We start from the raw sequence: 112,801 nt of genomic DNA on the forward strand, positions 1-112,801 counted from the left end.
GACCGCGAGCTGCACCGTGGCGTCGATGCGCTCGGCCTCACTGGGCGTCACGCCCGTCGTCGGGTCGCGCGTGATGTCGCTGACCGAGAAAATGCCGAATTGCATCGGGATGTCCCCCTCCAGGGTTGACCGGTCACACCGGCCGCTCATAGATGTATGCGTTTGCATGAATGTCGAACGCACCGCTCCCTGCAATCATTCCCGGCTGTGGCAGGAACCGCACCGGATCCGGTGATCACGCTTCAGGGGTTGACCGGCTCTCCGGCACTGTCTCGGCGACCGGGACCGCCTCGGCGACCAGCATCGCCTCGGTGCGCCAGTTGCGGCCCATACGTTCGTACGTCACGATCGCGTGGCAGTTCCGGCACCGTACGTCGCACTTTTCGATCTCGGCCATCACGATGGACTCGCTGAAGCCGAGAACGACAAGCTTCATGACTGCTTCCCGCTTGATCTCGTTCGGACGGTGGTCGAAATCGAGCACTCGCAGATCAGTAGCCCCGCAATCGAGGCACGGATGCGCCCGTAGATATTCGGCGACGAACCGCTGAAGCTGTCTACGACGTTGCCTCTTCCGCTCGCCAATCACCTGAATGTGCTTTTCCCGGTTCGCGGCGTAGTACCGGCGAGCAGACTCTCGATTGCATTCCCGACACACCGATTGCAGACCGTCGGGGCTCCGAGCCCGCCGGTTGAATTCCGTGAGTGCCTTAGACTCGGAACACGTTCCGCACACCTTGCGCGGCTCTGTGCCAGGCCCCCGTAGCTCAGAGGCAGAGCAACCGGCTTTTAACCGGTGGGTCGAGATATCGTAATTCTCCGGGGGCACCATCGCTGGCGCTCCGGACATGTCCGCTGCCATGCCGTTCCTTCGTGTCGTCCCCGATTCCACGAAGGTAGCCCTCGCCTCTGACATCGAGGAGGGCGAATGGAGCAACGAGCTACCCGCCGCAAGTAAAGGCGGGCGCCGCGACACCTGTCTGCAACGCCCGCCTTAGTCGGTGGGGGATTCCTGCCCCGTCAGGCGCGCCTGCTCCCGGTCAGTGCGCGGATGATCCAGGCGATGATGGCCAGGAGCAGCAGAACGATTCCGACCCACAGCAGCCAGTTGACCGCCGAGACGAAACCGCCCGTGAAGAGCAATATCACGGCGACGATGACCACGATGATCAGCAGGATGTTCATGACGCTTCACACTATCGTCGGCCCTCATCCGGGGGTAGACCCTTGACATCCGTGCTCTGCCTGCATCCACGCGGCAGATGCGGAATCCTTGTGGGGTGACCGATTCGAACCGCCCGTACCACAAGCCGACGAAGCTACCCGGCTTCCGGTTCGACGATCTGCACGGGGCAGACGATCCTGCAAAGACGAGCCGCGTGGCGCACGAGACCGCGGCGGCGCTGCTCGAGCGGGTGCGCAGGCATCCGGACCCCGAGATCGTCTCGCGCCTCGTGTCGTACACCGACGACAACGGTATCGACGCGATAGCTGAGCTGTGGTCCCGTGCCGCGGCGCACAGCCTGCCGGGCGCACTGTGGCGCATCTATCTTCTGCGGCTCGCGATCCGCGAGGATCCGCACGCGACGAGCCTGCAGTTCCAGCGTGGAACCGAGGTGCTGCAGTCGATCGATCCCGTCGTGGCAGGGGCCGAGACGCCGACCGGGCCCAGCGAGATCATCGACCTGGCCGATCGCATCCTGCGTGGAGTCTTCGAGGGCGACTTCGCCGTCGCACTCGAACGCGCCGCCGCCTTCTGCCGTGTCAGCGCCGCCGGGTGCACGAGCCTCGCCGACGACGCGGAGCCGACCGAGCCTGAGCGCGCGAGTCTGCTGACCAGACGAGCGCTGCGCTTCTCGGAATTCGCCGCGGAACTCACCGCAGCTGCACGCCTCTGGCGCAGCGACTCACTGGAGTGAACCCGCAAGAGAGAACTGCAATTCGAGCATTCGAATCGCGTCAGAAGCGATCGAGTGCCGCCGCCACGCACTCGGCATAGAGAACACCGCCTTCGGACCCGGGATGGATGCCGTCGGGCGACAGCAAACCCGGGTGAGCTGCGATGGCATCGTGCCAGTCGGCAAGGGCGGTCTGCTGATGCGACGCGACGAACGCGCCGAGATCGCCGTTCACCTCGCCAAGCCACGGGCGATCCGCATAGATGTTCACGAACACGATGCGACGGCCGGGGCCGACGGCCTGCAGATCGCGATCCAGGGTGCCCGTTCCGAGGTATCCATTCGTGCCGAGGCCGACGATGACAGTGTGGCGGAGCGTTCCGTCAGCGGCCTTCTCTTGCAGAAGAGCAGGCGCATCCCTCGGGGAGCGCGAGACCACGGCGTCGATGGCGATACCCGGGAACGCGCGGAGCAGAGCGGGCGCAGAGGCGAGCATGACCGAATCGCCGATCGCTGTGATGTCGCTTCCGTCGCGAGGCGCCGGTGCAGTGACAGGCGACGAATCCGAAGACGCGGCCGGACCCGACGCGCTGGGCGTCGGTGACGGCGTCGAGGTCGGCCCCGACGACGCCGGAGCGCCTGCCGCGTCAGCGGCATGCCCAGCGGGCGACGACGTTGGCGTGTGGTGCTGCGCCTGCTCGATCGCGCGCCGACCGGCCGCGACCTGCTGCTCGGCGGCCGTTCCGCTCATACCCTCGACGGCCGCCGCCGACGTGCCGACCACACCGACCAGCAGTGCAGCACATGCCACGCACGCCGCGCCGAAGAGCGCCGGCCGGGCACGGGATGTTCTCGTGAACGGTCTGACGAGCGTGCGGAAGCCGCTCCGGCGAATGGGTGTCTCGACGAATCGGTATGACAGCGCGGTGGCGGCGGCGCTGATCGCCAGCGCGATAGGCGGCACAGCCCAGGACGCCGAGCCCACGGACGCTGTGGATGCGACGGCACCGACAAGCACGAACACGGGCCAATGCCAGAGGTACAGGCCGTACGAGCGAACGCCGATCGCGCGCAGCGGCCGCACATCCAGTGCCGCACCGAGCGCGGAGGCCGGCCTTGTCGCCGCCCACACCAGGGCGACCGTGAGCACCGACACGAGCGTCAGGCCGCCGTCGTAGTTGAAGGCGTCGCGGTCGTGCACGAACGCCGCGTAGACGATGAGACCGGCGAGGGCGAGCACGCCGACGACCGGTGCAGAGCGTCGGGTGAGGCGTTCGGCGGCGGTCTCCTGCCCGTACAGATCCCAGCGTCGCGCCCGATCGAGCACGAACGCCAGGGTCGCGCCCAGCGCCAGCCCGAAGAAATGAGTGTCGGTGCCGTAATAGACACGGCTGGGATCTGCTCCGGGGCTATACAGAACCGCCATGGTGACGACGGATGCCGCGGCCAGCGCGAAAGGCACGCCAGCGCGACCGTGTCGCGGCATCCACGCCACGAGCGCGAGCACGATCAACGGCCAGACCAGGTAGAACTGCTCCTCGACGGCCAGCGACCACAGGTTACGGAAGAGCTGAGGCGAGCCCTGTGCGAAGTAGCTCTGGTCCAGTGCGACGTACACCCAATTGCTGCTGAACGTGAGCGCTCCGACCAGCTGCGAAGCGATGTGCGCGAGCACATCCCGCCCTATGAACAGCGCGGCGGTGCAGCACGCGAGCACGAGCACGACGAGGGCGGGAAGCAGACGGCGAGCCCGGCGCATCCAGAACGAACGCAGCCGCTCGCGACGCCCGAGGGATCCGATGAGAAGCGAGGTGATGAGAAAGCCGCTGATCACGAAGAACACGTCGACGCCGATGAAGCCGCCGGGAAGCGCCGCCGGCACGTAGTGATAGGCGATGACGGCGATGACGGCCAGCGCACGCAGTCCGTCGAGTCCGGGCAGGCGTGCGGATGCGGTCGCGGCAGGCGGCGCCGGCGACGGGATCGGGAGGCGTGTGTGCGGAGACATCGGGCTGCGAGTGTAACTCCGCCGCAGCGTCACCGACCGCAGACCCTTCGGCCGGGAATACCCGCCGTGCGAGTTCGTTACACTCGTATGGCCGGGCCGCAGTAACCCCGGGCTCCATCATTCGCCGCTTCGAGCGGCCTCGCGCCGAGAGGCGTTCTGCGGCCCGGCATTCTGGTCTTCGTTACCCGAATCGACCGGACACGTAGTCCTCGGTCGCCTGCACCGACGGCTTCGTGAAGATCGTCGCCGTGTCGTCGTACTCGATGAGCTTGCCCGGCTTGCCCGTGCCGGCGATGTTGAAGAAGGCAGTGCGGTCCGACACCCGGGTCGCCTGCTGCATGTTGTGCGTGACGATGACGATGGTGTACTCCTTCTTCAGCTCCTCGATGAGATCCTCGATGGCGAGCGTGGAGATCGGATCGAGGGCCGAGCAGGGCTCGTCCATGAGCAGGATGTCAGGAGAGACGGCGATCGCGCGCGCGATGCAGAGACGCTGCTGCTGGCCTCCGGAGAGACCGGAGCCGGGAAGGTGCAGCCGGTCCTTCACCTCGTTCCACAGGTTCGCTCCGCGGAGGGACTCCTCTACGAGGTCGTCCTGGTCGGTCTTGGACATCCGCCGGTTGTTCAGCTTGACCCCGGCCAGCACGTTGTCGCGGATCGTCATTGTGGGGAACGGGTTGGCCCGCTGGAAAACCATGCCCACCTGCCGGCGCACCAGCACGGGATCGACGCCTGGCGCGTAGAGGTTGTCGCCGTCGATGAGCACCTCGCCCTCGACATGCGCGCCGGGGATCACCTCGTGCATGCGGTTCAGGGTGCGCAGAAACGTGGACTTGCCGCATCCGCTCGGCCCGATGAATGCCGTGACGGTGCGCGGCTCGATGGTCATGCTCACGCCCTCGACGGCGAGGAAGTCGCCGTAGTACACGTTGAGGTCGTTCACGTTGATGCGCTTGGACACGCTTGCTCCTGTTCGGGTTTCTAACGGTCGCTAACGCAGGCCCTTGGGGGCGAACACCTTGGCGACGACGCGGGCGACGAGGTTCAGGATGACCACGAGGATCACCAGCAACAGTGCGGCACCCCACGCGGACTGGTACGACGACGCTATGTCCTGCGACGGGAACTTGTAGTTGGTGTAGACCATCACGGCGAGAGACTGCATCGGCCCGTTGAACGGGTTGGCGTTGAAATTGTCGGTGAAGCTCGCCGCGATGAAGATGGGCGCGGTCTCGCCGATCACTCGCGCGATGGCGAGCATCACGCCCGTGATGATGCCGGCGATGGCGGTCGGCAGCACGATCCGGGTGATGGTCGCGAACTTGGTCACGCCGAGCGCGTAGGACGCTTCGCGGAGCTCGCTGGAGACGAGTTTCAGCATCTCCTCCGTCGACCTGATCACGATCGGGATCATCAGCACCGACAGCGCCACCGACGCCGAGAACCCGCTGAACGCCTTGGGCCCGACGACCAGCGTGAAGAGCGAGAAGGCGAACAGGCCCGCGACGATGGAGGGGATGCCCGTCATCACGTCGACGAGAAACGTGACGGTGCGAGCCATCCACTGCTTCGGCTGCGCATACTCGACCAGGTAGATCGCGGCCATGATTCCGATCGGAATCGAGATCACGGCAGCGATCCCGGTGATGACGAGTGTGCCGACGATGGCCTGAAGGGCACCGGTGACGACCGTGACCTTGAGCGTCTTCGGGTCGAAAACGCTCCCGCCGGTCTTGGTGATGAAGTCCCAGGTGAGCGCGGGTGCGCCGCCCACGATCACGGTGATGAGCGTCGAGACCAGCGGGATGAGCGCCAGCAGGAACGCGATCGTCACCAGTCCCCGGATGACCCGGTCCGTCGCCTTGCGCCGGTTCTCGACGACCGTGGAGAGGATGCCCAAGCCCACCAGATACACCACAGCGCTCAGCACCAGCCAGCCGACGATGCTGAAGCCGATCATGGCGAGCACGGCAGCGCTCACCGCGAGCGCACCGGCCAGCGTGTACAGCTCGGCGAAGCGCGGCAACTGTGCGGAGGTGAGCGCGTTGGGCACCGGGCCGCGTGGGCTGCGGCCGTTCCGCGCAGGGCCCTGTTGGTTGCGGCGGTTCTGCACGACGGTGGCGGTCATGCTTCAGCGGCCTCCTTGCTGGCCTGTGCGGCTGCGCGCTTGATGCGACGCCGGTTGCCTGCGCCGGTGCGTGCCACGATCCAGCGCGCGACGAAGTTCACGCCGAAGGAGATGACGAAGAGTGCGAGGCCGGTGGCGATCAGGGCTTCCCGTTGCAGCGGGTTCGACTCGGGGAAGTTGTTCGCGATATTCGCTGCAATGGTCTGCGAGTTCATGGTGTCGGTGATGATGCGCACCGAGAAGATCAGCGACGGCGAGATGATCATCGCGATCGCCATGGTCTCGCCGAGTGCACGGCCGAGCCCGAGGAGGGTGGCGCTGACGATGCCGCTGAAAGCGTGCGGGAAGACGGCTAGCCGGATCATCTCCCAGCGGGTGGATCCGAGAGCGAGTGCCGCCTCTTCGTGCAACCGGGGCGTCTGCAGGAAGATCTCGCGCGCGATCGACGTGATGATCGGCAGGATCATGACGGCCAGCACGATGCCACCGGCGAGCATGGTCGAGCCGGTATGCGAGACCGGCCCGGAGAACAGCGGGATCCAGCCCAGGTACTGGTTCAGCCAGTCCTGGAACGGAATCAGGAACGGCCTGATGATGAAGATGCCCCAGAGGCCGAACACCACGGAGGGCACGGCGGCGAGCAGGTCGACCAGGTAGCCGAGCACGCTGGCGAGTCTGCGGGGCGCGTAGTGCGAGATGAACAGCGCGATGCCGATCGCCACGGGTGTGCCGAGCACGAGCGCGATCAACGCGGAGAACAGCGTGCCCCAGATCAGCGGGCCGACGTACGCCCAGAACGACGAGTGTCCCTGTGTGGTGCCAGCCGCGAGATCGGGGGAGCTCCAGTTGGCTCCGATCGCCGGGGCGGCCTTGATGATGAGGAACAGGGCGACGCCGGCCAGGATCACCATGATCAGGCCGGCGGAACCGGTGCTCAGAAAGCGGAAGATGCGGTCGGCCGGGCGCGCCTTGACCTTCGTTCCCCGGGAGGTGGTCCGGGGGCCATCCGGGTGCCGGCCGGCATCCGACCGATTCTCGGACACGTTCGCCAGAGGTGATCGCACAGCGGTATTGTCTGTCACTTCACTCTTTCTGACGGTCGGAACGGAATGGTCGGATGCCGGTTGTCGCGATTCGCGAAGGCGGTTACTTCACGGCAGCGAGAGTCTTCGCGGCCTTCGTGAGGAACGAGTCGGGCAGAGGAGCCGAGCCGGCGTTCTTGGCCCCGACCTGCTGACCGGTCTTGCTCACGACGAAGCCGAGGTAGGCGGATGTGAGCTTGCCCTGGTCGGCGTTCTTGAAGCTCTTGCAGACGACGTCGTACGAGAGGAGCGGGATCGGATAGGCGCTCGTGTCGGTGATCTTCGTGGTGTCGATCTTGACGGTCAGGTCACCGTCGCCCTGCGGCGTGATCTGACCCGACTGATCGAGGGCCTTCGTCGCCGCTGCTTCGCTGTACTTCACGAACTTTCCGGTCGAGCCGACCTCGATGGATGCCTGAGTGGCGTTGCCGATCGAGCTCTGGTCTGCGTAGCCGATCGTGCCGTTGCCCGCCTCGACGGTGTTCACGACGCCCGAGCCGCCCTGCTGTCCGCTGCCGACGCTGTTCGGCCAGGCGGTGCCCGCATCCCACGTCCAGACCGACGGTGCCTGCTGGTGCAGATACGTGGTGAAGTTGGCTGTCGTGCCGGAACCATCCGAGCGGTGCACCACGGAGATCGGAGTCGCCGGAAGGGTGACGCCGCTGTTCAGTGCCGTGATCGCCGGGTCGTTCCAGGCGGTGATCTTGCCGGCGAAGATCGACGCGATCGTCTTCGCGTCGAGGCTCAGCTTCGACACCCCGTCGAGCTTGTAGACGATCGAGACGCCGGACAGATACACGGGGATGTTGACCGCGCCGTCCGGACCGCACGTCGTCTTCGCCTGCGCGAACTGCTCCGCGGAAAGGGCCGCGTCTGTTCCCGCGAAGTCGTAGCTGCCGTTCAGCCAGTTGGTCACGCCGCCGCCGGATCCCTGCGACTTGTCGTAGTTCACCTTGACGCCGCCCGCCTGCGCCTGGAATGCGGCCGTCCATGCGGCCTGCACATTGGCCTGAGCGCTCGAGCCGCCGGCCGTGATGGTGCCGGAGAGCGAGCTGTAGTCCGCCGCCGACGCGGAGGATGCCGACGAGCTGGTGCTGCTCGCGTTGCCGCCGCCCGTGGAGCAGGCGGTGAGCGCGAGCGCTGATGCCAGCGCGACCGTGCCGACCGCGGCTGCTTTGTTGAACTTCACTGTGTTCCCTTCGGGATGTGGGGGAGCGCCGGATGGCCGCCCGGGAGCGAAGATATGTGCGGGGCGTGACCAGAATCCCGCCTCGCGGTGAACGACAGGTGAACGGCGGGCGGCTACTGCCGGGGGCTGTGCGTCTCGATCGCGATGATGCCCGAAGCCGGGTTGCTCTTCGACAGGTGCACCACGGAGTACTCGCCCACCTCGAGCGCCGCGGCGTCTCTGATGTAGCTGCCCATGGTGGTGCCCGTGGCGAGTGCGATCTCGCGCAGCACGTCGGGGATCACCGGCCCGTGACTGCACAGCACGGCTGTCTTGCGGGCGCGCACGCGCTTGCCGACCACCTCGCGGATGCCCGCTGTTGCAGTGCCCGATTCCCAGGCATCCTGGGAGAGGGCGGTCGTTCTCTTCACGGTCACGCCGAACGCTGCGGCCAGGGGAGCGACGGTCGCGACGCACCGCACGGCCGACGAGGTGACGATGCGCTTCGGCCGCCACGCCGCGATGGTGGGCACGTTGCTGGCGGCCTGCTGCACCCCGACCTTGGTGAGCGGGCGGAGAGCATCCTTGCCGCTCCAGTGCGACCTCGAGGTGGCCTTCGCGTGCCGCAGCACGACGAGCGCGAACGTCTTCGTGACGCCCTCGTCGTAGAGCGCCGCCCACTGCGCGACGATCTCCGCGTCGCGTTCGTAGCTGAGGTACTTGCGGATGCGCTTAAGCGGCACCCACTCGATGGCGGCGATCTCGTCGTTCGGCACGAACGTGGAGGCGTGCACGGCCTTTTCGCTCACTTCGGCCGCCCAGTAGTGCACGAACTTCTCGCGACCGCTGGAGATGATGTAGTTCGTGATGCCGAGCGGCACGCCGAGCGTCACCTTCAGCCCGGTCTCCTCGAGAACTTCGCGCTGCGCCGCCTGCGGGAGGGACTCGCCCGGGTCGACCTTGCCCTTGGGCAGGGTCACGTCGGCATACTTCGCCCGGTGCACGACCAGGATGTGTGGGGTGCCGTCGATGAGGCGCCAGCAGACCGCGCCGCCGGCATAGATGACCGTTTCGGTCACCGGCGGCTGCCCGTGCGCTGTCGGTGCGAGATCACCTGCATGAGCCTATTCTGCAGATCGTCCAGCGGCTGTCCATTCGCATCCAGGCTGTGGCGCACCCAGGTGCCGTCAGAGGTCAGCCACCACGATGACGTGCGGTCGTCCATCGCGCGGTCGAACAGGTCGTCGAGCTCTGCGATGTGCGCAGCATCCACGAGGCGCACGAGCGTCTCCACCCGGCGGTCCAGGTTGCGGTGCATCATGTCGGCGCTTCCGATGTACACCTGCGGCTCGCCGTCGTTCTGGAACGCGAAGATGCGCGAGTGCTCCAGGTACCTGCCGAGGATCGAGCGCACCCGGATGTTCGCGCTGTAATCCTCTTGCCCGGCCTTCAGCCCGCAGATGCCGCGCACCCAGAGATCAACAGGCACACCCGCCCGGCTCGCCCGGTAGAGCGCGTCGATGATCGCCTCATCGACGATCGAGTTCACCTTGATGCGGATGCCGCTCGGTCGCCCCGCTTCCGCGTTGGCGCGTTCGTTCTCGATCGCCTTGATGAGGCCCTTGCGCAGGTGCAGCGGGGCGACCAGAAGGCGTTTGAACTTCTTCTCGATGGCGTAGCCGGAGAGCTCGTTGAAGAGTCGCGTGAGATCTTTGCCCACCTGGTCGTCGGCGGTGAGCAGGCCGAGATCCTCGTAGATCCGCGACGTCTTCGGGTTGTAGTTCCCGGTGCCGATGTGGCTGTAGTGCCGGAGCACCCCGTTCTCCTCGCGCACGACGAGCGCGAGCTTGCAGTGCGTCTTGAGGCCGACGAGCCCGTAGACGACGTGCACGCCGGCCTTCTCGAGCTTGCGCGCCCACTCGATGTTCGCCTGCTCGTCGAACCGGGCCTTGATCTCCACCAGCGCAAGCACCTGCTTGCCGCGCTCGGCCGCGTCGATGAGCGCCTCGACGATGGGGCTGTCGCCGCTCGTGCGATAGAGGGTCTGCTTGATGGCCAGCACGTGAGGGTCGTTCGCCGCCTGCTCCAGGAACGCCTGAACACTCGTCGCGAACGATTCGTAGGGGTGGTGCAGCAGGATGTTGCCGCGCGCGATCGAGGCGAAGACATCCGGTTTCGCGTTGGGCTCACGCGGCATCAGCTGCGCGGGCGTCGTCGGCACGTGGTTCGGATAGTGCAGCTCCGGGCGCTCGATGCGGCTCAGCTCGAAGAGGCCGCCGAGGTCGAGCGGCGCGGGCAGCCGGTAGACCTCCTGCTCGGTGATGTCGAGCTCACGCACGAGCAGGTCGAGCGTGATCGGATCCATGTCTTTCGAGACCTCGAGCCGGATCGGCGGGCCGAACCGGCGGCGCAGCAGCTCGCGCTCCAGCGCCTGGATGAGGTTCTCGGTCTCGTCCTCGTCGATCTCGACATCCTCGTTCCGCGTCACGCGGAACACGTGGTGCGCCAGAACCTCCATCCCGGGGAACAGGTCGCCCAGATGGTGGGCTATCAGGTCCTCGAGCATGATGAACCGCATCTGCCCGATCGACTCGCGCTGGTCGATGCGCACGAACCGCGGCAGCATCGTCGGCACCTTAAGCCGGGCGAACTGCTCCTTACCGGTCTTCGAGTTGCGCACCCGGATCGCCAGGTTCAGCGAGAGCCCGGAGATGTAGGGGAACGGATGCGCCGGATCAACCGCGAGTGGCATCAGCACTGGGAAGATCTGCCGCGAGAAGATGTCGCGCATCTGCTCGCGGTCGGCAGCGTCGAGGCTGTCCCAGGTCGCGATCGAGATCCCGGCATCGGCGAGCGCGGGCATCACGCCGTCGCGGTATGCCTCGGCATGGCGCACCTGGAGTTCGTGCGCCTTCTCGGAGACGTCGGCGAGCACGTCCACCGGGGCCGTGCCGGTGTTGGTCTGCACCGCGAGTCCGGTGAGGATGCGCCGCTTCAGACCGGCGACGCGCACCATGAAGAACTCGTCGAGATTGGTCGCGAAGATGGCGAGGAAGTTGGTGCGCTCGAGTACGGGCACCAGAGGATCCTCGGCCAGCTCCAGCACCCGCTGGTTGAACGCGAGCCAGCTCACCTCACGGTCGAGGTAGCGGTCGGGCGGCAGGCTCGGATCGAGGTCGGGATTCCACGGCTGCTCGAAGTCGTCGTCGAACTCGGGGCTCAGCCCGGTGCCGATCAGGGTGTCCTCGCCGTCCATCCACTCATCATGGCACCGTGGGAAAACGGGAGGTTAAGCCCCGGGCGGTTACCGTGCGGACACTCGGCGGAACTGCACATCCACCGCATCGTCGACGAAACCGACACTGCGGTACAGCGCCAGGGCAGGCTCGTTGTCGCCCTCCACGTAGAGGGATGCCGAGGCCACGCCCTTGGCGCGCATCCTCTCAAGGCCCTCGGCCAGCAGGAGCCTTCCAAGGCCGCGGCCCGCCGCATCGGGGTCGACGCCGAGCACGTACACCTCGCCCTCGCCCGTGTGCGGCTCGAGCTTCATCCAGTGGAAGCCGAGCATCCGGCCCGACGCGTCCCTGGCAACCAGGAAGTCGGCGGGGTCGAACCATGGCTCCGCCTCGCGCTCGGCGAGGTCGCCGGCGCTCATCCGCCCCTGCTCCGGATGCGACGCGAACGCGCGGGCGTTCAGCGCCAGCCAGTCCGCGGCATCCGTCCGGGGATCGAACTCCTCGACACGGATGCCCGCCTGCGGTTCCGTGCCCGCCACCGGTTCCAGAGACGGCAGCCGCAGCCGCAGCAGCGTGCGCACGAGGTCGAAGCCGTGGCCGGCCGCGAGGGCGCGGGCGGCAGGATGATCGCCGTGCGACCAGGCGGAGACATCCGGTTCCAGTTCGGGAAGCAGCGACTCCAGCAGCGCGGTTCCGACCCCGCGCCCGCGAGCCCTGGGCTCGACGACGAGATCGAGTTCGCCGTTCCCGGTGGCCGCGGCTGCCACCGGGTCGCCGCCGTGCCGGGCGACGTGCACCGCCCGACGTCCGGACGCGAGGTCGAGCCGGGTCTGCTCGTTGAACGGGTCGGTGCCGTCGTGACGCAACGCGGCGTCGGCCACCGCCAGGGCGTCCGCCACGTCGTCCGACCTCGACGACACGCGCTCAGGCGTCCTCGTCGTCGACGACGTTGAACCGGTAGCCCACGTTGCGCACCGTACCGATCAGCGACTCCGAGTCGCCGAGCTTGGCGCGCAGGCGCCGCACGTGCACGTCGACCGTGCGTGTTCCGCCGAAGTAGTCGTACCCCCACACCTCGCTGAGCAGCTGCTCGCGCGTGAACACGCGGGCCGGATGCGTGGCCAGGAAGCGCAGCAGCTCGAACTCCTTGAACGTGAGGTCGAGCGGACGCCCGTGCACCTTCGCGGAGTAGCTCGCCTCGTCGATCGTCACGCCCGATGCCTGGATCTTCGACTGCGCCGGGTCGTTCGAGCGTCGCTCGATGGCCAGACGGATGCGCGCATCGACCTCGGCGGGACCGGCCCCTTCCAGGATCACGTCGTCAGCACCCCAGTCGCCGGTCACCGCCGTGAGTCCGCCCTCGGTCAGCACCAGCACGACGGGCACGGCGTTACCCGTGGAGGCGAGGATCTTGCTCAGGGCCTTCGCACCCACCAGGTCGCGCCGGGCGTCGAGGAAGATCAGGTCGCACGACGATGCGTTCAGCAGCGACGACGTGTCCGCCGCGACCTGCCGTACCCGATGCGAGAGCAATCCGAGTGAGGCGAGCACCTCGTTCGCGGGCGTGGGCGTGAGCACCAACAGTTGAGCCACGCGACCTCCCGCCCGGTTGAGAAGTATCCCGATCCTATCGTCGCGAGGGACAATGGTCGGGTGACCGGCGAAACACTCACCCCGACCATGCGGTGGACCTCGGTCGTGGGCGTCTGGGTCGCCTCCCTCATCGCCGCCGTGCTGATCGGAGCGTTCGCCGGCACGCACGCCTACCTCGGATGGCTCGGCATCGCCATGGCCGGCGCCGTACTCGTCTCCATGTGCATTCAGCTGGCGACGCAGGAGAAGCACGGATTCGTCATCCGCATGGGCACGAGCCTTGCCGGGGCTTTCGTCATCCTGGCGGTCGCAACACTGGTGCTCGCGCTGGTGCATGCGTGAACCGTGCGCGCCGCCGTGGCCGGGTGACCTCGTAGACTGAAACACATGCTTGTCACCCTCGAGCTCGTGTTCGTCGGCCTGCTGTCGCTGGCAGTGCTCGCGATCGCCGGCGTCTCGGTTCTGGTCGTCTACAACCTGTTCCGGGGCCAGCGCTGATCTCCATCCCAGAAGGGCTCCCCGCGGAGCTCGTTCCGCTCTCGTGGCTCCTCGGAGTCTGGGAGGGCACCGGCGTGCTCGACTACGCGATCGGCGACGAGCACGTCGAGCGCGAGTTCGGGCAGCGCATCAGCTTCAGTCACGACGGACTCCCCGCGCTGAACTACAGCTCCTACACGTGGCTGCTCGACGAGCAGCTGACGCCGCTGGCGACCGAGCTCGGCTACTGGCGCCTCAGCCGCACGCTCTTGCCGGAAGACGCCGGCCCCGGGCTCCTCCCGGGCTCCGACACGCGACCCTTCGACACCGCGCAGTCGGTCGAGACGCTCCGCACGTCGGCGGGCGCGTTCGAGATCGAGGCGCAGATCCTCCATCCCGACGGCATCTCCGAGCTCTACGTGGGACAGGTGAAGGGCCCCCGCATCGATCTCGCGACGGATGCCGTGCTGCGCACCTCCGGCGCCAAGGACTATTCGGCTGCCACCCGGCTTTACGGCCTGGTCGAATCGCATCTGCTCTGGGCGTGGGACATCGCCGCACTCGGCCAGGACCTGCGCACCCACGCGTCCGCCCGGCTCGCCCGCACCGATCTCGCAGGCGCCGCCCCGGCGAACTCGGCAGCCGACGAGGCAGCGGCCGGACCCGAAGCCGGTACGAAGTGACTGCCTCCCCATTCCTCGCGCTCCCGGCTGCTGTGGCCGCAGGCGACGAGACATCCGACCCAGGCGTTGCCGCGCACTACGGGAACCCGCTGACCGAACAGCGCGTACTGCAGCGCGGTGATGCGCTCGTCGACCTCTCCACTCGCGGCGTCATCGCGGTCTCCGGCGGCGATCGGCTGAGCTGGCTGGACTCCATGAGCAGCCAGTCGCTGCGCAATCTCGCGCCCGGCGAGTCGGCCGAGGCACTGCTCCTCGACCCGGCCGGCCACATCGAGCACGCGCTGCACGTCGTCGACGATGGCGAGACGACCTGGTTGCTCGTCGAGCACTCCGACACCGATGCCGTGCTCGACTTCCTGCAGAAGATGCGCTTCATGCTGCGCGTCGAGCCGGTGGACCGCACGAACGACTTCGCCACCCTCGGCAGCTTCGAGGGTCCGGATGACGGTGCTTCGGCAACGCAGGCATCCACCGTGCTCGAGACCGCAGCGGCGTCGGCGAACGGCGTGCGTCTGCAGTGGCGTGACCCATGGCCGTCGGTCGTCGCCGGCGGACATCAGTACGCGCATCCCGAGCAAGCCGGCCAGGAGCATCCCGGCGTGGCATACCGCTGGGCGGAGACGCTCGTTCCACGGGATGCCCTCGATGTGCTCGTGCAGCGGGCCGCATCCGGCCAGGTGCAGGCGGCCGGGACGCTGGCGGCCGAGGCGCTGCGCATCGCCGCATGGCGACCCCGCCTGACCGCCGAGGTGGACGAGCGCACCATTCCGCACGAACTGGATTGGCTGCGCACCGCAGTGCACCTGAACAAGGGCTGCTACCGCGGCCAGGAGACCATCGCGAAGGTGCACAACCTGGGACACCCGCCGCGCAGGCTGGTGTTCCTGCACCTGGACGGCTCGGAGGGCATCGCGGTGCCTGCCGGCGCCGAGGTGCTTGCCGGGGACGCCGTCGTCGGGCGCGTGACGTCGTCTGCGGTTCACCACGAGCTCGGGCCGATCGCGCTCGCCGTGGTGAAGCGCTCGACGGACCCGGCGCTCGATCTGACCGTGCGCACGTCAGACGGAGCGGTGGCGGCCGCCCAGGAGACCATCGTGCCGACGGACGCCGGCGCCGAAGCGCACGTGCCGCGCATCCCGCGGCTCGGCGCCGTCACGCGGCCCCGTTAAACTTGGGGCATGCCATCCCCCTACACCCTGATACTGCTGCGCCACGGCGAGAGCGAGTGGAACCAGAAGAACCTCTTCACCGGCTGGGTCGACGTGCGACTGTCCGAGAAGGGACGCACCGAGGCGGCGCACGCGGGGGAGCTGCTCGCCTCCGAGGGGCTGCTGCCCGAGGTGCTGCACACCTCCGTGCTCACCAGAGCGATCCAGACGGCGAACCTCGCACTCGAGACCGCTGACCGCCTCTGGATCCCGGTGCGGCGTTCCTGGCGCCTCAACGAGCGGCACTACGGCGCGCTGCAGGGCCTCGACAAGGCAGAGACGAAGGAGAAGTACGGCGACGAGCAGTTCATGCTCTGGCGCCGATCGTTCGACGTTCCGCCGCCCCCGCTGCCCGACGACGCTGAGTGGTCGCAGGTGGGCGACCCGCGTTACGCCGACCTCACGAACGTTCAGATGCCGCGCACGGAGTGCCTGAAAGACGTCATCGCCCGCATGCTGCCGTACTGGCAGTCGGATATCGTGCCCGACCTTGCGGCCGGCAAGACCGTGCTCGTCACGGCGCACGGCAACTCGCTGCGCGCGCTCGTCAAGCATCTGGACGGCATCGGCGACGACGAGATCGCCGAGCTGAACATTCCCACCGGCATCCCGCTCGTGTACCGGCTCGGCGACGACTTCATGCCGCTCGGTCATGGCGAGTATCTCGACCCGGAGGCCGCCGCGGCCGGTGCTGCAGCGGTAGCAGCTCAGGGCGCGGCGAAGTAGCGCCCTCTCTCAGGACGCTTCAGGCACCCAGTCTCCGGTCACGAGGTACTGCACCTTCTTCGCGATCGACACAGCGTGGTCCGCGAACCTTTCGTGGTATCGCGACGCCAGCGTGGCATCGACGGTGTCGACCGTCGCACCCTTCCACGTCTCCCCGAGAACCTTGTCGAAGACGCTCGCGTGCAGTTCGTCGATCTCGTCGTCCTGGTTGCGCAACTCGTCGGCCACCCGCGGATCCTGGGTGCGGAGCAACTCGACGAGGCGCTCCGCGATGAGCACATCGAGGCGCCCCATCTCCTTGAACGTGCCGCGCAGGCTCTTCGGGACCACCTTGTCGGGAAAGCGGTAGCGTGCGAGCTGGGCGATGTGCTCGGCCATGTCGCCCATCCGCTCCAGCGACGCGCTGATGCGCAGCGCGCTCACCACGATGCGCAGATCCCGGGCGACAGGGTTCTGCCTGGCCAGGATCTGGATCGACAGCTCGTCGAGCACCACCGTCAGCGCATCGATGCGCGCATCGTTCTGGATGACGGTCTCGGCCAGTGCGACGTCTCCGTCGTTGAACGCCTGAGTGGCGTTTCGGATGGAGACGACGACGAGCTCGGCGATCTCGACGAGGCGGTCCTGCACCTCGCGCATCTCGTGCTGGAAAACGTCACGCATGGAATGTCCATCCTCCCCGGCGGCACGCCGAACGACCGGTCGATCCGGTCGTTGCGGCCATGCTCCCGGTGCCAGGTTAACGGTCGGTGTCGGATGCCCGAACATTGCGCGAATCGGGCCCCATCAGGGGGTTCTGCGGCCGGGACCACTCGGCGCGCACCGGTAGCCTTCTGGCATGGACTCCACCTGGTTGGTGCTGCTGTCTCTGGCACTCGGCCTTGTGGTCGGGGCCGGATTCGTGTGGCTGCTGCACTCGGCGGCGTCCCATAGTCACCGCGCCACCGAGATCGTGAGCCCTACCGTTCCCGACGGGGTCGACCAGGTGCTGGAGGCGCTGCCGACCGCCGGCATCGTCGTGGACCCGAGCAACAACGTGGTGCGGGCATCCGCTGGTGCGTACAGTCTCGGGCTGGTCTGGAACGCCGCACTCAGCCAGCCGCGCATGGTGGAACTCGTCGACGAGGTGCGCCGCACGGGAGAACCGGTGGCAGAAGATCTCGATCTCGCTCGCAGCACGCTGGGGGATGCCACCGTGCAGCTCACAGTGCGCGTCGCGCGACTGGGATCCCGCTACATCCTGCTGCTGGCGGATGACCGCACGGAGGCGGTGCGCCTTGAGCAGGTGAGGCGCGACTTCGTCGCCAACATCAGCCACGAGTTGAAGACGCCGATCGGAGCGATCAGCGTGCTGGCAGAGGCGCTGGCGAGCGCGCCGGACGATCAGGAGCAGGTGCGGCACTTCGCGGCCCGCCTCACCTCGGAGGCAGCCCGTCTCGCCCGCCTGACACAGGACATCATCGACCTCTCCCGGTTGCAGGCTGCGGAGATCGTGCCGCACGCCGAGCGCGTGTCGATCGACGAGGTGGTGGCGTCCGCCGTCGATCAGAACCGGGTGCTCGCCGAATCGCGCGGCATCGAACTGGCCACCGGACGGGCGTCGCACGCCGTCGTCTTCGGAGACGAGAGCCTGCTCACCACCGCTGTGCACAATCTCGTCTCGAACGCCGTGCGCTATTCGCCCGACAAGACCCGGGTCGGAATCGGCGCGCGTCTCACCGACGGCGTCGTGGAGGTCGCCGTCACGGACCAGGGGCCGGGCATTCCGCCGGAAGACCTGGGCCGGGTCTTCGAGCGTTTCTACCGTGTGGACCAGGCACGCTCCCGAGCCACCGGTGGCACTGGGCTCGGGCTCTCGATCGTCAAGCACGCGGTGCAGAACCACGGCGGTGAGGTGCGCGTCTGGTCGCAGCCCGGCCGAGGCTCGACCTTCACCATCCGCCTTCCCGAGGCCGAACACGTCCCGCAGGAGCCGAATACGGGCCCGCCCGACGCGGCGGACCTCGCTACCGAAGCCGAAGAAGCCGCACAAGGAGAACGAACGAGATGACACGCATCCTGCTGGTGGAAGACGAGGAGTCGCTGAGCGATCCGCTCGCGTTCCTGCTGCGCCGCGAGGGATACGAGGTCGGCGTCGCCGACAACGGGCCGGATGCCATCGCTCAGTTCGGTCGCGACGGAGCAGACCTCGTGCTCCTCGACCTGATGCTGCCCGGCATGCCGGGCACCGAGGTGTGCAAGCTCCTCCGTGCGCAATCGACCGTTCCGATCATCATGCTCACGGCGAAGGATTCCGAGATCGACATCGTGGTCGGCCTCGAGCTGGGTGCCGACGACTATGTGACCAAGCCGTACTCCACCAGGGAGCTGCTGGCGCGCATCCGTGCCGTGCTGCGCCGCCGAGTCGACGAGGAGTCGTTCGACGACAGTGTTCTGGAGGCCGGGACCGTGCGCATGGATGTCGACCGCCACACGGTGTCGGTGTCTGGCGTGGACACACCTATGCCGCTGAAGGAATTCGAGCTGCTCGAGCTGCTGCTGCGCAACGCGGGCCGAGTGCTCACGCGAGGTCAGCTGATCGACCGGGTGTGGGGGAGCGACTACTTCGGCGACACGAAGACGCTCGACGTGCACATCAAACGCATCCGCTCGCGCATCGAGGCGAACCCGTCAGAGCCGCGGATGCTCGTGACGGTTCGCGGCCTCGGCTACCGCTTCGAAGACAGCTGACGCGTCGTCGCCGCCCGTCGAAACGCGCCGCTGAGTCCTACTTGCCGGGGACGTAGTCCTCGTAGCCCGGGAACGTGGACGACAGCACCGGAACCTGGATCTGCGTGCCCGTCGCGCCCGCGTAGCTGAAGTACACGTCGGTCAGCGAACCGGGCTTGGCGTCGAGCCCGGTGAACTCCACGCGGGTGCTGCCCTTGGCGCCGACCTTCTTCACGCCGTCGGCCGGGATGGCGATCGAGCGAGTCTTCGAGCCGTGCTGGATCGAGAGGTAGTGCGCCTTGTCCTCGTTGTTCACGAACGTGACGACGAGGTTGCCGACCGTGCCGGAACTGTTGGAGACGATGAGCGCATTGCGGATGTCGATCTTGCCGACGGTTCCGTTCACGCCGTGAGCGGACTCCTTGATGTACAGCGTGTCCTGAGGGGTCAGCAGGGTGCAGCCGGACATGCCCGTCACGAGTCCGAGAGCGAGAACGATGGATGCCGCGACACGCGCCTTCATTCAGATCCTCCAAGTCGCACCGGGCCGGCCGGTTCGGCCTTTTACGAACACCGCGGATTGCCTCTCGAGCCTACCGCATCGCAGGCGCTGGCCAGGCGGGGGCAGAGGATAGCACGACACCGCTGTGGTACCCTAGACGTTGCTGAAGGGACTGCTATCTATGCTTTTCGAGGTCGGCGAGACTGTCGTTTACCCCCATCACGGTGCTGCAACAATCACCGAGGTCAAGAAGAGAATCATCAAGGGTGAAGAGAAGGTCTACCTCAAGCTCAACGTCACCCAAGGCGACCTGACCATCGAGGTTCCCGCCGAGAACGTCGATCTTGTGGGCGTTCGCGACGTCATCGGCAAAGAGGGCCTCGATCGGGTGTTCGAAGTGCTGCGTGCACAGTTCACCGAGGAGCCGACGAACTGGTCCCGTCGCTACAAGGCGAACCTCGAGAAGCTCGCCTCCGGCGACGTGATCAAGGTTTCCGAGGTGGTGCGAGACCTGTGGCGCCGCGACCAGGACCGCGGCCTCTCCGCCGGCGAGAAGCGCATGCTTGCGAAGGCCCGTCAGATCCTCATCTCCGAGCTCGCGCTCGCCGAGAAGACCGACGAAGATCAGGCATCCAACGTGCTCGACGAGGTGCTCGCGTCCTGACGGGGGCATCCTCGCCGCGTATCGCGGTCATCGTGGTGGCCGCAGGAGCGGGCACTCGCCTCGGAGCGGGCATGCCGAAGGCGTTCGTCCCTGTCGCCGGCCGTACTCTGCTCGAACACGCGGTGCATGCCGTCCGCGGCATGCGCTCGGATGCCCAGCTGATCACTGTCGTTCCCGAGGGCGCGACGGAGGAGGTTCGTGAGCTCCTGGCGCCCCTCGCGCCCGGTGCGGCCGTCGTGGCGGGCGGAGCGAGCAGGCAGGCATCCGTTGCAGCCGGACTCGCCGTGTTGCACGACACCGTGCAGGTCGTGCTCGTGCACGATGCGGCGCGGGCCTTCACGCCGGTGGCACAGTTCGACGCGGTGGTCGCCGCCGTCGACGCTGCCGGAGAGGGCGTGGTGCCCGGCCTTCCTGTCAGCGACACGATCAAGCGCAGGGATGCCGGAGAGCTCGTCACCGGCACCGTCGACCGCTCCGAGCTCGTCGCCGTGCAGACGCCGCAGGGATTTCCTCGAGACATCCTTCTCGAGGCATATCGCGCCGCGACCGAGGAGGCGACGGACGACGCCGCCCTCGTCGCCGCGATCGGCCACCCGGTGCGGATCGTTGCCGGCGATCCGCTCGCGTTCAAGGTGACGACTCCCGCCGACCTGGCCAGGGCCGAGCAGCTCTTCGCGACGGCGGCATCCCAGGTCGGGATGCCCAGGATCGGGCTGGGTACCGACACGCACGCCTTCGGCAGCGGCGGCGAGCTCTGGCTGGCCGGTCTGCACTGGCCGGGAGAGCCTGCTCTCGCCGGCCACAGCGACGGCGATGCCGTCGCGCACGCGATAGTGGATGCGTTGCTCTCCGCCGGCGCCCTCGGCGACATCGGGTCGGTCTTCGGTACGGACGACCCCCGGTTCGCCGGCGCGCACGGCGAGGTCTTCCTCCGGGCGGCCCGGGAACAGCTCGCGGCGGCCGGGCTGCGCATCGGAAATGTGAGCGTGCAGCTGATCGGCAACCGTCCCCGGTTCGCGCACCGGCGCGACGAGGCGCAAGAGGCGCTTTCGGGCATTCTCGGCGCTCCGGTGTCGATCTCGGCGACGACGACCGACGGGCTGGGATTCACCGGACGCGGCGAGGGCCTGACGGCCATCGCCACAGCGCTCGTTGTGCCCATCGCCCCCTTGCGGTCCGACGCGTCGTAGTAAACCGCGGTGGCGTCGGATACACCCGTAGTCTTGAACCCGTGGGAATCCGACTGTACGACACGCGAGCTGCGCGGCTGCGCGACTTCGTTCCGCTCGAGGCCGGCAAGGTCGGCATCTATGTCTGCGGCCCCACCGTGCAGTCCTCACCGCACATCGGTCACCTGCGGTCCGCGCTGGTGTACGACCAGATGCGCCGCTGGTTCAACTACCGCGGCTACGACGTCACGCTCGTGCGGAACGTGACCGACATCGACGACAAGGTGCTGATCAACGCGGCCGCGGCACAGGCATCCGGAAGCCACGAGCAGTGGTGGGCGCTGGCGTATCGCTACGAGCGCGAGTTCACCGACGCGTATGCCGCGCTGGGCATCCAGCCGCCGACGTACGAGCCCCGGGCGACGGCGAACATCCCGCAGATGCAGGAGCTCATCGAAAGGCTCATCGAACGGGGGCACGCGTATGTCGCCGACGACCGCTCGGGTGACGTGTACTTCGACGTGCGCAGCTGGCCGGACTATGGCGAGCTGACGAAGCAGAGCATCGACGCGATGGAGGCGGCGGCGGATGCCGACCCGCGTGCCAAGCGGGATCCGCGCGACTTCGCGCTCTGGAAGGGTCGCAAGGCCGACGAGCCGGAGTCCGCCTCGTGGGAGAGCCCGTGGGGTGCAGGCCGTCCGGGGTGGCACATCGAGTGCTCCGCCATGTCGGCTCGCTATCTCGGGCCGCGTTTCGACATTCACGGCGGCGGCCTCGACCTGCGCTTTCCGCACCACGAGAACGAGCTCGCCCAGTCGACGGCCGCCGGTGAAGGCTTCGCTGGGTACTGGGTGCACAACGGGCTGGTCAACGTGGCGGGCCAGAAGATGTCGAAATCGCTCGGCAACTCGGTGTACGCGGCCGACCTCATCGGCGCGGCGCGGCCTCTGGTCGTGCGCTACTACCTGGGGGCGGCGCATTACCGGTCGACGATCGACTTCACCGCGAGCTCGCTGGCCGAGGCCGAAGCAGCGCTGGAGCGCATCTCCGGATTCCTGGAGCGTGTCGACCGCAGGCTGGCCGGCACCCGCTTCGCCTCCAGCGGCGCCGAGGTGCTCCCGGCGGAGTTCGCCGAGGCGCTGGACGACGACTTCGGAGTGCCGCAAGCTCTGGCAGTGCTGCACGACACAGTGCGGGCGGGCAATCAGGCGCTCGACGGCGAAGATCTGGGTGCCGCCGCAACGGCAAGGGGACAGGTCGAAGCGATGACAGAGGTGCTGGGCATCAACCCGCTGTCGCCGCAGTGGCAGGCGCGAACGGATGCCCCGGCGCGCGCCGCGCTCGACGCGCTCTTGCGCAGGCTTCTCGCCGACCGGCAGGCCGCCCGCCAGGCGCGGGACTTCGCGCAGGCAGACCGCATCCGCTCGGAACTGGCCGAAGCGGGCATCACGATCGAGGACACCCCGACGGGTGCGCATTGGAGTATCGATGGCGAATAAGCCGCGCGCGGGAGCCGTGCGCAAATCCAAGAAGGGCCCGACGAAGGGCACGGGCGGCCACGGCCGCAAGGCGCTGGAGGGCAAGGGGCCGACGCCGAAGGCGCAGGACCGTCCGTACCACGTCGCCGCCAAACGCAAGGAACTCGCTGAGCGGGCCGCTGCCAAACGTGGCGGCCAGCGCTCCAATACGGGCGGAGGCACGACCGCACGCAGGGCGACGTCCGACGACGCAGAGTTCGTCACCGGCCGCAACTCCGTGCTCGAGGCATTGCGAGCGCGTATTCCGGCCACGACGCTCTACGTCGCCGCGCGCATCGAACTCGACGACCGTGTGAAGGAGATCCTGAGCACCGCGACGAAGCGCGGCATCCCGGTGCTCGAGGTGATGCGTCCGGAGCTCGATCGCCTCTCCGGCAGAGACGCTGTTCATCAGGGTGTCGCGCTGAAGGTTCCGCCGTACGAGTACGCCCACGTCGACGACGTGCTCGACTCCGTGCTGCAGAAGGGCGAGGTTCCGCTGTTCGTCGCGCTCGACGGCGTGACGGATCCGCGCAACCTGGGGGCGATCATCCGCTCGACGGCGGCGTTCGGCGGCCAGACCGTCATCGTTCCGCAGCGTCGTTCGGTCGGCGTCACGGCGTCGGCGTGGAAGACCTCGGCCGGCGCGGCCGCGCGTACCCCCGTCTCGATGGCGGCGAACCTGACGCAGACGCTGAAGGGGCTGAAGAAGCGGGGCCTGTTCGTGCTCGGACTTGCCGGCGAAGGCGACGTGTCGCTGTACGATCTCGAGCTTGCGGACCGCGGCGTCGTCGTCGTGGTCGGCAGCGAGGGGAAGGGCCTCTCGCGACTCGTGAGCGAGACCTGCGACGCGATTGTGTCGATCCCGATCTCCGCATCGACGGAGTCGCTCAACGCGGGCATCGCCGCGAGCGTGGCGCTCTACGAGATCTCGAAGCGGCGCACGGAGGCCTCCGGTCACTGACCTCCTGGTGCTCGGACCGGGGCCCAGATCGTAGCCTGAAGAGGTGGATGACCGAAGGCGGCTGCTCGAGCGCGTCTACTCCCGGGAGGGCGCGGCGGAGGAGCCGCGAGAGTACCGGGACCCGCGGAGCGGTGACACCGTCCGGATGACGCCGAGCCAGTGGGCCCTCGCCGAGTACGACCGGGCGCACCCGCAGCCATCCGCCGACGCTCCCACGGCACCGCACGATCGAGCGTCGCACGAGAAGCCCGGCCAGGGCACTAACCCGGTCCCGGCCGGCCGGGGGACGGGCGCGGGTTCATACGGCGACCAAGACTTCGACGCAGCCGAATTCGACGATGCGGACCCCGACGATGCGGACCTCGACCCGGCCCAGGCACGCACAACCGGCATGGCGTCAAGGATGCGACGGGCGGCACCCGTGCTCGTCGCTGCTGCTGCGTTCGTACTGGGCGTGCTTGTCGCAGTGGGCGTATCGACTGCAGTCGGGCATCCGGCACCGGCGACCCCCGCAGCCGCGAATACCACGACCGCAATCCCCGACGAGGACTGGCATCCGCTTCCCGGCCCGGCGGTTCGAGAGTTCCTGAACTCATCGCCGCGCGCGACAGACCTGCCCGCCGCGGTGACGAACGGATTCGTGCCGAGCTCGTTCCATCTGATCGCGGGATCGGTCTCCCTTCAGGAGAGCGCGTCGATCTACGCGGCGGAGCGCCTCAGCGACCAGTACTGCCTAGTCGCCGTGGCGAACGGCGCCCGGGTGGCCGAGACGTGCGCCACACTCTCCGACATGGCGGCGCACGGGCTCACGCTGACGAAGGACGCGGTGCGCGACGTCGACGGCCTCCCGCTGGCCGTGACGGTGACGTGGTCTACGGATGGCACGATCAGCTGGGCGGCTATGCCGTCCGTCGGCTGACCCGAAGCGCATCCTGTCGGAGATGCTCAGACCTTGGACATCCAGTCGTCGCCTTCGTCGGCCTCGTCGTCGATCACCTGCACCGGCACGGTGAACGCCTCTGTGACGGGCGCGATCACGGTCGCCTCGTCGCGGCGATGGCGCAGCACGTCGTTGATGTACGACGAAAGCGCCTCGGCGAGTGGAACGTCGCGCCCCTCTTCCTGTGACATGAACCAGCGGTGGTCGAGCAGCTGGTGGAACACCTCGGCGGGCTCCAGCTTGCCGCGCAGGTCGGCGGGAATGGCGCGTACCACCGGCTCGAACACGCGCATCAGCCACTCGTGGGCGATCGCCTCCTCGTCAAGACCCGGCTTGGCCACGGTGGCCGCGTAGGAGTCCAGATCGTTGAGCAGGCGACGCGCCTGGTTCTCGCCGGTGTCGAGGCCGGTCAGCCGCAGCAGGCGTCGCTGGTGGTGTCCAGCGTCGACGACCTTCGGCTGGATGCGCACGGTTCCGCTGTCGGTGCCGGTGCTGCGGATCGCCAGCTCCTCGATGTCGAATCCGAGCTCGTTCAGTCGGCGCACCCGCTCCGCGATGCGCCAGCGGTCGGATGCCGAGAACGACTCGCTGCCCGTGAGCTCCTTCCACAGAGACCGGTAGGCGGCCACGATGCCGCCGGACACCTCCACCGGGTCGACCTCTTCGGCCAGCCGGCCGCCCGCCTGGATGTCCATCAGCTCGCCCGCGATGTTCACCCGGGCGATCTCGAGGTCGTTCTCCCGCTGTCCGTTGGAGAGCCCGCCCTCGTAGAGCTGACCGGTCTCGGCGTCCACCAGGTAGGCGGCGAACGCGCCGGCATCGCGACGGAACAGCGTGTTCGACAGTGAGACGTCGCCCCAGAAGAATCCGATCATGTGCAGGCGCACGAGGAGCACGGCGAGTGCGTCGACGAGCCGGGTCGCGGTGTCGGGGCGGAGGGTTTGCGAGTAGAGGGCCCGGTAAGGCAGCGAGAACTTCAGGTGCCTCGTGACAAGCACGGGCTTCAGAGGCTTGCCCGAGTCATCCGTTCGACCTTCGATGACCGCTACCGGTTCCACGCAGGGCACGTCGAGTCGCTGAAGAGTGCGCAGCATGTCGTACTCGCGCCTGGCCATCTCGCCCGTCGTCTCCTTGATGGCGATGACGTAGCCGGAGAGGTTCGCGAAGCGCACCAGGTGGCGGGAGATGCCCTTGGGCAGCAGGGCGATGTGCTCGTTGGACCACTTGTCCAGCGGCAGGTTCCACGGCAGGTCGAGCAGAGCCGGATCGACGGTTGCCGCGGTGATGTTGACGGAGCCAGCCATAACTGAAAAGCCTACGTTCAAAAGGAATCACCCCGGCCCGAGCGAGGCTCGGGGCCGGGGCGATTCGATCGGAATGTGTGGGGCCTAATCGACCACGGCGCCGCCGAGGCGCTCGCCGCTCTCCGCGTCGAAGAGGTGCACGTGGCCCGGCTTCGGCGTGATGTAGACCGTCTCTCCGGCGTTCGGGTGCACGCGGCCGTCGACGCGGCCGACGATGTCGACCCGCTTTTCGTCGATCTCGGTGTGGCCGTACAGGTAGCCGTCGGCGCCGAGCTCCTCGACGAGGTCGACGGCGACCGTGAGGCCGTTGCTCGCGCTGGCGGAGACCACCACGTCTTCGGGACGGACACCGATCGTGATCTGCTTGCCGGCCTTGGCGAGAACCTCGCGGTCCACGGGAACAACGGCGGTGCCGAACTTGATGCCGCCCTCGGTCACTTCGGCGCCGAACAGGTTCATGGCGGGGCTGCCGATGAAGCCCGCGACGAACACGTTGTTGGGCTCTGCATACAGCTCACGCGGCGTTCCGACCTGCTGGAGCACGCCGTCCTTCAGCACGGCGATGCGGTCACCCATGGTGAGGGCCTCGGTCTGGTCGTGCGTGACGTAGACGGTGGTGACGCCGAGACGCCGGGTCAGCGAGGCGATCTGGGTGCGGGTCTGAACGCGCAGCTTGGCGTCGAGGTTCGACAGCGGCTCGTCCATGAGGAACACCTGCGGGCTGCGGACGATGGCGCGGCCCATCGCGACGCGCTGACGCTGACCACCGGAGAGGGCCTTCGGCTTGCGGTTGAGGTAGGGCTCGAGGTCGAGCAGCTTCGCGGCCTCCAGCACGCGCTGTGCACGCTCTTCCTTCTTCACGCCGGCGATCTTGAGCGCGAAGCCCATGTTCTCTGCAACGGTCATGTGCGGGTACAGAGCGTAGTTCTGGAAGACCATGGCGATGTCGCGGTCCTTCGGCGGAACATCCGTGACGTTCCGGTCGCCGATGAAGATGTTGCCCTCGTTGACCTCTTCGAGTCCGGCGAGCATGCGCAGCGACGTGGACTTACCGCAGCCGGAGGGGCCGACGAGCACGAGGAACTCGCCGTCGGCGATGTCGAGGTTCAGCTTGTCGACGGCAGGACGCGTGGAACCCGGATAGGTTCGCGTCGCCTCGTCGAAAGTGACTGTTGCCATGGTTATGTCTCCTTCACCGGCAGGTACGTGCCGGACGATCCGTTGTGATGGATGTTGTATGGCCATCGGTCGTCGATGACCAGAACTGATGTTACGTCACGACTCTGGCGCCCGGCGAATCGAGTGCATCCGCACCCCGCAGCAGTGCAGCGTTCACCCCGCAGCTGCGCGAATTTTCTCCAGCGCCCGTCTGGGCATTTCCCAGAGTGCCGCTCTAGGGTTGGTGCCGTTCGCATGCCGCCTCGATGCATGCCCCTCGTACCCCGCACAGCTGTCAAGCACCCGAAGTGAGATCGAATGTCCAACGGCGATCTTGAACGCCGCCCGTCCAATGGAGAACGCCGCGCGGCGACGCGCGACAAAGCGCGTCAGCTGCGTGAAGCCCACCGCAAGCAAGAGCGCCGCCGCCGGGCCGTCGTCAGGACCAGCATCATCGCCGTGGTCGTCGCTGCAGCGGCGATCGTGGCCGTCGTGATCGTCTCGTCGATCCACGCGCCCGCGCACGGGCCGGCGAACATGGCCAGCGACGGCATCCTCATCGGCAAGGGCCTGAAGGCCGAACGCACACCATCGACGGCGCCCGACGCGAAGCCTGTGGTGAACAAGCAGGACCCCTCAGCGGGCACGGTGAGCATCGTCACCTACATCGACTACCTCTGCCCGTTTTGCGGCGACTTCGAGCGCACCAACATCGACCAGATCGGCAAGCTCGTCGACAGCGGCGCCGCCACCGTCGAGATCCACCCGATACCGCTGCTGGCGAGCCGGTCCGCCGGAACAAAGTACTCCTTGCGTGCTGACAACGCGGCTGCATGCGTCGCCAACTACGACCCGAACTCGTTCTGGGCGTTCAACAAGGAGCTTTTCGAGAACCAGCCGAAAGAGAACACCACGGGGCTCACGGATCAGCAGATCAAGGACCTCGTGAAGCGCGCCGGCGTGAAGACGTACGACTCGGTGTCGAAGTGCATCGACGACGGCAGGTACGACTCGTGGGCGCAGAATGCGCTCGATCGCACGCTCACCGGGCCGATCCCGAACTCATCGGTGAAGCAGCTCAAGGCGACGCCGCTGATCCTCGTCAACGGCAAGCAGTATCAGGGGTCGCTGAAGGACCCCGACGAGTTCCGGGCCTTCATCGTTAAGGCGCAGGCCGACACATACTCCACTCCGTCGCCGACCGCGAGCCCGACTCCGACCGCCACCTCGGCCGGCTGAGCACCGCCACCTGCACGACGACCCATTAGGATGTTGCGGTGCCGTGCTGCAGTGATCGCACTGCGGGCGCGGGCCGACTTAGCTCAGTTGGTAGAGCACTTCTCTTGTAAAGAAGGGGTCGCGAGTTCGAGCCTCGCAGTCGGCTCTCTTCAAGCTCCTGATTCGTTCAGGACGCCGGTCACTCCAGAACGCTGACGAATCCTTCGGGATCGATCAGCTTCGGTGCCCCGTCGCCCTTGCCCTGCTTTCGTTCCGGCTTGCCGCCGACGTACAGCCAGCCGAGCAGGCGTTCGTGCTTGCCGAGGCCGTGCATCCTGCTCACGGCTTTCGACCTCGTGTAGTGACCGGTGCGCCACATCACGCCCCAGCCCGCCTCGTCGAGCAGCAGGCTGAGCATGTGGGCGACACCGGATGCCACGGCATCCTGTTCCCAGCCGGGCACCTTCTCGCTCTCCCGCCGCGACGACACCACGGCGATGAGCAGCGGCGCTCGGAGCGGCTTCGTCGAAGGCTCCTCCTTGTTCTCCGCCTCGGCGATCGCCGCACCGAGCCGCCGACGCGCGTCGCCGCGCAGTTCGATGAGGCGCCACGGCTTCAGCGAGCTGTGGTCGGCGACGCGACCGGCCACGGCGGTCAGCGTGAGGAGCTCGTCGTGCGAGGGGGCGGCATCCGTCACCTTCGACTGCGACCGCCTTGCCGCGATCGCCTCTCGAGCGCTCACCGGCTATGCGTCGGCGTTCTGGTCGCTCTGCTCACCCTGCGGAGCGAAGGCGAGCGAGAGCGAGTTCATGCAGTAGCGGTCGCCCGTAGGAGTGCCGAAGCCGTCGGGGAAGACGTGCCCCAGGTGCGAGCCGCAGTTGGCGCAGCGCACCTCGGTGCGCACCATTCCGAGAGAGGTGTCCTCCAGCAGTTCGACCGCCTCCGGGCGCACCGACTCGTAGAAGCTCGGCCAGCCGCATCCGGAGTCGAACTTCGTTCCGCTCTTGAAGAGCTCGGCGCCGCAGGCCGCACAGGTGTAGATGCCGGCCCGGCTCTCGTCGAGCAACTCGCCGGTCCAAGGCCGTTCGGTGGCCGCCTCGCGCAGCACCGCGTACTGCTCGTCGGAGAGCTCCTTGCGCCACTCGTCGTTCGACTTCGAGACCGTGTAAGTCATTGCTCGTTCCTTTCTCGCGTGCACCGGCGCCGAGGACCCGGGCCGCTTTGCGCACACCAAGGGTAACGAGCGCGCCTGACGGACTGTTCCGGGCACTTTCAGTTCGCTGCGCATGCCTCGCCTCTGCGGCGAAGGGGCGACCATACAATGGCGCTGGCCGGCAGGAGGTGATGGGTGTGGGTGAAGCGGAGCACGCGCCCGATCCTGCGTCCGGCGAAACCGACGACGAGTCCGTGCCACCGGAGGGGTCGTCACTGAGCGAGCGCGATCTCGCGGTGCTCGAGTTCGAACGGCGTTGGTGGAAGCACGCGGGTGCCAAGGAGCAGGCCATCCGCGATCAGTTCGGTCTTTCCGCAGCCCGGTACTATCAAGTGCTCGGCCGGGTGATCGAGTCGCCGGCAGCGCTCGTGCACGATCCGATGCTGGTGCGGCGCCTGCAACGTGTGCGCGATGCGCGCCTTGCAGCACGGGTGAACCGCCTTCGGCCTCGCTGAGCATGCCGTGACGAATCGCACAGTGCGATCCCGTACAGTCCTGAAGAGCTTCACCCGCCCGACCCCGAGGATCCTCACCTAGACCATGGCCGCCAAGTTCCCGACCGATCGCTTCGACCAGGTCCCCGACGACCTAGAACGCATCGGCGCGCACAGGGCTCCCCGGCCACGGGGTTACGGCTGGATCTGGGTCGCATGGTGCGCGGGAGCGGTGATCGTGATCGTGGGCCTCGGCGCGCTAGGCATCTTCGCCATCAACGGAACGCTGAACGTGAAGTTGCCGTTCGCCGCAGGGTCGCCTTCGGCCACGCGGACCGCGACGCCCACTCCGACGCCGACGATCACCCCGGCGGTCAACCCCGCCCTGACCCTCATAGTGCTGAACGGAACGGCGAAGGCCGGACTGGCGGCGGATGCCACGACCACGTTGAAGGCGGCAGGCTGGCAGAACATCACGCCGGCGAACGCGAGCTCGACGGACGTCAAGAAGACCACGGTGTACTACGGCGATCCGAAGAACGTGAGCGCCGCCCTCGCAGTGTCTCAGGAGCTTGCCGGAGCCCCGATCCAGGAGACGCAGGATTTCGCGGCGACCGGAGCCGACATCACTGTGGTGCTCGGCGCGGACTACGCGCCGACGCATCAGTGATCGATCCCGTCCAACGGCCAGGATCCACGTGGCCGGCAGCGGTCGCGTAACCGATTGTCTCAATCTGGACACGCCCCTCGTCCTGGGCTAGGGCTGCCGCTACTATCGGGGTTCAACGCTCGCGACCATGCGGCGTTTGCATGAAGGCAATGGGAGTAACAGATGGCGAACGGAACCGTCAAATGGTTCAACGCTGAGAAGGGCTACGGCTTCATCACCGTCGACGGTGGGGGACAGGACGTTTTCGTTCACTACTCCGCAATCGACATGAACGGCTACAAGGTCCTTGAAGAGGGTCAGCAGGTGACTTTCGAGGTCGGAACCGGATCCAAGGGTCCGCAGGCGGAATCGGTCCGTCCCGCCTGACGATCACCGAAGCGTGAAGGAGGGGTGCCGCGGATGCGGCGCCCCTCCTTCTCTTTTCGGCCGTCGCATTCCCTCGTCTTGCACTCACGAGGGTCGAGTGCCAGAATCCTTTTAGCACTCACTTCTGTTGAGTGCTAACCACTGAATCTTTCGCGTAACGTCCGGGAGGGACGAGAAACAACATGGCAAAGATCATTGCTTTTGACGAGGAGGCTCGTCGCGGCCTCGAGCGTGGCCTCAACACGCTCGCCGACGCGGTCAAGGTGACCCTCGGCCCGCGCGGTCGCAACGTCGTGCTCGAGAAGAAGTGGGGCGCGCCGACCATCACGAACGACGGCGTGTCCATCGCGAAGGAGATCGAGCTCGAGGAGCCGTACGAGAAGATCGGCGCCGAGCTCGTCAAGGAGGTCGCGAAGAAGACCGACGACGTCGCCGGTGACGGCACCACGACGGCGACCGTGCTCGCTCAGGCCCTCGTGCGTGAGGGTCTGCGCAACGTCGCGGCCGGCGCCGACCCGATCAGCCTCAAGCGCGGCATCGAGAAGGCCGTCGCCGCGGTGACCGAGCAGCTGCTCGCCGCCGCGAAGGATGTCGACACCAAGGAGCAGATCGCCGCGACGGCATCCATCTCCGCTGCCGACCCCGAGATCGGGGCGATCATCGCCGAGGCGATCGACAAGGTCGGCAAGGAGGGCGTGGTCACGGTCGAGGAGTCGAACACCTTCGGCACCGAGCTCGAGCTCACCGAGGGCATGCGCTTCGACAAGGGCTTCCTGTCGCAGTACTTCGTGACCGACCCCGACCGCCAGGAGGCGGTGTTCGAGGACCCGTACATCCTCATCGCGAACCAGAAGATCTCGAACATCAAGGACCTTCTGCCGATCGTCGACAAGGTGATCCAGGCCGGCAAGCAGCTCCTGATCATCGCCGAGGATGTCGACGGCGAGGCTCTGGCCACGCTGATCGTCAACAAGATCCGCGGCATCTTCAAGTCCGTCGCCGTCAAGGCCCCGGGCTTCGGCGACCGCCGCAAGGCTCAGCTGCAGGACATCGCGATCCTCACGGGTGGCCAGGTCATCAGCGAGGAGCTCGGTCTCAAGCTCGAGAACGTCACCCTCGACCTGCTCGGCCAGGCCCGCAAGGTGGTCATCACCAAGGACGAGACCACGATCGTCGAGGGTGCAGGCGACCCGGAGCAGATCGCCGGTCGCGTGCAGCAGATCCGCAACGAGATCGAGAACACCGACAGCGACTACGACCGTGAGAAGCTGCAGGAGCGCCTGGCGAAGCTCGCCGGCGGTGTTGCGGTCATCAAGGCCGGTGCCGCGACCGAGGTCGAGCTCAAGGAGCGCAAGCACCGCATCGAGGACGCCGTTCGCAACGCGAAGGCGGCCGTCGAGGAGGGCGTCGTCGCCGGTGGTGGCGTCGCGCTGATTCAGGCGGGCAAGGCTGCGTTCGAGACGCTCGAGCTCGTCGGCGACGAGGCGACCGGTGCGAACATCGTCAAGGTCGCCATCGAGGCGCCGCTCAAGCAGATCGCTCTCAACGCCGGCCTCGAGCCCGGTGTGGTCGCAGCCAAGGTGGCCGAGCTGCCTGCCGGTCACGGCCTCAACGCCGCGACGGGTGAGTACGGCGACCTGCTCGCACAGGGCATCATCGACCCGGCCAAGGTGACGCGCTCGGCTCTGCAGAACGCGGCATCCATCGCCGGTCTGTTCCTCACCACGGAGGCCGTCGTCGCCGACAAGCCGGAGAAGGCCGCTCCGGTCCCCGGTGGCGACGCCGGTGGCATGGACTTCTAAGTCCGCACTCCTACGCGGAAGGGCGCCCCTCGGGGCGCCCTTCTTGCATTCTGGCGTCTTGCGTGCTCGGGTCTTGCCTCTGTGACCTCACACGGCGAAGAGCTTCGTGTTGGTCAGCTCGACCTCGGCGTAGTGCTGCCCGGCTTGGCCGAGCGCCTGGTTGATGGCGGCCAGCGACTCCTCGACCTGCTGCTGCGTCGCCCGCCACTGGTTCACGACCGACTGGAACGACTCGGACGCGTGTCCGCTCCACGTTCCCTGCAGTCCGGTCAGCTGCCCCAGCAGGCCCGCCACCTCGCTCTGGATGCGACTCATCGAGCCGCGCACTGCGGCGGTCGCCGCGATCATCTGATCGCTGTCCACCCGGTATGTCGTCATGGTTCCTCCTGTTCGTGTCGCATGCCGCAGGGTTCGGCTCTCCGTTCGTGCAGAGCTGCGGCATCCACTGCTCCGACGCTACGAAGACGCGCGCGGTCGGTCGGGACGAGAAGGCCGATCCGGGGACGGCGCGGCGGACCGCGTGCTGGGGAGGGGAAGAGGAATCCGGTCTCGACGGTTACGCCAGAAGCAGGGCGACCATAGGGGCAGGCACTGCCCATACGTCACCATCGACGTCGAGCACCGACTTCGTCGCCATGATCCCGCGCCCGTACTTGCCGTCGATGACTCGCGCCTCGGCACGCCATCCGGTGTCCACCCATTTGCCCTCGATCGGCACAGTTGTGGAGTGCGCGCCGTCGACGGGAACCCGCACGGGTGCGAAGTCGATCTCGTTGTTCGACTCGGTTCGTGCGTAGCCGACGGAGTCGTCGGAGAGCCAGCGGCCCTCATCCAGTGCCTCGATCGCGCGCGCCAGCGTCACGCCGAGCGCCGACTCGGTGAGCCGCGTGAAGTCCGGGGCGGGCAGTCCGGGGCTGACGATCGACGGGATCCACGCCAGCAGCGGGTCGGCGAGGTAGAGCTTGTAGTGCGCGCCCACCACCCGATCGCCCTTTTCGCGCACCTGGTTGCAGCGCAGCGCCGCGTGGGTGCTGATCAGCCGGTCGACGCGCGCGGTGAAGGTGGGCCGGCTCGGGTAGCCGAGATCCTGCGCCGTGGTCGTCAGGTTGATCGGGCTGCTCATCCGCTCGCTGATGCCGCGCAGGAGCAGCGTGGTGGTGTTGGTCGGAGCATCAGGATCGACGTCACGCCGCAGCCAGGCGTGCAGGTCGCGGGCGTAACCGTCCGACACGGCCCCGGCTCGGGTGTGCTCGAAGACGGCGCGCGGGAAGCCGCCGCAGGTGAGGTAGTCCTGCCAGGCGAGGTCGAGATCGTCGACCACGAACTGCAGCTCGTCGAGCGCGTTCCGGGCATCCTCTCCCTGCAGGTGCGCCGGGTTGACCGCGGGAACGACGGGGAGTCCGGGGTAGGCGGCGGTGAGGAAGTCGCGGAACGTCATCGGGAGCAGCTGACGGATGCGATGGGACCCGCTCGAACCCGCGCGCCCGGCCAGCAGGTTGCCCTGGATGTCTTCGGACTGCGCCCACCTGCTCCCCGTGACGACCACGGTGTCGTCGCCGAACGGGGTGGTGTCCCGCGCCAGCTTGAGCGCACTGGTCCAGCCCGTCACCATGCTGATCTCATCGAACAGCCACACCCGTGGCCGTGGCTTCGGCTGATCGACGGAGCGGGTCAGCATGCGCGCGAGTGTGAGCGTACGCGTGACGTCTCTGCCGCGCATGGTGTCGCACGGCACGTAGACGACCTGACGCGGATCCATGCCGGGCAGCGTGCAGAGGTTCGCGGCGGCATCCAGTAGCGCCACCGACTTGCCTATGCGCCGCGGGCCGGTGAGCACGACGAGCCGCCCGTCGGGCTCGACGCTCGCGACGTCGTCGAGGATGCCGGCGCGATAACCGAGTTCGTACCGCGTACGTTCGCGGAGCGTGCGGTTGCCCGCCACCCAGGTCGTCGGGTCAGCGCCGCGGGCTGCGGCGGTCCACCACGGGTTGTTCTCGGTGAGGAGTCGTCTCAACTCGTCGTCGCGCACGCGGCCACGGTAACGCGCGGCCCGTCGGATGCGCGGGCGAATCGCCGAAGAAGTCGCTTGCCAGAAGGGGAGAGGTGCGAGGCCTTAGGGTTTGCCATACGCCCGGCAGTTCTCGACTGTCTACCTTGCCAGAAGGGGAGGAGTCAGGCGCGCTCCGCCGGTCGCGGTGCGTTCGGCGAATCGGCCAGCGGGAGCGTCACTCGGAATGTCGCGCCGCCGCCGGGCGTCTCGACGACATCGACCGTCCCGTGGTGTGCACTGACGATCGAGGCCACTATCGCCAGGCCCAGTCCGCTGCCCCCGGTCTCCCGAGTGCGGGACGTGTCGGCTCGCCAGAACCGCTGGAAGATCTTCTCCCTGATCTGCGGAGGGACGCCTTCGCCGTGGTCGATCACCGATAGAACGGCAACTTCGCGTTCCGGAGCGACCGAGACGCCGATCTCCAGAGGGCTGCCGGCGGGGGTGTACCGCACCGCGTTGCCGATCAGGTTGGCGATCACCTGCCGGAGCTTGTTCTCCTCGGCCATGACCAGCGCCCGCACTGTCGGCGGCTCGGGAATGTCGGCGAGTTCCAGCGGCACCGTCTCCAGGCCCGGCTCCGACCTGCGGGGTCTGCGCCGCAGACGTGCGAGCGTTGCGCCGGCGAACCCGATCGGTCCCGTCGAGTTAGGGTTCTTCGGCGTGTTCGCGTTCCGGGGCTGACGTCCGGTCGTCGTGCGGGTGCCCATGGATGCCTGTTCGCCCGCGGCATCCTCCGGCTCGGGCTCCGCGGCCCGCTCCTGAACCGAAGGGCCCGGCGGGGGCGGTGGGAGCGGCGGCAGCGACAGCACGACGGACACCGTGCGGTCCGGGTTGCCGGCGTTGGCATCAAGAGCGGCGTCGTGTGCCAGCGGCACCAGGTTGACCTCGGTGAGGGTCAGCGGCTTCGTCTCGTCGAGGCGGGCGAGCTCGAGCAGGTCCTCCACCAGGAGGCCCATGCGTACCGCTTCCTTCTCGATGCGATCCATCGCCTGTGCGACCTCTTCGGGCGACTGCAGGGCGCCCATACGGTACAGCTCCGCGTAACCACGCACCGAGACGAGTGGCGTTCGCAACTCGTGGCTGGCATCCCCGACGAACCGGCGCATCTGATCGATGGTGCGCGCCCGATCTTTGAACGCCTGGTCGATGCGGTTCAGCATGGTGTTCAGGGAGCGGTTCAGCCTGCCCACCTCGGTGTTGGGCGTTGCGCCGCCGAGGCGCTGGCTGAAGTCGCCGTCGGCGATCTCCGCAGCAGTGCGCTCCACCTCGCGAAGCGGCCGGAACGTCGTCGTGACGAGCGCCCGGGTGAGGAACGCACCGATGATGACGACGATCACGCCGAAGCTGAAGAAGATCGACAGATAGCTGGCCAGCGTGATGTCCAGAGGCGAGGTCGACACGGCGATGATCGCCGTTCCGTACGTCGGTGCCGCGCCTTGCAGTTGTACCACCGTGCACACGCTGCGGAATGAGCTGAGACCGTCGCGGCTCTGCAGCCACCCGGCACCCTGATTGGCGCAGGCTGCGCCCTCGTTCAGGCTCATCCGGCTCGGCACAGCAGGCTTCTTGCCGGCGGGCACGGTCTTCCAGTTCTCGTCGAGCTGTGCGCCATCGGCTCCGTAGAGCACTACGTAGAAGCTGGCCGTGTTGTTCTGGCCGATGACCGGGCCGTTGCTCTTCTTCGCATCGCTCGGCAGGATCGCGTTGATGCTGTCGGGCTGCGATGCGATGGCCTCGAGCTGCTGGTCGAACAGGTTGATCAGCACTGGCTTGAAGAGCAGCATCGTGCCGAGGCCGGCGACGAGCAGTCCGAACGTGAGCACCAGAACGGTGACGCCGGTGATCTTCGTACGCAGCGAGATCGAGTTCCACTTATCGATCATCGTGCTCACATTCTGAGCCTAGGCGCCCGAGGACGAGGAATGCCTGGGCGCGGCCGCGTCTCGAGGACGAGGAATGCCTGGGCGCGGCCGCGTCTCGATGACGTGACACGCTCTCGGTCGCGGCGGCGTGTACGCGGCGACGAACGCGGCCATCTCGAGTAGTCGACCGCGGCGCGCCGGGCGGGGACCGGCGCGCAAAACAAGCTCAGACCTTCGCTGCCTTCAGCATGTAGCCGAAACCGCGCTTGGTCTGGATGAGCGGCTCAGTGGAGTGCGCGTCGACCTTGCGGCGCAGGTAGGAGATGTAGCTCTCCACGATGCCGGCATCCCCGTTGAAGTCGTACTCCCACACGTGATCGAGGATCTGCGCCTTCGACAGCACCCGGTTCGGGTTGAGCATGAGGTAGCGCAGCAGCTTGAACTCGGTGGGGGAGAGCTCGATCGCGGTGTCGCCGACGAACACCTCGTGCGTGTCCTGGTCCATGGTGAGCTCGCCGGCACGGATGATCGCATCGTCGTCGGCCTGCATCGTGCGGCGCAGGATGGCTTTGATGCGCGCCACGATCTCGTCGAGGCTGAACGGCTTCGTGACGTAGTCGTCGCCACCGACGGTGAGGCCGGTGATCTTGTCTTCCGTGTCGTCCTTCGCAGTGAGGAACAGGATGGGTGCGGTGTAGCCGGCTCCGCGGAGCCGCTTGGTGACGCCGAAGCCGTTCATGTCGGGCAGCATGACGTCGAGGATGATGAGGTCGGGCTCCTCCTCCAGTACGGCGCTGATCGCCTGCGCCCCGTTGCCGACGGCGCGCACGGCGAAGCCGGCGAATCGCAGGCTGGTGGTGAGGAGGTCGCGAATGTTCGGCTCGTCGTCGACGATGAGAATGCGGGGTCCGGTGCTCATGCGCACCAGTCTCTGCGCGTTGGCTGGATTCATCCTGTGAGTCTGTCGTGCGACATCCAGTCGAGCGACGTGTGCGAACCGGGGGCGAACTTAGCGCTGAGCCCACGCTCGCGGCCTAGGTGAATACGGGGTCGCTGTTGAACAATCGAGTCAGGTGCAGCGCCCGCAGCCGAGGAAGGGATACCGATGTCCACGCAGGAAATCGTCATCGTCGGAGGTGGTCTCGCCGCAGGCACAGCCGCAACGACTCTGCGCGAGGAGGGTTACGACGGTCGTCTGACGCTCGTCGCGGCCGAAGAGCACACGCCGTACATCCGCCCGCCGCTGTCGAAGGGGTATCTTGCCGAGCTGGACGAGTCAGAGCTGTGGGTGCAGCCGGATGACTGGTGGCGCGAGCACGACGTCGACCTGCGTACCGGCCGTCGTGTCGACGCCCTCGACCTTCGTGAGCGTTCGGTCACGGTGGAGGGTGGCGACAGCCTTCCCTTCGACCGGCTGCTGATCGCGACAGGTGCGACGCCGAAACGGCTGGACGTGCCGGGGGCCGATGCCGGCGGCATCCACTACCTGCGAACGATCGAGGATTCCCGGGGCATCCGCGAGGCCACGGCCGACGGCGACAAGCGTGTGGTCGTGGTCGGATCCGGGTGGATCGGCATGGAGGTCGCGGCAACGGTCAGAGAGTTCGGCAACGAGGTCACGGTCGTGTCGCACGCACAGGTGCCGCTGTCGACCGCGGTCGGAGACGAATTGGGCGAGGTATTCGCGCGGCTGCATCTCGATCACGGGGTGCGGCTGGTGCGCGGCGCGGCGGTGCAGGAGTTCCGCGTGGAAGACGGCCGGGTCACCGGTGTTCGTTACGAGGGCGGCGAGGTCGACGCGGACGTCGTGGTCGTCGGCACCGGTGCGGCTCCCCTCGTCGGCATCGCGAAGGATGCCGGGCTGGAGGTGGGAAAGGGCGTACTGGTCGACGCGGGAATGCGCACGGGCGTCGAAGGCGTCTTCGCGGTGGGCGATGCGGCCGATCCGTTCCACCCTGTGGTCGGGCAGCGGATGCGCAGCGAGCACTGGGCGAACGCGATCGGCACAGGTCGTACTGCAGCACTCAACCTGCTCGACCGCGGCGTGGAGTACGACGACATCCCGTACTTCTACACCGACCAGTTCGACCTCGGAATGGAGTACTCCGGGTATCGGCCCCTGATGGACGGCGCCCACGTCGTCTATCGCGGTGACGTTCCAGGTCGCGAGTTCGTGTCGTTCTGGGTGGCGCCGGATGGCCGTGTCGTGGCCGGTATGAACGTGAACGTGTGGGATGTCAACGAACAGGTTCAGGCGCTGATCCGTGAGGGGCGACCCGTGGACGAGGGCCGGCTCTCCGATCCGAGCGTGCCGCTGAACGAACTCCTGGCCGACGCGTGAGCGTCTACCTGCCGCCGCTGCGAGACCCCGTTCGCACGATCGGCGAGCACACCTTCGACTTCTCTCAGCGGGTGGCCGTGATGGCCGTGGTGAACCGCACCCCCGACTCGTTCTACGACCGCGGGGCGACGTTCGCTCTGGATGCCGCGGTGCACGCGTGCCTCACCGCCGTCGAGCACGGGGCGGACTGGATCGACATCGGCGGTGTGCCGTTCAAGCCGGGGCCGTCGCTGCCGGTCGAGGAGGAGATCGCACGAGTCGTTCCGGTCATCGAGGCGTTGCGGCGGGAGTCCGACGTGGTCGTCTCGGTGGACACGTTCGAGCCGGAGGTCGCACAGCACGCGATCGTGGCGGGAGCGGACGTGATCAACGACACCACGGGCATCCACGACCGGCGGCTCGCCGAGGTGGTCGCGGACAGCGACGCCACGCTGGTGATCACGCACAGCCTGGCCGAGCCGCGGACCGTGTACCCGCGGCCGCAGTACGACGACGTGGTGAAGGAGGTCGCGGCGTTCCTTCAAGACCGCATCGAGCTCGCGGTGTCGCTGGGGGTTCCCGAGTCGCGCATCGTGATCGACCCAGGGCACGACCTCAACAAGAACACGCTTCACACGCTCGAGCTGACGCGCCGGTTCGACGAGATCGCGGCGCTCGGGCTGCCCGCGCTCGCCGCGGTGTCGAACAAGGACTTCATCGGCGAGACGCTCGACGTTGACCGGGCCGACCGGTTGGAGGGATCGCTGGCGGCGGCCGTGTTCTGCATCGCGCAGGGGGCTCGGGTGGTGCGCATGCACAATGTGCGTGAGTCCGTCGCGGCGGTGCGGATGACCGAGGCGATCCTGGGCCTTCGTGAGCCCGTGTACCTGAAGCACAACATGGGCGACTTCAACGAGGAGTGACGACGATGGGCGAGTTCGAGGGGTCCCGGCGGTGAGCGACGATCGAGCCGCGATCGATTCACTGTGGCCGGTGACGGCATCCGATCTCGATGACGACGCCGTCATCGCCTGCTACGAGGAGGATGTCGCGGACCGGTGGGTGCGGGTCAACTTCGTGTCGTCTATCGACGGCTCCGCGACCCAGGCCGGGCGTTCCGGCGCACTCTCGGATGCCGCCGACAAGCGCGTCTTCGCTCTCCTGCGCCGAGTGTGCGACGTCGTGCTCGTGGGCGCGGGCACCGTGCGGGTCGAGGGGTACGGGGGCATGCGGGTGGATGACGCGTCCGCAGCGTGGCGGACATCGCACGGCTTCGCGTCGCAGCCCACGCTGGCCATCGTGTCGGGCGATCTCGGGCTCGACCCTGCCAGTGAGGTCTTCACCAAGGCTCCGGTGCGGCCGATGGTGCTCACCGTGGCGGCTGCACCAGAGGCGCGGCGGGAGGCGCTCGCGCAGGTGGCCGACGTGATCGAGTGCGGTGAGGCATCCGTCGATACCGCCATAGCGGTGCGGATGCTCGCAGAACGCGGTCTGAACCGGGTGCATTGCGAGGGCGGTCCGCATCTGTTCGGCACGTTCGCCGCCGAGCGCACGCTGGACGAGCTGTGCCTCACCGTCAGCCCCGTGCTGGAGGGCGGCCTCGGCAAACGCATCATCGACGGGGCGCCGCAGCTGCCGCTGGACATGCGGCTTGCTCAGGTGCTGCGCTCAGGCGACACGCTGCTGCTGCGGTACACGGCCTACACGGCCTAAGCGGCCAGCGCGCCCGCGTCGACGATGGTGTAGCTGTAGCCCTGCTCGGCAAGGAAGCGCTGGCGGTTCTGCGCGAAATCCTGGTCGACGGTGTCGCGGGCGACAAGAGTGTAGAAGTTCGCGGACAGTCCGGATTCCTTGGGGCGCAGGAGCCGGCCGAGGCGTTGCGCCTCCTCCTGCCGTGAGCCGTACGACCCGCTGACCTGGATGGCCACGGTGGCCTCCGGCAGATCCACCGAGAAGTTCGCCACCTTGCTCACCACGAGCACGGGCGTCGTGCCGTCTCGGAACTCCTGGTAGAGGCGTTCCCGCTCGTCCACGGGAGTGGAGCCGGTGAGCTGCGGCGCGTTCAGGGCATCCGCCAGCTCGTCGATCTGGTCGAGGTACTGGCCGATCACCAGGATGCGTTCGCCGGCGTGCCGCGCGACGAGGTGGCGCACGACGTCGAGCTTCGCGGGCGCGGTCGCCGCCAACCGGTAGCGTTCGTCGTCCGCCGCGGCAGCGTAGGAGAGCCGCTCGGACGCCGGCAGGTCGATCCGCACCTCGTAGCAGGCTGCGGGGGAGATGAAGCCCTGCGACTCGATCTCCTTCCACGGTGCGTCGAACCGCTTGGGGCCGATGAGTGAGAAGACGTCGCCCTCGCGGCCGTCTTCGCGCACCAGCGTCGCGGTGAGTCCGAGCCTGCGACGCGCCTGCAGCTCCGCAGTGAGCTTGAACACCGGAGCGGGCAGCAGGTGCACCTCGTCGTAGACGATGAGCCCCCAGTCGAGTGCGTCCAGCAGGCTGAGGTGCGCGTACTGGCCCTTCCGTTTGGCGGTGAGGATCTGGTAGGTCGCGATCGTGACGGGCCTGATCTCCTTGACCTGGCCCGAGTACTCGCCGATCTCCTCCGCGGTCAGGCTCGTGCGGCGCAGCAGTTCGTCTCGCCACTGCCGGGCGGACACCGTGTTGGTGACGAGGATCAACGTCGTCGTCTTCGCCGTCGCCATCGCTCCTGCGCCGACCAGCGTCTTGCCCGCGCCGCACGGGAGAACGACGACACCGGATCCCCCTTCGAAGAAGTTCTGGACCGCTTTCGTCTGGTAGTCCCGCAGGTGCCAGCCCGTCTCATCCAGAGCGATCTCATGCGGCGTACCCGGCGTGTATCCGGCGAGATCTTCGGCGGGCCAGCCGAGCTTGACCAGTTCCTGTTTGAGGTGTCCGCGCGCCCAAGCCGCAACCACGAAGGCGCCGTCGTCGCGTCTCTCGCTGAGAAGTGGTGAGATTCGCTTGGCTCCCGACACCTCACGCAGAACGGCCTCGTCTGTGCTGCGCAGCACGAGTACGCCTTCCTCGTCGCGCTCGATCAGTAGCCGGCCGTACCTGGCGACGGTCTCCTTGATGTCCACGGCAACCGTCTGCGGGATCGGGAACTTCGAGTACGTCTCGAGAGTCGTCAGCATGTCGGATGCCTGATGTCCTGCTGCACGTGCATTCCACAGTCCCAGCCGCGTGATGCGGTACGTGTGGATGTGCTCCGGCGCGCGCTCGAGTTCCGCGAAGACGGCGAGGTCGTGCCGGGCATCCTCAGCCTGGGGATGCGCCACCTCGAGCAGCACGGTCCGGTCGCTCTGCACGATCAGGGGTCCATCAGACATAGCAGACGAGTCTATTCTCGTCGGCCCTGCGCCCGCTGGAACGATGCACCTCTGTGCGCCGAGCCGGAGGCCCTCATGGCGTGCGCACTGCGCGGATGCTCGCCACCGGCAGCGTTCGCTCGATGTCGCTGGCGCGGTCGCGGCCCCGTAGTCGTCCGCCGCCGAGCCCGGTTGGCTCCAGCGTGAACTCGAGCTCGCGGCCGTCAGGCAGCGCCACCGTGACGGTCACGATGGTGCGAGACCGCACGGCCGACTCGAGCTGGCGGTTCAGCCAGGCCTCCGCGCCGCCCTGACCATCTGTACTCTCGGCGGATCGCAACCGCTGCACCACGAGTTGGGCGGTATCGGTGGATTCTCTGGGCTCCGGATGCCCGAGCCTGCGTCGCACCCGCAGTTGGCGGCCGTCGGAGTCTTCCGCCACGACAGGGTAGTGGGCGTCGACGAGCGCCCAGTATGCGACGTCGATCGGGAACCTCGACGTGAGCTCGCCGTCGGATGCCGGTCGCAGCCCGAGCGCTGCCAGCGACTGGTCGACCGCGATCGTGTTCAGGAGCTCGCGGTCGCCGGAGTGCACGACCGATCCCGTTCCGGCCGCCGAATCGGCCGCCCGCACCCGCACTCGCCCATAGCGGGATGCCGCCTCGTCGATGAGGTAGGCGACGGGCTGCGGTAGGCCTGTCAGCGAGATGGAACCGATGAACTCGCGTAACGACTGCGCGGTCTCTCCCGCTGCGATCGCCCGGTGCAGCGAGGAGGGCGACACGCGGAAGCTCGCCGCCAGTCCGGTGCCTTCGGCGTCGGCGAGCGTGCGCAGCCGGGCATCCAGCGATGGGATGAGGGGGCCGGGAGCAACGATCGAGAGGTCGTGCTGAACATACACGCGGTCGACTTCGGCGGGGAATCTTGCGCGCAGAACCTCGGCTGCGGCATCCGGACCGCGTTGCAGAAGCGTGATGCCCGCTGTGCTCGGTGCAGCGTTCGCGGTGATGCCGAGAAACTCGGCGTGCGCTTCCACCTCGTTCACGCGCCGGTCGAGGGAGGCGTCCGCCGCGGGATAGCGCCATCTCGCATAGCCGCGCAGCGCATCGCCCCAAGAGGCGTGTGCACGCTCCACCATGAGCGGACGGATGTCTGCAGGCACCGATTCGAGCCAGGTTCCGGCGAGTCGCGCCCAGCGTTCCGGTGTGGAGAGGGCTGCCCACGCCTCGGCGGCGTCGGTCGGCAGCCACACGGCTCCTTCCCGGGAGACGAGTCCGGAGCTGTCGGCGAGCCAGTGCACGGTCGCGACGTCGTCCGCTTCGATTCCGAGGGCCGACGCGATGCGGCGGGTGTCGGGGAGGGCGAGGCCGCCCTTCTGCAGCTCCCGCGCCGGTTCCCGCTCCAACTCGTAGACGAACTCCGCCACGGCGCCGGCTGCGACGAAGGCTCTCTCGGCGGCGAGCCGGTCGACGAACCGGCGGTCCACGTCGGGAACACTGGCGAGCGCCGCGGGCTTGCCGGATGCCGCCAGCCTGCGTCCCGGCACCCCGTCGCCGTCCGCCCATGCGACGAAGCGGGCTGCGACGCCCGGGTAGAGCGCGAAGACGGTTCCGCTTTCGTCCCTTGAGTCGCCATCCGCCGCGTCCATGGCACGCTCGGCCAGGAAAGTGTCGACAAGTGCATCCAGGTCGTCGCGCACGGAGGAAACAGAGGCATCGGTTGCGCCCCATGACCGGAGGCACGCGGCCGCTTGCTCGGCCGTCGCCGCGCCACCATGGTCGGCAAGGGCGGCGAGTGCGGCGAGCACCGGACGCGGCAGCGGCGCCAGGGCGTGCTGCACCGAAGGCGATTCGAGCAGTGCGTCGGCGAGGTCGAAGAAGTCCTCGATGCGTGATCGGGTGAGCCCTCGGCCGTCGATGAGGTCGTGGAGGCTCTGATCGTCGAGTCCGCCGAGTCGTTCGGCCAGCGACAGGGTGCTGGTCATGTGGGCTCGGGACTCGTCACGCGCAACCCCGCGGCCGTTACCGGCTCGCCTTCCGGTTCTGCCTGCTGCGCCCGAAGAGACTTACCACGAGCAGCACGATGATGAGCACGAAGGCGATCGGCAGTGCGCCCAGAGGCAGCAGTTCGACCGTTGGCCAGATTCCCCTGCCTGCGTTCTGGTCGGGGCCCGCCCCCAACCACGTTCCGATCATCAGCACGAAAAAGCAGACGATCGAGAGAATGACCAGCCCGGCCGCGATGAACGCCAGCATGCGCTGCGCGCGGGATACGGAGCGGGGCGTCTCGTCGGTCACGAATCAAGGATAATTGAGGTTGCACGAGCAACGTTCCCCCGAAAGAGGTCTCCCATGCCGACCGGCAAGGTCAAGTTCTACGACGAGGAGAAGGGCTTCGGTTTCATCGCCCAAGACGGCGGTGGCGAGGTCTTCCTTCACGCGTCGGCCCTGCCCGAGGGTGCCGTCGTGAAGGCGGGCACGCGGCTCGAGTTCGGTGTCGCCGAGGGCAAACGCGGCGCGCAGGCGCTGTCGGTGCGTGTGATCGAGCGTGCGCCGAGCCTGTCGAAGATGAACCGCAAGTCCGCCGACGACATGGCGGTGATCATCGAAGACCTCGTGAAACTCCTCGATGGAATCGGGGCGGGACTCAAGCGCGGTCGTTACCCGGATACCGCGCACGGCCGCAAGATCGCCGCGGTGTTGCGGCGCGTGGCGGACGATCTGGATGCCTGAGCAACGCACCGACGAGACAGGAGCGGCCCAGACGGCAGCGGCCCAGACGGCAGCGGCCCAGACGGCAGCGGCCCAGACGGCAGCGGCCGAGAGTGTGACGGAGGAATCCGCAGAGAAATCAGGCGAGGTCGCATCCCAGGAAGCGCTCGGCGATCCTCCGGTCGCGGATGAGCGACTGCTCGCTGCGCACGATCTCGCGAAGACGGCACTGCTGGAGATCACGCCGGAGGCCACCATCGGGCAGGTCGTCGGCCACGTCGTCGAGGGCGACCATGTGCTCTCACTGTTGTTCGAGTGCACGATGCTGGGGTATCCCGGCTGGCGCTGGACGGTCTCGCTCGCCCGGGTCGATGCGGATGCCGAGCCCGTCGTGCTCGAGACTGAGCTTCTCCCGGGTGAGCAAGCCCTGCTCGCGCCGGACTGGGTGCCGTGGTCAGAGCGTCTCGCCGAGTACCAGGCCGCCCAGGAGGCTGCCCGAGCTGCGGGTGCGGATGAGGATGCCGCGCCCGATGCCGACTCTGGTTCGGGCGACAGCCTCGACGAGAACGACGACCTTGACGGAGCTGAGGATCTCGACGACGAGGACGACATCGACGACGAGGGCGATCTCGACGAGGACGACGACATCGACGGCATCGACATCGACCTCCACGACGAGGACGAGTCCGACGACGTCGCCGACGATGACGACACCGATGACGTCGACGTGGAGGCCGACGACATCGCCGGAGCCGAGGCCGCGTCGCTGGAGGACGACGAGATCGGCACCGACGAAGCAGAGGACGGCGACACGGTCGACGAAGACACGGACGATGGCGACACCGACGCTGGCGACACGGTGGGCGGCAACACAGTCGGCGACGAGACGGACACCGTCGACACGGACGCCGTCGAGACGGACGCCGACAACAACGCTTCGTAGCGCGCTGGGCGCTCCCACGACCGCCGCGTGTTCATGCGGCGGCTAAGACATCGGGCAGTTCGAACCTTGCCCTGCCGCCGAGTCGTGGTGTTCGGGACGCGTCGATCTGTGGCGGTGGAATGAACCAGACCTGCCCGTTGGTGATGCGGATGTCCCAGTCGTCTTGATGTATTCGGGCGTGGCATGGTGGGCACAGCAGTACCCCGTTGTCCAGGTCGGTGGGCCCGGTGTCACGTTTCCACCACAGGATGTGGTGTGCTTCGGTGTACGCCACGGCGAGGCCGCAGCACGAGCATCCGCCGTCGCGTTCGCTCAGTGCGATGCGTTGCGCGGCAGTGAACGTCCGGGCGGTGCGCCCCAGGTCGAGCGGAACACTGTCGGTGCCCAGTACCGCGGGGATGATGCCGGCCGTCGCAGCCATGCGCCGCAGGGTGCCGGCGGAGACCGGGTGATCCAGGCCGTCGATCCGGCCGTGACCGACACCGTCGACCAGGGTGTCGAGGTTCATCCGCACCACCACGGTCGTGGATGCGGTGGCCGGGACCTGGTTGCAGCCCAGCACGTGCCGGGCGATCATCGCCAACGCGTCGGCCTGCATCTGCGGAACGCTGCGCATGTCCGCGATCACGGGACCATCCGCGTCATCGTGCGGAGTGTCGCCGCTTGAATCACCACCGGGCCGTGCTGCACGGATGTCGCGGGTGACGATCGCTTCGATCGCCGCTTTCACCGGGGCGGCGGTCTCCGGATCCAGGCGGGCGGTCAACCGGACCATCCCGTTGGTGTCTTGCCGGATGGTCAACGACCGGTCGGCACGGAGCTCTTCCTCACGTGGGGCGACGCCGTCCTGATCCAGACGCGCCTCCGCTTCACGGATCACCCGCAGCAGCAGATCGAACGGGAGGCCGGCTGCGCGTTCGGCGAGCACTTTCTCCATCGCTTCGGCCTGCCCGGCATCCGCACCAGGCGCGACCCTTCGCAGCATCCCGGTGATGGCATCCGCCGCATCAAGACCGATCGCACCGGAAGCCAGCGCGGCCGCCACGTGCGGATGCGCCGGCGGCAACTGCTCACCGGTCAGCGCCCGCCGCGGTGCGGTGCCGGTACCGACGGCGATGAGCTTGGCCGCCTCGGAGGCCCGCCCACCAGTGGAAGCGGCGACCAGATGCACCGGGTTCAGGAACCCGCGCTTCTTCGCCAGGCCCTCACGTCCGAGTTCAGCAGGCGAACGTCTGGCCACTTCAGCAGCGGCACGAGCGAGAAGAGCCTGCCCGTCACGCACCAGCTGCGCCACCGCATCCGTGACCGCGACCAGGTCGCCGTCTGACATCGACTCCACCACCGAGACTTCGTCTGCTTCCGCCTCACAGAAAGCGCGACCAACGAGTGACGAATCGGCGCCGCCGAACGCCTCGGACCACGCAGCACAGACCGCGTCGAGATCACTCGACAAGTGCTGCAGGGGCTTCGTCATGCACCCATACTCGCCGACGCCACCGACATTTCTTCGAGTATCGATGTCCTTGTGAACAAGCGAAGTTCGTACGTGTTTGGGGACGGAGAGAGCACCTCTGGACGGTCGTCAGCGACCGGCGCCCTTGCGCCGTGCGCGCACCCGCGAGACCTGCGCGTACACGAGCCCGATGAGGCCGAGCACGACGCCGACGATCGCGGTCGCGGGCACCCAGCCGTGCCCGGATGCGGCCAGCGGGCCCGCGAACACCGCCGCGGCGATGGCCGCGATCACCCAAAGCACCGTGCCGACGCCGAGCGCGGCGCGGTCGTCCGTCTTCATGGGCGGCGGATCAGGCAGCCGCTCGCTGTCTTTCAGCCACAGTCGCACCGCAACGACCCCTCCCCGAAATCAGCCCAGACGCAGACGAGAACCTCAGCCGATGTGCTCGACGACGTATTCGATGCAGCGGATGAGCTGTCGCACGTCCTCTGGCTCGACCGCCGTGAACGTCGCCACGCGCAGCTGGTTGCGACCGAGTTTGCGGTACGGCTCGGTGTCGACGACGCCGTTCTCGCGCAGCACCGAGGCGATCCGCGAGGCATCCACGTCGTCGAAGTCGATCGTGACGACGACCTGCGACCGGTTCTCCGGATCTTCGACGAACGGATGCGCGTAGGTCACCGAATCCGCCCACTCGTACAGTGCGCCAGACGACTCCGCGGTGCGCGCTGACGCCCACTGCAGGCCGCCGTTGTCGTTCATCCAGCTCACCTGCGCCTCGAGCATGACGAGCGTCGCCAGCGCGGGCGTGTTGAGCGTCTGATTGAGGCGCGAGTTGTCGACGGCCTGCTTCAGGCTCAGGGAGTCCGGAATGTAACGGTCGGATGCCGCCACGCGCTCCACCCGTTCCAACGCGGCTGGCGAGAACAGCGCGAGCCAGAGCCCGCCATCGGACGCGAAATTCTTCTGCGGAGCGAAGTAGTAGACATCCGTCTCTGATGCCTCGAAGTCGACGCCGCCCGCCGCACTCGTCGCGTCGATCACCGTCAGTGCGCCCTCGTCGCCGTGCACTCGGCGAACCGGAGCCATCACCCCGGTCGAGGTCTCGTTGTGCGGCCAGGCGTAGACATCAACGCCCTCGATAGCCTCCGGAGTGCTGCGCGAGCCCACCGGCGCCTCGATGACGTGCGGCTTCTGCAGCCAGGGAGCGGATGCCGCCTTCGCGAACTTCTGACTGAACTCGCCGTAGACGAGATTCTCGGAGCGGTTCTCGATGAGGCCGAATGCAGCGGCGTCCCAGAATGCGGTCGAGCCACCGTTGCCGATCACTACCTCGTAGCCGTCCGGAATTCGGAACAGTGTCTCCAGTCCCTCGCGCACCCGGCCCACGAGCCCTCGTACCGGAGCCTGTCTATGGGATGTTCCGAGCAGCGTGGACTGCGCAGCGACGAGCGCGTCGACCTGGGCCGGACGCACCTTCGAAGGGCCGGCGCCGAATCGGCCGTCGGAAGGCAGAAGGGACTCGGGAATCGCGATCGCAGGCATGGCGTTCAGTTTAGGGCGGCCATCCATCGCAATCCTGCTCGGATGAGCACTCGGGCGGGCGTAGACGAGCGTCGGTGCCGCTGCGGCGCGCCGGTAGGCTTGAAAAGGCGCCTTCGGCTGCCGGTTGAGAGAACCACAAGGGGAAGCGATGACCGACCTCGTCGACACCACCGAGATGTACCTGCGCACGATCCTCGATCTCGAGGAGGAGAACATCGTGCCGTTGCGTGCGCGCATCTCGGAGCGACTCGGCCACTCCGGTCCGACGGTCTCGCAGACTGTGGCCCGCATGGAGCGCGACGGGCTCGTCGTCGTCTCCGGCGATCGGCATCTCGAACTGACCTCCGAGGGCCGCCGCCGAGCGGTGCACGTCATGCGCAAGCACCGTCTCGCCGAACGGCTGCTCTCCGACGTGATCGGTCTCGAGTGGGAATACGTTCACGAAGAAGCATGCCGCTGGGAGCATGTGATGAGCGAGCAGGTCGAGCACAAGATCCTCGACATCCTGGGGCATCCCACCGAGACGCCTTACGGCACCCCGATCCCGCGCATCGAGGACCAGGGCATCGGTCTGCACAAGGCATTCCTTGACGGAGTTCGGAACGTCGTGGATGCCACGTCCGGCTCCGGCGAGCGCGTCAATGCCACGATCAGGCGGCTGGGTGAACCGGTGCAGTTCGAACCGGAGCTGCTGGCGCAGTTGCGCCAGGCCGGCATCTTTCCGGGCGCGGCGGGCGCCTTCTGGCGGTCCGGCTCGTACGTCGCGATGCAGATCGACGGCTACGACGAGGCACTGGAGCTGCCTAGCGAGGTGGCGAGCCACATCTACGTGGCGGCGTAGACCTTTCCGTCCCCAACGCACTTTCGTTCACAGGCGAGGAAAACGCCTCGAAAACGATGTGACAAATTGATAACGGTCCCGTATCGTCGTACGAGTCCACAGACCAGCACCCGGTCGTCGGACCCGGCTCAAGACGCTCCCGAAAGCCCGTCTCTTGAGTTTGCGACGCCGAACTCTTCACGAGATCTCGGACGGGGTGGCTACCTAGTGCCAGCGGAGCGCCGGAGGTTCACACCTTGGCAACAATAGGTACGAGCGGTCTTCCCGAAGACCGCGACCCGAGTACTACCGGCAAGGCGAACGACTCGAACGACTCCCTGAACGCATCGACCGCAGTGTCGCGTCGCAGCCTCAGGACTTCGGAGCGCGCCGGTTCGCGCCGGGTTCAGCGGTCATCCGCTGCAGTTCAGCGCGTGGAAGGTCCGGTCAGTTCTTCGGCCTCGGCCCCTGCGCGCAAGCGCAAGCGCCGGTTGCGGCCCCTTGCCAATCTCGCTGTCATGGCGATCGCCGGTGGCATCGTCGCCACCATCGCCATCCCCGCGTACGCGTTCAATCCGCAGACGTCGAATCAGGCATCCTTCGGCACCAGTGCCATCGACACTCTGAAGAAGACGCACTCGCAGTCGGTCAGCGTTTCCAACGCCGTCGCCGGACCGGTGACCGCTGTCGACACGTTCAGCGCCACGACCGAGCAGCAGCTGGCGGATCAGAAGGCCGCAGCGGCGGCCGCTGCAGCGCGGGCCGCTGCCGCAAAGCAGATGGAAGCCTATGGGGCCGCGTACAGCGGACCCACCGCTGCGGACTATCTGAAGAACCCGCCCTATCCGAACTTCAGCCTGGCGCAGGTGTTCAACGTCGCCAAGCAGTACATCGGCACGCCCTACGTCTACGGCGGGGATACGCCGGCAGGCTTCGACTGCTCGGGCTACGTCATGTTCGTCTACGCCCAGTTCGGTATTTCTCTTCCTCACTCTGCCGCCGCGCAGGGGGCGATGGGGACGCGCATCTCGATTCAGGATGCTCAACCGGGCGACGTCGTGATCATGCTCGGCGGGGCGCATGACGGTTTCTACGCCGGCAACGGAAACATCATGGACGCCCCTGATGTCGGTCGCAGTATTTCGATTCGCCCGATCTGGACCAACGACTTCTACATCGTTCGCTTCGGCATTTGACCGTGCTCGGAGCCGGCGGCAAGTCAGCCCCGGCCTGAAGGCTCGGGAATTCGATTCCACAAGCCCAGTGATCGGCGTGCCACAAGGGCGTGGCTCGCCGATCCTGTGTCCGCCGATTGCGACTGCCGGCTCAGCGCCTGCGGACGACGGCCGGCTGCGGTTCCCTTGGTACAGGCGCCACGCTGGGGCCCATCGGTGCGTTCGCGCGGATGTGGGGGCGCAGGTCGAGCCGACGCAGCAGCTGAGCGTTCAGTGCCACGACGATCGTCGAGAGCGACATCAGGATCGCCCCGACCGACATCGGCAGAACGAACCCGACCGGAGCGAGGACGCCGGCCGCGAGCGGCACGGAGATCAGGTTGTAGCCGGCGGCCCACCACAGATTCTGCTTCATCGTCGCGTAGCTGCGACGCGAGAGCTCGATGACCGAGAGCACGGAGCGGGGATCGTCGCTCGCCAGAATGACGCCCGCGGACGCCATGGCGACATCCGTGCCGGCTCCGATCGCGATCCCGACGTCGGCCTGGGCGAGCGCAGGCGCATCGTTCACGCCGTCGCCGACCATCGCGACACGTCGGCCCTCACCCTGTAACTCCTTCACCTTGGCCGACTTGTCTTCCGGACGTACGTCCGCGAAGTAGCGGTCGATGCCGATCTCCAAGGCGACCGAGCGCGCGACCTCTTCCGCATCGCCGGTGATCATGACGACCTGGATGTTCTTGGCATGCAGTGCCTGGATCGCCTGCTTCGACTCCTCGCGCACCTCGTCGTGCAGCTCGAGCGCCCCGATCGCTCGGCCGTCGGCGAGCACGTGCAGCACTGTGCCGCTGTGCTCCCGCCTCCGATCGAGCTCATCGAGCTGGTTGACCCGTTCCTGTTCGAGCAGCTGGGGGCCGCCCACCTGGATGCGGGCGCCGTCGACCTGAGCCGACACTCCGATCGCCGGCGAGGACTCGAAGCCGGTGGCCGCCGGCACTCGAAGCCCGCGGTCCTCGGCGGCCAGCACGATGGCACGGGCGAGCGGATGCTCGGAATCGGCTTCCGCCGCCGCAGCCAGCGCCAGGACCTCGGCTTCGTCGCGGTCGCCCCTCGCCTGCACCAGCGACACGGTCGGCTCTCCCTTGGTCAAAGTGCCGGTCTTGTCGAAGAGCACGGTGTCCACCGTGCGCATGCTCTCGAGCGCGAGTCGATCCTTGACCAGCACACCGCCGCGCGCGGCGCGTTCCGTCGCGATCGAGACGACGAGGGGGATCGCCAGTCCGAGTGCGTGGGGGCAGGCGATCACCAGCACGGTGATGGTGCGAACGACGGCCTCGTCGGGCATCCCTATCGCCGTCCAGACGATGGCGGTGAGAACGCCGGCGCCGAGCGCGAACCAGAACAGCCATCCGGCCGCGACGTCGGCGATGCGCTGCGCCCGTGAGCTGGAGCTCTGAGCCTCGGCCACCAGCCGTTGGATGCCCGCAAGCGCCGTGTCGTCACCGATCGCGGTCACGCGCATCCGAAGTCCCGAATCGGTAGCGACGGTTCCAGCGACCAGACGGTCACCCATGTCGCGGGGAACCGTGCGGGACTCGCCGGTGATCATCGACTCGTCCATGCTCGCCGTGCCCTCGACGATGACGCCGTCGGCGGGCACCCGGGCACCCGGACGGATGACCACCAGATCGCCCACCCGTAGTTCGCTGGGCGGCACGGGCACCGTGCGGCCGTCCTCGACACGCTCGGCCTCATCCGGAAGGAGGGCGGCGAGGGAATCGAGCGCCGAGCTGGTCTGCGCCAGAGACCGCATCTCGATCCAGTGCCCGAGAAGCATGATCACGATCAGCAGCGCGAGCTCCCACCAGAAGTCGAGCCCGTGGTCGAGCAGCCCGAGGCTGGCGCCCCATGACGCGACGAAGGCGACCGTGATGGCGAGCACGATCAGCAGCATCATGCCCGGCTTCAGCGCGCGGATCTCATCGAGAGCGCCGCTCAGGAACGGCCTGCCTCCCCAGAGGTACATCACCGTTCCGAGCGCGGGCGAGATCCAGGGCGCCCATGCGGCACTCGGCAGCTGGTACCCGAGGATCATCGCGAACATCGGGGAGAAGCCCACGACCGGCACCGCAACGATCAGCATGATCCAGAACAACCGGCGGAATTTCGCGACGTGGTCAGCGTGCGCGGCGTTCTCTGCTCCGTTGTGCATCTCATCCATGTCGCCGACAACCGGATACCCCCCACGGGTATTCCGTCGTCTCCTGGGGAGAGTGTGTCGCATCGGTGTCTGCTCTGTTGCATCAGGCCACCGGCAGGTGAACGCTCCTCAGTCACGGGCTTCGGACGGCGTGCCACGGAACCGTGCTGCAAACATCCTGCGTTACCCTGTAGCCCTGATCATGTTCGTCCGCGATCCTCTGGAGCACTCCCGCATGGGAAACCTTCGGCATCACAGCCACCACTGCTTCCACCACCACTGTGCGTGGAATCACTAGGCGTCGTCATCCTGACGGCGCCTTTTTTGTTGCCTGTAATGCCGGATGCTCGTAACTGGGGACCGTGGACGAATGCGAGAGATACGGAAAGCCATTCCGATCAATCGAGAGGACGTCGATGCGCACACTGGTGCTGAACGCGGGATATGAGCCCCTGGCCGTCGTGAGCTTCAAACGAGCGTTGGCGCTGGTGATGAGCGCCAAGGCGACGGTCGTCGAGGTGGATGCCGAACATCCGGTCTGGAGCGTCGACACGGTCTTCGACCGACCCTCGGTCATCCTGCTCACCCGCTATGTGCACCTGCCCCACGGACGAGCCGTTCCGGTCTCGCGCCGCGGTGTGCTGCGCAGGGACGGCCACCGCTGCGCCTACTGCGGCAAGTCCGCCACGACCATCGACCACGTGCTGCCGAAGTCGCGCGGGGGAGCGGATGCCTGGGACAACCTCGTCGCCTGCTGCCTGCGCTGCAACAACGTGAAGGGCGACCGCACGGCCGCGGAGATGGGCTGGTCGCTCAGGTCCACGCCTCGTATGCCGCACGACCCGGCGTGGATGGTGCGCGGTGTGGAGCACGCGCTGCCCGAGTGGCAGGGCTACCTCGCACCCGCCGCGTGAGGGCGATCGTGGGCCGGCATTTAGCCAGCTAAACTTATCGGGCCAGCCTCTGTAGCTCAATGGAAGAGCAGTTCCGTCCTAAGGAAACGGTTGGGGGTTCGAGTCCCTCCAGGGGCACCGCGGCCGGCCACCGTCTCCAGTAGACGATCGCGTTCATCTTGGCACGGGTCCATCTCCTAGACTCTCGTCCGGGACTCGGGAGGAACGCGTGAGGCTGAAGCTGTCCGTTGTCGTCGCCGGTGTGCTCGGTTCGGCAGACGTCGTTTCCGCGCTGAACGATGCGGGTGTGCAGCAGAAGGTGTGCGCAGGTGCTGTGGCCGACAGTTTGCAGCAGGTAGGTTCGGTGCCGGCGGAAGCTGCGACCGAGCTCGTAGGTGCTGACGCGTCTTTGGCGAGGGCGTTCTGATGGGTGTGAACGTTGCAGATCCGGGTGCGGGTGAGCCGTGGGGTATCAGGGCGCTTGCGGATGCCCGGTCGAAGAAGGCTGCGGAGCTGCGCAGGGCGCATCAGTCGCTGAGCGGTGCAGCTTCCGACGCGTCGAGTGGCGCCTGGGTGGGGAAGACGCAGGTCGCGTTCACCAGCACTGTGGGGTCCGTGCTGCCGCAGGTGCTGTCGTTGGCGGACGGGCTGGATGCGCAGGCGAGCGCGCTGTACACGTACGCTGCGCAGGTGCAGCATATCCAGGACCAGCAGCAGACGCTGACGCGGTTGCGGTCCACCGAGCAGGCGCATTTGGCCTCTTTGACGAAGCAGCAGAGTGCGCTGGCTCGTGCTACCCGGATGCCGAACCCGGCTGAGGAGGACGTGCGGAAGGCGCACCGGGTGGGGGTGCACATCGCGGATTCGCAGTCCCGGCTGGCGGGCATCCAAACGCAGTGGAACGACTTGGTCACCCAGCGCAGGCAAGCGGACAAGGCGTGCGCTGATGCGGTTACGGGTGTGAACGTGCTCGGTGCGACGTGGAAGCTCAGTGGTGGCCGGATGTCGGGGAAGACGCCGGACCAGATTCTGGACATGCTGACCGGGCTGACTCCGACGCAGCTTCAGGCGCTGCTGGCGGCGCATCCGGAGTTGGCGGGCAAGATCGCCAAGGCCGACCCGACAGCCGTCGCCGCATGGTGGAACAGCATGAACAGTCCGCAGACGGACCCTGCCACAGGAACCTACGTCCCGTCCGACGCGCAGGCGGCGCTGATCGCGGGCATTCCCGCCATTATCGGCAACCTGAACGGTGTTGCGTACTGGGCCAGGGACAAAGCGAACGAGGCCGTGCTGAATCAGCGAATCGCCGAGGACGAGAAGGATCCAGCCCGCGATGCGGATGAACTGAAAGCGCTGAAGCAGGTGGCCACCGCGCTCGGTGCGGGCCTTCAGGGGAACCCGCCGCGGGAACTCGTGTCACTGAATGTGCAGACCCAGCCGCCGTTGGCGGCTATCAGCACCGGCGATATGGACCGCGCGACTCACATTTCCTACATCGTCCCCGGCATGAACACGACCGTTCAGCACGACATGGGAAACTACGTCAACGCTGCGAAGGACATGCGTTACGAGCAGTGGATCGTGTCCGGCGTCGATCCATCACATATCGCCGTGGTCGCGTGGCTCGGATACCATCCGCCGACGAACGACTCGTTCTGGGAAGTGGCTGGCGACGGCGATGCGGCGAACGGCGCGCCTGCATTGGTCGGAGCGCTGGACGGAGCATACGCGGTGCATGGGGCGTCAGGCGCGGGAGCGGACGTATCCGTTATCGCGCACTCCTATGGCACCGATGTTGCAGCGCTTGCGCTGACGAAGTCCCATGCGGACCATGTGGTTCTGCTCGGCTCACCCGGTATCGCGCCTGCTGTGCCCAATGCAGCAGCTATGCACGTGCCGGCGGGACAAGTCTTCGCCTCTCAAGCGCATCATGACGGTTGGGCGAACGCGGGTCAGGCCTTCGCTGACCTGGTAGGAAACGACCGCGCCGATCCCACAGCCTTCACGTTCGGTGCACACGACTTCAGCTCCGAGAATTCTAAGGTCGGTACGACCGCATTGCATGCGGTCACGCAGCACGGCCCTTTCGCACACTCCCACGGCAACGACGCCTACAGCTACCTCGACAACTACACCACCGCGCAATACAACACCGCGCGAGCGACGATGGACCAAGGAAGTCAGATCCCTGTCGGCGACACGCCGTCTGACCGTTTGGGCATGCAGGCGCACGACCGATGGGAGAACTTGCTCAACCAGCACCAGATCTGGGCACCGGAACAATGAGACGGCGACCGCTACCCGTACTCCTGATTGCCGTGGTCCTGACCCTGACCGGATGTACGTTCGACTCGCCTATCCATGCCACGCCAACCCCAACAAGAACAGCGCATCAGATGTCACCAGAGGAATCGAAGTCCGAGGTTATGGGCCTTTACCAATCGATCGCAAAAGCAGTGGGTGGTAACTGGGTCATCGGCGGTGCTGACTGGAGCGACTGCACGCCCGACGGAGGAAAGCCACACTCCTACTTCGACTTCGGAGCTCAACGTCGCGCTCAACCTCTTCAAGCCGATCCGGACACGGTTGCCGATCAAGTGAAAGATGCCATGATCGCGAAGGGTTACTCGGTGCATATTCAACATGATCCGAACTTGACGCCGCCGCGCGCGGTCATAGGGTATCCGGGTGGCTACCTGCAGGGTTCCGAGGCAGACGGCTTCGGATTCCAGTTCACCGTTGGCAAGGACTATGCCGACTTCCGCATGACCGGGCATTGCGTCCCGGGTGACAGCTACTACCTCAACACCGGCAAACACCTCTAGCGGCCGCGTGACCCGAGTGTTGTCGCGCCGTCGAACATCGCGAGGCTGCAGGCGGAGTTGCCTGAGACACCTGAATACGGGCGAGGGGCTGTAACGATGTATGGGCAATCATGAAGACGCTTCAGCAGTTCGTCTATTACGCACAGTGGGCTGTGCCGGCACTCCTTGTCCCATGGTGGATCTTCGCGCCTGGTACTGGCGGTGGTGGATGGGTCTCATTGGCGGTCATGATGTGTTTGCCGGTGGTCGCATTCTTCTACATCGCGCCGATCGTGACAGCGGTTCGGGCGGACCGTACGGCTCGGCGAGTTCCCGTGCCGTACGCGTTTGTCACACTCGTCTTTTGGCTGTCTATGGTGGCCTTGCCCATGGCCATGGAGGGAGTAGGCGACAGTGCATGGCACGACCCGTCGATCTTCGAGACGTGGGGTATGCCATCAAGCTATGCGAGACCGGTGGTTTCGGCACTCATGATCCCTGCTGTCGTGACGTGGGTGCTGGGCATCGTGCTGTCATTCGGGGGAAAGTCAGCGCGGTTCGTGGCAGATTCATCGGACGGCACTGTGAGCCGGCGTTGATCAGCCAAAGATCGCCAATGCGATGCGTGTGTGCGCCTTTCGGTCGGCGTCCAGTGCCACCGGTGACAGTAGGAGTCCTTTCCGCATGACATCCGCAGCCCCGCCGCAGACTGACATCCTTCAGCGGCGCGATCTCACGCTCGACCTGGCTCGTGTTGCGTGCGTCTTCGTCGTCGTGATCGTGCACATCCTTTTCACGGGTGTCGGCGTCGCTCCGAACGGCACGATCGTCGTACAGCGAACGGTGGAGGGTCAGAGCTGGTTCGACGTTGCGAGCTGGATCGCGGACATCATGCCGCTGTTCTTCGTGATCGGTGGGTTCGCTGCCTGCGCCGGATGGCGCTCGGCACAGCGCAAGGGAGCCGACTCGGCGGCCTTCGTGCGCGCGCGACTGCAGCGCCTGGCCCGCCCGGCGCTGGTGGTTTTCGTCTTCTTCGCGGCACTGCTAACCGCCATCACCGTTCTGCCGCTGGGGCCGGGCATCCAGAAGCTCGCTGGCGCAGTGGTCATCGGCGTCGGCTCACCGCTGTGGTTTCTCGCCGCATACATGGTGGTGCAGGCTCTTGCGCCGGTGATGATCCGCTGGCATCAGCGCAATCCGTGGCTGCCGCTCGTGCTTCTGCTCGGCTGCGCCATCGCGGTCGACCTGTTCCGGTATCGGATCGTCATCGGAGTGTGGCACGTTCCCTTCCTTGGCACGAGCGGCTTCGGGTTCGGCAACGAGCTGTTCGGGGTTCCCAACGTGGCGTTCGTGTGGCTGTTCTGCCAGCAACTCGGGTTCGTGATGTACGACGGATGGTTCGCGCGGCAGCGCTGGTATTCCCTCGCCGCGATCGTCCTCGCCGCGTTCGCGGTGGCGGTGGGCCTGGTGCCCGTTATCGGCTACTCGTGGAACCTGCTCTCGGATCAGTGGCCGCCGACGGTTCCACTTGCCCTGCTCGGCATTGCCCAAGCCGCGATGCTGACGCTGCTGCATGGTCCGCTCCAGGCACTGATGAACACGAAACCCATGCGCGCGATCGTGTTCGCGTTCGGTTCACGGCTGATGACGATCTACCTGTGGCACTTGCCGACGATCGTCGCACTCACCGGAATCAGCCTTCTCGTTCCGGTGCTGTTGCCGTTCCCTGGGTCTCCGATGTGGTGGTGGACGAGGCCCGTGTTCTTCGTCGTCGTACTCGGGAGTGTGCTGATGCTCTCCCTATGGCTCGGCCGCTTCGAACGCATCCCACCCGAGGGCACCTTGCGGTTCACCGGGCGCGCAGCGACGATCATCGCCTCGGTGCTGTTCATCATCCCGCCGCTCGGAATCTCCGCGTTCGGCCTGGATGTCTGGCTCGCCTGGGCCGGTCTCATTGCGACGGCAGCGGCGCTGTTCCTCGTCAGTTCGAAGGAGCGGCTGGCTCAGGGTGCCGAGAAAGATACGATCCACTCATGAGCGACCAATCACCGCAGCCGCCGGCCGGCCCCGTGCCGACGAACGTGTACGTGACGCAGACCCCGGCCGGATACGGGCCGCCTCTGCCGCCTCGCAGCACCGGCACTGCTTACCTGCTCATGCTCTTCACGCTCGTCGGCGTTGCGGGCATCCAGCACTTCTACATCGGCAAGATCGGCCGGGGCATCCTCTGGCTGGTCACCTTCGGCCTGTTCGGCTTCGGCACGCTCGTGGATGTGTTCACGCTGCCGTCGCAGGTCAAGACGATCAACGCGCGTCGTGCCGTCGGCATCCGCTGACGCAGGCCCTTACCGCGAGCACGCCGACGCACAACGCACCGTCGGCGTCGTCGCGGATGACCTCGGAGTCAGCGTCCGTACCTTGCACCACTGGGATCGGCTGGGGATCGCCTCTCCCTCCGCACGTACTCCTGCCGGATATCGGGTGTACTCGGCGGCGGACCAGGCACGGCTTCGCCGGGTGCTGTTGCTCCGGGAGCTCGGTATACCGCTCGCCCGGATCAGCGAGGTTCTGGAGGCCCCCGCGGCCGAGCGCCGCGAGGAGCTGACGCGGCGTCGCGCCGAATTGGATGCCCGCATCCTGCAGTTGCAGGCGGTCGCCGACTCTGTCGACCGGATGCTCGCGGCCGACGAGCACGGTGTCGTTCTGACCGAAGAAGAACAAGCGGAAACGTTCGGCGCCGACTGGGATCCAGCGCACGCCCGCGGGGCCCGGGAGCGGTGGGGCGATTCTCCTCAGTGGGCGGAGTTCGCCGAGCGCTCTGCGATGCGCACACCGGAGGAGTGGCGTGACGCCACAGCGGCGATGGACTCGGTCATCCAGGCATTCGCCGAAGCACGCCGCTCGGGAGCCGACCCCGCCAGCGCTGGCATGCCCGAGCTGGCAGCCCGCCACAGAGAAGCGATGAGCGCGTACTTCCACTGCACGCGATCGATGCAGGTGCTGATCGCACGGATGTTCACGGCCGAGCCGGGCTTCGCCGAATACTACGACCGCGTCGAGCCGGGCCTCGCCTTCTGGATGCGCGAGGTGATCGAAGCGGATGCTCGCGCGCACGGCATCGACCCGGAGACCGCTGTCTGGGAGTGAGACGGCAGGAGTGAGACCGCTCAGGCGCGGCCGAGCGCAATGTCGATGATCTCGCGGCTCGGGGTGTGCAGCGCGTCAGCTGCCCGGTGGCCCGTCGCTGCGAGGTATCGGTCCACCAGCCGATTCCCGACTGCGTATCCCGCCCCGGTGGGCAGACCGACGGGCTCCGCTCCGAAGCGCACGGCCGTCGCGTCGCCGAGCACCCATGCCGCGAAGCTCTGCATTCCGGTCACCTCCAGCCCGGAGACCACCTTCTCGAACACCGCCTCGTCGTTCAGGTGCGGCCGTGCGATCGGCGTGTATCCGCGCTCGTCGCCGTAGAGCTGTCGGGCGAATGCATCCGCCAGGCCCTCGGAGACGATCTGTTCCCCAGCGGTCACCGTCGCCGGGTTCCAGACGACTCCGCCGGGCGCGTACCGCAGGTTGTGGTTCAGTTCGTGAACGGCCGATGCCTCCAGGCGGTCGAGATTCTCCTCCGTCGGCCAGATCGTCAGTGAGAGGTAGCCGGTCACGCTTCCGTTGCCGCTCAGACCCCTGACCTCCTTCATGAAGTGCTCGTCATCCGGATCACCCAGAATGAGCACGACGGTCAGATCCGGAACGTTCAGGTGCGGGACGGCGGCTGCCTGCACCTCCACGGCGTTCCCCAGCGCTCGCTCGATCCGGCCCCAGGCATCCGCGGTCCGCAACTGCTCGAGCCCTCGCCGAACCGTCTCCTCAGACCGGTCGAGGGGGAACCCGAAGCTCATCGCATGCATCCTGACGAGATCGACCTCGCCGGGGAAGTAGCGGTACATGCCCGCTGTGGGTGCCAGCATGGCGTTCAGTCTCTGCGCGCGGTCCTGCGGTTCTGCGTCGAGAACGGCGGCCGTGCCGGTCGCTGTGTCCAGCATCGTGATCGTCATGCCATCACGCTAAAGGCTGACGTTGCGTCAGGGTCAAGTCACGTGACGCTGGCCACACGCCGAGCGCCCGCGACATTAGCCTGGTCGCGACGGCTCCGGGAGCGGAGGTCAAGCATCATGGATGAGCGGCGACGGCTTCTCGAGCGCGTGTTCTCTCGCGAGGGTGCGGCAGAGGCGACCGAAGAGCATCGGGATCCGGCCACCGGTGAGACCGTGCGCATGACGCCGAGCCAGTGGGCGCTGGCCGAGTACGACCGGGTGCACGCGCGCGAGATCCAAGGCGGTGTTGATACACGCTCGGCAGACGCGGAGCAGGTGGATGCGAGCCGGCGTAACGCGCAAGGCGAGATCGATGCACGCGAGTCGAGTGGTGACGTCGGCGCGGGCGGCGCACGTGCCGACATCCGATCGTCCGACGAGGCCTCGTCTGTCCGGAATGCCCGCTCTCGACGGGCCGAGCGGATGCGGAAGGCGCTCCCTTATCTCGCGGCCGCGGGAGCGTTCGTGCTCGGCATCGCGCTCACGCTCGGCGTCCAAGCGGCGACCGTCCAGAGGTCCCACCCTGGGAACACTGCCAGCAGCGACGCCGTGGAGAGCGGCGGGTTCCCAGGTCCGCAGCCCGGCGAAGGCGACGAAGGAGCGACGCTCGTTGCCGTCACCCGGTACTTCGCGAATACGCCGCGTGTCGACGATCTCCCCGCCGACACCACTCGGGGATACGATCCGACCTCCTTCCATCTGGTCACCGGGAGTGTGAACACGAAGGACGGCAACGCCGTCTACGCCGCGCGCCGCCTCGACGGGGCGTACTGCCTCGTCCTGGTCTCGGATGCCGGCAGCGCGGCGGCGACCTGCGGCACGCTCGACGACATCGCTCGCCACGGGCTCAGCCTGACCACGGAGGTGGCGTCCGCCATTCGCACCGGGACGTTCGCGGTGACGGTGAACTGGGCGACCGACGGCACCATCAGCTGGAAGTCCGGGCCGTTTGCCGATTAGCGCCTACGCGCTCATGTTAGTTTGTCAGTACAAATGACTACTGTTCCGTGACAAGATGTCGGCGGCGAGGGAGTAGTGCGCATGCATGATCGAGACTGACGGCTCGCGGTCGCTCGCGGGCGCGGCCCCAGCCTGATCAGCTTCGGCCACATCCCGCTTTGCATCTTGGTGGCATTAGGGAGTGCCGTCGCGTTGCGGTTTTGGCCTTTCGGTAGAATGGCGCGCGCTAGCAGTGACTGAAGGACAGATCGCTGCAGGTGATAATGATGTTGGCGCAAAGGAGCGGTTGGATGACTCAGGATCTTCAGACAACCCGAGTTACGACAGCGGAAGGAACCCAGCTTCCGCCGCTGAGCCGTCGGCCCTACGACAGGCGCCTAGGTTTGGTCGCGGTCTTCGCCACGTTCGGCGGCCTCCTCTTCCGCTATGACACGGCGTTCTGAACGCGCGCTTTCGTGGTGCTCTGACTCACCAAGCGCCGTCATCTCCTTGCTCTTTCCATCGCTGATTACCGTGCTCGGTTTCGGTATGTTTCTTCTCTTCGCGGCTGTTGGCGTGATCGCGATTCTCTTCATGGCCAGGTTCATTCGCGAGACGCGCGGACGCAGTCTCGAGGAGTTCGGAGAGACGTACAAGACTGGCGCATTCAGTCCGGTGAGAGCTCGGCGAGCCGGATGATTGTGGCACTGTGAGGAGCATGACGGATATCGAGCGCCCACCCACGCAGCTCGATGTTGCACAGGCGGCTGGGGTTTCGCGAGCGCTAGTGTCGATCGCGTTCCGCGGCGTCAAAGGAATCAGCCCGGAGACACGGGATCACATCCTCACCGTCGCGGAGCGGATGGGTTATCGCCCCAATGCTGTCGCTGCGCGCCTCGCAAGCAAGCACACGGTGACAATCGGAGTCTTCTTGCTGGATCTTTACAACGAGATCTTCGCCGATATGTACGAGGGCATCCGCTCGGTGACCGAAGAGGGCAACCATCATGTTGTCCTTGCCATCGGCGCCTCTGGCGGCCACCGAGATACGCCAGCGATGGATAACCTGCTCCGAGCTCGCGCGGATGTCATTATCGCTGGGGGACTTATGCTCCCGGACGAGACGATCCAGCGCCTCAATCGGAGTGCTCCCATCGTCAATGTGGCACGAGCCGTACCCGAGATCGACAGCGTCTATCCGGACGATATCGATGGTGCACTGCAAGCGGTGGAGCACCTTTACAAGCTTGGGCATCGACGAATCGCTCACATCGCAAGCCCTGCGCGCCAGGGCTATACCGGTCGTCGGACGGGGTACGAGCAAGCCATGTGGGGGCACAAACTCGCCCCGCTGACGGTGGCGGCGGAATACAACCAGGAGTCGGCCGCCAGAGTTGCAGCCCAGCTCCTCTCCCTGGAAGATCCTCCAACTGCCATCTTCGCCAACAACGACGTAGCCGCCCTCGGGGTTCTCGACGTGCTCGATGCTATGGGTCTGCGGGTCGGCGAGGACGTGTCCGTCGTCGGATACGACAACACCCCCGTCGCGCATCTGCCCGCTATTTCGCTCACCTCGATCGACCTTCACGCCAAGCAACTAGGCGTAGACGCTGCGCGCATCGCACTCCAGCGAGTCGCGGACCCGATGAGTGAACCCCAGCACCTTTCATCCAAGCCTGAGCTCGTTGTGCGTCGTTCTACGCAGCCGCCCAGGAGCATCTGAGTAACGCCTCCTTGACCCATCGAAATTCTCTGCTAACTTGTGACTAGCGCGCGCTAGTAACGGTGAGCCGCAATCAATCTGATTTCGCGCAAAACGTCCTAGCGCTTTCAAAGGAGAAGAAGCACGTGACTGTCAAAGTCGGAGTGATCGGTGTCGGCCTTGCCGGAACCGCCCACGTCCACACCCTGGTCCAGTGGGTTGCCGGCGCCGAGGTCGCCGCACTAGCGGACATCGCGCTCGATCGGGCGCGCACTGCAGCCGTGGACTTGCCGGGCGATGTCGCCGCATACGCTGACCCGATCGAGTTGATCGATTCGCCACAGGTCGAGGCAATCGTCATCACCTCGATCGCCTCAACACACGCCGAACTCGTCTTGGCCTGCCTGGAGCGCGGGAAGCCGGTCTTCTGTGAGAAGCCGCTCGCTGTCACCGCCGAGGAATGCCAGGCGATCGTCAACGCGGAGATTGCCGGGGGAAAGCACCTTGTTCAGGTCGGCTTCATGCGCCGGTTCGACCCCCACTATCTTGCGCTGAAGGCGGCGATAGCGGACGGCGCGATCGGGGACATCGTGGCGATCCACGCGGCCCACCGCAACGGAAAGGTCCCGCCGACCTTCACCTCCGAGATGCATACGACGGAGTCGCTCATCCACGAGATCGACGTCCTCCGCTGGCTGCTGAACGACGAGTACGTGGACGTGCAGGTGAGCACTGTTCGCCCGGCAGACGGGAGCGACCTTCTCGACCCGCAGTATGTGCGGCTCCGGACCGCGTCCGGCCGGCATATCGATGTCGAGGTCTTCGTCAACGCGGGCTACGGCTACGACATCCGCACTGAGGTGGTCGGCCGGGTCGGTACCGCAAGCCTTCCCAGCCCCAACGCGCCGGTAATCAACATCGACGGTGTCGTCTCCGCCGCGCACCACGCAGACTTCCGAACACGATTCGCCGAAGCCTACAGGGACGAGCTCGTCGCCTGGGTCGCCGGCATCCCCCTCGGAATCGTTGCAGGCCCGAACGCCTGGGACGGCCTCGTCGCCGCTGTGGTGTGCGACGCGGCGATCGCGGCTCTCCACTCCGGGAACGTGGAAGTCATCCAACTTCCCGCCAAGCCTGACTTCTACTGACCACCACCGAATCGAACAGGAACACCACCATGCATATCGGAATCAACACCGACGGCCTCGCCACCCTCGCCCTCGATGAAATGCTCGACGCCGCCCGAGACCTCGGCATCGAGTACATCGAGTTCTCGACCGGCAACTGGTCGACCGCTCCGCACATCGACCTCGACACCCTGCTCGGCAGCCAGAGCGCTCGTGACGAACTCACCGAGAAACTCGAAAGTCGCGGACTGAAGCTCGACGCGTTCAACTGCTCGGGCAATCCCCTTCATCCAGGTCAGGAGGGCAAGGAGCATCGGGAAGTCACAGCGAGGACCGTGGAACTTGCCGAGGCATTCGGCATCAACCGCCTCGTCCTCATGTCCGGGCTCGCTGGAGCCCCCGGGGACCAGTACCCGAACTGGGTAACCGTGGCATGGCCGCCGTACACCGCCGACATCCTCAAGTACCAGTGGGAAGACGTGCTTCTTCCTTACTGGGCCGAACTCGTCCCCTTTGCGGAGCGGCACGGCGTGAACGAGCTGGCCATCGAGATGCACGGTCACCAAAACGTTTACAGCCCTGCGACGTTGCTTCGCCTTCGTGAAGCCGTCGGTCCGACCGTCGGGGCGAACTTCGACCCAAGCCATCTGTTCTGGATGGGTGCCGACGTGCTGGATGCCGTCGCGCAGCTCAAGGGTGCCATCCACCACGTCCACGCTAAGGACACGCGCCTGGAGAAGAAGCACCTCGGCAACAACACGGCTCTCGAGACCGCTTCCTTCGCCGATCCGGAGAACCGATCGTGGAACTTCGTCACGATGGGCTACGGCCACGACGAGACCTTCTGGTCGCAATTCATGGTCGCCCTGCGTCGATCCGAGTTCGATGGCATCCTCAGCATCGAGCACGAGGACATGCTGATCGATCCCATCGAGGCGCTCGAGAAGACCGTCGCGCTTATCAAACGCACTGCTTTCCTCAAGCCGTCCGCATACGAGGCGACGGTCGCGCGCTTCTTCGGAGCCGACGCCGAGATCAGCAGCCTCGTCTGACTAGATCACCAACACCTCGAAGGAGCATCGCGATGGATCGATCGCGGATCGCCGCTCAGCCCGTGTCCTGGGGCATCAACTACCTCCCTGGTTGGGGGCGGATGATCGGCGCCGACCAGATCGTGCGAGAAGTCAAGCAACTTGGACTCACCGCGCTGGAGTACCAGCCCGGCCTGTTCCCGCAGGACGCGACTGCCGCGCGAGCTCTCTTCGAGGAGTCGGAGCTTCGACCGGCAGCTGGATGGATTCCGGTCAACCTTGCTAAAGCGGATAGACGAGATGAACTCGCCACGTTCCGCGCGGCCGTGGGCTTCATCGCAGAGCTCGGCGCCCCGATCGCTACGATCGGGGCGGCCGGGCCAGCCGGCGACTTCGAAACCGCGGTCAACCTCGACGAGAGTGAATGGCGTTATCTCACTGCCGGGCTCGACGAGATCACCGATATTGCGGGCGAGCGCGGCGTACAAGTAGCGCTACACCCACACGTCGGAACCGCAGTCGAGCAGGAGACCGACATCGCGCGAGTAGTCGAGTCGACCTCGATCGGCTTCTGTTACGACGCAGGTCACATCGCCGCGGCCGGCGGCGACCCGGTGCGCGTCGCACGACTGATCGCCGACCGCACAGTGCATGTCCATCTCAAAGACGTCGACGCTGCCATCAACGCGCGACTGATCTCAGGCGAGATCGGATGGTCGCGCGCTGTAGGAGACGGAGTATTCACCCCGCTCGGTCGCGGCGATCTCGACCTTCGAGCAGTCCTCGACGCGTTCGCCAACTACACCGGCACGATTGTGATCGAACAGGACATCCGGCTCCTGGAGGACGGATCGGGACCGGCTCAGAACCCAGTCGCAAACATGGAAGTCAGCATCGCGTACCTGGAGGGCATCGACTAATGCTCACCACAGACCTCACAAAGCTGCAGTTGGACGACATCGAGTATGTCCCCGTTGAACAGCTCTCGCTGCCAATCACCTCAGGTTGGATGCACTCTGGATGTGCGATCACGAGCGACGGGACTATTGCCGTCGCCCACCCGCAGGGGCGACGGCTGATTCTGATCTCGCCAGACGGGAAGTCTAGAACCGTCTCGACCCCAGCCCTCGAGATGCACACCATCCTTCTGGACCTGTACGACGGCGATGACCGGCTGTGGCTGGTCAACAACGGCCACCGGTTCGTCTTCCATGAGCCCGACTACGCTCACTATCGAGAGGCCGGTTCGATCGCCCAAATCAAGCTCGACGGCACCGGCGTGGACAGGCTCGAAGCGCCAAACATCGATGCTTACCAGGACGAGGGATGGCAACCCACCTCGATGTGCCGAACGGCTGGTGGAGTGCTCTGGGTCGCTGACGGCTACGGTGCCAACCTCATCCACGAGTATTCGCCGGACGGACAGTATCGCCGCACCGTGAACGCAGTCGAAACCGGCGTAGCGCTCAACTGCCCACACGGCCTGGCCGCACGCGGCGATCAGGTGCTGATCGCAGACCGATCCAACCGCCGGATCCTCGTCATGGAAAACGGCGAGGTGAGCAGCATCCTCGACGCACCGCTCACGAGTCCATCAAGCATCCTCGTCCTCGGCCGGTGGCTCCTCGTCACCGAACTGCACGGTGGTCTCGCCGTCTTCCGTGACGACATCTATGTAGGCCACTACGCCCGCTCGCGAGACGACCACACGCGTGACGCCTGGCCGAACAGCCGCGACCAGCACGGCAATATGACGCGCCCGCCGTTGGGTGGGGAGCTACACAGCCCGCACGGGATCGCAGGCAATGGCGAGCGCATAATCATCACCGAATGGTTGATCGGCGGCCGGCTGAACCAGCTGCGGGCTATTTACCCGTGACGCAGGCTACGGAAGGAGGTTCAGGTGGTCGCGCAATTTGACTAGCGCGCGCTATTGACCTGAACGATCGGTTCGCCTATTGTTCGGACATATACACATGAATGACCTGCAATCACAGCGCAGGCTCTCGACGAGGAGGTCGGGCAAACATGAAGAATACGGCACGTTCACAGCTCATCCGAGCGGGTGCGATTCTCGCGGCTGCGGGCATCGCACTCGCCGGTTGCAGCGCAAGCAACAGCAACAGCGGCGGCAGCGGCACTGCAGACTCGGGCAATCTCAAGGTCCAGGTCTACGGTGATTGGCCGTTCGTCAAGAAGGACGCGGAGGAGTTCATGAAGCTCCACCCCAAGGCGAAGATCCAAGTCGGAGGAATTACCAACGATGACTTGCGCCAGTCCGGGGGCCGGCTCTTCACATCCAGTGACGCACCGGATGTCGTGTCATACACGCTTCAGCCCTCGCTTATGGAGGAGTGGATCTCGGCTGGCGCGCTCCAGCCGGTGGACGATGTCTGGAAGAAGTCGGACATCGCGAGCACGGTCAGCAAGACCACTACGCAGATCGCCACTGCCTCCGACGGCAAGCACTACGCTGTCCCCCTCGGCCTCACCCAGACGCCATACCTCTTCTATAACAAGGAGGCTTGGACGGCAGCCGGGGCAACGCTTCCGGATGCAACGACCCACCAGTTCGCCAGCCTCGCTCAGTTCAACTCGGACATGGACAAGCTGAAGGCCGCAGGCAAGATCCCGCTTTCTATCCCCGGATCCTTCATCGAGTACATGTTCAACGCTCCGTTCCAGACTTCCTGCGGAGCGAAGAAGTACGAGGAGATCGCCAGAAACTGGCAGCCGAACGGTGCCTCGGCACCGAAGTACACCGAAGCCTGCGCTGTCAAGGCGATCGATCAGCTCGACAAATGGGCAGAGGCCGGTTACTTCGCGCCGGGCCTGGAGAGCATGACGTTCGAGCAGTCCCAGACGCTCTTCGACACCCAGCAGGCAAGCTCATGGATCATGGGCTCCTGGGTGCCCCCTGTCTACGAGCCGAAGACCTTCAGCTGGGATTGGGCAATGCTTCCCTCCATCGGAAGCGAGCCGACCGCACACGGCATCGGGGTCGACTCATTCCTAATCCCGGCCAAGGCGAAGAACCCCGACCTGGCCAAGTCCTTCATCGAGTACATGATTCAGAAGAACACCCTAGAGCAGGGCATGGGGCGCATCCCGGCCCGCACCGACGTGGACCTCAACAAGGTGATCACCTCCAAGGTGGAGATCTCGCTCGCGGACGCCGCGGCCAAGGGAGAGCAGGTTCCCTACTGGTCCACCACCGCCACGGTGACTCAGGAGCAGGCGTTCGCGCAATACGTCGTCGCCGGCTCCATGACGGGGAAGATGACGGCCAAGGAAGCCGCTCAGAAGCTGCAGGAGGCTGCAGACACCTACCGCAGCCAGCACAAGTAGCGACTCTAACTGCAGGGCCGAGGGACGGAGCGTGTCCCCAAACTCCGTCCCTCGGTTCCACGGGAAACGTACCTCATGACAACACTCACTAGAACGCAACGGCGGCCGCGAGCAACCAACGGCTCCGCCCCTGCGCCCACGCTCAAGTCGAGCCGTAACTCGCAGCGTGCGATGTTCTACGGCTTCCTGATCCCAGCGATCGTGCTGACACTGCTCTTCACGATCTACCCGCTGATCCAGTCGATTCCGCTCATGTTCGAGCGCTGGGCAGGTTACGGGACACCCGCTAACGTTGGCTTCGCCAACTTCACAGCGTTGTTCGTCGACCCCGACTTCTACGCTGCTATGGCGCGGACGTTCTGGCTCACAGCCGCGACCGCCGCCGGCACCGTGATCATCGGAACCGCGCTCGCAATCGCGTTCTACCGGAAAGTCCCATTCTCGCGAACCCTGAAATTCCTGGCCTTCTTCCCGGTCATTCTGCCTCCGGCGGTTTACGCACTGGCATGGAAGAACGCACTGGATCCGACACTCGGATGGGTCAACCCCATCTTGAAAGCGATCAACCCGTCGCTGGCGCACAACTGGCTTAGCGACCCCGGTACCGCGATGTGGGCAGTCATCTTCGTTTCCACAGTCCAGTACGTCGGAATCCCGATGATCCTGATGCTCTCGGCGATGAACGACATCCCGGTTTCAGTCGACGAAGCGGCGACACTGGACGGCGTCAACGCCTGGGAGCGCATCTGGCATGTTGTTCTGCCGATGTCGAAGGACGTCCTCGTCGTCGTGATCAGCCTTCAGATCATCGGCAACTTCAAGACCCTCGACACGGTCTACGCGCTCACAAAAGGCGGACCCGGCCTAGCCACCGACATCCTCCCCACTTTCATCTACCGCGAGGGTTTCGAACTTTCGAACTTCGGGTACGCGTCCACCGCCGCCTTCTTCGGCACCCTGGTCATCGTCATCGTGACGCTGGTATACACGCATTACTTCCGACCTCAGAAGATGAGCAACCAATGAGCAACGCAACGGTAGCGAACACGTCGTTACGCACGGATTCCAGTTCAAGCGGGGCGCGGAAGCGTTCACCTAGGCGGGGCCGCCCGCACTCGATCGGTGCGATCGTCACGTCGATCATTGTCTTCGTCTACGTCATGGTTGGCGTCCTTCCGATCATCTCGATCGTGCTCGGATCGCTGAAGACAACGACTCAGATCGTCTCCCAGCCCCTGAGTCTGCCGAACCCGATACAGTTCGGGAACTATGCGCGTGGCTGGGCCGGTGTCGCAGTGGGCGAGTCGATGTCGACCTACTTCCTGAATACGATCGCCTTCTCGATCACGGCGGTCGTAGTCTCCACGATCGCGGGAACGATGGCGGCGTATGCGATCGCGCGTTCGACAAGCCGGATATCCGTCTTCTTCGAGAAGTCGTTCACTGTCCTGTACGCCCTGCCATATCTGGCCGTGATCATCCCGCTGTTCTCGATCACCGGAGACCTCGGGCTTCGAAGCAACCCCGTCGGCATCGGGCTTGTCTTCGGCGCGGGCTGGCTTTTCCTCACCGTCATCCTCATGTACGGCTTCTTCGCCGGGTTTCCGCATGACGTGATTGAAGCGGCGAAGACTGACGGTGCGTCCGAGTTCCGCATTTTCTGGACGCATGTCGTCCCTATGTCCAAGGGAGCGATCCTCAGCTGCATCCTCCTGGCGTTCATCTACTCGTGGAATAACCTGTCGCACACTTTGCCGTTGCTGGTCGACCCTGCATCGACGACGGTAGCCCCGGGATTGCTGCTCTTCAGCGCGCAGTACAGCGTCGATCTCGGTGCGCAGTTCGCCGGCATTGTGATCAGCATCGTTCCCCTCGTCCTGGCGTACATTCTGATGCACAAGCACGTAATGGAGAGCTTCCGGGTTGGATCCTTCCGTTAATCAACGAATGACCACCTTCGACCACCGCCATTCCCACGGTCTCTGCAGCATCTCTGTCCGGCCCGGGAACATCGCCAGGATCCATCAGCACCTGAGGATTGGGCCGCCGACGTCGACCCCGCCGCACTGTTTAACCTCCTGGGGCTCGATCGGCTACCTCGACCGAGACGACGGACTGATCGTCTCCAGCGTCTTCGCCGAAGACGAGTCCGCGGACGACGCTTCCCACTACCGGCTCGACAGACTGACCTGCGCCGGGTCCTCATCCAAGGAGTAATCAATCATGCCCCTCGTGCGTATCGACCACAGTCACAGCCGATCCAACAGCGAGGAGATCTCGGCCGCGATCCACGACGCCTTCGTGGACGTCTACGGGATCCCTGCGCGTGACCGTTTCCAGGTCATCACGACCAGGGAAGCGGACACCATCGTCGCCGAAGACGCTGGGCTCGGGTTCGAACGGACCGACCCTGTCGTCATCCAAATCTTCACCCAGCGCGGACGCAGCGTCGTTGCGAAGCAGCGCCTTTATGCCCAGATCGCGAAGCGTCTCGCCGGTGTGGGCGTCAGGGGCGAGGACGTTTTCATCGGCTACGTCGAGAACGGGCCCGAGGACTGGTCGTTCGGCTACGGCCGGGCGCAATACGTGACAGGCGAGCTCAAGGTCCCTGGGTTCTGAATCGCAAGCCAAGGGCCAATCGAGGACGAAAGACGAAGGGCGATCATGGAACTGCCGAAATGTTCGATTGTTAGCACAAAGTGTGATAGCGTGGCTACGCCGCGTCCCGGGTGCGGCGGGTTTCATCAGCCGACGAAGGAGTGGCCGAGGCAATGACGGAGACCGGCATGGCATATGAGTGGGAGCAGCCGACTGCGCAAGAGATCGAGGATGACGCGGCGCAGGCACCACGCATCGCGGCCTTCGACCTGATCACGTTCGGCCGCATCGGGGTCGACATCTATCCGCTGCAAGACGGCGTCGGCCTCGAAGAGGTGCAGACGTTCGGCAAGTACCTCGGCGGAAGCGCGACGAATGTGGCGATCGCGGCCGCACGCCACGGCCTGCGCAGCGCGGTGATCACGGGGACGGGCGCCGACCCGTTCGGACGGTACGCGCATCGGGAGCTGACGCGACTGGGCGTCGACGACCGCTTCGTCAAGACCGTTCCGGAGCTGAACACGCCCGTCACGTTCTGCGAGATCTTCCCGCCCGACGACTTTCCGCTCTACTTCTACCGGGAGCCGATCGCGCCCGACCTGACGATCACGCCGAAAGACCTGGATCTCGACCGGATCAGCAGGGCCCGCATCTTCTGGGCGACAGTGACGGGCCTCTCCCGAGAACCGAGCCGCGCCGCGCACCATGTGGCGTGGGATGCCCGTGGTCGGAAACCGCTCACGGTGCTCGACCTGGACTACCGTCCGATGTTCTGGGCGTCGCCCGAGGCGGCAACGACCGAGGTCGGCCGCGCGCTCGAGCAGGTGACGGTGGCCGTGGGCAACCGCGAGGAGTGCGCCATCGCGGTCGGCGAGACAGACCCGCACCGCGCGGCGGATGCCCTGCTCGAGCGGGGCGTGGAACTCGCGGTCGTGAAGCAGGGACCACGGGGTGTGCTCGCCAAGACCAGCGACGAGACGGTCGAGGTACCACCGTTCGCGGTGCAGGTCGTGAACGGTCTGGGTGCCGGTGACGGGTTCGGCGGGGCGCTCTGTTACGGGCTGTTGCAGGGCTGGGACCTGCGCCGTGTCATCCGCTTCGCGAATGTGGCGGGAGCGATCGTGGCCAGCCGGCGTGAGTGCTCAACGGCCATGCCGACCACCTCGGAGGTGGACGAGCTCATCGAGGAGGCCGACCGTGTCCGTGTCTGACCTCGCCGACCTTGCCGGTACCGCGAACGCTGGGGGAGCGCACGACGCCCGGATCAGTGCCGATGCCTTCGCCCGGCTCAGGGCCGCGCGGCAGCGCGATCCGGGATCCATCGCCACGACGCTTCAGGCCCGCACACGCCGCGAGCTCGTACGCGGCGACGGCCGGCTGTTCATCGTGGCCGCCGATCACCCCGCCCGTGGAGCTCTCGGGGTGCGAACGAACCCGCTCGCCATGGCGAACCGGTACGACCTGCTGCAGCGCCTCGCGCTCGCGTTGTCGCGACCTGGCGTCGACGGTGTGCTCGGCACGCCCGACGTGATCGAAGACCTCGCTCTGCTCGGCGCGCTCGACGGCAAGATCGCCGTCGGCTCCATGAACCGGGGCGGTCTGCGCGGCGCCGCGTTCGAGATGGACGACCGGTTCACCGGGTACGACGTCGACTCGATGGTGCGCTCGGGGCTGGATGCCGCCAAGCTGCTCGTGCGCGTGAACCTGCAGGATTCCGCGACGGCGGGCATCCTCGAGGACACCGCGCGTGCCGTGACGGAGTCGGCTCGTGCCGGCCTGCCGATCCTGCTTGAACCGTTCATGAGCGAGTGGGTCGACGGGCGCGTCGTGAACGACCTCTCGACGGATGCCGTCATCACCTCGGTCGCGATCGCGTCGGGTCTCGGCGCCACTTCGTCGTACACCTGGCTCAAGCTTCCGGTGGTGGCGGAGATGGAGCGGGTGATGCAGGCGACGACCCTGCCCACGCTGCTGCTGGGCGGTGACTCGGATGCCGATCCCGACGAGACCTACGCGTCGTGGGCATCCGCCCTGGCGCTGCCCGGCGTGCACGGCCTCGTGGTCGGTCGCACGCTGCTGTACCCGCAGGACGACGATGTGGCGCAGGCCGTCGACATCGCCGCCGCTCTCGTGCACGGGCGCTGACGGCATCCGCCGCGCTCGTGAGTCCTGACCTGTAGTGCAAGAAGTAAGGAACACCATGACGAACACCACTGAGACTCTCGCCCCAACGGAAACCGGTGCTGAGCTGCCGATCGTCTCGCACTGGATCGACGGCGCGGAGTACCCGTCGGCCAGCGGACGCACCGCTCCGGTCTTCAACCCGGCTCTCGGCGTGGAGACGAAGCGGGTCGCGCTCGCGGACCAGTCGGAGATCGACGCCGCGATCGCATCGGCTCAGCGCGGCTTCGAGGCGTGGAGCCGGTACTCGATCGCGAAGCGGCTGACGGTGCTGTTCAAGTTCCGTGAGCTGCTCAACGAACGCAAGGGCGAACTCGCCGAGATCATCACCTCGGAGCACGGCAAGGTGCTCTCGGACGCACTGGGTGAGATCAACCGCGGCCAGGAGGTCGTGGAACTCGCGACAGGGTTCCCGCACCTGACGAAGGGCGAGTTCAGCGAGGGAGCGTCGACCGGGATCGACGTGTACTCCATCAAGCAGCCTCTCGGCGTGGTCGGGCTGATCAGTCCGTTCAACTTCCCCGCGATGGTGCCGATGTGGTTCTTCCCGGTGGCGATCGCGGCGGGCAACGCCGTCGTGCTGAAGCCGAGCGAGAAGGACCCCTCCGCTTCGCTGTGGATCGCGAAGCTGTGGAAGGAGGCCGGGCTGCCGGATGGCGTCTTCACGGTGCTGCAGGGCGACAAGCTCGCCGTCGACGGGCTGCTGAACAGCCCGGTCGTGCAGTCGATCTCGTTCGTGGGCTCGACTCCGATCGCGCAGTACATCTACGAGACCGCGGCGAGGAACGGCAAGCGGGTGCAGGCGCTCGGCGGGGCGAAGAACCACATGCTGGTGCTGCCGGATGCCGACCTCGACCTGGTCGCCGACCAGGCGGTGAACGCCGGATACGGCGCCGCCGGCGAGCGGTGCATGGCGGTGTCGGTGGTGCTCGTGGTCGATGGGCCCCCACGGGCCGGTTCCGGCGCGTCGCGAAGCGACGGGACGGCCGAGCCCGTAGGGACTGTGGCCGACGAGCTGATCGGCAAGATCTCCGAGCGCATCGAACGGCTGAGGGTGGGAAACGGAGTCGGCGGCCCCGATGGGGAGCCTGACCTGGGACCGCTCATCTCGGCGGAGCACAAGAAGAAGGTCTCGGGCTACGTCGACATCGCCGAGGCGGATGGTGCCACGATCGTGGTCGACGGCCGCTCGTGCTCGGTGGAGGGCGGCGAGGACGGCTTCTTCTTCGGCCCCACCCTCATCGACGACCTGCCGACCAGCTCGCGGGCTTACCAGGAGGAGATCTTCGGCCCGGTGCTGCAGGTCGTGCGGGTGAAGACGTTCCAAGAGGGCATCGACCTCATCAACTCCGGCCAGTTCGGCAACGGCACCGCCATCTTCACGAACGACGGCGGTGCGGCCCGCCGCTTCCAGAGCGAGGTGCAGGTGGGCATGATCGGCATCAACGTTCCGATCCCGGTCCCGGTGGCATACCACTCCTTCGGCGGCTGGAAGAATTCGTTGTTCGGCGACGCCAAGGCGTACGGCGTGCACGGGTTCGACTTCTTCACGAGGGAGAAGGCGGTCACGAGTCGCTGGCTCGACCCGGCAACGCATGGCGGCATCAACCTCGGATTCCCACAGAACGACTGACCGAGACCTCCCGCAGAACGATCGACGAACGAAAGGCATCGCGTCACGATGGCTGTGCGCAATGAGTGGTTCTTTCCCCGTGGAGCGCTGAGCTCGGGCCCGTGGGAGGCCGTGGTCGACGGGAGTATCGACGGATGGCGGCACACGGGCATCCGTATCGCTCAGATCGACAGCAGGGGCGTAGACCTACCTGCCGCTGACCTCGAGCGAATCGTGGTGCCGCTCTCGGGCGGCTTCCGCGTGGAGCACGAGGGCACCGCGACGGAGCTCGAAGGTCGCGCCGGCGTTTTCGACGGGCCGACGGACGTGCTCTACGTGGGGTGCGGCGAGGGTCTGCGCATCAGCGCACAGGATGCCGGTGGGCGCGTCGCGATCGCCGAAGCCGTCACCACCGTGCGCAAGCGGAGCGTCTACCTGCCGAAGGCCGACGTTCCGGTGGAGATCAGGGGCGCCGGACGTGACACCAGGCAGGTGCACAACTTCGGCACGCCAGACGCTCTGGATGCCGCAGCGATCATCGCGTGCGAGGTCGTGACGCCGGCGGGAAACTGGTCGTCGCATCCCGCCCACAAGCACGACGAGGATGTTCCCGGTCACGAGTCCCGGCTCGAGGAGATCTACTACTTCGAGGCAGCACCGCACTCGGGGCTGAACGCGCCCGAGAACGTGGATGCCTTCGGCACGTTCGCCGCGTACTCCTCGCCGGCGGGCGAGATCGACACCGGCGCCGTGGTGCGAACCGGCGACATCGCGCTGGTGCCGTTCGGCTACCACGGCCCGGCCGCGGCGGCCCCCGAGTACGACCTGTACTACCTCAACGTGATGGCCGGCCCCGGCGAGAAGCGGGAATGGCTGATCAGCGACGACCCACGGCAGAGCTGGATCCGCAAGGCTTGGGAAAGCCGCCTTCCCGACCCACGGCTCAGCAGCGTGCAGAACGGAGCACACCGATGACGAGAAGACGCATGACGGTCGGTCAGGCGCTCGTCGAGTTCCTCGGCCACCAGTGGACGGTCGACGGCGACGTGCGCGAGCGAACGGTGCCCGGCATCCTGGGCATCTTCGGGCACGGCAACGTGGCCGGACTCGGTCAGGCGCTGAAGCAGTACAACGTGCTGCAGCCGACTCTGCTGCCGTACCACCAGGCACGCAACGAGCAGGCGATGGTGCATCAGGCTGTCGGGTTCGCGCGCGTGCACCGCAGGCGGGCGACATTGGCCGCCGCGGCATCCGTCGGTCCTGGGGCCGCGAACATGCTCACCGGTGCCGCGCTCGCTACTGCCAACCGACTGCCGGCGCTGCTCCTGCCGAGCGACACGTTCGCCACGCGAGTGGCCGACCCGGTGCTGCAGCAGCTGGAGCACCCGCACGATCTCGGCGTGCAGGTGACAGACGCGTTCCGTCCGCTGTCGCGGTTCTTCGACCGGGTCCAGCGCCCGGAACAGCTGTTCTCCATCGCGCTCGCCGCGATGCGCGTGCTGACCGACCCGGCCGAGACCGGTGCCGTCACGATCGCGTTGCCAGAAGATGTGCAGGCCGAGGCGATCGACGTGCCCGTGGAGTTCCTGCAAGACCGGGAGTGGCACATCCGTCGTCCGTTGCCGGAGCGGTGGGCGCTGGATGCCGCTGTGCGCGCGATCCGCGCGGCGAGGCATCCGTTCATCGTGGCGGGCGGGGGAGTCATCTACTCCGACGCGGAGACCGCCCTGCGAGCGCTCGTCGAGGCCACAGGCATCCCGGTCGGAACGAGTCAGGCCGGTGGCGGTGCGCTGAACTGGGATCACCCGCAGTATCTGGGGGGTGTGGGTGCTACCGGAACAGCCGCCGCCAACCGGTTGGCCGCCGAGGCCGACGTGGTCATCGGCATCGGCACCCGGTACAGCGACTTCACGACCGCGAGCCGCACCGCGTTCCAGAACCCTTCCGTCACGTTCGTGAACGTCAACGTGGCGCCGTTCGACGCCTACAAGCACGGCACACAGCTGGCGGTGGTCGCGGATGCGCGCGAGACGCTGACCGTGCTGCTCCCGGCCCTCGGGGGATACCGGGTGGAGCCGGCGTACGCCGAGCGCATCGAGCGCGAGAAGCGCCGGTGGGATGCCGTCGTCGACGAGGCGTTCCAGGCATCCGCTGCTCCGGGCGAAGCGGACCAGCAGCTGCCGAGCCAGTCGCAGATCATCGGCGCCGTGCAGTCGGCCAGCGCACCGCGGGACATCGTCGTACAGGCAGCGGGGTCGCTGCCGGGAGACCTGCACAAGCTGTGGCGGGTGCGCGACCCGCTCGGGTATCACGTGGAGTACGCATTCTCGACCATGGGATACGAGATCGCCGGCGGCCTCGGCGTGAAGCGCGGTCTGGAGGCGCTCGGTTCATCGGAGCAGGGCGATGAACGCGACGTCATCGTCATGGTCGGCGACGGCTCCTACCTCATGCTGCACAGTGAACTCGCCACGGCGGTGGCCGAGGGCATCAAGATCATCGTCGTGCTCATCCAGAACGAAGGCTTCGCCTCCATCGGGCACCTCTCCGAGACCGTCGGCTCGCAACGGTTCGGCACCCGCTACCGCTACCTGAACCGCGACGAGCTCAACTTCGAGTCCGGCAGCCTGCTCGACGCGGTCGACCTCGCGGCGAACGCGCGCAGCTACGGCATCGACGTCATCGAGATCGAACCGGGAGCGGATGCCGTCGCCCGGCTGCACGACGCGGTCGTGGCGGCGAAGGCGAGCCAGGCATCCACGCTCATCCACATCCACTCCGACCCGTTCCAGTACGCACCGGACGGCGACGGATGGTGGGATGTGCCGGTCGCGCAGGTCTCCGAGCTGGAGAGCACCAAGCAGGCGTACGACGAGTACGTCGAACAACGCAAGAACCAGCGGCCCCTGCTGGGCTGAGCCGCCCCTACACGAGAAGGACGACGATGACCGACACCGACACCGCGCCACATACGCAGGGCCTGCGCATCGGCACGGCCCCCGACTCGTGGGGCGTGTGGTTCCCGGATGATCCGCGCCAGATTCCGTGGCAGCGGTTCCTCGACGAGGTGCAGACCGCCGGCTACCACTGGATCGAGCTCGGACCGTACGGCTACCTGCCCACCGACCCGCACGAGCTGGAGGACGAGCTCGGCAAGCGCGACCTCGAGCTCTCGGCCGGAACGGTGTTCACCGGGTTCCACAAGGGTGAGGAGCAGTGGCAGCGCGCGTGGGACCAGGCCGTGAAGGTGGCGGGGCTGGCGCACGCGCTCGGTGCAGAGCACATCGTGGTCATCCCCGACCTGTGGCGTTCGGATGCCACGGGCGAGACCCTCGAGTCGCGCACGCTCACCGACGACCAGTGGGCGCAGCTCGCAGCCGGCCATGACCGGCTGGGCAAGGCGCTGTACGAGGAGTACGGGGTGCACCAGCAGTTCCACTCGCACGCCGACAGCCACGTCGGCACCTACCGTGAGGTCGAGCGGCTGCTCGAGCTGACCGACCCGCGGTACGTGAACCTCTGCCTCGACACCGGCCACTTCGCGTACTACGGAGGCGACAACGTGAAGCTGATCGGCGCGCATCCGGACCGCATCGGGTACCTGCACCTCAAGCAGATCGACCCAGACCTGCGCTTCGAAGTACTGAAGAACGACGTGCCGTTCGCCGACGCCGCCATCGACGTCATGGTGGAGCCGCCCGCCGGCGTTCCGGACTTCGCCCCGATCATCGAAGCGGTCTCGGCCATCGACGAGAACATCTTCGCGATCGTCGAGCAGGACATGCCGGGCGTCGACATCGACGTGCCCGCGGCCATTGCCACCCGCACCCGGCAGCACATCTTCGGGTGCTCGCCGCTCACCCGTATCCGCTGACTCGGCCGAAAGAGACACTATGACCACCACCACTGACCTCCGCGTGGGCGTCGTCGGCGCCGGCATGATGGGCGCCGACCACGTGAACCGCCTCACCACGACCATCGCCGGTGCGGTGGTGTCGGCGATCATCGAGCCGGATGCCGGGCGCGCGCAAGCCGCCGCAGCGCACGCTCCAGGAGCGGCAGTGTTCAGTGCGATCGAGCAAGCCCTGGATGCGGATGCCGTCGACGCTGTCGTGATCGCCACGCCCGGGCAATTCCACGAGCCGGTGCTGCTGCCGGCACTCGAGGCGGGCATCCCGATCCTGTGCGAGAAGCCGCTGACGCAGGACCCCGAATCCTCCTGGCGCATCGTGGAGGCGGAGCAGAAGACCGGCAAACGCCTGATCCAGGTCGGGTTCATGCGCCGGTTCGACGCGCAGTACCGGCAGCTCAAGCAGCTGATCGCCTCAGGGACCGCGGGCGAGCTGCTCATGCTGCGGGGTGTGCACCGCAACCCGTCCGTGCCCGACAGCTACACCCAGCAGATGCTCATCACCGACTCGGTCGTGCACGAGTTCGACGTGGTGCCCTGGCTCGCCGGCGCCACCATCCGCTCCGTCGAGGTGCGGTACGGCAAGCGCAACGCGCTCAGCCCGGAGCGGCTGCGCGAGCCGATCCTCGTGCTGATGGAGCTCGACAACGGCGTGCTCGTCGATGTGGAGATGAACGTCAGCGTGCAGTTCGGCTACCAGGTGGCCACCGAGGCGGTGTTCCAGCGCGGTGTCGCGCGCATCGGTCAGCCGGACGGGCTGCAGCTGTGGCAGGACGGCCGATTCCAGATAGACGAGCACCAGAGCTTCACGACGAGGTTCAAGCAGGCCTACGACGTCGAGGTGCAGGACTGGGTGGATGCCGCCCGCCGCGGCGGCATCGCCGGGCCGTCGGCATGGGACGGCTACAAGGTGGCCGTAGCATGCGCCGCCGGCGTGAAGGCGCTGGAGACCGAGGGACCGGTCGCGGTCGAACTTCCGCCCGTGCCGGAGTTCTACGCGTAGAGAAAGAGGAGAACCTCCATGGTGAAGATCGCCCTCGACCCCACGCCCTACCACTCGACGCACTCGTTCCTGGAGTTCTTCGACGTCGCCGCGGCAGCCGGCTACGACTGGATCCAGCTCACGCCGCACCCGGACTTCATCCCCTTCTTCTCGCACCCTCGCGTCGACCGGGAGTACCTCGCCGCGGTGAAGAAGCGTGCTGCGGATGCCGGCGTCGGCATCTGCTCGCTGCTTCCCGTGCAGCGCTGGTCGTGGCCCGACGAGCTGCCCCGCGAGGCGGCGGTGCGCAACTGGAAGCGCATCATCCAGATCGCCGAAGACCTCGAGGTGCCGGTGATCAACACGGAGTTCTCGGGGCGTCCGGAGCGCGCGGAGGAGTCCGAAGCCGGCTTCTACCGGTCGATGGAGGAGCTGCTTCCACTGATCGAGGCATCCGGGGTGCGGGTGAACATCGACCCTCACCCCGACGACTTCGTCGAGGATGCGCTCGACGCATGGCGCATCATCCGCGGACTTGATTCGAATGCCGTCGGCCAGGTCTACGTCGCCAGCCACACGTTCCACTACGGCGACCGCGCGACCACGCTCATCCCCGAGCTGGGGGAGAGGCTCGGCGCCGTCTACACCGCCGACTCGTTCGACCACCGCCGCTCGCACGGGCTGCGCTACATCACCAACCCGCCCGGCAACCCCGCCCGGGTGCACCAGCATCTGAGGATCGGCGACGGCGACGTGAACTGGAGGGAGCTCTTCGTGGTGCTGCAGGCATCCGGATTCCTCGACCGTGAGGATGCCATCATCTGCTCGAACGTGTTCGCGGAGGACGAGACCGCCGACGAGACGTCGCGGTTCCAGCTGACGCGCATACGCGAGCTGATTGCTGAGGCGAATCCGGGCAGCACAGCATGAAGGTCGCGGCACGATGACGGCGCGACCGCTCGGCATCGGACTGATCAGCGTCGGCTGGATGGGGCGCGCGCACTCCCGGGCTTATCGCAACGTGAACGAGCACTACCCGGAGCTGCCCGTGCGCCCGCGGCTCGTCGTCGCCGCCGACGTGGTGGAGCGCAATCGTACGGATGCCGTCGAATTGCTCGGGTACGAGCGCGCCGTCGCGGACTACCGGGACGTGCTCGCCGATCCGGATGTCGAGGCCGTGTCGATCTGCTCGCCCAATTTCCTGCACCGTGAGATGGCGCTCGCCGCGGCGGCGGCGGGCAAGCCGTTCTGGATCGAGAAGCCGATGGGTCGGGGCCGTGCGGAGAGCGCGGACATCGCCCGCGCCGCCGAGGGGCGCGGGCTGGTCACGGCGGTGGGCTTCAGCTACCGCAACCCGCCGGCGATCGCGAGGGCGCGTGAGCTCGTCGCATCGGGTCGCCTGGGCCGCATCACGAACATGCGGGTCTCGTTCCTGGCCGACTACTCGTCGAACCCGGATGACCCGCTCACCTGGCGCTTCGAACGCGACCGCGCAGGCTCGGGAGTGTACGGCGACCTGCTCTCACACGGGTTCGACCTTGCGATGCAGCTCGTCGGGCCGATCGCGGAGGTGACCGCGGTGCAGGAGACGTTCCTGGCCGAGCGGCCCCGCGTGGTGGGCGCCACGGTGGGGCATCATGCCGACGCCGTGGGTGAGCCAGGGCCCGTCGAGAACGAGGACTACGCCGGCGTGCTCGCACGCTTCGAGAACGGCGCCGTCGGGGTGTTCGAGTCCAGCCGGGTTGCCGTGGGTCCACGAGCCGAGTACGTCGTCGAGGTGTACGGAACGGAGGGGTCGCTGCGCTGGGACTTCCAGCGCATGAACGAGCTGCAGGTCGCGCTGCGAGGCTCAGGCGAGTACGGGTACACGACCGTGTACGCGCAGCCCGGCGACGGCGACTTCGCCCGCTTCCAGCCCGGCGGCGGCGCCGGCATGGGCTTCGACGACCTGAAGACGATCGAGGCGGTGCACTTCCTGCGCTCCGTCGCCGAAGGTGTGCAGCACGGACCTTCTGTAGCCGACGGCCTCGCCGCCGCAGCGGTCGCCGACGCCGCGGAGCGCTCAGGCACGACGCGGCAGTGGACGGCGGTGGCCTGAGCGTCAGCTCGAGAACTCGCGACCTCAGCGGCCTGGCTGCTGCAGCGCGGCATCCGCTGCCTTGAGCACATCCGCTGCGACCTCGATGCCCTCGATGCGTCCCAGCTCGGTGTCCTCGTGCTCGATGTTGACCATCATGTCGGGGTCGACGTCGTGCAGCGCCCGCAGGAACTCGGTCCAGTAGGCGACGTCGTGCCCCTTGCCGAGCGCGACGAAGTCCCACGATGAGGGCCTCGGCCATTCGTTGGCCCATTCGTCGCCGCCGAGGTTGGTGCGCGGCTCGTCCGGGCGCAGCCGGCGGAACGAGTTGTCCAGCACTCCGTTCAGCGCTGCCGTCTCGGGGTTGATGCGCACGTCTTTCGCCGCGGCATGGAACACCAGCTCGCCGAGATGGCGGACCACCGCAACGGGGTCCATCTGCTGCCAGAACAGGTGGGATGCGTCGAGCTCGACGCCCACGTTCGTCGCGCCCGTCAGGTCGATGAGCTTGTGCACGCTCGCCACGTTGAACACGACGTTCTGCGGGTGCAGCTCCAGCGCGACCTTGACGTCGTGGTCGCGAGCCATCCGGTCGATCTCCCGCCAGAAGTCAGGGACGATCGACCATTGATGGTCGAGCACGTCGAGGGCAGCGGAGTTCCACGCGTTCACGATCCAGTTCGGGCGCGACGCGCCCGGCTCCCCGCCAGGGAGCCCCGACATCGTGACGACGCGATGCTGCCCCAACCGCTCCGCAAGACGGATCGAGCGGCGCACATCCTCGGCGTGTTTCGGACCGATCGAGGGATTCGGATGCAGCGGGTTGCCGTTGCAGTTCAGCCCGGCGATCGAGACTCCCGTGCCCTCGAACAGGCCGAGGTAGTCATCCCGAGCGGCGTCGCTCACGAGGATGTCGTCGAACGTGGGCACATGCACGGCGGGCAGGAACCCGCCCGTGTTGATCTCCAGCCCGGTGAGGCCGAGCCCGGCGATGACGTCGATCGCCTCGGGCAGCGGGCGGTCGTGCAGGATCGCGTTGTACAGTCCGAGCCTCATCGTCCGTCCTCCTGCGCGATCTCGACCTCGCGTCCGTCGTTCGCTGCGGATTCGGCGACCGCGACGAGCATCCGCATGTTGTGCAGGCCCTCCGCGAACCCGGCGTTGCGCGGCAGCGACTCGGATTCCGGGATGCCGGCGACCTCCTCGAGGAACGCCCGCGCCTGGAACACGAACCCGTCGTTCTGGCCGATGGCGACTCCCGGCGCATCCATCGCCAGACCGCCGCGCCAGTACGGATGCTCGGGGCCGAGGACGACGGTGCGGTATCCGTTCGTCGCTGGGTCGCCGCCGGCCACGAAGACGCGCACCTCGCCCGGGTTGCGGAAGTCGAAGGCGGCCGACCCGTTCTCGCAGAACACCTCGACGCCGAGCGTGTTCGGGTGGCCGGCCGAGACCCGTGAGACCTGAAGGGTCGCTGTGGCGTCGCTGGCGAACCTCGCCGAGAACGCGGCGAAGTCGTCGTTCTCCACCATCTCGCGCTCCTCGCCGACCGCGACGTGCTCGTGGCCGACGACGGCGCCCAACGGCTTGGGGCGGGAGGTGATGGCGGTGTTCAAGGTGCCGCCTCGCACCGCGACGATCTCGCTGTTCGCGGCGAACTCGGCGAGATAGCTGAGGTGACTGCCGACATCCGCGAGCGCGCCCGATCCGGCCGGTCCCTTGTACCGCCAGCTGATCGGCGCCTGTGGATCGCAGCCGTAGTCGGTGAAGTAGTAGCCGTTCACGTGCATCGCACGGCCGAGCCGCCCGGATCGCACGAGGTCGTTGACGAAGGCGAAGCCCGGCTGCCGGCGGAACGTGAGGCCGATCCGCGCGATCGCGGCCGAGGCATCCGCTGCGGCGACCATCGCCTCGGCGTCGTCGATCGTGTCGGACAGCGGCTTCTCGCACAGCACGTGCTTGCCGGCGGCGAGCATGCCCTCGACGATCTCGCGGTGCAGCGAGTTCGCGACCACGACGCTCACGACCTGGATGTCGTCGTTCGCCGCGATCGCCTGCCAGGAGGTGTCGTGGCGTTCGAAGCCGTACCGCGCGGCCGTCTCGACCGCGAGCGGTTCGTACGCGTCGGCGATCGAGACGAGACGCACGGGCGGCAGGGCGCTGCGATACAGCGTCGGTGCGGCGCGGTAGGCGGCGGCGTGGGCCTTGCCGGCCATGCCTGCGCCGATGACGGCGACTCCTATGTCGTCTGTGCTCATGGATGACTCCCGCGAGGTCTGTGGCGGACATCAACACGCTAACACGAAGAATGTATGTTTGACAGGACATAAAGACGTGTGATGTTCTTGGATCCAGGACGTCAGAAGCGACGTGACGAACGATGCGACGAAGGAGTCCAGATGTCCCAGCCCTCGACCACCAATGCGAGCGCCGGATCCAGTTCCACGCTCCCACCGCTGACCCCCGGCCCGTACCGCAAGCGTCTCGGCGTCGTCGCGCTCGTCGCGACGTTCGGCGGACTGCTCTTCGGCTACGACACGAGCGTCATCAACGGCGCCCTGAACCCGATGAGCCACGAACTGGGGCTCACCGCGTTCACCGAGGGGGTGGTCACGAGTTCGCTGCTGTTCGGAGCTGCCGTCGGAGCCGTCACCGGCGGACGGCTCTCGGATGCCTGGGGTCGCCGCAAGACGATCATCCTGCTGTCGGTGCTCTTCTTCGTCGGCGCCCTGTTCTGCGTGTTCACGCCCGACCTGGCGTTCATGGTCGTGGGTCGCGTCATCCTCGGCCTGGCGGTAGGGGCGGCGTCGACCGTCGTTCCCGTGTTCCTGGCAGAGCTCGCGCCCTTCGAGATCCGCGGGTCTCTCGCCGGCCGCAACGAGATGATGATCGTCGTCGGTCAGCTCGCCGCGCTGGTGGTCAACGCGATCATCGGCAGCATCTGGAACGACGTCGGCTGGATCTGGCGCGTCATGCTCGCGTTCGAGGCCATCCCGGCCGCAGCGCTCTTCATCGGGATGCTTCGCATGCCCGAGTCGCCGCGCTGGCTGGCCGAGAAGGGGCGTATCGACCAAGCGCTGGAGGTCTTGAAGACGCTGCGGCCGGTCAATCGGGCAGAACCGGAGTTGAGTGAGATCACGACGGTCGTCAAGGAAGAGACCGAGCGCGTTCAGATGGATTGGCGGAGCATCCTGAAGAACAAATGGCTGATCCGCATCCTGCTCGTGGGCATCGGGCTCGGCGTGGCTCAGCAGTTCACCGGCATCAACTCGATCATGTACTACGGCCAGATCGTGCTGATCGAGTCCGGCTTCTCGAAGACCGCCGCCCTGATCGCGAACCTCGGGCCCGGCATCATCGCCGTGATCGGCGCGATCATCGCACTGCAGATGATGGACCGCTTCAGCCGCCGCAAGACCTTCCTCATCGGCTTCTCGCTGACCACGCTGTGCCACATCCTGATCGGTATCGCCTCGATGTTGTTGCCGACGGGCAATCCGCTGCGGCCGTACGTGATCCTCTTCCTCGTGGTCGCGTTCGTCGGCTCGATGCAGACGTTCCTGAACGTGGCCGTCTGGGTGACGCTGTCGGAGATCTTCCCGCTGAAGATGCGGGCGTTCGGCATGGGCGTCTCGGTGTTCATGCTGTGGATCGCCAACGCGTTCCTCGGGCTCTACTTCCCGTCGCTCATCGCCGCAGTCGGGATCACCGGATCGTTCTTCATCTTCGCGGGCCTGGGCATCCTGTCGCTGATCTTCGTGTACACGCAGGTGCCGGAGACCCGCGGCCGCACCCTGGAGGAGCTCGAGGAGGACGTCACGACCGGCGCGATCTACCTGCCAGAGAAGAAGAACGCGTGAGTTGCACGTTCCGGATCAGTTGTTGACCAGCGTGATCTCGAACGCGTAGAGATCGGGGCGGTAGCAATGCCGGCCGAACTCCACGGCCTTGCCGTTGTTGTTGTAGGCGGTGCGGTCCATCGTGAGCACCGGGCCGTGCGGCTTCAGGTCGAGCAACTCGCTCTCCTCGTGGGTCGCCGCCCGGGCTCCGATGCGCTGGTGCGCCACGCTGATCAGCGTTCCCCGGGCGCGCATCAGCTGGTAGAGGCCGCGTGCCCTGAGGTCGTCCTCGGAGATGTCCGCGAACTCCTGCGGCAGAAAGTTCTCCAGCACTGCCAGGGCAACCCCGTCTGATGACCGCACTCGCCGCACGTGCAGCACCGGCGATCCCTTGGGCAGCGACAGCATCTCGGCGATGGTGTCGTCAGCCTCGATCACCTCACGCGTGAGCAACGTGGTTCCCGGATGTTTGCTCCCGCGCTCCAGATCGTCGTACAGGCTGGTGAGCTCCACCTTGCGGGTGAGCGGTCGCTGCACCACCTGTGTGCCGATGCCTCGTCGGCGAACAAGGAGTCCCTTGCCGACGAGTTCCTGGATGGCCCGCCGCACGGTCGGTCGCGACAGACCCAGTCGCTCGCCGAGCGCGATCTCGTTCTCCAGGCGCGCGCCGGGTGCGAGGGTTCCGTCCGCGATCGCCTGCTCGATCTTCGTGGCGATCTGGAAATACATCGGGATCGGACCCGACCGGTCGATGTCCATGAACAGCTCGGACGGCAGGGTGGTCTGCTCGGCGATCGTGTCCGGCATCTGAACTCCCTCTGACGCGCGGCGTCCTGTCACGGGCACGTGACAAAGTCCGCCATTTGTCAGGAGTTTACGTCATAAGGCGGCTCGTGCTGCATCCCGAACGAGGGGTTTACGGCACGAGGTCGTCGACGGAGAGATACGTCTCTCCATATCGCACGTGGCCGCGTGTGCGAGGCAGCCCTTCCTCGTCGGGTTCGAAGAGCAGGCGAGCGCCGTCGCGGATGCCCGACCAGCACGCCCGAACACGCATCTCGCCGCGTTCCTCGCCCGTGAGCTCGAGGTCGGCCTCATAGACCGTGCCCTCCGCCATCGAACTGACGGCCTTCTCGACGCCGTTGTAGAAGCAACGGCCATCGTCGCTGTAGTCGACATAGCGGGACATCGCGGATGCCGTGCCGCCGAGCCCGCCGAACTCGCGTTCGAACTCGAGGTAACCCGAGCGCGCGCCGGCGATGCGCCCGGAGCGCACGGGCTCCGCGGTGCGCTTGAGGAGTTCTTCCGCTTCGTGGCCCCTGATGCCGTACGCGATGTCATCCGGGGTCGCGCTCGGTCCCACCGGTTGCCGAGCCTCGCGGTCCAGCAGCTTCGCGGTCCGGATTCGCATGTTCGGCTCGGCCCCGTCCAGGCCGCTTCCCCGCGCCATCTCCATCCACATCGACCGGCGGCCATCCGGATGCCATGACATCGGCGAGCAGTACACCCACGTCTCGTCGGGGTCGTTCAGGGCGACCCCGACGTAGTCAGGCTCGGTCATCGAGCGATGGATGTCTATGAGCACCGGCCCGATGTTCCCTTCGCGGAATGCGCGCACGCCCTGGACCGTGTAGTTGTACACCGTCCACGCCAGCGTCATCCCCACGAGGTTCGCGTGCGGTCGGGGTAGCAGACCGAGGAAGGCAGGGTTTGTGCCGCGAGAAGCGCGCGAGGTCATCACCATGCCGAGTCGTTCGTCGGGGGAGAAGATCGTCGTCTCGTCGTAACCGGGCGCCTGCGTGATGCGGGTGATCGATCCGGTGGCCAGGTCCTGCACGACGGAGTCGGTCAGCGCTCCGCCGCCGTCTCCGACCGCGGAGATCGCTGCACCGCCGTGCACGAACTGCTTCACCTCGCCGCCTCGCATGGGGGAGGTGGCGAAGTAGCCGGGGCGGTCGGCATCCGGAACCAGCAGGTCGGTGCTGCTGATGATCGTGGGATCGTCGATGACGTAGCGGTCGTCGTCCCGGTGCAGACGGCCGAGGGCCACGATAGCCGTCAGGTCGGTGCGCAGCGCGGTCCAGGCGATGTGGTCGTCGGGGGAGACGATGATCTCCGACCAATGGTGAGAGGTCAGCGGGTCGCCTGCGAGGTTCCAGGGGTAGTCGACCTCGACCAGCGCGGTGTGCTCGCATGCGTCGATGTTCGGGCTGCACTCGAGCACGTAGTCGCCGAGCAGGATGCGGGAGTTGTCGGCGAACGGCATGTGCCGGATGCCGTTGGCGGTCGCCCGCTGCGGAATACGCCCGGAGAAGATGTTCGTGAACGATTGACCGTCGTTGTCGACCACTGCGGCGTTGTACCAGTCGTCCACTTCGGGGTCCTCGGCCGTGCGGTAGAAGACGAAGACACGGCCCGACACTGTGTAGGTGGCGCTCAGCACGCGAACGCCATCGGGAGCGGGAACGGTGGCGATCTCGATCTCGCCGAACTCGTCGGTGATCAGCTTCATTGCAGCCCTGCCTTACGCTTCAGTCCTTGTCGTTCGACCGCTCATCACGAGGGTCGCGTCGTGACAGTAGCACGAAAATAGGATTGCGAAACTATTTTGGGGAGATGATTCCGTATCGCCAGGCATGGCGCATGACAGCGAGATCTCCCGCTCGGGGATCGGTCGCTCGACTACGCAGTCGTGGCCTGCGGCTCGGGCGACTGGCGCGCCGCGAGCACGTCGAAGCCCGGGATGACAGTGTTCAGAAAGGCGCGGAAGTCGCGCTCCATGTCGACGCTCGTGCGGTCGAAGAGCCACTGCGCCTGCAGGCCGTTGATCAGGGCGATCGTCTGCGTGGCCAGTGCCTCGGGGGAGGAATCGGAGTGCAACAGGCCGAGTCGGGCGAGCGACTCGTAGGCCAGCCGGTAGAACTCGCGCAGATTCCGGTAGTGCTCGATGTAGTGAGCGTGCGCGGGATGCTCGGGCGATGCGGCTTCGCCCGAGACCACGGTGTGCAGCTCGAGGAGTCCAGGGCGGTGCACGTTGTCGTGGATGACCGCGAGCATGCCCCGGAAGACGCCGAGGGGATCTGTCTCCCAGTCCAGGGCGCCGATTGAGTCGAGGAACTCGTGGTCGCGATCGGCCCGGTAGTCGAGCACGGCCTGCAGCAGATCCTCCTTCTTCGGGAAGTGATGCAGCAGGCCGGTGTAGCTGATGCCGGCGCGCACCGCGATGTCCTTCATGGTCGTGCCGTGGAAGCCGCTCTCGGCGAATGCCTCGATGCAGGCCTCGAGGATGCGCTGTCGCGTCGCCGCGGTCTTCGCGTACGGTCCTCTGGCGCCAGACGTGCTCACGCAGCCACGATAGCCGTTTGCCTGAAAATAGTGTTGCAATTCGAGTTTCACGTATAGTGTGTCCACCAACGCGGCAACCATGAGTCGTGCCCCACCAAGAACGTTTCGTTCATCACCAAGAACAATGGAGTTTCCTGATGGCGTCATCCGAACCCGAACCCACAGCATCCGTTCCCGCCGATCTGGCATCGGCGGGTGAGCGCGCGGCCGAGGACGTCGCGCAGGCGGTCGAGACGTCCCTGGAGACGAGGTCTTCTCTGACACTGCCGCCGTTGAGGCGGTGGGGAGCTGGATACCTTGCCGTGCTGTTCGTCGCGCAATTCGTGATCTCGATCGCGACGCTCGCCCCGAGCACCTATTCGCTGGCGATCCGCGTGCAGACGATGTCGCCCTCCGATAAGGACACGATGCTGGCGCTCGTGCTGACGATCCCGGCGATCGCAATCATCATCGTGAACCCGGTGGTGGGTATCCTGAGCGACCGCACCAGGTCGAGGCTCGGCCGACGGCGCCCGTGGATGCTCGGCGGGCTCGTCGCCGGGCTGGTCGGTCTCGCGATCGTCGGGGTCGCGCCGGGGATCCCGTTGGTGATCGTCGGCTGGACGATCGGCTACCTCGGTCTGATCATCGCCGGATCGATGATGATCACGCACTTCGGCGACGCCCTTCCGGAGAACCAGCGCGGAAAGGTCGCCGGCATCAACGGGGCGATCACGCAGATCGGGCCGATCGCGGGCATCCTGCTCTCCGGAGCCCTGGTGCAGATGCCCTTCCTGCTCTTCTTCGTGCCCGGCGCGCTGGCTCTGCTCGGCAGCGTCGCGTTCCTCGTGCGCATGAAAGACCCGTCGACGAAGGAGGCCGTGTTCGAGCACGTCAGCATCGGCGGCATCTTCGCCCGCATGGTGTTCAACCCGCGCAAGCATAAGGACTTCGCCTGGGTGTGGATCAGCAAGGCGGCGACGTTCATCGCCCTGTACCTGATGTCGATCTACGGCGTGTACTTCCTCGGCGAGCGCCTTCATCTGAGCCAGACCGCCGTCGCCGGGCTGATCGCGACGTCGGGCGGCATCGGCATCCTGATGACCATGATCGGTGCGCTGGGCAGCGGATACCTCTCCGACAAGATCCGCAGGCGACGCGTACTCGTCGTGATTGCCGGAGGCGTGCTGGCCGCAGGGCTCGTCATCATCGCGACAACGGCGTCGCCGACCCAGTACATCGTCGGCGGCCTCGTGTTCGCACTGGGTACCGGGATCTTCGGCGCCGTCGACCAGGCGCTCGCGTTGGACGTTCTGCCCGACCGCGTGACGCCGGGCCGGTTCCTGGCGATCAACGGCCTCGCGAACGAGATTCCGAAGGCGATCGCCCCGGTCGTGGCAGCGCTGCTGGTCGGCATCGGCGGGGGTGGCCAGTACGAGCTCGTCTACATCGCGGCCGCTGTGCTGGCGCTCGCCGGCGGCCTGCTGGTCATCCCGGTCAAGAGCGTGCGGTAACCCCCGAGCCGCCGGTTGCGGCCGCGTGCGCCATCGCTTTACGGGCTGGGGGAGTGTCGCGGGCAAGGGCGGCGGGTCCTAGAATCGCGACGATCAACGATGCCAGTTCTTCGCCCATGTCGAAGGACGGCTCCGCCAGCCATTGGATCTGCAACCCCTCCCACCCCGCGTGGATCAAGCGCGAGGCGCGGTCGGCGTCGACTGACGCGGCGACCGCGCCTTCGGACTGGAGCTGGCGGATGCTGTCGGCCATGAGCTCGTTGCTCCTGCGCGAACGCTGCTTGAAGTACTCGTGCGCAGGGTGGGCCGGGTCGCTCGCCTCGCCCGCCATGGCTGTGTGCAGCCGCAGTATGTTGGTGCGCTGCACGCCCGCGGCTGCTCTGGATGGCGCCTGCTGAACCGACTCGCCATTGGGTAGAGCGGAGATCTGCACGTCATCGAAGTACTGCAGTGCGCCGATCAGAAGCTCGTCCTTGCTCGGGAAGTGGTAAAGCACTCCCGGTTCGCTCAAGCCCGTTCGCCTCGCGATCTCGGCGGTCACAACGGCTCGATGACCCTTCTCTATCACGAGGGCCAGGGTGGCCTCCGCGATGTCACGCCGACGCTCCTTGGTCTTCGCGTAGCTGCCGCGCGCACCGGTGACCTTTCCCATGAGTCATCACGGTAACAGCAACGACACGAAAACTATTGCCGATTCAGGATTGACTCTCGCGCTTGCCATGGTTAGCATCGCAACCACGAACTCTATTACCGATTCAGAGTTCGCGCCTCGAGTCGATGACACAGCATTCCCTTCCGGCCTAACGCTTCGGCAAGAACGGCTCCTGGCGATTCCCAATCAGTTGTCCGGTCAGAGCGGCTCGCCGCTCTCGTCTTTCAAAGGTGAGGACCCATGCATTCCCGAACAATGAAACGTTCCACGTCGACGAGACGGCGCTCGGCGGCGCTGGCGGTTGGCGCGATGGTCACGGCGGCATCCCTCTTGCTCACCGGGTGCTCAGCGAGCGGTGAGCCTGCTGCGTCAGCCACAGCCACGAGTGAGAAGGATGTGACGCTCACGTTCCTGAATCAGTCGCGCGGACAGGAGGCCGCACTGAACTACCTGGCCAAGGAGTACAAGAAGGAGACGGGGATCACAGTCAACATCGACTCTCCCGGGCCCGCCGACTACCTGCCGAAGCTGCAGGCGCTCGCCCAGTCGAAGCAGGTGCCCGACATCTACTCCGCGTTCAACGCGACATCGATGGCACCCTTCTACAAGGCCGGTTGGGCGATGGACTTGACCAAGGAGCTGAAGGGGAGCTGGGGAAAGGACTTCTCGCCGGCGGTGATCAAGATGGCGACGTTCGAGCCGGGGAACAATCTCGGTGTCAAGCCGGGCATCTACACCGTGCACTGGGAGACGCAGTCGTACGGCATCCTCGCGGACCCGACGGCGAGCGGGATCAGCGCGTCGAATCCGCCGAAGACGACGACGGCACTGATCGACAAGCTGGCCGCGAGCAACAAGGCGGGCAAGGGCGGCTTCTCGGTGGCGGCATCTGTCACACCGCAGTTGATGCAGTATGTCGCATCGAACTGGCTGACGGACACGCAGATCTCCGACACGTTCGCCGGCAAATACAGCTGGAAGTCGACCGGATGGCAGAAGGCGTTCCAGTTCCTCGCCGATCTCCGTGCGGCGGGGGCGATACAGAGCAACGCGCTTCCCGGCGGCCAAAACGACAACCCGACCGTGGAGACGAACTTCTTCACGAAGCACAGCGTGGCCGCGTACTTCGATGGCACGCCTGGGGTCTCGGTCGCTCATGCGACGTCGCCCGACTACACCTCATACATCTCGATGGCGGTTCCGAAGGCTCCTGACGCGAAATACACGCCGCGTGCACCGGGCGTGCCGGGCAAGGGCGCGGTCATCAATCCGCGGGGAAAGCATGTGCAGGCTGCACTCGATTTCGTCAAGTGGCTGACTGCCGAGCCGCAGCAGAAGGTCTTCGTCGACCAGGCCTACATCATCCCGACGAACCCAGCCCTGCTGGCCAGTGGCAAGCTGCCGGGACCGCTGCAGGGCTTCGCCGCCTCGATCAAGAACCTGCAGGTCATCCCGAACACGTTCAGCGCGCAAGTGGCCGATGCGATCACCCGTGACTCGCAGCAACTCGTGCTCGGCCAGATGACCGTAGAGCAGGTAGTCGCGGACGTCCAGACCGCTCAGGACAGCAGCCAGCAGTGACGTCATCGCTCGCTTCCTCGTCTGTGCGACGCCCCCAAGCCACGGCGTCGCACGGACGGCGGCCCGCACGTCGCAAGGCCATCACCGGTTACGTGTTCCTGGTTCCCGCGCTCGTGCTGATCGCCCTGTTCACGCTGGTGCCGTTCGTGGAGGCGATCCTGTTGAGCTTCCAGTCCTGGGACGGGGTCAGCCCCGAAACCCCGTGGGTCGGGCTGGCGAACTTCCAGGCGGTCTTCCGGAACGCCCCGTTCTGGGCGTCGATGAAGAACGTTCTCATTTTCGGTGTCGTGGGGTTCTTCGTCGGCAACGGCATCTCGATGATCATGGCCCTGGCCGTGCACAGCGCTCGCAAGGGCCGCACGTTCTTCCGCACCGTGTACTACCTGCCGAGCGTGCTCTCCGTGGTGGTCGTCGGCATGGTGTTCTCCGCGATGCTGGACCCGCAATCCGGCATCGTCAATCGCGTCCTCGGCGCCGTCGGGTTGACATGGCTCGAACACGACTGGCTCAACGATCCGCACGTCGCGCTGCTCGCGGTGATCGGTGTGTTCCTGTGGTTGCACTGGGGCTTCGGCTTCATCCTGTTCCTTGCTGGGCTGCAGGACATCCCGCAGTACCTCTACGAGGCCGCCGAGCTCGACGGCGCCCGCGGATGGGCGAAGTTCCGGTACATCACCTGGCCGCAACTCGCACCGGTGACCACGATCGTCAGCCTCCTCACGCTCCTCGCTGCTCTGCAGATCTTCGGCACCGTCCAGGTGCTCACGAACGGTGGGCCCGGTTACGCGACCATGGTGCCGACACTGCAGATCTTCACGCAGGCGTTCACCTACAACAACTACGGCCTGGCCGCTGCGATGTCCGTGATCTTCGGCGGCGCCCTCGTCCTCCTCTCTGTCCTCCAACTCGCGCTCTCACGGCGGCGCGCCAACACATGAGTCCCACGATGACGACTACGACCACCATGACTCAGGCCCGCGAACGCATCCGTCCGGAACCGGACGCGCCCGCTAGAACGCGACGCCGACGTCGCCTGAGCCCCGCCAGGGCCACGCTCTACGCGCTCCTCATCGCCGCAGCGATCAGCGCACTCTTCCCGATCCTGTGGATGCTGTCCGGCTCGCTGCAGTCGTTGCCGCAGCTTCTCAAGGGCGGCACGCTCGTGCCACTCGCACCGCAGTGGAGCAACTACCTCACCGCATGGGTGAAGGGAAATCTTGCCGTCTACCTCACCAACAGCGTCATCTACACGTTGGCGGCCGTGGTCGGCATCCTGCTTGTGTCGAGCTTGGCCGGGTACGCGCTCGCTCGCATCCCGTTCAAGGGAAAGGCCGCGTTCACGGGGCTCATCCTCGCGGTGATGATCATCCCGGCGCCCGCGATGTTCCTCGCCCAGTACAAGGTGCTTCTCGCGCTCGACCTCGCGAACACGCGCCAGGGTTACGTTCTGATCCTGATCACCTCGGGCATCCCCATCTCCACCCTGATCATGCGCAGCTTCTTCGCCTCGCAGCCGGTCGACCTGGAGGAGGCGGCCGAGCTGGATGGAGCGTCCGCGCTACGGATCTTCTTCGGCGTAATGCTCCCACTCGCCCGACCCGGACTCGCAGCCGTCGCCGTGATCCAGGCGTTCGCGGTGTGGAACGAGTACCTCATGGCACTCGTGATCTTCAACGACAACTCGCTGATGCCCATACAGAGGGGACTGACCAGCTTCGTGTCGGCAGAAACGCCCCAGCCGCAGATCCTGCTGGCCGCCACGATGATCTCCATCGTGCCGGTGGTCATCTTCTACCTGATCGCACAGCGGCAGATCGTCGACGGCATCAGTGCAGGAGCCATCAAGTGACAACAGGCAAGATCGACCGTCAGAAGCTGGTGCGACGCCACAATCCCCGATTCACCTCGGCGCATCCCGCCGACGTTCTCACCGTCGGAAACGGAGACCTCGCGGCCACGCTTGACTGCACGGGATTGCAGACCTTCGCTGCCTTCCACGAACTGCTTCCTGACCCGACACGCGTCCCCCCGACCGAGGAGAACGCCGGCTTGCCGCCGCAGCCGGAGCGGCCCTTTCGCAAGGACGACTATCAGATCCCGCTGCGCACGCAATCGACATGGGGATGGTATGAGACACCCGGAAGGCGCCGCCATGATCCGGCGGATGCGACCACGTCGTATTGGAACGGGCGGCGCATGGTTCCCTATCTCGACCGGATGGGGTTGCAGCGGCCGGAAGATGGCGTCGTGCCGGAACGGGCGGCGGCGGCCTGGCTGCACTACAACCCGCGGAGGCTTCATCTGGGGCGTCTCGTGCTGGCGGGATGGGATGGGTTCGAACCGCCCCGCTCTCCCGGTGACCTCGAAAGCGCAGAACTCGAGCTGGACCTCTTCTCAGGCGCGGTCGTCGCCGAGTACCACCTGAATGCCGTTCCCGTTCGGGTGCATACGACGATCCACCCCGAGGCGGATGTGATCGCTACGAGGATCGAATCGGAGCTGCTGGCGGAGGGCCTCGCGGTCCAGTGGTGCTTCGAGGGGCAGAAGGACGAGCTCGCCGCGTTCGAGACCGCACCGGCGACGTCGACCCGCTGGCAGGTAGGACACGACCACGCATTCGCCATTCGCCAAGTCGGCACCACGACGTACTCGGCCGGGGTGCGCAGCTCGGGCGAGTTGTCAGTGGGCCCTGGCGGTGATTCCGTCGTCGCCCACACCACTGCAGGGGTATTGGAAGTCGTCGTAAGTCTGCAAAGCGGATCGTCAACTGCTTCCGCCTCTGGTTCGCCGAGCGTGCACGAGGTCTTCGCCGCCGCTAAGCGCTGGTGGGCAGGCTTCTGGAACGACGGCGCCGCTGTAAGCTTTGCCGGCAGCTCGTCGGCTGCAGCACCGGAATTGGAACGCCGAGTCGTTGTCTCGCAGTACCTGACGACGGTGAATTGCGCCGGATCGACGCCTCCTCAGGAGACCGGCCTCACGCTCAACTCCTGGTCAGGCAAGTTCCACCTCGAGATGCACTGGTGGCACGCCGCCCACTTCGCCCTCTGGGGACGCGGTGCACTTCTCGAACGCAGTCTGGAGTGGTACCGCTCGATCCTCCCGGTAGCGAGCGAACAGGCGAAGTTGCAGGGATACCTGGGTGCTCGCTGGCCCAAGCAGACCGACCCTTCGGGTGCTGAGTCACCCAGCCAGATCGGTGTCTTCATCATCTGGCACCAGCCTCACATCATCCATCTGCTCGAACTCCTCCGGATTCGTGGCGTGCCGCAGGGATTCGTCGAGAAATACTTGCCATTGGTGCAAGCGACCGCCGAGTTCATGGCCGACTTCGTACAACCGGGCCCCAATGGCTACGAGCTTCCTCCGCCCCTGGTTCCGGCGCAGGAGAGCTACTTCCATGACAGGGCGAGAATGGCGAATCCGACTTTCGAGCTCGCTTACTGGGCGTGGGCGCTCAAGGTGGCGAACCGGTGGCGGATGCTCGCGGGCAAGGCGCCTGATGAAGCCTGGGAGCGCATCGCGGACGGTATGCGCTCGCCACAACTCATGCCTGATGGGACCTATGCGGGCGTCTCCACGCCTCCGTACCTCATTCGTGAGGACCATCCTTCGATGCTCATGGCGTATGGCTGGCTTCCCCCGACACCGCTGCTGGATCGGGAGGTCATGCGCAGAACGCTTCAAAGCGTGGAGGAATGCTGGGATTTCCAGTCGACGTGGGGTTGGGACTATCCGGTCATGTCGATGACGGCGTCTCGGCTCGGACGCCTGGACAATGCGCTCCGGCTCCTGCTGCTCGACACCCCGAAGAACCACTACCTCGTAAACGGCCACAACCCCCAGCGGCTCGGGTTCCTCCCGATCTACCTGCCCTCGAACGGAGGTCTTCTGGCCGCCATCGCGCATCTCGTCGCCGCACACAGGGCAGGCGCAGAACTCCCGGAAGGCTGGGTGATGCGCGCAGAGGGGTTCTAGTTCGGCTCCAGCCGTCGTCGCCCAAGCGCAGCCGCCTACCGTTGTGGGTATGGACGGCATCTTCGCCCGTTCGTCCTTCGCAGAGAACGCGACCAGCGCGTGATCTGGTACGTGGCTTGTGGTCGCGTTGTCGTTCGCGGCCGACATGGTCTATCTCGCGCTGGATCCTCGTCTGCACTACCGGACGGCCTGAGTGATGCAGATGCGGCGAGCACGCTCAGCCTTCCTGCCGGGGCTTGCGCCCATCCAGTCCGCTCCACCGTTCCCTGAGGTACCAGGCCGCCGCCTTCGGCTTGCGGTCCCGGGTGAAGACGCCCTTCTTGTTCCCCTCCACACGGTGAATGCCGTTGCCGGTGGCGAAGTCGGCGAAGTTCCACACCTGCTCACCGACGAACTGCGGGAATCTGTCGAACACGCGGTGATTCATCTCGAGATACGCCGTCTGGTACTCCTCGGTCCACGCCGCATCCCACACGGAGTGCACCCCGGGCTGGGTGTCGGCGCCGTACTCGGTCATCATGATCGGCTTGCCGGTTCGTTCGACCCAGCCCCGGATGTCGCCTTGCAGGTAACGCTCCGCCGTCGCCAGGTCGCCGGTGGCGACGTACCACCCGTAGTACCTGTTGAGGCTGACCACGTCGAAGAGGTCGACGATGCGGTCGTTCTGGAACGTTGCGAACATGACGACCGCGTACGTCAACGGCCGCGTCGGATCCAGCTCTCTCGCCAGGTTCACGAGCGGCTCGAAGTACTCGCGCGCGCCCTCCTCGTTCGACGCCGGTTCATTCGCGATGCACCACATCACGACAGACGGATGATTGCGGTCGCGCTCGATCAGCTCCCTCAGGTGCCGCGCGTGCGCGGCTTGCGTCGCCGCGCCGGCGTACTGCTCGGAGAAGGTCGGGAACGGGGGAGTGCCGGACATGCCGCCCACGACGCCCATGTTCAGGCCCACCGCCGCGGTCTCGTCGATGACGACGATGCCGTGCCGGTCGGCGAACTCGAGCACCTCCTCGGCGTAGGGGTAGTGCGAGGTGCGGAACGAGTTCGCGCCCACCCAGTCGAGCAGCTGGAAGTCGTGAACGAGGTAGGCGTCGTCGTGGCCCTTGCCGCGCACGGCGGAGTCCTCGTGCTTGCCGAAGCCGGTGAAATAGAAGGGCTCGCCGTTGATCAGGAACTCGTGCCCACGTACCTCAACGGTGCGGATGCCCACAGGCAGGGGATAGCTGTCGATCACGTTGTCGCCGTCCAACAGCTCCGCGGTGAGGTCGTACAGGTAGGCGGCTCCCGGACGCCACGGCACGACATCCGGAACGCGGAGCCGGCCCGTCGCACCGTCGGCCCGCACGACCAGGTGGCTGCGGGCATCCGTGAGGCGCACCCGAACGGCGAATCCCTCGGGTGCTTCGACGGTGTAGTCGACCAGCCCGGCCGTTCCCTCGGCAGAGGGGGCACCGTCGAAGGAGGTCACCACGCTCAGGCCGGTGATGCTCGCCTTCGGAGTGCTGTGCAGCCACACCGATCGGGCAAGCCCCGCGTAGTTGTAGAAGTCGTGGAAGTAGGTCTGCTTTGCACGGCCGTCCAGCCCGACCTCGATCTTGCCGGGCGGGATCGTTTCGTTCGTGAGGTCGCCGGACACCGCGACGGTGAGACGGAACTCCTCGCCTGCCTGGACAAGATCGGTGATGTCGACGTCGAACGGCGTGTATCCGCCGACGTGCTCTCCGGCGAGCTCGTCGTCGATGTAGACCCGGGCGGCGTGGGTGGCGGCGTCGAAGCGCAGCAGGATGCGGTCATCCGTCCATCCGCGCGGCACACGAACGCTTCGCTGGTAGTACACCCATCCGACGTGGTCGCGGATCTCGGGGTCGGTGAACAGGTCGTTGTAGCTGGCGGGAACGGCGGCCTCGAGGTCCGTCTGCAGTGTGGAGGTCCACGGGGTGGCGCCGACGCGGGCGTCGATGGCGAACCGCCAGACGCCGTCGAGGTTGACCAGCTCACGGGTCGGAGTGGACTTCGGCTTGAGCATGTCAGCTCACCCCACCCTGGCGAGCGACCTCACCCAGCCACTCAAGGCTCGGCTTGGGTGTGCGAGCGAATGTCTCCCGGTCGACGGCGACGAGGCCGAACGTGGGCTCCCAGTGACCCCACTCGAAGTTGTCGAGCAGGCTCCAGTGCAGGTATCCGCGCACGTCGATGCCGTCGGCCATCGCCTGATGAAGTCCGCGAAGCGCCTCCTCCGTGTAGCGGATGCGCTGCCCATCGTCGGCGGTCGCGATGCCGTTCTCGGTGACCAGGATCGGCACCCCGTGCGTGACATCCGCCGCGTGCCGCACCGCCATGCCAAGGGAGTCCGGGCGGTAGGTGGTGCCGACGAGGGTGTTGTCCGCACGCTGCGGGTGCGGCACGAGGCCGTGCGCGTCCACCTCCTGGCTGGAGTACGCCTGCACGCCCGTCCAGTCGTCGTCGCGGCTGCCCTCCCAGAAGAGATCCTCCTTGCCGTAGCGGATCTCGCGAAGTTTCTCCTCACCGCCAGGCGCGGGGGTCAGAGCGCCGGCGGCGATCGTCCAGCCGACCTTTGCGTCGCTGTTCGCGCGCACGGCGTCGCGGGCGCGATGGTGGATGTCCACCAGCACCTTCCCGATCGCGGGATCGGCGAACGCGAGGAACTCGTCTCGTGCACGTCGCTCGCGCTCGGCGTCGTCGAGAGCGGTCTCGCCGTTGCCTTCCACCGTGGGGCTTTGCCAGCTCGCTCCCTGCCTGTCCTGCATGCGGCGCATCGCCGTGATGATGGCGGCCTGCATGTTCGGCTCGTTCATCGTGGCGACCCATTCGACGCCGTCGAGGATGCCTGCAGCCTTCGTGACGTAGCGCACGAACGCATCGCCGGCGTCCGGAGCCATCCAGCCGCCCGCCTTCGCGAACCACAGCGGGGTCGTGAAGTGCTGCAGCGTGACCACGGGCGCGATACGTCTGTCGAGGCACGCGTCGATCATGCGACGGTAGTGCGCGAGTTCCGCGTTCGAGAAGTGGCCGGGCAGCGGCTCGATGCGTGCCCATTCGATGCCGAAACGATAGGAGTTCAGCCCGGCATCGGCGAGCAGGTCGATGTCTTCGCGGTAGCGGTGGTAACTGTCGCAGGCGTCGCCGGAGAGCTCCATCCCCGGCGTTACCTGCTCCTGCGCCCACCAGTCGCTGTTCAGGTTGTTGCCCTCGATCTGATGCGGCGCGGTGGACGCGCCCCAGAGGAATCCGTCGGGAAAGCTCGTCATCAGCACATCCTCTTCAATCGTTCTCTTCAGTTGTTCGCCGGTGAGCGCGGTCGGAAGTTCGCGTGCGCCGACACTAACATGAATTTAGATACGCAATACTATTTTCGAGCGGCAGCCGCGAACGGAGCGCCGTCCCGAGTCGAAGGAGACCCCATGCCGAGCAGTGCGCCTTATGACCTGAGTATCGACGCGGGCGGCGATGAGTTTCCCGTGTCGGATGCATCGCCTCGGCTCTCCTGGAAGTCGCCCGTCGATGCGGCAGCGTATGAACTGGAGGCGGAGGTGGACGACCAGCGCCTGGCGCTCGCCTCGGTGACGGAGCATCGCCTCGTAGGCTGGCCGTGGGCATCTTTGAGCAGCGGAAACTCGGTTCGCTGGCAGGCGCGAGCCGCCGGTGGCGAGTGGTCGCAGTGGCATCACTTCGAGGTCGGCCTGCTCGATCGAGACTGGCGGGCCGATTGGATCTCGCCGGCGGAGACCGCGGCACTGCCCGGGCGGCGCCCGGCCCACTCGATCTCGACCGTGTTCCGCATCGACGGCCCGGTGGTGCGGGCCCGCCTGTACGCGACCGCGCTCGGTGTCTACGAGGCGTTCCTGAACGGCATCCGTGTCGGCACGACAGAGCTGGCCCCCGGTTCGACATCGTACGACCGCACGGTCTACGCGCAGGCCCACGACGTCGCCTCCCTTCTGGTCCCCGGCGAGAACCGGCTCGAACTTCTCGTGTCGGACGGCTGGTTCCGCGGACAGGTCGGCGCCTTCCGCGGCCCGGCCGGCTGGGGCGACCGCCTCGCCGTGAGGGCTGAGCTGCACCTCGAGGCGGCCGACGGCGGCTCACTCGTCATCCGGACGAGGCCGGACTGGCAGTCGCGGCGGAGCAACATCGTCCGCGCCGACCTCATGGACGGCCAGACCACCGACTTCACGGCACCGGATGCCCCGGTGCTGCCCGTCGAGGTTGCAACCGGACCTTTCCCGCTGATCGGATGGTCGCCCGCTCCGCCCGTTCGCGTGATCGAGACCCGAGCACCGGAGTCGATCACTTCTGTCGGCGACTCGATCGTCGTCGACTTCGGTCAGAACGCGTCGGGATGGATCAGACTCGACGAGCTGGGGCCACGCGGCACACGGACCGTCATCGACTACGGCGAGCACCTGGATCGCGACGGCGACCTCGACCTGTCGCATCTCGCCGCCGTCGAACCCGGCAAGGATCCGGTGCCTTTCGTGCAGCGCGATGAGGTCGTGTCCTCCGGCGAACCGGGGGAGCGGTTCGAGCCCCATCACACTGTGCACGGCTTCCGATATGCGCGCCTGGCCACCGCCGGCAACTCGGCCGCGCTCCTCGCGCCGGACAGCATCGCCATGCGGGTCGTGCACACCGAGCTGCGGTCTGCCAGTTCGTTCGAGTGCAGCAACGATGACCTGAACCGTCTGCATGAGGTGGCGTACTGGAGCTTCCGTGGCAACGCCGTCGACGTTCCCACCGACTGCCCCACGCGGGAACGACTGGGCTGGACCGGCGACTACCAGGTATTCGCCCCTACGGCCGCGCGTCTCTACGACGTGCTCGGCTTCACCCGCAAGTGGCTGCAGTCCGTACGCGACGACCAGCTCGACGACGGCCGCATCGCGAACTTCTCACCCGACGGCCGCCGCGTGAAGCACAACCTCGAGTCCCGCTTCGCGATGACGACCGGCTCAGCGGGCTGGGGCGACGCGATCGTCAGCGTGCCATGGACCATGTGGACGACGTATGGCGACGTCTCCGTGCTCGCCGACAACTGGGATGCGATGCGCCGATGGGTTCAGTGGGCCCTTTCGGTGGCGCGCAGGCAGCGGCATCCATCGCGCTCTCAGCGCTCGCCGCAGCCCTCACCGCGCGAGGAGTTCATCTGGGACGCCTCGTTCCACTGGGGGGAATGGCTCGAGCCGGCCGGCCGCATGCCGGACGGCCGGCTCGTGAACCCGGTCCACGAGAACCCGTTCGCCTGGTTCACCGCCGACAAGAGCGAGGTCGCGACGGCCTACCTGTTCCAATCGGTCTCACGGCTCGCCGAGATCGCCACGCTGCTCGGCCGCGACGACGACGCGGCCCGCTATCGCGAGCTGGCGCCGCGGATCAAGGATGCCTGGCAGCACGAGTTCCTCGACGAACGCGGGCGCACGGTGGCCGACACGCAGGCGGCCTACGTGAGGGCGCTGGCGTTCGGGCTGATCCCGGATGCGCTCCGTGCCGCGGCGGCAGACCGTCTCGTGGAGCTGATACACGAGGCGGACGATCACCTGGCGACGGGGTTCCTGTCGACCGCGGACCTGCTGCCCGTGCTCGCCGACACCGGACATCCGGATGTCGCCTACTCCGTTCTGCTGCAGCGCACGTCGCCGTCCTGGCTGGGCATGCTCGACCGCGGGGCCACCACGATCTGGGAGGACTGGGACGGCATTACCGACGACGGTGCGGCGCACGACTCGCTCAACCACTACAGCAAGGGCGCTGTCGTCAGGTTTCTGCACACGCACGTGCTCGGCCTTCGACAGGCGGAGTGCGACGTGGCCTGGCGGCGCATCGAGATGGCGCCGGTCGTCGGAGGCGGGCTTTCGTTCGCCCGCGGGCACTTCGACTCGCCGCAGGGACGCATCGAGGTGGCATGGCGCCTCGACGTCGGCGAGCTCGAAGTGGAGGCGACGTTGCCTGCGGGCACGAGCGGGCGTATCCGCTTCCCGGGCGGCGAGACTGTCGAGTTGGCACAAGGGCATGTCGTTGAACGGAAGGCGCTCGATCCCGCAACCGCATGACATCAGACCCGTCCGCCCGGATCGTATACGATTGTGGAGCACCCGGCCGACGAGGATGTGGAGCTGCGATGGATTCCGACCGACGCGAGGCGATCGCCGACGAACTGTTCGCGGCGCACCAAGCTAGGAGCATCCTGCCGCGGCTGACGGCGCGCAACCCCGACATGACGGTCGAGGATTCCTACGCGATTCAGAGCCTATGGGCGCAGCGTCGCATCGACGCCGGTCGCACCGTCGCCGGTCACAAGATCGGTCTGACGTCGAAGGCGATGCAGGCGGCGACGGGCATCACCGAGCCCGACTACGGTGTGATCTTCGACGACCAGGTGTACGCATCCGGATCGACGGTCGAGTTCGACGCGTTCTCGAACGTGCGCATCGAGGTGGAGCTGGCGTTCGCGCTGAACAAGCCGTTGTCGGGTGACGGATGCACCGTGGACGACGTTCTCGACGCGACGGAATACGTCGTGCCGGCCCTGGAGATCCTCAACTCGCATCTCGAGCTGGAGGGTCGCACCATCGTCGACACGATCGCGGACAACGCCGCGCTGGGTGCGATGGTCGTCGGCGACGTGCGGGTGGCACCGGGCGAGATCGACCTGCCGTGGGTCGCGGCGGTGCTCGACCGGAGCGGTGAGATCGAGGAGACCGGCGTCGCGGCGGGCGTGCTCGGGCATCCGGCTCTCGGAGTCGCCTGGCTGGCCGGCAAGCTCGCGCAGCACGCTGCGGGATTGGCCGCCGGCGAACTCGTGCTCGCCGGGTCATTCACCAGACCGATGTGGGTGAGACGCGGCGACCTCGTGCGCGCACGGTATCGCGCGGGGGAGCGCGGGATGGGAGAGGTGACATGCCGGTTCGAATGACGCTTGCCTCCACGCTGCCGCAGGTGCTGGCGCAGGCTCCGCGTCCGCTGGCGGGCATGTGGGTCGTGTCGGCGAGCCCCTTGATCGCGGAGATCGCGGCCGGCAGCGGGCTCGACCTGCTGCTCATCGACGGCGAGCACTCCGCGAACACGCTGGCGAGCATCCAGCTGCAGCTCCAGGCCATGGCCGCGTACCCGATCACACCGATGGTGCGGGTGCCGTTCGGTGACACGGTGCTGATCAAGCAGTACCTCGACCTCGGTGCGCAGAACCTCATCGTGCCCATGGTCGACAGCGCCGAGCAGGCGGCCGAGGTCGTGCGCGCAGTGCACTATCCGCCGCGTGGCGTTCGGGGCGTCGGAAGTTCGCTCGCACGCAGTGCCAGGTGGAACCGCGTCGAGGGATACCTCGGAAACGCCGCCGAGCACGTGTCGCTGACCGTGCAGATCGAGTCGACGAGGGCGGTGGAGAACCTCGAGGGCATCGTCGGCGTGGATGGCGTGGATGCGCTGTTCGTCGGCCCGAGCGACCTCTCCGCGTCCATGGGCCTGCTCGGGCAGCAGACCCACGCCGACGTCATCACGGCCGTCGAGCACGTGATCCGTGCGGGTTCGGCAGCAGGGCGTCCCGTCGGCGTCAACGCGTTCGACCTCGACATGGCGCAGCACTATCTGGATGCCGGTGCCCGCTTCGTGTTCGTCGCCGCCGATGTCGCGTTGCTTGCCAGGGCATCCGAGGCACTGGCCGACCGGTTCTGTGCGACGGAACCGGATGCCGGTGGCACGACACCGCGAGCGAGCTACTGACGCCGGGCACCCGCGCTGCTGCACCACTGGCATCCGCCACCGACGCTCTCCACGGAGGAAAGCCCATGAGCACCGAAGACACCACGATCGAGCCGCTTTCCGTCGAGCTGCTCGCCACATTGAACGACGCCGCGGTCGCCACCCTCAGCGCCGCTCTCCGGAGCCGCGGCTACACGGACATCTTCATCGAGGGCGCGCTGCCGCTTCGACGAGGAGCTCGCATGGTCGGCGTGGCCCGCACGCTGCGGTTCGTGGCGTTCCGGCCCGACCTGTTCGCGGAGCACGGCGGCGGGTTCAATGCACAGAAGCGGGTGTTCGACACGGTGAATCCGGGCGAGGTCATCGTGATCGAGGCGCGCGGCGAGCGAGGAACCGGCACCGTGGGCGACGTGCTCGCGCTGCGGGCTCAGAGTCGCGGTGCCGCGGGCATCGTCACCGACGGGGGAGTGCGCGATGCCGAGCAGGTGGCATCCTTCGACATCCCCACTTTCGCGAAAGGCGCGCACCCCTCAGTGCTCGGGCGCAGGCACGTGCCATGGGAGTCCGACGTGGTCGTCACCTGCGGCGGGGCCGCGGTGCGCCCGGGCGACGTGATCGTGGGCGATGGCGACGGCGTCATCGTGATCCCGCGGCAGCTGGCCGATGAGGTGGCCGCGCAAGCCGCCGAGCAGGAACGTCGGGATGCCTGGATCGCCCACCGCGTTGCCGAGGGCGAGAGCCTCGACGGGCTCTTCCCGATGAACACGACATGGCGCGAGCGGTATGAGCGTGAGACGGGCACGGGAGAATAAAAAGCACGAGCATCCGTTCAATGGCGTAGCCTGGACGACATGACGGCGACACCCGCACCGCGTGATCTCGCGGACCGCGACGACATCGCGACCCTTGTTCGCACGTTCTACATGCGGGCGTTCGAGGACGATCTCATCGGCCACATCTTCACCGACGTCGCCCACATGGATCTCGACCACCACCTGCCGATCATGTGCGACTTCTGGCAGACCGTGCTCTTCAACGCGGGCCTCTACCGGCGTAATGCGCTGCAGTTGCACTACGTGCTGCACGCGAAGCATCCGCTGAACGAGGAGCACTTCGATCGTTGGCTCGCGCTGTGGGCCTCGACCGTCGACGACCTCTTCGCCGGACCCGTCGCCGAACGGGCGAAGCTGCAGGCCACCCGCATCGCCGGATCGATCCATCGGCGGCTCGACGGCCGCTCGGGGAGCCAGTTCGAGAGCATCGGGCGTCGCGAGGCTCCCGACGCCATCGAGTACCGTCGTGGTGTGCATCCGGACGGAGCGGTGGCGGAGAGATGACGGGCGACAGCGCGGCAGAACTCGTCGCCGGCTCGACGGAGCCGGCCGCGCGGCGACGCGTTCTGGACGTGCTCGCCCGATCGCGGCATCCGTTGGACGCGAAGGCGATCGCCGACACGCTCGGCGTGCACATCACGACCGCGCGGTTCCATCTCGATCAGCTCGAGACAGCGGGGCTCGTGCAGCGCCGCACCGCAAGAGAGAACCGGCCGGGCAGACCCCGGGTGGTCTACGCCTTGAGCGCGTCGCTTCGTGCGGCGGATGCCCGTGAGCAGCTCATCGAGGTGCTCGCGAACGCGTTGGCCGACCCGGCGCCGGCCGTTGGGCATCCGCGTCGGCGCGGGCGTTCCGCCGCCGTGGCGGCGGGTGAGCGATGGGCCGACGCGATGGAGCAGCGGGCGAGGGCATCCGCGGCGAGTGGCGGCTCGGTGGCGAACGGTGAATCGGCCGGGAAAGGCCGTGGAGGGATGCACACAGATTCCGTCGATGACCTCGTCGATACGCTCGACTCCCTCGGGTTCGCGCCAGAGGCGGTGGGTGACGACATCCTCATGCACGAGTGCCCGTTCCGGGCGGCCGCCCGCGAGCGACCCGACGTGGTGTGCGCCGTACACCAGGGGCTGGTCGAACGCATGCTCGCCGCCGGTCCCGCAGAGGGTGAACGGGGATCGGACCGGGGCGGCAGCACCGTGCCGCGAACCGCGACTCTGCTGCCGTTCGTGCAGCCGGACCTCTGCGTGGTCCGCCTCGGCCGTTCGGCGTGAGCTGCGCCGTTCGCGATGACGCGGTGCTATGCCGTCGCCAGCCCCACCACTCCTATGGCCACCAGAAGAGCGACCTTCAGCGCTTCGAGCGCGATGTACGTGAAGTGCATGGTGTGGCGGGGCATCCGTTCCGCTGTGCGTCCGGTGGTCACACGCCGGTCCATGAGCGGGCGCAGCACGAGCGCGCCCAGCACGAGCACCACGAGCACGGCGATCACGAGGGTCAGGGAGACCGGCACAGCGGTCGCTCCCTGCAGCAGTACGACGATCAAGAGCACCACTCCGGCAACGCCCTCGACCGTATTCAGTGCCCGGAACACGAGGCGGCCGATGCCGACGCCGACCTCGATCGACAGGCCGGGAGCCCGGAACTTGAGTGGTGCCTCGAGGAACGAGATGCCGAGCACGAGGCCCAGCCAGGTGAATGTCACGGCGACCTGCGTGGCGAGTGCGGGATTCACGGATGCCTGCCCATCGGGTTAAAGCGGAACAATATCCTTTTTATCAGAAGAGCACGCGCCGCGCCGGTCGTACGATCGCAGCGGAACGTCTAGACCGAGGAGCCCACTCATGAACTCGCCGACCATCGATTCCCTGGCCTCGAACGCGAAGCCCTCGAACACGCTCACCCGCAGGCTGGGCATCGAGGCGCCGATCGTGCTCGCACCGTTCGGCGGGCTCTCGTCGGTCGAGCTCACCGCACGAGTGAGCGAGTTCGGCGGCCTCGGGTCGTACGGGCTGTACGGATACGACGCCGATCGCATCCTGCACACCGCCGACGAGTTGCGCGCGGCGACTTCGCGCCCGTTCTCGTTCAACCTGTGGCTGCCCACGGGAACCGAGCGCGACCCGGACCCGGCCGAATACGCCCGGGCGGCCGAAGCGGTGCGACCGCTGTTCGCCGAGGTCGGGCTCGAGGTTCCGGATGCCCCCGCGCGCTACCTGCCGCCGTTCGAGGAGCAACTGCAGGCGGCGCTGGATGCCCGTCCCGCTGCACTCAGTTTCGTGTTCGGGGTGCCCGGGCGCGACATCCTGGAAGCGGCGCACGAGAGAGGGATCGCGGTCATCGGCTCAGCCACGACGGTCGACGAGGCGGTGGCGCTGGAGCATGGTGGTGTCGACGCGATCGTGGCGACCGGCGCAGAGGCCGCCGGGCACAAGGTGGCGTTCCTCGAGCCGGCGGAGCGCTCGCTCGTGGGACTCGTCGCCCTGGTACCTCAGGTTCGTGACGCCGTGGATGTCCCGGTGATCGCCGCGGGAGGCATCGCGGATCGGCGTGGTGTGCGGGCGGCGTTCGCGCTGGGCGCCGACGGTGTGCAGGTCGGAACCGCGTTCCTGCACACGAGGGAGTCAGCCGCGAACGACGCGCACCGGGCCGCGATCGAGTCGACGCCTGCGCACGCCAGCGTGCTCACGAGGGCGATGAGCGGCCGGCTCTCCCGTGGGGCGTCGAATCTCGCCGTGCGCACAATCGAGCAGGCGGATGCCATCGCACCGTTCCCCGCGCAGAACTGGCTCACCGGGCGCTTCCGCGCAGCGGCCGGCGCGCAGGGCAAGGGCGAGCTGCAGTCGCTGTGGCTGGGCCAGGCGAGCCCTCTCGCGACGCTCGACTCCGCGGACGCGGTCTTCGCGGAGCTCGCTGCGGGGCTGCCGGTCATCGCCGACTGAGCGGCGAAGCTGCGTATCGAACGGGTGGTCTGCTGCGCGGCTCGATGGTCCCGTGACGTCCTTGCGCTACACGTACCGGCATCCGCTACTGCTTTATCGTGGCGCGGATGCCGATACGTGTAGCGCGAGCGTTGAGCAGGCGGGGCCGGACGGCATCCGCGGTGCGTGAACGCGCCCGGCAGAGCCGCACGAGCGCCCACACGAACAGCGCGCCGAGGGCGATATTGCGCGCGGTCAGCAGCGCGAGCGCCGCTGGGTTCGCGTCGATGACGAGGTCGTAGATCCACGGGTAGAACGCCTGCGTGAGCGCAGCGACCGCGAGGCCGACGAGCGCGGGAAAGCGAAAGCGCCGCGGCTGCTGAACGAGTCCGTAGACGATGGGCGCCGCCAGCCAGGTGACATACTGCGGCGAGAGCACCTTGTCGAACAGCATGAGCGCGAGCACCATCGCGAGCATCAGTGCGGGAAGGGCCTTCGCGTCGCGGTGCACGGCCGCGAAGAGCCCGAGCGCCATCACGGCCACCAGCGCGACGAGCAGCAGCGGCGTCATGAGGTGCACGGCGATCTGGCTGCCCGGTCCCGACACCTCGAACGTGTTGAGCGCGCGACTGTAGAACACGCGGGACGGATGCACGCGCAGCGCGGCCGCCCACAGCCATCCGGATGCCACGGGCGACTCGATCTGCAGGCCGCGGGCGTCTTGCGTGCCGATGAAGCTGAAGAGCCGGGTTCCGGCGCCCAACGCCAGCGGGACCGCGACGATCGCGGCTGTCGTAGCCAGGGCGATCACGATGGTGCGGAGACGGTGGCGGGCATCCAGAAGCAACGATGCCAGCAGCGCGACGGGCCACACCTTGATCCAGGTCGCGATCGTCAGCAGCACGACGGCGACGCGCGGCCTCGTACTCAGCCAGAGGAGCCCGGCGATCGCGATCGGCACCGAGACGGAGTCGATGCGGGTCAGCGCGATGGGGCCGAGCAGCAGCAGGAAGGCCAGCCACCACCAGGCGGCGTTCCAGCGGCGGCGGCTCGGGCGATGCGTGAGCATCGCGATGACGGCGGCGTCCAGCCCTGTCACCATCACCATCCAGGCGAAGCCGTAGGCGTGCGCGCCGAACAGCATGGGCGCCAGCACCGGAACGAGGGCGGCGATCGGATACACCCAGCGCGAGTCGATGCCTACGATTCCGTGACCGGCGAACACGTGGTGCGCCCACGGAAGGTACATGGTGTGCACGTCGCCGAGGTACTTGTGCTGATCGAGCGAGAGCACGGTCGCGGTGATCGCGACGTGCACGAAGGCGAACGCGAGCCACAGCCAGAGGTGGGATGCCCGTGCCCGGCTCATCCAGGAGCGGGCACGATCGAGCGCGGTCTCGGCCGACGTCATACTCGTCGCAGCGCCGGCCGGCGCAGTGTCGGTCCGGGCAATGCCTGCCGACGCGGTGTCCCTGGGGAGCAGCACACTCGGATGGTACGCATCCGTGTTCCCAGCAGCCTCCCATTGTGCGTTCGGGCACGGCGTGATTTCGCTCGCGTCGAAGCTATGCCGGCCGCGGTGCCCGGTCGTCGCCTCGCGAACACGGGCAAGCAGCGCGGGTCTCGTTCTGTGAAGGTCTTCACGCGATATCAGGGGACGTTCGCCGCGCCACGTTCGCGGCCACGTCGATCTATCGATCGGGTGCTCGCGCGGTCTTCTGTCGTCGTCGTTGGGTTCGTGTCTAGCCTGCGCGTCGCCACACCTGGTGGGGGTCGATCCAGGCGGGTGGTCGCAGGTAGGGGACGCCGTCGCGCATGGTGATCTCCCAGCCGGAGGTCTCCAGGGTGCGATGGGGAAAACGCCGTTGTCAGTATGCGTTGGGCCCCCACGGGCGTGTTCTTCAACGTGGTGGATCTCGCACCATCCGGCGGGGACCCCGCACGCGGTGATCACGCAGCCGCCGTCACGCAATGTGATGCCGCGCCGTTGTTGTGGGGTGAAGCACCGGTCCGGTGCCCCTAACGCGACCAGCCGGCCCTTCTGGTTGAAGTATCCCTTCTGGATGCCGCCGGTGCAGGCCAGCTGCCGTGCCGTGCTGATCGAGAGGGGCTCTTCGACCCCGTCCACCCGCGCGGCACCTGTGCCTGACGCGAGGTCTTCCGCGGTCACGGAGACGAGGATGGTGGGTGCGGCACCGCCGAGGGTGGGGGTGTCCGCGCTGCGGGCGGCGGCGTCCAGGATGGTCATCAGGATGTCGTGCCGTTGCTGCCCCACGCTGCGGGAGTCCCCGTTCAGTTCGGCGTCGAGGCGTTGTTCTTCGGTGAGGAACACCCCGGTGGTTTTCGGGGACAGGTAGGCGCTCAGGACCCGTTCCAGTTTCCCGACCAGTTCCGGGATCGCATCCAACCGGTACCGGGTCACATCCCCCCGTTTCCCGACCCGGGTGAACCCGCGCTCGACCATGGCCCGCTGCTCTCGGGGTTCGGCACCGTCCGGGTCCAACGCGACCTGCCATTGGATCGCGGCGATCCTGGTCTGATCCGCGGTGAACGGTGCCACCTGCTCCCCGGTGGCCTGATCCACCCCGACCGCCGACGCGACGAGGGCCTCCTCCGCGTTGGCGAGCACGCCCGGTTCGGCACGGCCGGCCACCGCCGTGAGTGCAGCGGCGATCACGGTCGCAGTGTCCATGCCGAGCCGGCCTTCCGCGACCGCGGAGGCCACTACCGGCAGTTTCGGCGGCAGGATCTCCCCGGTGATCGTGTCCCGGCGTCGCAGCACCTCACCGAGGGTGCATCGTTTCACTGCGGTCCGCTCCGACACCTGGGTGATCCGGGCGATCAACTCATACGGGGTACGACACCCACGACGTGCGGACAGCCGCTCCGTGCCCAGGGTGCGGCGGGAGCGTTCCGCGACCTCCGCCGCCACCGCCACCCGCAACGCATCCACCGCGCGGCCGAGCTCTTCCGCCTCCGCCATCGTCGCCAGCAGCCGATCATCCGACAGGCCCGGAACCTCCGGCACGGTCACCGCCGCCCGGGCAGCAGCAACCGCTGCGGCCAGGTGCTCGGTGATCTCGTCCATACATCGACCCAACACCACACCACCGACATTCCCACGACCACGGAAACCATCTCTGATCAGGCCTGTTGATGACCCCACAGACCCGGCATCTGGGGACGGAAAGACGCCCCTGAAGCGAAGTGGCGCCGCAGGAGATGCGCGCGAGCGGCAACGACGCGGGCAGGTGAGGCATTCTCATACCGGCCCTGCCACGTCGCTGACACCCGGCGTCGCTGGCCGCCGATAGGTTGGCATCCGTGACCCCGACGACGAAGGAGGCGCAGCGCGCCGAACTTCACAAGACCATCTGGCGTATCGCGAACGACGGGATGCCATGGGTGCTGTACTCGGCCTGATCGCCGCGATCGCGTATGGCGCCTCCGACTTCGTGGCCGGCATCGCCAGCCGTCGCACACCCGTGATGCTCGTCACTGCCGTCACGCTCGTGACGGAGTTCCTGCTCGCGCTCGTCGTTCTCGCGTTCGTGCACGGCAGCGGGCCCACCGCGTCCGCCGTGCTGTGGGGTGCGTTGAGCGGTGTCGGCAGCGCGGCCGGAACACTGGCCCTCTATCAAGGCTTCGCGGTCGGCTCGATGAGCATCGTCGCCACCGTCTCCGGGGTGCTCACGGTCGTGATTCCGGCCGTGGTGGGCGTGGCGATCGGCAACCGGCTCACGGTGCTCGGCCTGGCCGGCGTGCTGGCCGCGGTCGTCGCCGTCGCCCTGGTGTCCTGGACCAGTGGGCTCCCGTTCCGGCGTCGTTCCAACGCCGCCCGGGCCACGACGAGCGACACCCGGCCCAGTACGAGCGTTACCGCAGCCGGCACGGGCGACATCC

Annotated in this window: 106 protein-coding genes and 3 tRNA genes (2 of these 109 running past the window's edge); 68 read left to right on the forward strand and 41 right to left on the reverse strand. The window is 66.7% G+C overall.

Annotated features, from left to right (window positions below; translation table 11 throughout):
* Positions 1-105, reverse strand: partial view of an LLM class flavin-dependent oxidoreductase gene (locus ACYVII_RS05400; protein ID WP_460532177.1) — the 5' end (the start) only. It extends 1,083 nt beyond the left edge of the window; only the first 105 of its 1,188 coding nucleotides appear in the window; it begins with the start codon at positions 103-105; its stop codon lies beyond the left edge, outside the window.
* 130 nt (positions 106-235) lie between these two features.
* A complete protein-coding gene (locus ACYVII_RS05405) occupies positions 236-589 on the reverse strand; it encodes a hypothetical protein (RefSeq protein WP_460532180.1) in 354 nt (117 codons plus the stop codon).
* Positions 590-756: 167 nt separating this feature from the next.
* Between ACYVII_RS05405 and ACYVII_RS05410 the strand changes: the two genes are divergently transcribed.
* Positions 757-831 (forward strand) — tRNA-Lys (locus ACYVII_RS05410).
* Positions 832-1,020: 189 nt separating this feature from the next.
* Here ACYVII_RS05410 and ACYVII_RS05415 read toward each other — a convergent pair.
* Positions 1,021-1,185, reverse strand: coding sequence for a cytochrome c-type biogenesis protein (locus ACYVII_RS05415; RefSeq protein ID WP_460532182.1), 165 nt, complete (start codon positions 1,183-1,185; stop codon positions 1,021-1,023).
* A 95-nt stretch (positions 1,186-1,280) separates the two neighbouring features.
* Here ACYVII_RS05415 and ACYVII_RS05420 point away from each other — a divergent pair, with 95 nt between their 5' ends.
* Complete coding sequence (locus ACYVII_RS05420; protein WP_460532185.1) at positions 1,281-1,919, forward strand: DNA-directed RNA polymerase subunit beta; 639 nt, start codon at positions 1,281-1,283, stop codon at positions 1,917-1,919.
* 40 nt (positions 1,920-1,959) lie between these two features.
* Here ACYVII_RS05420 and ACYVII_RS05425 read toward each other — a convergent pair whose 3' ends face one another.
* The 9 genes from ACYVII_RS05425 to ACYVII_RS05465 form a co-directional block, all read right to left on the reverse strand.
* Positions 1,960-3,906, reverse strand: coding sequence for an acyltransferase family protein (locus ACYVII_RS05425; RefSeq protein ID WP_460532188.1), 1,947 nt, complete (start codon positions 3,904-3,906; stop codon positions 1,960-1,962).
* Positions 3,907-4,087: 181 nt separating this feature from the next.
* On the reverse strand, positions 4,088-4,867 hold the full coding sequence (pstB, locus tag ACYVII_RS05430) for a phosphate ABC transporter ATP-binding protein PstB (protein ID WP_440297317.1): 780 nt from the start codon (positions 4,865-4,867) through the stop codon (positions 4,088-4,090).
* Between the two features lie 30 nt (positions 4,868-4,897).
* Entirely contained in the window at positions 4,898-6,034 is a 1,137-nt protein-coding gene (gene pstA / locus ACYVII_RS05435) for a PstA family ABC transporter permease (RefSeq protein ID WP_460532193.1), read from the reverse strand.
* On the reverse strand, positions 6,031-7,098 hold the full coding sequence (gene pstC, locus ACYVII_RS05440) for a phosphate ABC transporter permease subunit PstC (RefSeq protein WP_460532196.1): 1,068 nt from the start codon (positions 7,096-7,098) through the stop codon (positions 6,031-6,033). The genes pstA and pstC overlap by 4 nt, the downstream gene beginning before the upstream one ends.
* A gap of 82 nt (positions 7,099-7,180) precedes the next feature.
* Positions 7,181-8,305 (reverse strand): phosphate ABC transporter substrate-binding protein PstS, encoded by a 1,125-nt coding sequence (pstS, locus tag ACYVII_RS05445; RefSeq protein WP_460532199.1) that lies wholly within the window; start codon positions 8,303-8,305, stop codon positions 7,181-7,183.
* 113 nt (positions 8,306-8,418) lie between these two features.
* Positions 8,419-9,363: an NUDIX hydrolase gene (locus tag ACYVII_RS05450; RefSeq protein ID WP_460532203.1), complete on the reverse strand. Its 945-nt coding sequence runs from the start codon at positions 9,361-9,363 to the stop codon at positions 8,419-8,421.
* Positions 9,360-11,540: a polyphosphate kinase gene (locus ACYVII_RS05455; RefSeq protein ID WP_460532206.1), complete on the reverse strand. Its 2,181-nt coding sequence runs from the start codon at positions 11,538-11,540 to the stop codon at positions 9,360-9,362. Before ACYVII_RS05455 ends, ACYVII_RS05450 begins: the two co-directional genes overlap by 4 nt.
* A 48-nt stretch (positions 11,541-11,588) precedes the next feature.
* Positions 11,589-12,419 carry a mycothiol synthase gene (gene mshD / locus ACYVII_RS05460; RefSeq protein WP_460532209.1) on the reverse strand — a complete coding sequence of 277 codons (831 nt, stop codon included), beginning with the start codon at positions 12,417-12,419 and terminating at the stop codon, positions 11,589-11,591.
* Positions 12,420-12,444: 25 nt separating this feature from the next.
* Positions 12,445-13,113, reverse strand: a complete 669-nt coding sequence (locus ACYVII_RS05465) for a winged helix-turn-helix transcriptional regulator (protein ID WP_460532212.1) — start codon at positions 13,111-13,113, stop codon at positions 12,445-12,447.
* A 60-nt stretch (positions 13,114-13,173) separates the two neighbouring features.
* On the opposite strand from ACYVII_RS05465, the gene ACYVII_RS05470 reads away from it, so the two are divergent.
* From ACYVII_RS05470 to ACYVII_RS05485, 4 genes are all read left to right on the forward strand, one after another.
* Entirely contained in the window at positions 13,174-13,455 is a 282-nt protein-coding gene (locus tag ACYVII_RS05470) for a hypothetical protein (RefSeq protein ID WP_460532215.1), read from the forward strand.
* Between the two features lie 152 nt (positions 13,456-13,607).
* Positions 13,608-14,273: a heme-binding beta-barrel domain-containing protein gene (locus tag ACYVII_RS05475; protein WP_460532827.1), complete on the forward strand. Its 666-nt coding sequence runs from the start codon at positions 13,608-13,610 to the stop codon at positions 14,271-14,273.
* A complete protein-coding gene (gene ygfZ / locus ACYVII_RS05480) occupies positions 14,270-15,442 on the forward strand; it encodes a YgfZ/GcvT domain-containing protein (RefSeq protein WP_460532218.1) in 1,173 nt (390 codons plus the stop codon). Before ACYVII_RS05475 ends, ygfZ begins: the two co-directional genes overlap by 4 nt.
* 9 nt (positions 15,443-15,451) lie before the next feature.
* A complete protein-coding gene (locus ACYVII_RS05485; protein ID WP_460532221.1) occupies positions 15,452-16,207 on the forward strand; it encodes a 2,3-diphosphoglycerate-dependent phosphoglycerate mutase in 756 nt (251 codons plus the stop codon).
* A 9-nt stretch (positions 16,208-16,216) separates the two neighbouring features.
* Here the strand turns inward: ACYVII_RS05485 and phoU are convergent, their stop codons facing one another.
* Positions 16,217-16,870 (reverse strand): phosphate signaling complex PhoU family protein, encoded by a 654-nt coding sequence (phoU, locus tag ACYVII_RS05490; RefSeq protein WP_460532224.1) that lies wholly within the window; start codon positions 16,868-16,870, stop codon positions 16,217-16,219.
* Positions 16,871-17,045: 175 nt separating this feature from the next.
* Here phoU and ACYVII_RS05495 point away from each other — a divergent pair, with 175 nt between their 5' ends.
* Together ACYVII_RS05495 and ACYVII_RS05500 are read left to right on the forward strand one after the other, a co-directional pair.
* A complete protein-coding gene (locus tag ACYVII_RS05495) occupies positions 17,046-18,257 on the forward strand; it encodes a sensor histidine kinase (RefSeq protein WP_460532227.1) in 1,212 nt (403 codons plus the stop codon).
* Positions 18,254-18,937, forward strand: coding sequence for a response regulator (locus tag ACYVII_RS05500; RefSeq protein WP_460532230.1), 684 nt, complete (start codon positions 18,254-18,256; stop codon positions 18,935-18,937). The genes ACYVII_RS05495 and ACYVII_RS05500 overlap by 4 nt, the downstream gene beginning before the upstream one ends.
* Before the next feature lie 37 nt (positions 18,938-18,974).
* Here ACYVII_RS05500 and ACYVII_RS05505 read toward each other — a convergent pair whose 3' ends face one another.
* Entirely contained in the window at positions 18,975-19,439 is a 465-nt protein-coding gene (locus ACYVII_RS05505) for a hypothetical protein (RefSeq protein ID WP_460532233.1), read from the reverse strand.
* A 160-nt stretch (positions 19,440-19,599) separates the two neighbouring features.
* Between ACYVII_RS05505 and ACYVII_RS05510 the strand changes: the two genes are divergently transcribed.
* The 5 genes from ACYVII_RS05510 to ACYVII_RS05530 are packed head-to-tail and all read left to right on the forward strand — an operon-like array spanning position 19,600 to position 24,651.
* Positions 19,600-20,082, forward strand: a complete 483-nt coding sequence (locus tag ACYVII_RS05510; RefSeq protein ID WP_460532236.1) for a CarD family transcriptional regulator — start codon at positions 19,600-19,602, stop codon at positions 20,080-20,082.
* Complete coding sequence (ispD, locus tag ACYVII_RS05515; protein ID WP_460532830.1) at positions 20,079-21,272, forward strand: 2-C-methyl-D-erythritol 4-phosphate cytidylyltransferase; 1,194 nt, start codon at positions 20,079-20,081, stop codon at positions 21,270-21,272. The genes ACYVII_RS05510 and ispD overlap by 4 nt, the downstream gene beginning before the upstream one ends.
* A gap of 41 nt (positions 21,273-21,313) precedes the next feature.
* Positions 21,314-22,750, forward strand: coding sequence for a cysteine--tRNA ligase (gene cysS, locus ACYVII_RS05520; protein ID WP_460532239.1), 1,437 nt, complete (start codon positions 21,314-21,316; stop codon positions 22,748-22,750).
* Positions 22,740-23,732: a TrmH family RNA methyltransferase gene (gene rlmB, locus ACYVII_RS05525; protein WP_460532242.1), complete on the forward strand. Its 993-nt coding sequence runs from the start codon at positions 22,740-22,742 to the stop codon at positions 23,730-23,732. The genes cysS and rlmB overlap by 11 nt, the downstream gene beginning before the upstream one ends.
* Before the next feature lie 43 nt (positions 23,733-23,775).
* Entirely contained in the window at positions 23,776-24,651 is an 876-nt protein-coding gene (locus ACYVII_RS05530) for a hypothetical protein (RefSeq protein ID WP_460532245.1), read from the forward strand.
* Positions 24,652-24,677: 26 nt separating this feature from the next.
* On the opposite strand, the gene ACYVII_RS05535 is transcribed toward ACYVII_RS05530, so the two are convergent.
* Positions 24,678-25,976: a DUF4032 domain-containing protein gene (locus ACYVII_RS05535; RefSeq protein WP_460532248.1), complete on the reverse strand. Its 1,299-nt coding sequence runs from the start codon at positions 25,974-25,976 to the stop codon at positions 24,678-24,680.
* 84 nt (positions 25,977-26,060) lie between these two features.
* Positions 26,061-27,155 (reverse strand): ABC transporter ATP-binding protein, encoded by a 1,095-nt coding sequence (locus ACYVII_RS05540; protein WP_460532251.1) that lies wholly within the window; start codon positions 27,153-27,155, stop codon positions 26,061-26,063.
* A 297-nt stretch (positions 27,156-27,452) separates the two neighbouring features.
* Here ACYVII_RS05540 and ACYVII_RS05545 point away from each other — a divergent pair, with 297 nt between their 5' ends.
* The gene (locus tag ACYVII_RS05545; protein ID WP_460532254.1) at positions 27,453-28,373 is read left to right on the forward strand and encodes a DsbA family protein; all 921 of its coding nucleotides are present in this window, start codon (positions 27,453-27,455) and stop codon (positions 28,371-28,373) included.
* A 72-nt stretch (positions 28,374-28,445) separates the two neighbouring features.
* Positions 28,446-28,518 (forward strand) — tRNA-Thr (locus ACYVII_RS05550).
* Between the two features lie 33 nt (positions 28,519-28,551).
* Here ACYVII_RS05550 and ACYVII_RS05555 read toward each other — a convergent pair.
* Together ACYVII_RS05555 and msrB are read right to left on the reverse strand one after the other, a co-directional pair.
* Positions 28,552-29,094: a nitroreductase family protein gene (locus ACYVII_RS05555; RefSeq protein ID WP_460532257.1), complete on the reverse strand. Its 543-nt coding sequence runs from the start codon at positions 29,092-29,094 to the stop codon at positions 28,552-28,554.
* A 3-nt stretch (positions 29,095-29,097) separates the two neighbouring features.
* Positions 29,098-29,526, reverse strand: a complete 429-nt coding sequence (gene msrB / locus ACYVII_RS05560; RefSeq protein ID WP_460532260.1) for a peptide-methionine (R)-S-oxide reductase — start codon at positions 29,524-29,526, stop codon at positions 29,098-29,100.
* A 170-nt stretch (positions 29,527-29,696) separates the two neighbouring features.
* Here msrB and ACYVII_RS05565 point away from each other — a divergent pair, with 170 nt between their 5' ends.
* The 4 genes from ACYVII_RS05565 (at position 29,697) to groL (ending at position 32,837) form a co-directional block, all read left to right on the forward strand.
* Positions 29,697-30,020 (forward strand): DUF3263 domain-containing protein, encoded by a 324-nt coding sequence (locus tag ACYVII_RS05565; RefSeq protein ID WP_460532264.1) that lies wholly within the window; start codon positions 29,697-29,699, stop codon positions 30,018-30,020.
* Between the two features lie 85 nt (positions 30,021-30,105).
* On the forward strand, positions 30,106-30,669 hold the full coding sequence (locus ACYVII_RS05570; RefSeq protein WP_460532267.1) for a LytR C-terminal domain-containing protein: 564 nt from the start codon (positions 30,106-30,108) through the stop codon (positions 30,667-30,669).
* A gap of 162 nt (positions 30,670-30,831) precedes the next feature.
* Positions 30,832-31,035: a cold-shock protein gene (locus tag ACYVII_RS05575; protein WP_022900747.1), complete on the forward strand. Its 204-nt coding sequence runs from the start codon at positions 30,832-30,834 to the stop codon at positions 31,033-31,035.
* A 182-nt stretch (positions 31,036-31,217) separates the two neighbouring features.
* Complete coding sequence (gene groL / locus ACYVII_RS05580) at positions 31,218-32,837, forward strand: chaperonin GroEL (protein WP_460532270.1); 1,620 nt, start codon at positions 31,218-31,220, stop codon at positions 32,835-32,837.
* Between the two features lie 87 nt (positions 32,838-32,924).
* Here the strand turns inward: groL and ACYVII_RS05585 are convergent, their stop codons facing one another.
* From ACYVII_RS05585 to ACYVII_RS05600, 4 genes are all read right to left on the reverse strand, one after another.
* Positions 32,925-33,215: a WXG100 family type VII secretion target gene (locus tag ACYVII_RS05585; protein ID WP_460532273.1), complete on the reverse strand. Its 291-nt coding sequence runs from the start codon at positions 33,213-33,215 to the stop codon at positions 32,925-32,927.
* 178 nt (positions 33,216-33,393) lie between these two features.
* Entirely contained in the window at positions 33,394-34,866 is a 1,473-nt protein-coding gene (locus tag ACYVII_RS05590) for an ATP-binding protein (protein WP_460532276.1), read from the reverse strand.
* Between the two features lie 143 nt (positions 34,867-35,009).
* Positions 35,010-36,770, reverse strand: coding sequence for a sensor histidine kinase (locus ACYVII_RS05595; RefSeq protein ID WP_460532833.1), 1,761 nt, complete (start codon positions 36,768-36,770; stop codon positions 35,010-35,012).
* A gap of 205 nt (positions 36,771-36,975) precedes the next feature.
* The gene (locus ACYVII_RS05600) at positions 36,976-37,668 is read right to left on the reverse strand and encodes a response regulator transcription factor (RefSeq protein ID WP_243062615.1); all 693 of its coding nucleotides are present in this window, start codon (positions 37,666-37,668) and stop codon (positions 36,976-36,978) included.
* Between the two features lie 186 nt (positions 37,669-37,854).
* Between ACYVII_RS05600 and ACYVII_RS05605 the strand changes: the two genes are divergently transcribed.
* Genes ACYVII_RS05605 through ACYVII_RS05615 form a run of 3 tightly spaced genes read left to right on the forward strand, consistent with a single transcriptional unit; the run spans position 37,855 to position 40,782 of the window.
* Positions 37,855-39,090 carry an NAD(P)/FAD-dependent oxidoreductase gene (locus ACYVII_RS05605; protein ID WP_460532279.1) on the forward strand — a complete coding sequence of 412 codons (1,236 nt, stop codon included), beginning with the start codon at positions 37,855-37,857 and terminating at the stop codon, positions 39,088-39,090.
* Positions 39,087-39,992, forward strand: coding sequence for a dihydropteroate synthase (gene folP / locus ACYVII_RS05610; RefSeq protein WP_460532282.1), 906 nt, complete (start codon positions 39,087-39,089; stop codon positions 39,990-39,992). Before ACYVII_RS05605 ends, folP begins: the two co-directional genes overlap by 4 nt.
* A 31-nt stretch (positions 39,993-40,023) precedes the next feature.
* A complete protein-coding gene (locus ACYVII_RS05615) occupies positions 40,024-40,782 on the forward strand; it encodes a pyrimidine reductase family protein (protein WP_460532285.1) in 759 nt (252 codons plus the stop codon).
* On the opposite strand, the gene ACYVII_RS05620 is transcribed toward ACYVII_RS05615, so the two are convergent.
* The 3 genes from ACYVII_RS05620 to ACYVII_RS05630 all read right to left on the reverse strand — a co-directional run bounded on the left by ACYVII_RS05620 (position 40,779) and on the right by ACYVII_RS05630 (position 44,695).
* A complete protein-coding gene (locus tag ACYVII_RS05620) occupies positions 40,779-42,419 on the reverse strand; it encodes a DEAD/DEAH box helicase (protein WP_460532289.1) in 1,641 nt (546 codons plus the stop codon). The genes ACYVII_RS05615 and ACYVII_RS05620 overlap by 4 nt on opposite strands.
* 73 nt (positions 42,420-42,492) lie before the next feature.
* Positions 42,493-44,382 (reverse strand): helicase-associated domain-containing protein, encoded by a 1,890-nt coding sequence (locus ACYVII_RS05625; protein WP_460532292.1) that lies wholly within the window; start codon positions 44,380-44,382, stop codon positions 42,493-42,495.
* Positions 44,383-44,419: 37 nt separating this feature from the next.
* On the reverse strand, positions 44,420-44,695 hold the full coding sequence (locus tag ACYVII_RS05630) for a hypothetical protein (protein WP_460532295.1): 276 nt from the start codon (positions 44,693-44,695) through the stop codon (positions 44,420-44,422).
* 54 nt (positions 44,696-44,749) lie between these two features.
* On the opposite strand from ACYVII_RS05630, the gene ACYVII_RS05635 reads away from it, so the two are divergent.
* Entirely contained in the window at positions 44,750-45,130 is a 381-nt protein-coding gene (locus ACYVII_RS05635; protein WP_460532298.1) for a cold-shock protein, read from the forward strand.
* Positions 45,123-46,052 (forward strand): DUF3027 domain-containing protein, encoded by a 930-nt coding sequence (locus ACYVII_RS05640; RefSeq protein WP_460532301.1) that lies wholly within the window; start codon positions 45,123-45,125, stop codon positions 46,050-46,052. Before ACYVII_RS05635 ends, ACYVII_RS05640 begins: the two co-directional genes overlap by 8 nt.
* 31 nt (positions 46,053-46,083) lie before the next feature.
* Here the strand turns inward: ACYVII_RS05640 and ACYVII_RS05645 are convergent, their stop codons facing one another.
* The 3 genes from ACYVII_RS05645 to serC form a co-directional block, all read right to left on the reverse strand.
* The gene (locus ACYVII_RS05645; protein WP_460532304.1) at positions 46,084-47,526 is read right to left on the reverse strand and encodes an HNH endonuclease signature motif containing protein; all 1,443 of its coding nucleotides are present in this window, start codon (positions 47,524-47,526) and stop codon (positions 46,084-46,086) included.
* A 108-nt stretch (positions 47,527-47,634) separates the two neighbouring features.
* Positions 47,635-47,895, reverse strand: coding sequence for a DUF6223 family protein (locus ACYVII_RS05650; RefSeq protein ID WP_460532307.1), 261 nt, complete (start codon positions 47,893-47,895; stop codon positions 47,635-47,637).
* 45 nt (positions 47,896-47,940) lie between these two features.
* Positions 47,941-49,053, reverse strand: coding sequence for a PLP-dependent aminotransferase family protein (gene serC, locus ACYVII_RS05655; protein WP_460532310.1), 1,113 nt, complete (start codon positions 49,051-49,053; stop codon positions 47,941-47,943).
* Positions 49,054-49,201: 148 nt separating this feature from the next.
* Here serC and ACYVII_RS05660 point away from each other — a divergent pair, with 148 nt between their 5' ends.
* A complete protein-coding gene (locus tag ACYVII_RS05660) occupies positions 49,202-49,894 on the forward strand; it encodes a metal-dependent transcriptional regulator (RefSeq protein WP_460532313.1) in 693 nt (230 codons plus the stop codon).
* A gap of 497 nt (positions 49,895-50,391) precedes the next feature.
* Complete coding sequence (locus ACYVII_RS05665) at positions 50,392-51,069, forward strand: C40 family peptidase (protein WP_460532316.1); 678 nt, start codon at positions 50,392-50,394, stop codon at positions 51,067-51,069.
* Between the two features lie 130 nt (positions 51,070-51,199).
* Here the strand turns inward: ACYVII_RS05665 and ACYVII_RS05670 are convergent, their stop codons facing one another.
* Complete coding sequence (locus ACYVII_RS05670) at positions 51,200-53,332, reverse strand: heavy metal translocating P-type ATPase (RefSeq protein WP_460532319.1); 2,133 nt, start codon at positions 53,330-53,332, stop codon at positions 51,200-51,202.
* Between the two features lie 332 nt (positions 53,333-53,664).
* Here ACYVII_RS05670 and ACYVII_RS05675 point away from each other — a divergent pair, with 332 nt between their 5' ends.
* The 8 genes from ACYVII_RS05675 (at position 53,665) to ACYVII_RS05710 (ending at position 60,095) form a co-directional block, all read left to right on the forward strand.
* Positions 53,665-54,162 carry an HNH endonuclease gene (locus tag ACYVII_RS05675; RefSeq protein ID WP_460532322.1) on the forward strand — a complete coding sequence of 166 codons (498 nt, stop codon included), beginning with the start codon at positions 53,665-53,667 and terminating at the stop codon, positions 54,160-54,162.
* A gap of 45 nt (positions 54,163-54,207) precedes the next feature.
* Positions 54,208-54,279: transfer RNA gene (locus ACYVII_RS05680), tRNA-Arg, on the forward strand.
* Positions 54,280-54,370: 91 nt separating this feature from the next.
* A complete protein-coding gene (locus tag ACYVII_RS05685; RefSeq protein ID WP_460532325.1) occupies positions 54,371-54,568 on the forward strand; it encodes a hypothetical protein in 198 nt (65 codons plus the stop codon).
* 146 nt (positions 54,569-54,714) lie between these two features.
* A complete protein-coding gene (locus ACYVII_RS05690; protein WP_460532328.1) occupies positions 54,715-56,430 on the forward strand; it encodes an alpha/beta hydrolase in 1,716 nt (571 codons plus the stop codon).
* 32 nt (positions 56,431-56,462) lie between these two features.
* Positions 56,463-56,969 carry a hypothetical protein gene (locus tag ACYVII_RS05695; protein ID WP_460532331.1) on the forward strand — a complete coding sequence of 169 codons (507 nt, stop codon included), beginning with the start codon at positions 56,463-56,465 and terminating at the stop codon, positions 56,967-56,969.
* Between the two features lie 663 nt (positions 56,970-57,632).
* A complete protein-coding gene (locus ACYVII_RS05700) occupies positions 57,633-58,985 on the forward strand; it encodes an acyltransferase family protein (protein ID WP_460532334.1) in 1,353 nt (450 codons plus the stop codon).
* Positions 58,982-59,284 carry a TM2 domain-containing protein gene (locus ACYVII_RS05705; RefSeq protein WP_460532337.1) on the forward strand — a complete coding sequence of 101 codons (303 nt, stop codon included), beginning with the start codon at positions 58,982-58,984 and terminating at the stop codon, positions 59,282-59,284. The genes ACYVII_RS05700 and ACYVII_RS05705 overlap by 4 nt, the downstream gene beginning before the upstream one ends.
* A complete protein-coding gene (locus ACYVII_RS05710; RefSeq protein WP_460532340.1) occupies positions 59,265-60,095 on the forward strand; it encodes a MerR family transcriptional regulator in 831 nt (276 codons plus the stop codon). The genes ACYVII_RS05705 and ACYVII_RS05710 overlap by 20 nt, the downstream gene beginning before the upstream one ends.
* A gap of 20 nt (positions 60,096-60,115) precedes the next feature.
* Here ACYVII_RS05710 and ACYVII_RS05715 read toward each other — a convergent pair whose 3' ends face one another.
* The gene (locus ACYVII_RS05715) at positions 60,116-61,000 is read right to left on the reverse strand and encodes a DUF2268 domain-containing putative Zn-dependent protease (RefSeq protein ID WP_460532343.1); all 885 of its coding nucleotides are present in this window, start codon (positions 60,998-61,000) and stop codon (positions 60,116-60,118) included.
* Positions 61,001-61,117: 117 nt separating this feature from the next.
* Between ACYVII_RS05715 and ACYVII_RS05720 the strand changes: the two genes are divergently transcribed.
* Positions 61,118-61,999 carry a hypothetical protein gene (locus tag ACYVII_RS05720; RefSeq protein WP_460532346.1) on the forward strand — a complete coding sequence of 294 codons (882 nt, stop codon included), beginning with the start codon at positions 61,118-61,120 and terminating at the stop codon, positions 61,997-61,999.
* 377 nt (positions 62,000-62,376) lie between these two features.
* Here ACYVII_RS05720 and ACYVII_RS05725 read toward each other — a convergent pair whose 3' ends face one another.
* The gene (locus ACYVII_RS05725) at positions 62,377-62,574 is read right to left on the reverse strand and encodes a hypothetical protein (protein WP_460532850.1); all 198 of its coding nucleotides are present in this window, start codon (positions 62,572-62,574) and stop codon (positions 62,377-62,379) included.
* Here ACYVII_RS05725 and ACYVII_RS05730 point away from each other — a divergent pair.
* The 19 genes from ACYVII_RS05730 (at position 62,528) to ACYVII_RS05820 (ending at position 82,567) form a co-directional block, all read left to right on the forward strand.
* Complete coding sequence (locus tag ACYVII_RS05730; protein ID WP_460532349.1) at positions 62,528-62,677, forward strand: hypothetical protein; 150 nt, start codon at positions 62,528-62,530, stop codon at positions 62,675-62,677. The genes ACYVII_RS05725 and ACYVII_RS05730 overlap by 47 nt on opposite strands.
* A 19-nt stretch (positions 62,678-62,696) precedes the next feature.
* Positions 62,697-63,701 (forward strand): LacI family DNA-binding transcriptional regulator, encoded by a 1,005-nt coding sequence (locus ACYVII_RS05735; RefSeq protein WP_460532352.1) that lies wholly within the window; start codon positions 62,697-62,699, stop codon positions 63,699-63,701.
* Between the two features lie 62 nt (positions 63,702-63,763).
* Positions 63,764-64,828: a Gfo/Idh/MocA family oxidoreductase gene (locus ACYVII_RS05740; protein ID WP_460532355.1), complete on the forward strand. Its 1,065-nt coding sequence runs from the start codon at positions 63,764-63,766 to the stop codon at positions 64,826-64,828.
* Positions 64,829-64,857: 29 nt separating this feature from the next.
* The gene (locus tag ACYVII_RS05745) at positions 64,858-65,859 is read left to right on the forward strand and encodes a sugar phosphate isomerase/epimerase family protein (RefSeq protein WP_460532358.1); all 1,002 of its coding nucleotides are present in this window, start codon (positions 64,858-64,860) and stop codon (positions 65,857-65,859) included.
* Between the two features lie 32 nt (positions 65,860-65,891).
* Positions 65,892-66,758 carry a sugar phosphate isomerase/epimerase family protein gene (locus ACYVII_RS05750; protein ID WP_460532361.1) on the forward strand — a complete coding sequence of 289 codons (867 nt, stop codon included), beginning with the start codon at positions 65,892-65,894 and terminating at the stop codon, positions 66,756-66,758.
* Positions 66,758-67,717: an NHL repeat-containing protein gene (locus ACYVII_RS05755; RefSeq protein WP_460532364.1), complete on the forward strand. Its 960-nt coding sequence runs from the start codon at positions 66,758-66,760 to the stop codon at positions 67,715-67,717. Before ACYVII_RS05750 ends, ACYVII_RS05755 begins: the two co-directional genes overlap by 1 nt.
* A 149-nt stretch (positions 67,718-67,866) precedes the next feature.
* Positions 67,867-69,186, forward strand: coding sequence for an ABC transporter substrate-binding protein (locus tag ACYVII_RS05760; RefSeq protein WP_460532367.1), 1,320 nt, complete (start codon positions 67,867-67,869; stop codon positions 69,184-69,186).
* A gap of 171 nt (positions 69,187-69,357) precedes the next feature.
* Complete coding sequence (locus tag ACYVII_RS05765) at positions 69,358-70,212, forward strand: carbohydrate ABC transporter permease (protein ID WP_460532370.1); 855 nt, start codon at positions 69,358-69,360, stop codon at positions 70,210-70,212.
* Positions 70,213-70,376: 164 nt separating this feature from the next.
* Entirely contained in the window at positions 70,377-71,126 is a 750-nt protein-coding gene (locus ACYVII_RS05770) for a carbohydrate ABC transporter permease (protein WP_460532373.1), read from the forward strand.
* Between the two features lie 283 nt (positions 71,127-71,409).
* The gene (locus tag ACYVII_RS05775; RefSeq protein ID WP_460532376.1) at positions 71,410-71,805 is read left to right on the forward strand and encodes a tautomerase family protein; all 396 of its coding nucleotides are present in this window, start codon (positions 71,410-71,412) and stop codon (positions 71,803-71,805) included.
* 152 nt (positions 71,806-71,957) lie between these two features.
* On the forward strand, positions 71,958-72,995 hold the full coding sequence (iolC, locus tag ACYVII_RS05780) for a 5-dehydro-2-deoxygluconokinase (RefSeq protein ID WP_460532378.1): 1,038 nt from the start codon (positions 71,958-71,960) through the stop codon (positions 72,993-72,995).
* Positions 72,996-73,047: 52 nt separating this feature from the next.
* A complete protein-coding gene (locus ACYVII_RS05785) occupies positions 73,048-73,929 on the forward strand; it encodes a class I fructose-bisphosphate aldolase (protein ID WP_460532836.1) in 882 nt (293 codons plus the stop codon).
* A 55-nt stretch (positions 73,930-73,984) separates the two neighbouring features.
* Complete coding sequence (locus ACYVII_RS05790; protein WP_460532381.1) at positions 73,985-75,598, forward strand: CoA-acylating methylmalonate-semialdehyde dehydrogenase; 1,614 nt, start codon at positions 73,985-73,987, stop codon at positions 75,596-75,598.
* A 48-nt stretch (positions 75,599-75,646) separates the two neighbouring features.
* The gene (gene iolB, locus ACYVII_RS05795; RefSeq protein WP_460532384.1) at positions 75,647-76,552 is read left to right on the forward strand and encodes a 5-deoxy-glucuronate isomerase; all 906 of its coding nucleotides are present in this window, start codon (positions 75,647-75,649) and stop codon (positions 76,550-76,552) included.
* Complete coding sequence (gene iolD, locus ACYVII_RS05800) at positions 76,549-78,495, forward strand: 3D-(3,5/4)-trihydroxycyclohexane-1,2-dione acylhydrolase (decyclizing) (protein WP_460532387.1); 1,947 nt, start codon at positions 76,549-76,551, stop codon at positions 78,493-78,495. Before iolB ends, iolD begins: the two co-directional genes overlap by 4 nt.
* Before the next feature lie 26 nt (positions 78,496-78,521).
* Positions 78,522-79,451, forward strand: coding sequence for a sugar phosphate isomerase/epimerase family protein (locus tag ACYVII_RS05805; protein ID WP_460532390.1), 930 nt, complete (start codon positions 78,522-78,524; stop codon positions 79,449-79,451).
* A 19-nt stretch (positions 79,452-79,470) separates the two neighbouring features.
* Complete coding sequence (locus ACYVII_RS05810) at positions 79,471-80,490, forward strand: Gfo/Idh/MocA family protein (protein ID WP_460532393.1); 1,020 nt, start codon at positions 79,471-79,473, stop codon at positions 80,488-80,490.
* 18 nt (positions 80,491-80,508) lie between these two features.
* Positions 80,509-81,399 (forward strand): sugar phosphate isomerase/epimerase family protein, encoded by an 891-nt coding sequence (locus ACYVII_RS05815; protein WP_460532396.1) that lies wholly within the window; start codon positions 80,509-80,511, stop codon positions 81,397-81,399.
* 13 nt (positions 81,400-81,412) lie between these two features.
* Positions 81,413-82,567 (forward strand): Gfo/Idh/MocA family protein, encoded by a 1,155-nt coding sequence (locus ACYVII_RS05820; RefSeq protein WP_460532399.1) that lies wholly within the window; start codon positions 81,413-81,415, stop codon positions 82,565-82,567.
* Positions 82,568-82,591: 24 nt separating this feature from the next.
* On the opposite strand, the gene ACYVII_RS05825 is transcribed toward ACYVII_RS05820, so the two are convergent.
* Together ACYVII_RS05825 and ACYVII_RS05830 are read right to left on the reverse strand one after the other, a co-directional pair.
* Positions 82,592-83,602: a sugar phosphate isomerase/epimerase family protein gene (locus ACYVII_RS05825; RefSeq protein WP_460532402.1), complete on the reverse strand. Its 1,011-nt coding sequence runs from the start codon at positions 83,600-83,602 to the stop codon at positions 82,592-82,594.
* Complete coding sequence (locus ACYVII_RS05830) at positions 83,599-84,804, reverse strand: Gfo/Idh/MocA family protein (RefSeq protein ID WP_460532405.1); 1,206 nt, start codon at positions 84,802-84,804, stop codon at positions 83,599-83,601. The genes ACYVII_RS05825 and ACYVII_RS05830 overlap by 4 nt, the downstream gene beginning before the upstream one ends.
* A gap of 141 nt (positions 84,805-84,945) precedes the next feature.
* Between ACYVII_RS05830 and ACYVII_RS05835 the strand changes: the two genes are divergently transcribed.
* Positions 84,946-86,406 carry a sugar porter family MFS transporter gene (locus ACYVII_RS05835; protein WP_460532408.1) on the forward strand — a complete coding sequence of 487 codons (1,461 nt, stop codon included), beginning with the start codon at positions 84,946-84,948 and terminating at the stop codon, positions 86,404-86,406.
* 15 nt (positions 86,407-86,421) lie between these two features.
* On the opposite strand, the gene ACYVII_RS05840 is transcribed toward ACYVII_RS05835, so the two are convergent.
* The 3 genes from ACYVII_RS05840 to ACYVII_RS05850 form a co-directional block, all read right to left on the reverse strand.
* Positions 86,422-87,192, reverse strand: coding sequence for a GntR family transcriptional regulator (locus tag ACYVII_RS05840; protein ID WP_460532411.1), 771 nt, complete (start codon positions 87,190-87,192; stop codon positions 86,422-86,424).
* Positions 87,193-87,301: 109 nt separating this feature from the next.
* Positions 87,302-88,897, reverse strand: a complete 1,596-nt coding sequence (locus ACYVII_RS05845; protein WP_460532414.1) for a hypothetical protein — start codon at positions 88,895-88,897, stop codon at positions 87,302-87,304.
* A gap of 170 nt (positions 88,898-89,067) precedes the next feature.
* A complete protein-coding gene (locus ACYVII_RS05850; RefSeq protein ID WP_460532417.1) occupies positions 89,068-89,730 on the reverse strand; it encodes a TetR/AcrR family transcriptional regulator in 663 nt (220 codons plus the stop codon).
* 137 nt (positions 89,731-89,867) lie between these two features.
* Here ACYVII_RS05850 and ACYVII_RS05855 point away from each other — a divergent pair, with 137 nt between their 5' ends.
* Positions 89,868-91,223, forward strand: coding sequence for an MFS transporter (locus ACYVII_RS05855; RefSeq protein WP_460532420.1), 1,356 nt, complete (start codon positions 89,868-89,870; stop codon positions 91,221-91,223).
* Here ACYVII_RS05855 and ACYVII_RS05860 read toward each other — a convergent pair.
* Positions 91,207-91,875, reverse strand: a complete 669-nt coding sequence (locus ACYVII_RS05860) for a TetR/AcrR family transcriptional regulator (protein ID WP_460532423.1) — start codon at positions 91,873-91,875, stop codon at positions 91,207-91,209. The two genes, ACYVII_RS05855 and ACYVII_RS05860, sit on opposite strands and share 17 nt — an antisense overlap.
* 240 nt (positions 91,876-92,115) lie before the next feature.
* Between ACYVII_RS05860 and ACYVII_RS05865 the strand changes: the two genes are divergently transcribed.
* Genes ACYVII_RS05865 through ACYVII_RS05880 form a run of 4 tightly spaced genes read left to right on the forward strand, consistent with a single transcriptional unit; the run spans position 92,116 to position 97,431 of the window.
* Positions 92,116-93,456 carry an ABC transporter substrate-binding protein gene (locus tag ACYVII_RS05865; RefSeq protein WP_460532426.1) on the forward strand — a complete coding sequence of 447 codons (1,341 nt, stop codon included), beginning with the start codon at positions 92,116-92,118 and terminating at the stop codon, positions 93,454-93,456.
* Positions 93,453-94,394, forward strand: a complete 942-nt coding sequence (locus tag ACYVII_RS05870) for a carbohydrate ABC transporter permease (protein WP_460532429.1) — start codon at positions 93,453-93,455, stop codon at positions 94,392-94,394. Before ACYVII_RS05865 ends, ACYVII_RS05870 begins: the two co-directional genes overlap by 4 nt.
* A gap of 8 nt (positions 94,395-94,402) precedes the next feature.
* On the forward strand, positions 94,403-95,305 hold the full coding sequence (locus tag ACYVII_RS05875) for a carbohydrate ABC transporter permease (RefSeq protein ID WP_460532432.1): 903 nt from the start codon (positions 94,403-94,405) through the stop codon (positions 95,303-95,305).
* The gene (locus tag ACYVII_RS05880) at positions 95,302-97,431 is read left to right on the forward strand and encodes a hypothetical protein (protein WP_460532435.1); all 2,130 of its coding nucleotides are present in this window, start codon (positions 95,302-95,304) and stop codon (positions 97,429-97,431) included. Before ACYVII_RS05875 ends, ACYVII_RS05880 begins: the two co-directional genes overlap by 4 nt.
* A gap of 217 nt (positions 97,432-97,648) precedes the next feature.
* On the opposite strand, the gene uidA is transcribed toward ACYVII_RS05880, so the two are convergent.
* Together uidA and ACYVII_RS05890 are read right to left on the reverse strand one after the other, a co-directional pair.
* A complete protein-coding gene (gene uidA / locus ACYVII_RS05885; protein WP_460532437.1) occupies positions 97,649-99,460 on the reverse strand; it encodes a beta-glucuronidase in 1,812 nt (603 codons plus the stop codon).
* 1 nt (position 99,461) lies between these two features.
* Positions 99,462-100,703 carry a glycoside hydrolase family 1 protein gene (locus ACYVII_RS05890; RefSeq protein ID WP_460532440.1) on the reverse strand — a complete coding sequence of 414 codons (1,242 nt, stop codon included), beginning with the start codon at positions 100,701-100,703 and terminating at the stop codon, positions 99,462-99,464.
* 153 nt (positions 100,704-100,856) lie between these two features.
* Between ACYVII_RS05890 and ACYVII_RS05895 the strand changes: the two genes are divergently transcribed.
* From ACYVII_RS05895 to ACYVII_RS05920, 6 genes are all read left to right on the forward strand, one after another.
* Positions 100,857-103,502, forward strand: a complete 2,646-nt coding sequence (locus ACYVII_RS05895; protein WP_460532443.1) for a family 78 glycoside hydrolase catalytic domain — start codon at positions 100,857-100,859, stop codon at positions 103,500-103,502.
* A 68-nt stretch (positions 103,503-103,570) separates the two neighbouring features.
* The gene (locus tag ACYVII_RS05900; RefSeq protein WP_460532446.1) at positions 103,571-104,365 is read left to right on the forward strand and encodes a 2-keto-4-pentenoate hydratase; all 795 of its coding nucleotides are present in this window, start codon (positions 103,571-103,573) and stop codon (positions 104,363-104,365) included.
* Positions 104,350-105,171: an HpcH/HpaI aldolase family protein gene (locus ACYVII_RS05905; protein WP_460532449.1), complete on the forward strand. Its 822-nt coding sequence runs from the start codon at positions 104,350-104,352 to the stop codon at positions 105,169-105,171. The genes ACYVII_RS05900 and ACYVII_RS05905 overlap by 16 nt, the downstream gene beginning before the upstream one ends.
* Before the next feature lie 65 nt (positions 105,172-105,236).
* Positions 105,237-105,962 carry an RraA family protein gene (locus tag ACYVII_RS05910; protein WP_460532452.1) on the forward strand — a complete coding sequence of 242 codons (726 nt, stop codon included), beginning with the start codon at positions 105,237-105,239 and terminating at the stop codon, positions 105,960-105,962.
* A 39-nt stretch (positions 105,963-106,001) separates the two neighbouring features.
* Positions 106,002-106,487 (forward strand): group III truncated hemoglobin, encoded by a 486-nt coding sequence (locus ACYVII_RS05915; protein ID WP_460532455.1) that lies wholly within the window; start codon positions 106,002-106,004, stop codon positions 106,485-106,487.
* Entirely contained in the window at positions 106,484-107,251 is a 768-nt protein-coding gene (locus ACYVII_RS05920; protein WP_460532458.1) for a helix-turn-helix transcriptional regulator, read from the forward strand. Before ACYVII_RS05915 ends, ACYVII_RS05920 begins: the two co-directional genes overlap by 4 nt.
* A gap of 26 nt (positions 107,252-107,277) precedes the next feature.
* On the opposite strand, the gene ACYVII_RS05925 is transcribed toward ACYVII_RS05920, so the two are convergent.
* Entirely contained in the window at positions 107,278-107,712 is a 435-nt protein-coding gene (locus tag ACYVII_RS05925) for a hypothetical protein (RefSeq protein WP_460532461.1), read from the reverse strand.
* A 109-nt stretch (positions 107,713-107,821) separates the two neighbouring features.
* On the opposite strand from ACYVII_RS05925, the gene ACYVII_RS05930 reads away from it, so the two are divergent.
* Positions 107,822-108,919 (forward strand): NAD(P)H-dependent flavin oxidoreductase, encoded by a 1,098-nt coding sequence (locus tag ACYVII_RS05930; RefSeq protein ID WP_460532464.1) that lies wholly within the window; start codon positions 107,822-107,824, stop codon positions 108,917-108,919.
* Positions 108,920-109,004: 85 nt separating this feature from the next.
* Here the strand turns inward: ACYVII_RS05930 and ACYVII_RS05935 are convergent, their stop codons facing one another.
* Positions 109,005-111,986, reverse strand: a complete 2,982-nt coding sequence (locus tag ACYVII_RS05935; RefSeq protein WP_460532467.1) for a DUF222 domain-containing protein — start codon at positions 111,984-111,986, stop codon at positions 109,005-109,007.
* 313 nt (positions 111,987-112,299) lie between these two features.
* Between ACYVII_RS05935 and ACYVII_RS05940 the strand changes: the two genes are divergently transcribed.
* A protein-coding gene (locus ACYVII_RS05940) for an EamA family transporter (RefSeq protein ID WP_460532470.1) crosses the window boundary here: on the forward strand, positions 112,300-112,801 show its 5' portion. 428 nt of this gene lie beyond the right edge of the window; 502 of the gene's 930 nt are visible here — the first part of the coding sequence; it begins with the start codon at positions 112,300-112,302; the stop codon falls past the right edge of the window.

The sequence above is a fragment of the Humibacter ginsengiterrae genome, assembly GCF_054780115.1.

What these genes read in the sequence shown, in the direction of transcription:
- ACYVII_RS05495 (WP_460532227.1), top strand. Translation starts at nt 17,046, where the DNA reads ATGGACTCCACCTGGTTGGTGCTGCTGTCTCTGGCACTCGGCCTTGTG.
- ACYVII_RS05840 (WP_460532411.1), bottom strand. Translation starts at nt 87,192, where the DNA reads ATGCCGGACACGATCGCCGAGCAGACCACCCTGCCGTCCGAGCTGTTC.
- ACYVII_RS05930 (WP_460532464.1), top strand. Translation starts at nt 107,822, where the DNA reads ATGAACTCGCCGACCATCGATTCCCTGGCCTCGAACGCGAAGCCCTCG.
- ACYVII_RS05760 (WP_460532367.1), top strand. Translation starts at nt 67,867, where the DNA reads ATGAAGAATACGGCACGTTCACAGCTCATCCGAGCGGGTGCGATTCTC.
- ACYVII_RS05820 (WP_460532399.1), top strand. Translation starts at nt 81,413, where the DNA reads ATGACGGCGCGACCGCTCGGCATCGGACTGATCAGCGTCGGCTGGATG.
- ACYVII_RS05660 (WP_460532313.1), top strand. Translation starts at nt 49,202, where the DNA reads ATGACCGACCTCGTCGACACCACCGAGATGTACCTGCGCACGATCCTC.
- ACYVII_RS05570 (WP_460532267.1), top strand. Translation starts at nt 30,106, where the DNA reads ATGGCCGCCAAGTTCCCGACCGATCGCTTCGACCAGGTCCCCGACGAC.
- ACYVII_RS05635 (WP_460532298.1), top strand. Translation starts at nt 44,750, where the DNA reads ATGCCGACCGGCAAGGTCAAGTTCTACGACGAGGAGAAGGGCTTCGGT.
- pstA (WP_460532193.1), bottom strand. Translation starts at nt 6,034, where the DNA reads ATGACCGCCACCGTCGTGCAGAACCGCCGCAACCAACAGGGCCCTGCG.
- ACYVII_RS05715 (WP_460532343.1), bottom strand. Translation starts at nt 61,000, where the DNA reads ATGACGATCACGATGCTGGACACAGCGACCGGCACGGCCGCCGTTCTC.
- ACYVII_RS05815 (WP_460532396.1), top strand. Translation starts at nt 80,509, where the DNA reads ATGGTGAAGATCGCCCTCGACCCCACGCCCTACCACTCGACGCACTCG.
- ACYVII_RS05600 (WP_243062615.1), bottom strand. Translation starts at nt 37,668, where the DNA reads ATGAGCACCGGACCCCGCATTCTCATCGTCGACGACGAGCCGAACATT.
- ACYVII_RS05485 (WP_460532221.1), top strand. Translation starts at nt 15,452, where the DNA reads ATGCCATCCCCCTACACCCTGATACTGCTGCGCCACGGCGAGAGCGAG.
- ACYVII_RS05725 (WP_460532850.1), bottom strand. Translation starts at nt 62,574, where the DNA reads ATGAAGAGAATCGCGATCACGCCAACAGCCGCGAAGAGAAGAAACATA.
- ACYVII_RS05865 (WP_460532426.1), top strand. Translation starts at nt 92,116, where the DNA reads ATGCATTCCCGAACAATGAAACGTTCCACGTCGACGAGACGGCGCTCG.
- groL (WP_460532270.1), top strand. Translation starts at nt 31,218, where the DNA reads ATGGCAAAGATCATTGCTTTTGACGAGGAGGCTCGTCGCGGCCTCGAG.
- ACYVII_RS05935 (WP_460532467.1), bottom strand. Translation starts at nt 111,986, where the DNA reads ATGGACGAGATCACCGAGCACCTGGCCGCAGCGGTTGCTGCTGCCCGG.
- ACYVII_RS05425 (WP_460532188.1), bottom strand. Translation starts at nt 3,906, where the DNA reads ATGTCTCCGCACACACGCCTCCCGATCCCGTCGCCGGCGCCGCCTGCC.
- ACYVII_RS05705 (WP_460532337.1), top strand. Translation starts at nt 58,982, where the DNA reads ATGAGCGACCAATCACCGCAGCCGCCGGCCGGCCCCGTGCCGACGAAC.
- ACYVII_RS05665 (WP_460532316.1), top strand. Translation starts at nt 50,392, where the DNA reads ATGGCGATCGCCGGTGGCATCGTCGCCACCATCGCCATCCCCGCGTAC.
- ACYVII_RS05745 (WP_460532358.1), top strand. Translation starts at nt 64,858, where the DNA reads ATGCATATCGGAATCAACACCGACGGCCTCGCCACCCTCGCCCTCGAT.
- ACYVII_RS05775 (WP_460532376.1), top strand. Translation starts at nt 71,410, where the DNA reads ATGCCCCTCGTGCGTATCGACCACAGTCACAGCCGATCCAACAGCGAG.
- ACYVII_RS05720 (WP_460532346.1), top strand. Translation starts at nt 61,118, where the DNA reads ATGGATGAGCGGCGACGGCTTCTCGAGCGCGTGTTCTCTCGCGAGGGT.
- iolC (WP_460532378.1), top strand. Translation starts at nt 71,958, where the DNA reads ATGACGGAGACCGGCATGGCATATGAGTGGGAGCAGCCGACTGCGCAA.
- msrB (WP_460532260.1), bottom strand. Translation starts at nt 29,526, where the DNA reads ATGACTTACACGGTCTCGAAGTCGAACGACGAGTGGCGCAAGGAGCTC.
- ACYVII_RS05830 (WP_460532405.1), bottom strand. Translation starts at nt 84,804, where the DNA reads ATGAGCACAGACGACATAGGAGTCGCCGTCATCGGCGCAGGCATGGCC.
- ACYVII_RS05875 (WP_460532432.1), top strand. Translation starts at nt 94,403, where the DNA reads ATGACGACTACGACCACCATGACTCAGGCCCGCGAACGCATCCGTCCG.
- ACYVII_RS05890 (WP_460532440.1), bottom strand. Translation starts at nt 100,703, where the DNA reads ATGACGAGCTTTCCCGACGGATTCCTCTGGGGCGCGTCCACCGCGCCG.
- ACYVII_RS05670 (WP_460532319.1), bottom strand. Translation starts at nt 53,332, where the DNA reads ATGCGACACACTCTCCCCAGGAGACGACGGAATACCCGTGGGGGGTAT.
- rlmB (WP_460532242.1), top strand. Translation starts at nt 22,740, where the DNA reads ATGGCGAATAAGCCGCGCGCGGGAGCCGTGCGCAAATCCAAGAAGGGC.
- ACYVII_RS05535 (WP_460532248.1), bottom strand. Translation starts at nt 25,976, where the DNA reads ATGGCTGGCTCCGTCAACATCACCGCGGCAACCGTCGATCCGGCTCTG.
- ACYVII_RS05900 (WP_460532446.1), top strand. Translation starts at nt 103,571, where the DNA reads ATGGATTCCGACCGACGCGAGGCGATCGCCGACGAACTGTTCGCGGCG.
- ACYVII_RS05755 (WP_460532364.1), top strand. Translation starts at nt 66,758, where the DNA reads ATGCTCACCACAGACCTCACAAAGCTGCAGTTGGACGACATCGAGTAT.
- serC (WP_460532310.1), bottom strand. Translation starts at nt 49,053, where the DNA reads ATGCCTGCGATCGCGATTCCCGAGTCCCTTCTGCCTTCCGACGGCCGA.
- ACYVII_RS05565 (WP_460532264.1), top strand. Translation starts at nt 29,697, where the DNA reads ATGGGTGTGGGTGAAGCGGAGCACGCGCCCGATCCTGCGTCCGGCGAA.
- ACYVII_RS05730 (WP_460532349.1), top strand. Translation starts at nt 62,528, where the DNA reads ATGTTTCTTCTCTTCGCGGCTGTTGGCGTGATCGCGATTCTCTTCATG.
- ACYVII_RS05585 (WP_460532273.1), bottom strand. Translation starts at nt 33,215, where the DNA reads ATGACGACATACCGGGTGGACAGCGATCAGATGATCGCGGCGACCGCC.
- ACYVII_RS05645 (WP_460532304.1), bottom strand. Translation starts at nt 47,526, where the DNA reads ATGACGAAGCCCCTGCAGCACTTGTCGAGTGATCTCGACGCGGTCTGT.
- ACYVII_RS05545 (WP_460532254.1), top strand. Translation starts at nt 27,453, where the DNA reads ATGTCCAACGGCGATCTTGAACGCCGCCCGTCCAATGGAGAACGCCGC.
- ACYVII_RS05805 (WP_460532390.1), top strand. Translation starts at nt 78,522, where the DNA reads ATGACCGACACCGACACCGCGCCACATACGCAGGGCCTGCGCATCGGC.
- ACYVII_RS05605 (WP_460532279.1), top strand. Translation starts at nt 37,855, where the DNA reads ATGTCCACGCAGGAAATCGTCATCGTCGGAGGTGGTCTCGCCGCAGGC.
- ACYVII_RS05455 (WP_460532206.1), bottom strand. Translation starts at nt 11,540, where the DNA reads ATGGACGGCGAGGACACCCTGATCGGCACCGGGCTGAGCCCCGAGTTC.
- ACYVII_RS05835 (WP_460532408.1), top strand. Translation starts at nt 84,946, where the DNA reads ATGTCCCAGCCCTCGACCACCAATGCGAGCGCCGGATCCAGTTCCACG.
- ACYVII_RS05920 (WP_460532458.1), top strand. Translation starts at nt 106,484, where the DNA reads ATGACGGGCGACAGCGCGGCAGAACTCGTCGCCGGCTCGACGGAGCCG.
- ACYVII_RS05595 (WP_460532833.1), bottom strand. Translation starts at nt 36,770, where the DNA reads ATGATCGATAAGTGGAACTCGATCTCGCTGCGTACGAAGATCACCGGC.
- ACYVII_RS05700 (WP_460532334.1), top strand. Translation starts at nt 57,633, where the DNA reads ATGACATCCGCAGCCCCGCCGCAGACTGACATCCTTCAGCGGCGCGAT.
- ACYVII_RS05915 (WP_460532455.1), top strand. Translation starts at nt 106,002, where the DNA reads ATGACGGCGACACCCGCACCGCGTGATCTCGCGGACCGCGACGACATC.
- ACYVII_RS05505 (WP_460532233.1), bottom strand. Translation starts at nt 19,439, where the DNA reads ATGAAGGCGCGTGTCGCGGCATCCATCGTTCTCGCTCTCGGACTCGTG.
- ACYVII_RS05510 (WP_460532236.1), top strand. Translation starts at nt 19,600, where the DNA reads ATGCTTTTCGAGGTCGGCGAGACTGTCGTTTACCCCCATCACGGTGCT.
- ACYVII_RS05825 (WP_460532402.1), bottom strand. Translation starts at nt 83,602, where the DNA reads ATGAGGCTCGGACTGTACAACGCGATCCTGCACGACCGCCCGCTGCCC.
- ACYVII_RS05810 (WP_460532393.1), top strand. Translation starts at nt 79,471, where the DNA reads ATGACCACCACCACTGACCTCCGCGTGGGCGTCGTCGGCGCCGGCATG.
- ACYVII_RS05910 (WP_460532452.1), top strand. Translation starts at nt 105,237, where the DNA reads ATGAGCACCGAAGACACCACGATCGAGCCGCTTTCCGTCGAGCTGCTC.
- ACYVII_RS05750 (WP_460532361.1), top strand. Translation starts at nt 65,892, where the DNA reads ATGGATCGATCGCGGATCGCCGCTCAGCCCGTGTCCTGGGGCATCAAC.
- ACYVII_RS05895 (WP_460532443.1), top strand. Translation starts at nt 100,857, where the DNA reads ATGCCGAGCAGTGCGCCTTATGACCTGAGTATCGACGCGGGCGGCGAT.
- iolD (WP_460532387.1), top strand. Translation starts at nt 76,549, where the DNA reads ATGACGAGAAGACGCATGACGGTCGGTCAGGCGCTCGTCGAGTTCCTC.
- ACYVII_RS05905 (WP_460532449.1), top strand. Translation starts at nt 104,350, where the DNA reads ATGCCGGTTCGAATGACGCTTGCCTCCACGCTGCCGCAGGTGCTGGCG.
- ACYVII_RS05860 (WP_460532423.1), bottom strand. Translation starts at nt 91,875, where the DNA reads ATGGGAAAGGTCACCGGTGCGCGCGGCAGCTACGCGAAGACCAAGGAG.
- ACYVII_RS05500 (WP_460532230.1), top strand. Translation starts at nt 18,254, where the DNA reads ATGACACGCATCCTGCTGGTGGAAGACGAGGAGTCGCTGAGCGATCCG.
- ACYVII_RS05845 (WP_460532414.1), bottom strand. Translation starts at nt 88,897, where the DNA reads ATGAAGCTGATCACCGACGAGTTCGGCGAGATCGAGATCGCCACCGTT.
- ACYVII_RS05735 (WP_460532352.1), top strand. Translation starts at nt 62,697, where the DNA reads ATGACGGATATCGAGCGCCCACCCACGCAGCTCGATGTTGCACAGGCG.
- ACYVII_RS05540 (WP_460532251.1), bottom strand. Translation starts at nt 27,155, where the DNA reads ATGGCAACAGTCACTTTCGACGAGGCGACGCGAACCTATCCGGGTTCC.
- ACYVII_RS05575 (WP_022900747.1), top strand. Translation starts at nt 30,832, where the DNA reads ATGGCGAACGGAACCGTCAAATGGTTCAACGCTGAGAAGGGCTACGGC.
- ACYVII_RS05640 (WP_460532301.1), top strand. Translation starts at nt 45,123, where the DNA reads ATGCCTGAGCAACGCACCGACGAGACAGGAGCGGCCCAGACGGCAGCG.
- ACYVII_RS05765 (WP_460532370.1), top strand. Translation starts at nt 69,358, where the DNA reads ATGTTCTACGGCTTCCTGATCCCAGCGATCGTGCTGACACTGCTCTTC.
- ACYVII_RS05625 (WP_460532292.1), bottom strand. Translation starts at nt 44,382, where the DNA reads ATGACCAGCACCCTGTCGCTGGCCGAACGACTCGGCGGACTCGACGAT.
- ACYVII_RS05855 (WP_460532420.1), top strand. Translation starts at nt 89,868, where the DNA reads ATGGCGTCATCCGAACCCGAACCCACAGCATCCGTTCCCGCCGATCTG.
- ACYVII_RS05790 (WP_460532381.1), top strand. Translation starts at nt 73,985, where the DNA reads ATGACGAACACCACTGAGACTCTCGCCCCAACGGAAACCGGTGCTGAG.
- ACYVII_RS05620 (WP_460532289.1), bottom strand. Translation starts at nt 42,419, where the DNA reads ATGTCTGATGGACCCCTGATCGTGCAGAGCGACCGGACCGTGCTGCTC.
- phoU (WP_460532224.1), bottom strand. Translation starts at nt 16,870, where the DNA reads ATGCGTGACGTTTTCCAGCACGAGATGCGCGAGGTGCAGGACCGCCTC.
- uidA (WP_460532437.1), bottom strand. Translation starts at nt 99,460, where the DNA reads ATGCTCAAGCCGAAGTCCACTCCGACCCGTGAGCTGGTCAACCTCGAC.
- ACYVII_RS05415 (WP_460532182.1), bottom strand. Translation starts at nt 1,185, where the DNA reads ATGAACATCCTGCTGATCATCGTGGTCATCGTCGCCGTGATATTGCTC.
- ACYVII_RS05675 (WP_460532322.1), top strand. Translation starts at nt 53,665, where the DNA reads ATGCGCACACTGGTGCTGAACGCGGGATATGAGCCCCTGGCCGTCGTG.
- iolB (WP_460532384.1), top strand. Translation starts at nt 75,647, where the DNA reads ATGGCTGTGCGCAATGAGTGGTTCTTTCCCCGTGGAGCGCTGAGCTCG.